Source organism: Ochrobactrum sp. BTU2 (assembly GCF_024539785.1).
Lineage (GTDB): Bacteria > Pseudomonadota > Alphaproteobacteria > Rhizobiales > Rhizobiaceae > Brucella > Brucella anthropi.
In genome coordinates, this window is sequence record NZ_JAHWRG010000005.1 from 460,029 (window position 1) to 544,720 (window position 84,692).

Here is an 84,692-nt window from a genome sequence, read left to right on the forward strand (position 1 = left end):
TGAAACGGTTTTCGGTAAAGATGCGCGTTAAACAAATATCTAGAGCAGCCGATAAGGCAATATTCCGCGGCGGTCGTGATCGACCGCCAATCTGCTTTTAAGCGGCGGAACGGCGCGCTGCACACATTCAGCGCGTTCACAGATACGGCAGGAAACGCCAATCGGATCGAAGGCAGAGCGCACTGCGATGTCGAGCCCATCCGCATAGACAAAATCCTGCGCATAGGCCACCTCACAGCCAAGGGCGATAGCGTAGCGCCGCTGGGGTGCATTAAATCCCCCCTCGCTCTTGGTCAGCTCGGTCGCAATGCAAAGATAGCGCGCACCATCCGGCGTTTCGGCAAGCTGCCGAATGATCCGTCCCGGCGTCTCGAATGCCTGATGCACATTCCATAGCGGGCACGCAGCACCATAGCGCGCAAATTGCAGCTTGGCAGCGCTGTGTCGCTTCGTGATGTTTCCGGCCCTGTCTATGCGAGCAAAAAACACCGGTACGCCCCGATGGCCGGAACGCTGCAAGGTGCTAAGCCGATGCGCAACCTGTTCCAGACTTGCCCCGAAACGCGATGCCAACAGCTCCAGATCATGACGCAGCTCCTTGGCTGCTGAAAGGAATGTCTGATAGGGCAGCATCAACGCCCCAGCGAAATAATTACGCAAGCCAATCTTGCAAATTTCGATCGCTTCGGAAGACCGAAAATCTGCGCGTCTGGCAATCACGCTCACCAGTTCTTCCATTTCCAGTTCGGCAATCTGGAACGCAATCTGGAAATTGCGGGTCGAAGCGGGTGAATAAGGATTGAGATAAAGCACCCGTGCAGCAGGGTCGAACTGGCGCAGGACTGCCTCCTCCGGCCCGGCCCGCGCAATGTGCACGCGGTGGTGCTCCGCCATATATTGCGGCAAGGCTACACCGATGTCCCGACCCGGAATGTTTAGCTCCGCTGCCAGCTTTTCTGCCGCAATATCAATCTCATGTACGTAATTGTCGATAAAATGGAAAAAGTCGCGAACTTCCTCATAAGGCGCAGGCTCCGCAGTAGACGGAGCGCGACCCAGCTGATTATCCAGACTTGCGAGCTGTTCGCTGTTGCGGCGATAGGCCTGATGGCAGGCAATCAGCGCATGAGCCAGCCCCGGCGCATTTTGAGTAATGAGCTTCAGTTCCTGCAGGTTCGGCTTGTAATTGTCGAAAACGGGGTCAGCCAGTGCCTCGGAAACAGCTGAAAGCAATCGATCATCATCACCCAGTGAAATGGCGCCTATATCGATCTGGTAGTTTTCAGCCAGCGCGAGCAAAACGGCTGCGGAAACAGGCCGCTGATTATTCTCGATCTGATTGAGATAACTCGTTGAAATACCGAGGCGTTCAGCAAAGCCCGACTGGGTTGCCTTATGTTGCTCGCGTATTTCGCGTATCTTTCTGCCGATATAAAGTTTTCTCGGTGCCATTTTCGCAAATTCGCATTTCGCTATTTGCAAATTTATATCTTACACAATCGCACCTTTTCAAGCTTTTCCAGAACGCCTTCGGATTTTAAGCAGGAAGGAGAAAAAGACTATCTTTTCAGTTTCATAACTCGCCTTCCAAAGGCCGCCCAAAAGTGGGGACTTTATGCAGGAACTTCTTGAGCAACTCGAAGCCCGCCGTACGGAAGCCCGCCTTGGCGGTGGTCAGCGCCGTATCGATGCCCAGCATGGCAAAGGTAAGCTTACTGCCCGCGAAAGGATCGAAGTGCTTCTCGACGAAGGATCGTTCGAGGAGTTCGATATGTATGTCACCCATCGCTGCACCGACTTCGGCATGGAAAAGCAGAAGGTCGCTGGCGACGGCGTCGTGACGGGCTGGGGTACGATCAACGGCCGGCAGGTCTACGTGTTCAGCCAGGATTTTACCGTTCTGGGCGGCTCATTGTCCGAAACCCATGCGCAGAAAATCTGCAAGATCATGGATATGGCCATGAAGAACGGCGCGCCGGTAATCGGCCTCAACGATTCCGGTGGTGCGCGCATTCAGGAAGGCGTCGCGTCACTCGCGGGCTATGCCGACGTGTTCAAGCGCAATGTGGATGCGTCTGGTGTGGTGCCGCAAATCTCAGTCATTATGGGCCCTTGCGCAGGCGGTGCAGTCTATTCGCCAGCCATGACCGACTTCATCTTCATGGTGCGTGACAGTTCCTATATGTTTGTGACGGGCCCTGACGTGGTGAAAACCGTCACCAACGAAATCGTTACCGCAGAAGAACTCGGCGGCGCTTCGACCCACACCCGAAAATCATCAGTCGCCGATGGCGCTTATGAGAACGATATTGAAGCGCTGGAACAGGTCCGCATTCTGTTCGACTTCCTGCCGCTCAACAATCGCGAAAAGCCGCCTGTTCGCCCTGTGTTCGATGATCCGTCGCGACTGGAAATGCGCCTCGACACATTGATCCCAGACAGCGCCACCAAGCCCTACGACATGAAGGAGCTTATCCACGCACTGGCCGACGAAAGCGATTTCTTTGAAATTCAGGAGGCTTTCGCAAAGAACATCATTACCGGCTTCATCCGTATGGATGGTCAAACTATCGGTGTCGTTGCAAACCAGCCCATGGTGCTTGCCGGTTGCCTCGATATCGATTCATCGCGCAAGGCTGCCCGGTTCGTTCGCTTTTGCGACGCCTTCAATATCCCTATCCTGACCCTTGTGGATGTTCCGGGCTTCCTGCCCGGCACGGCGCAAGAATATGGCGGCGTCATCAAGCACGGCGCAAAACTGCTCTTCGCTTATAGCCAGGCAACTGTTCCCATGGTCACGCTCATCACCCGCAAGGCCTATGGTGGCGCATATGATGTGATGGCCTCAAAACATATCGGTGCTGATATCAATTATGCCTGGCCGACGGCGGAAATCGCCGTGATGGGCGCCAAGGGTGCAACAGAAATTCTCTATCGTTCCGAGCTGGGTGATGTCGAAAAAATCGCCGGGCGCACGAAGGAATATGAGGAGCGTTTCGCCAATCCGTTCGTGGCCGCTGAACGTGGGTTCATCGACGAAGTCATCATGCCGCATTCCTCGCGTCGCCGCATTGCCCGCGCTTTTGCCAGCCTGCGCAATAAGCAGCAAAGCACGCCGTGGAAGAAGCACGACACCATCCCGCTGTGATCCCCCGGTTCATTTGAGTAAACGCACATGATCAAGAAAATTCTCATTGCCAATCGCGGCGAAATCGCATGCCGGGTCATCAAGACGGCGAAGAAAATGGGCATCGCAACGGTTGCTGTTTATTCCGACGCCGACCGCAATGCCCTGCATGTCAAAATGGCGGACGAAGCGGTCCACATCGGACCAGCGCCGTCCAATCAGTCCTATATCGTCATCGACAGGATTCTGGCTGCGATCAAGGAAACCGGCGCAGATGCCGTGCATCCCGGCTATGGCTTTCTATCAGAAAACCCACGTTTCGCTGAAGCACTGAAGGCTGCCAATGTCACCTTCATAGGGCCGCCCGTAAACGCAATTGAGGCCATGGGCGACAAGATCACCTCGAAGAAGCTTGCCTCCGAAGCCGGAGTTTCCACCGTACCTGGTCATATGGGTTTGATCGAAGACGCCGACGAGGCGGTTCGCATTTCCACATCCGTCGGCTACCCGGTCATGATCAAGGCTTCAGCCGGTGGCGGCGGTAAGGGCATGCGTATCGCGTGGAACGACGACGAAGCCCGCGAAGGTTTCCAGCTTTCGCGCAATGAGGCCAAGTCTTCTTTCGGCGACGACCGCATCTTCATCGAAAAATTCGTTACCCAGCCGCGCCATATTGAAATTCAGGTTCTGGGTGACCAGCACGGCAATGTTGTCTATCTGGGCGAACGCGAATGCTCGATCCAGCGCCGCAACCAGAAGGTTATCGAAGAAGCACCCTCGCCATTCCTTGATGAAGCCACCCGCAAAGCCATGGGCGAGCAGGCAGTGGCTCTCGCAAAGGCCGTTGGCTATTACTCTGCAGGCACGGTGGAGTTCATCGTTGATGGCAGCCGCAACTTCTACTTCCTTGAAATGAATACGCGTTTGCAGGTTGAGCATCCGGTGACGGAGCTCATTACCGGCATCGACCTCGTGGAAGAAATGATCCGCGTTGCATCGGGTGAGAAGCTCCGTTCCGACCAGAGCGACGTGAAGCTCAACGGCTGGGCTATGGAAAGCCGCCTCTATGCGGAAGACCCGTATCGCAACTTCCTGCCCTCTATCGGCAGGTTGACCCGCTATCGCCCACCAGCCGAAGGCCGCAATTCGGATGGTACGATCGTGCGCAATGACACTGGCGTGTTCGAAGGCGGCGAAATTTCGATGTATTATGATCCGATGATCGCAAAGCTCTGCACCTGGGGGCCGGATCGCACCAGCGCCATCGATGCGATGGGAGATGCTCTGGACGCATTCGAGGTTGAAGGCATCGGTCACAACCTGCCCTTCCTGTCGGCAGTAATGGATCATCCGCGTTTCCGCGAAGGTGCACTCACAACCGCATTCATTGCCGAGGAATATCCGGACGGCTTTGCCGGCGTCCCGGTTTCGGAAGATGATGCGCGGGTGCTTGCTGCGGTTGCTGCCCAGATCAATCTGGCGATCGAGCAGCGCAACATGCAGATTACCGGACGGATTTCCAGCGAAAAGCAATCGGTCGCGACTGACTGGGTGGCGACACTTGGCGGGTTCATCCTGCCGGTTCGCATTGTGGAAGGCGAAGGCGGAACGACGATCAATTTTGTGGATGGTGGTAGCCTGCCTGTTGCCACCGACTGGCATCCCGGTAGCCATCTGGGTTCATTCACCGTTGGCGGCAAGCCCATTGCAATCAAAGTTTCGCGCTCGGGCACTGGTTGGCGCCTGCGCTGGCGCGGCATGGATATGGTCGCTCACGTCCGCAAGCCACGTGTCGCAGAACTCGCAAAACTCATGCCGATAAAGCTGCCTCCGGATACGTCGAAAATGCTGCTCTGCCCGATGCCGGGCGTCATCACATCGATCCTCGTCAAGGATGGTGAAACTGTCGAAGCCGGTCAGCCACTGGCCACCGTAGAAGCCATGAAGATGGAAAACGTGCTGCGTGCGGAACGCCGTGCTACCGTAAAGCGCATCACAGCGGAGGCTGGCTCCAGCCTTGCCGTAGACGAACTGATTATGGAATTTGAGTGAGGTCGATATGAGCGAGCGCCCCACAACCCGAGCAGACTGGGAAGCATTGGCCGAGAAGGAACTGAAGCGGCCTGCTGACAGCCTGATCTGGCACACGCCAGAAGGCATTGACGTCAAGCCGCTCTATACGGAAGACGATTTGCAGGGCATCGACCATCTGGGCACCCTGCCCGGCTTCGAGCCTTTCTTGCGCGGTCCTCGTGCGACCATGTATGCGGGTCGTCCGTGGACGATCCGGCAGTATGCGGGATTTTCGACGGCGGAAGAATCCAACGCCTTCTATCGCAAGGCACTAGCTGCCGGTCAGCAGGGCGTTTCGGTTGCCTTCGATCTTGCCACGCATCGCGGCTATGACAGCGACCATCCACGTGTTGAAGGCGATGTGGGCAAGGCTGGTGTTGCCATCGATTCCGTCGAGGACATGAAGATCCTTTTCGACGGCATCCCGCTTGAGAAAATTTCCGTTTCCATGACGATGAACGGCGCGGTGATCCCGATCCTTGCCAATTTTATCGTGGCGGGCGAGGAACAGGGCGTGCCCCGCGCCCAGCTTTCCGGCACGATCCAGAACGACATTCTCAAGGAGTTCATGGTCCGCAACACCTATATCTATCCGCCGGAACCATCCATGCGGATCATTGCGGATATCATCGCCTATACGGCAGCCGAAATGCCGAAATTCAACTCGATTTCCATTTCCGGCTACCATATGCAGGAAGCGGGCGCGACACTGGTTCAGGAACTCGCCTTCACGCTTGCCGATGGGCGTGAATATGTGCGTGCTGCCCTGAACAAGGGCCTGAATGTCGATGAATTTGCGGGACGACTGTCATTCTTCTTCGCCATCGGCATGAATTTCTTCATGGAAATCGCCAAGCTGCGCGCCGCGCGCCTGCTCTGGTCGCGCATCATGAAGGAATTCGATCCGAAGAAGCCCGGCTCGCTGATGCTGCGTACGCATTGCCAGACTTCAGGCGTCTCTTTGCAGGAGCAGGACCCTTACAACAATATCGTCCGTACCGCATTTGAAGCCATGTCAGCTGCTCTTGGCGGTACGCAATCGCTGCACACCAATTCCTTCGATGAAGCCATTGCTTTGCCAACGGAATTTTCGGCTCGTATCGCTCGCAATACGCAGCTCATCCTCCAGAACGAAACCGGCGTAACCAAAGTGGTCGATCCGCTGGCAGGTTCTTATTACATCGAAAACCTCACCAACGAGCTGGCCGAGAAGGCCTGGGCGCTGATCGAGGAAGTCGAAGGTCTGGGCGGCATGACCAAGGCGGTCGAAAGCGGCCTTCCGAAGCGCCTCATCGAAGAAGCAGCGACCAAACGGCAGGCGGCGGTCGATAAGGGCGAAGAGATCATTGTCGGGGTCAACAAGTTCCGGCTGGAACAGGAAGACGAAATCGACATTCTGGAAATCGACAATTCGGCTGTTCGCCAGTCGCAAATTGCACGTCTCAATCGCATCAAGGAAACGCGCAACAAGGCAAAAGTCGAAGCAGCTCTGGCAGAACTGGAAAAGGTTGCAAAGACCGGCGAAGGCAATCTTCTCGCCGCCGCTGTTGAAGCCTCCCGTGCTCGCGCCAGCGTCGGAGAAATTTCCGACGCCATGCGCCGCGCATTCGGCGATCATGCTGCAGTTCCGAAGGTCGTCAAGAAGGTTTACGGCGCGGCCTATAAGGACGAGCCCGAATATCAGACGCTGGTTGAGCGGCTTGGCGATTTTTCAAAGCAGATCGGCGAAACGCCGAAAGTGATGGTGGCAAAGCTCGGCCAAGACGGCCATGATCGCGGTGCCAAGATCATTGCGTCAGCCTTCGGCGATATCGGTTTCGACATATTGGCCGGGCCACTGTTCCAGACGCCGGATGAAGCTGCCGATATGGCGATCAAGTCCAAGGTGCATGTTCTTGGAGTTTCGTCGCTAGCAGCCGGTCACAAGACACTTCTGCCTCAGCTTGTGGACACGCTCCGCAAGAAGGGCGCCGAAAATATCATTGTCGTCTGTGGTGGCGTCGTTCCCCGTCAGGATTATCAGTATCTGTTCGACCACGGTGTGGCGGCGGTTTTCGGCCCCGGCTCGAATGTGCTTGATTGTGCCCGCGCCGTGCTCGACCTGATGGAAGGCAAACGTCGTAATCTGTAGTATTCTCAGATGGATATGCCCTTTACAGGACTCATTTTCTGAACAACTTCAGAAGCCGGGTGAATAGCCCGGCTTCTTGCTTGGAGCATTTCCAGCAAAAGTGCAAAGCGTCTACGCGGGGAAATCAGTTCACTGGACTGATTTCTGATCCCGCTTCGATGCGTCAGATAATGCGACAAAAAAATACTCAGAGCGGTTCCAGCGACTCCGTTTTAACCGAAACCGCTCTAGAACCATCATTCAGTTTTTCGGTCCGGCAAAACCGGCAATCGTCGAGCCCGTAACGGATACTGGATCGCTGGCCGGGAACGTATCTTCCAAGCCCTCTTCAAGCTGGCGCTCCAGCTCTGCCCGGTCACCCGCGCGGCGCGCGCTGGGGCGTGTCAACAGGTTTTCAGGCTGAATGCCGCATTCCATACATGCAACGCCCAGCGCTTCGCCGAGCTTGATCGCGGCACGACGTATCACTTCATCGCGCGCCAGTTCCGCTTCCGTCTCGTTCTCAACCTTGACAGTGATCTTCTCTTCGCCCTCGGTGACAAACTCCACCATATAGAGCTTGAAGCCCCCAACCGAACTGATGCGGGTTTCGACAATTTCCATCGCTTGACCTCCGCGTTTTCTATGAGGATCAAACGTCGACCAGCGCCTGAAAGTTCCGCATATCTATGCAATTACGGAACCCCGCCCCTCCATCAAGCGTTTCTCGCCTGTCGTCTGGAGGTTGCGATGTCACAGTTCTTCACAAAGCTCAGCGAAAAAGCCGCCGAACTTGCAGGCCATTATCTGGCATTCGGGCTGGCAACCTTGTTCATCCTGTTATGGGGCATTAGCGGGCCTTTCTTTGACTTCTCGGATACTTGGCAACTGGTGGTGAATACATCGACCACAGTCATCACATTCCTGATGGTGTTCCTTATCCAGAACGCACAGGATCGCGAAGCAAGCGCGACACAAGCAAAACTCGATGAAATTTTGACCATCGTCTCAACAGCCAGGAGTGAGACCATAGGTGCGGAACACCTTCCTCTCGACAAGCTGAAGGCAATCTTGAAGCACCTTGAAGAGCAAAGCAGAAAAACCTCGACCGAAGAACCAGAATAAGCAACCCGATCTTTCCGGTGGAATGTTCACGCCTATATCCCCTCCGGAGAATTCTTATCATTAGCAGAAAGGATGTCCCATGGCCGTCACCAAGAAGCAGGAAGCTCGTGCTCTCAATGCCGACGAAAAAGAGCTGGTGGAAAAGTCGCACCATCCATTTTTGCAGAACGTTCCCGACGAGGAGCTTTCCCATCTGGCGAAACTGATCCGCGAACGCCGCAAGAAGGCGAAAGATCAGGCCCACCAGCGCAGACGTGAAATGCGCGGAAAGGGAGCTGCCCGCGGCTCTACTCCGTCCAAGGCAGATGAAGGTTCTCATCTGAAAGTTTCGGTACTGGCCATGGCCGTCCGTCGTATCAACACCGAAGTTGAACGTCGCCGCCGCATGTCGGCCAGCGCCGAATTAATCACAAATGCCCGAAAAGCGCTTGCGACCAAGGAAGCAAACGAAAAGAAGGGCAAGGATTTCAACACGCGTCACGCACTTAGCGGCATGCGCAACATCCCGAACGAAAAATATGACAGCCTTGTCCGTCCGGCAGAGCGGGGGCGGCTCCGTAAGGCCGCAAGTGTCGCTCAGGCAAAGAAGGACACTCGCCAGAAGGAAGCGGGTTAGAGCATTTCCAACGCCGTCTTGCGGGACGGCGGTGCGAAAGCCCGGTCCAGACGTTTCAATTGATCTTCGGAAAGCCGCAACTCTGCGGCTTTTCTGTTGTCTCGCACATGATGCAGGTTGGAGGATTTTGGAATTGCTATGACATTGCCGTCTCGTATCGTCCAGGCAAGCGCAACTGAGGCTGGCGTTCCGCCTGTCTCACCAGCAATTTCCGCCAGTACGGAACTGCCCAGCAATCGACCCTGCTCAATAGGCGAATAAGCCATCAACGGAATTTTCCGCTCGGTACACCACGGCATCAGGTCGAATTCCGGGCCGCGTCGCGTCAGATTGTAAAGTATCTGGTTCGTTGCAACGGCCTTGCCGCCCGTTATACCGACCAGCTCTTTCATATCATCCGTATCGAAATTGCTGACACCCCAGCCGCCGATTTTTCCGGCATGCTGCAGTTCTTCAAATGCAGCAATAGTCTCTTCAAGCGGATATCGCCCACGCCAGTGCAGCAGATACAGATCTATACGATCAGTGCGAAGGCGCTCCAGGCTTCTCTCGCAGGCCTCGATTGTTCCCTTCCGTGACGCATTGAACGGCAATACCTTGCTGACGATAAACACGTCGTCACGACGGCCCGTGATGGCTTCGCCGACAACATCTTCCGCCTCACCGTCAGCGTACATTTCCGCGGTATCGATCAGCGTCATCCCGAGATCGATACCGCTTCTCAGTGCTTCGATTTCATAGCGGCGTTGTGTGCTGTCCTCACCCATATACCAGGTGCCCTGCCCGAGCGCTGGAACCGTCTGGCCCGAAGGCAGGGTGATCTGTGGTATGGTTCCGGTCATTGCATCCTCCCCTATGAAACGATCAATACCATGATTGCTACATAGCCGGAAAATTCAAGACCTTGAGAACAACGGCTCAAGCAAAATGCAGACCGAAACCCTGCATGAGCCTGCGGATGGCATAGTCCGGATTGCGGGATGTCACGACCGCCAGATCGTTGTGATGATGCAGCTCTTCATCGGCGCGGCGTGGTTTCAGCAGCGAGACGGTACGCCGGGCGATCGCTTCCGCAGGATCGAGCCAGTCAACCGGCCATGGCGCCAAACGGCGAAACACATTGGCAAGGAACGGATAGTGCGTGCAGGCCAGCACGACAATGTCGGTCCGGTTACCATCCTGCTCAATGAAGCAGGGAGCGATCTGTTCCACGACCAGCGCCTCGTCGATCCTTTCGCCGCGAATATGGGCTTCCGCTACTGTCGCAAGCTGATCGGCACCAACGAGACGAACATGGCACTGGGTGGCGAAAGATTGAATGAGATCGCGCGTATAAGCACGCCTGACGGTACCGGGGGTCGCCAGCACGGAAACAAGCCCCGACGATGTTCTTTCTGCAGCGGGCTTGATTGCCGGCACCGTGCCGACAAACGGCACCGAAGGATAGGCTTGCCGTAAGTCATCCAGCACCAGCGTGGAGGCCGTATTGCAGGCAATGACCGCGATTTCGGGATCATAGGCGGCGATGAGCTTGCCGAACAGTTCGACAATCCGCTCCCTCAACGCATCCTCTTCCCATCCGCCATAGGGAAACCCGGCATCGTCGGCAACGTAGACGAAGCGACGATCCGGCATAAGCACCCGCGCTTCGCGCAAAACCGTCAGCCCTCCGATACCGCTGTCAAAAACCAGAATGGGTCTTTCGGCGTCGGCGGAAGGCATGGCGGAAAAGCTCACTGCGGGTGCGTTTTTCATTCGTCCTTGCCCTTCATTGCCCGAGCTTCGCTCGCAGGCTTGCGCGCACGTCCTTCCGGGGCACCCGAGCCACGCGGCTTCTTCGGTGTGAACACGTCAAGAGACGTGATAACACCGCGCAGCAATTTGAGTTCTGCGGATGCGAAGCCGGCGCGCGTCAGCACAGCACGCAGATTGTTGACCATGATTTCCTTGCGGGCTTCCGGACGGAAATATCCCCGGACATCAAGGGCTTCTTCGAGATGATTGAAAAGGCCCTGCAATTCGTTCTTCGGTGCCAATTCAAGCTCCGGTCCACGGAATACGGTTTCCGTTTCCGTCTCAAGACCCGACTTCATCCATTCATAGGACATCAGCAAAACGGCCTGGGCGATATTCAGCGATGCGAAAGCCGGATTGACCGGAAAAGTCACCAGCTCATCCGCAAGGCCAACTTCCTCATTACTGAGGCCAAACCGCTCACGGCCAAACAGGATGCCGGTCTTCTCACCAGTCCGGAAACGACGGCGCAGCTCGCCCCCCGCTTCCACGGCGCTGCGAACCTGCTTGAAGCCATCGCGTTCGCGTGCCGTTGTCGCATAGACGAAATTGAGATCGGCGATAGCCGAAGGCAAATCGTCATAGACGACCGCATTGTCGATCACATGATCGGCCTTGCTGGCTGCCGCCCTCGCCTTTTCGCTCGGAAATTCCTCACGCGGATTGACCAGACGCAGTTCAGCCAGACCAAAATTCGCCATGGCGCGCGCCACCATGCCGATATTTTCCGGCAATTGCGGCTCCACCAGCACGATTGCCGGTCCTTCCGCTATAAAGGGGCGCTGTTTATCTGTTCCTGCCATGATCTCTTCCGCATTAACTATCGTATCGTGGCGCTTCCCTTACATAATTGACGCAGAATCGCAAAGATTCCCCTTACGTGTTTTACGGAAAAGCCTGTGTAGTAGCCCGATAACACCTATTTGCTGCCCATTCATGCCAGACTGTCCCACCAGATACAGGATCAAAGGGAGGAAACCATGTCCGGTAAGAAGATACTCATGCTTTGCGGCGACTTTGGTGAGGACTATGAAACCATGGTCCCGTTCCAGACGCTTTTGACTGTTGGTCATACGGTTCATGCGGTCTGCCCCGGCAAGAAGGCTGGCGATCATATCGCGACAGCCATTCACGACTTCGAAGGCCACCAGACCTATACAGAAAAGCCCGGCCATAACTTCACGCTGAACGCGACCTTCGCCGAGATAAAGCCGGAAAGCTATGACGCTCTGGTCATTCCCGGTGGCCGGGCACCGGAATATCTGCGTCTCGATGATAAGGTTATCGCCGTGGTGAAGCATTTCTTTGAAGCGAACAAGCCAGTCGCTGCAGTCTGCCACGGCGCGCAATTGCTGGCTGCAGCCCGTGTTCTGGAAGGTCGCACCTGTTCCGCCTACCCGGCCTGTCGTCCGGAAGTTGAACTCGCCGGTGGCAAATATGCCGATATTCCGGTCGATCAGGCGGTTACAGATGGAAATCTCGTCACGTCGCCCGCATGGCCTGCTCATCCAGCATGGCTATCACAGTTCCTTACTGTGCTCGGCACCAGGATCACCCATAGCTGATCGCAACGCCCTGCCTGTTTCCCAACAAGGTTGCAGGCAGGGCGAAACTGCGCGACAGTAAGTTTGGGAGAATGATCCGGAGGAAATCATGTGCAGGCTGTTCATCGGTGCCGATCCTGAGCTCTGGCTGAGCGTAACACGTTCGCTGCGCATCGACGGTGTCGTGACAAGCGTCCGGCTTGAGAATTTCTTCTGGTGGGCTCTCGAAGATATTGCAGCACGCGATGATCTCACGGTCAGCCGTCTTATCGGCAAACTTTACGATGAATCCCGGAATGAAGGGCACGACCTCGACAATTTCGCGTCGTTCCTGCGGGTCTGCTGTGGACGCTATCTTTCGTTGCAGCTGAACGGCCTTGTTCCCACAGACAAGTCGACCGCCATCTCTACACTGGATGCAGATACCATTCTGGTCAGGGAACAGGAAAACTATCGCCAGCGGCAATCTTCCTGGGAGAAATCTCGTGATGACAATCGCGCTGCACACCGCGCCGCATAATCGGTGCAGTCAAAAGCCATTTCACGCTTTTCGCAAGTCTCTCCCGAAATTTTGACCGCCTAAACGCTCTATAGGCCAAAGAATAAGCCTCTTACGCTTTGCCTTATTCGTCGTGAGTGCTATACGGGCGCGACGCATTGAAAAAGAGGCTTCATCCATGGCAAAAATCAAGGTTGCGAACCCGGTCGTTGAACTCGACGGCGATGAAATGACCCGCATCATCTGGCAGTTCATCAAGGACAAATTGATCCATCCCTACCTCGACATTGATCTGAAATATTACGATCTGTCAGTCGAGCACCGCGATGCCACCAATGACCAGGTTACCATTGATGCGGCTAATGCCATCAAGGAACACGGCGTTGGCGTAAAATGCGCAACCATCACCCCGGACGAAGCCCGCGTTGAAGAATTCAAGCTCAAGAAGATGTGGAAGTCGCCAAACGGCACGATCCGCAACATTCTCGGCGGCGTGATCTTCCGCGAGCCGATCATCTGCAAGAACGTTCCGCGCCTCGTGCCGGGCTGGACCCAGCCGATCATCGTTGGCCGTCATGCTTTCGGCGATCAGTACCGCGCGACCGATTTCAAATTCCCGGGCAAGGGCACGCTGTCGATCAAGTTCGTCGGTGAAGATGGCGAGACCATCGAACACGAAGTCTATCAGGCTCCGGCGGCTGGTGTGGCAATGGCCATGTACAACCTCGACGAATCGATCCGCGAATTTGCCCGTGCTTCGTTGAACTACGGCTTGCAGCGCAACTACCCGGTCTATCTCTCGACCAAGAACACCATTCTCAAGGCTTATGACGGTCGCTTCAAGGACATCTTCGAAGAAGTTTACCAGACCGAGTTCGCTGACAAGTTCAAGGCTGCAAAGATCTGGTACGAACATCGCCTCATCGACGACATGGTCGCTTCGGCGCTCAAGTGGTCCGGCGGCTATGTTTGGGCTTGTAAGAACTACGACGGCGACGTGCAGTCGGATATCGTGGCTCAGGGTTTTGGCTCGCTCGGCCTGATGACCTCGGTTCTGATGACGCCGGATGGCAAGACCGTTGAAGCAGAAGCTGCACACGGCACCGTTACCCGTCACTACCGCCAGCATCAGAAGGGCGAGGAAACCTCGACCAATTCGATCGCTTCGATCTTCGCATGGACCCGCGGTCTCGCTCACCGCGCCAAGCTCGACAACAATGCCGAGCTTAAGCGTTTTGCCGACACGCTGGAAAAGGTCTGCGTCGACACCGTCGAAAGCGGCTACATGACCAAGGATCTGGCTCTGCTCATCGGTCCGGATCAGCCTTGGCTCTCGACCACCGGTTTCCTCGACAAGATCGACGAGAACCTTCAGAAGGCCATGGCCGCCTGATAAAATATTCGACGCTTATCGTCGATATGGAAAACCCGGCAGCCCCGCTGCCGGGTTTTTTCATTTCCTTTTCAAGGGAAAAAGCGCATCCTGCCACCGCTTACAGGGAGGATGAAATGGCTGAGTTGAAGCTCTATACCAACCCGATGTCGCGCGGACGCATCGCGCGCTGGATGCTGGAGGAGATCGGCAAACCCTATGATGTGGAAATTCTGGATTTCGGGCCACCGATGAAGGGGCCTGACTACTGCACAATCAATCCGATGGGCAAAGTTCCTGCCCTGCGCCACGGCGATGCGGTGGTGACGGAAGTGGCTGCAATCTGCGCCTATCTGGCAACAACATTTCCCGAAGCTGGTCTGGCGCCTCACCCCAATGAGCGCGCGGATTTCTTCCGCTGGCTGTTCTTTACATCTGGTCCTGTGGAAGCCGCCTTGTCCAACCATGCGCTCGGCTTTGAAATCCCCGCAGACAAGCAGGGAATGGTCGGCTACGGCAATTACGATACAGTGGTCAACACATTGGAGAAAGCGGTTTCGCACCATCCATACATCACCGGCGACCGCTTCACGGCGGCTGACGTTTATGTCGGCTCGCACATCGGCTGGGGCCTGCGCTTCGGCACGTTGCCGGCCAGAGGAGCGTTCGTCGCCTATTGGGACCGACTAAAAGATCGCCCCGCCATGAAGCGCGCCACGGAACTGGACGAGGCAGCAGCAGCAGCCACTCAGCATTAACAACATAATGCTGGCTGTTCAGGTCACGTAATCTGGCCAGCCAGCTCAAACGTGCGTGAGAATGCCTGTGCACCTTTTGGCGAGAACGCGATGACACGCCCCGCTTCGCGGCGTGCCCAGCCATTTGAAATGAAATGGTTCAACAGCGCTGCACCGAGCGCTCCGCCCAGATGGTTGCGACGCTCACTCCAGTCGAGGCAGTGACGACAGACCGGGCGCTTGCCCTGCTCCAGAGTGGTCACATCAACGCCAAGGCAACTGAAAAACGACTTGCCCTTTTCTGTCAGCACCGGCTCATTGTCATCAACAATCAGCTCAAGCCGATGCGAGGCATCAAGCATTTCCACGCCACGCTCACCGGCGAGATGGTCATAGCAGATGCGCGCCCTGCGCAGCGCCTGATCTTTCGGGCCGGTCCGCACCCGCACAGCGCCGGTGCGTTGCGCAAGCCCCATCAAACCTTCCAGGACCTGCGCCACATCTGTTCCTGAAAGCCGGAAATAGCGGTGCCGCCCCTGCTTCTCCGCGACCAGTAGATTGGCCGCGTCAAGCTTCGCAAGATGTCCGCTGGCGGTTTGCAGCGTCACGCCTGCGGCTGACGCGAGTTCACTGACAGTCAGCGCACGACCATCCATCAGCGCCGTGAGCATGTTTGCACGCGCCGGATCACCAAGGAGTGCTGCAACGGAAGCTATGATCGGGCCATCTTTCATACTTCGATGCTAACCGAACTATGGAGAAACTTCAATTGCTACATTGTCAGCATCGAAGACATGCTTTTGAAGGAGACACGCATGATAACCTGTTTCATCCGCTATCAGATCGACCCGTTCAAAGCGGATGCCTTTGCAGAATATGCGCGCAATTGGGGACAGGCGATTCCGCGCTGCGGCGCTGATCTCATCGGCTATTTCGGGCCGCATGAAGGTTCGTCGACCACAGCCTACGGCGTCTATTCAGTCGAAAACCTTGCCGCGTATGAAGCATATCGGGCACGGCTTGCCGCCGATCCGCTGGGACGCGAGAATTACGAATTTGCGCGCAGAGAACAATTCATCCGATCCGAAGACCGCATCTTCCTCAAACTCCAATCCGCACCGCATGGGGAGTTCATCAAGCCATGATTGCCGTCATATTCGAAGTCTGGCCAGCCGATGACAACAGACGTGAACAGTATCTCGATATTGCCGCAGGCCTGCGCGAAGATCTTTCCAGGATTGACGGTTTTCTGTCGATCGAGCGTTTTCAAAGCCTGGCTGATCCCGACAAATTGCTTTCGCTCTCGTTCTGGCGCGACGAAGATGCGGTGCGTGAATGGCGCAACCTGCCGTCTCATCGGGCAGCACAGGGAAAGGGACGCAATGGTGTTTTTGAGAACTACCGTTTGCGTGTAGCCAGCATCATGCGTGACTATGGTCTGGATGAACGAAGCGAAGCGCCTGACGACAGCCGCACAATTCATGCGGCTTAATTCCACCGATAAAAAAGGCCGGGTTAACCCGGCCTTTTGCATTAGATGATCAGTGCCTTGACTGCTGCAATCGCAGCGTCGGCCTTATCGCCATCCGGCCCGCCGGCCTGCGCCATGTCCGGGCGACCGCCGCCACCTGCGCCACCAAGGGCCACAGAAGCAGCGCGAACCAGATCGACCGCACTAAAGCGACCAACCAAATCTTCCGTCACCGCAGCCACCGCGCTGGCCTTGCTATCTTCGCCGATACCAATGAACAGCACCACACCGGAGCCGACCTGCTTCTTGCCTTCGTCGGCAAGCGGCTTGAGATCACGCGGGGAAACGCCAGTCACGATCTTGCCGAGGAAGTTGACGCCATTCACAGCTTCAACGGCGCTGCCGCCATCTGCCGAACCACCGCCAAGCGCAAGCTTCTTGCGCGCATCAGCAAGTTCGCGTTCCAGCTTCTTGCGTTCATCAAGCAGTGCGTTGACACGTTCCAGCGCTTCGGACGGTGTCGTCTTCAGTGCACCGGCGATGGCCTTTACGCGCTCGTCCTGCTCTTCAAGGTAAAGACGTGCTGCCTCACCCGTCAGCGCTTCCATACGACGAACGCCAGCGGCAACAGCACCTTCCGAAACGATGCGGACGAGACCTATATCGCCGGTCTGGCGCACATGCGTACCGCCGCAAAGCTCAACCGAATAGGCCTTGCCTTCCTTCGAACCATGCTTGGCGGTGCCCATGGAAACGACGCGAACTTCATCGCCGTATTTTTCACCGAACAGTGCCATGGCACCCTCGGCAATGGCATCGTCAACAGCCATCAGGCGGGTGCTGACAGGAGCGTTCTGCAGAATGATTTCGTTGGCGAGATTTTCAACCTGCGTCAGCTCTTCAGCCGAAATCGGCTTCGGATGCGAAAAGTCGAAGCGCAGACGATCCGGTGCAACGAGCGAACCCTTCTGCGCAACATGACTGCCGAGCGTTTCACGCAGCGCCTCATGCAAAAGGTGCGTCGCCGAATGGTTGGAACGAATGCGCGTGCGGCGCACCGAATCCACTTTCAGCTCAACAGCATCGCCGGTCTTCGCCGTCCCCTTGGTGACTTCGCCGATGTGAACGAAGACGCCCTCGCCCTTCTTCTGCGTATCCTTGATTGCGATAGCAAAACCTTCTCCGGAGATCGTGCCGGTATCGCCCTGCTGGCCGCCGGATTCTCCATAGAACGGGGTCTGGTTGACTACGACCGAAACAACATCGCCTTCAGCAGCGGACTGTACTTCCGCGCCATCGCGGACAAGCGCAGTGATAACGCCTTCGGCAACCTCGGTCTCGTATCCGAGAAATTCCGTCGCACCGACCTTATCCTTGATGCCGAACCAGATCGTTTCGGTTGCGGCTTCACCAGAACCAGCCCAGTTCGCACGGGCCTCGGCCTTCTGGCGCTGCATGGCGGCACTGAAGCCATCCGTATCGACGGCAATACCGCGCTGACGAAGTGCATCCTGCGTCAGATCCAACGGAAAGCCATAGGTGTCGTAAAGCTTGAAAGCGGTTTCGCCATCGAGGCGATCCCCTTCAACAAGGCTTTCCGTCGCATCCGACAGGAGGCCAAGACCGCGATCCAGCGTCTTGCGGAAGCGGGTTTCCTCAAGCTTGAGCGTTTCGGAGATCAAGGCATCGGCGCGGATCAGTTCCGGATAAGCCTGTCCCATTTCGCGGATCAAGGCCGGCAGCAGGCGCCACATCAACGGCTCTTTGGCGCCCAAGAGCTGGGCATGACGCATTGCACGGCGCATGATGCGACGCAAAACATAGCCGCGGCCTTCGTTGGACGGCAGAACACCGTCAGCGATCAGGAAGCTCGAAGCGCGCAGATGATCAGCAATCACACGGTGGCTGGCGCGGAATTCGCCCTCAGCCTTCACGCCGGTTGCTTCTTCCGAAGCGCGGATCAATGCCTTGAAGAGATCGATATCGTAATTGTCGTGCACGCCCTGCAGAACCGCAGCGACGCGCTCCAACCCCATTCCGGTGTCGATAGACGGACGCGGCAGGTCGATCCGCTGTTCGGGCGTGATCTGCTCGAACTGCATGAAAACGAGGTTCCAGATTTCGATGAAACGGTCACCGTCTTCGTCAGCCGATCCGGGAGGTCCACCCCAGATATGGTCGCCGTGGTCGAAGAAGATTTCTGAACACGGACCGCATGGACCGGTATCGCCCATAGCCCAAAAGTTATCACTTGTAGCGATGCGGATAATGCGGTCATCGGAAAGACCCGCGATCTTCTTCCAATAATTCGCAGCGTCGTCGTCCGTGTGATAAACGGTGACGAGCAACTTGTCCTTCGGAAGGCCGAATTCCTTCGTGATCAGATTCCAGGCGAAACTGATGGCATCTTCCTTGAAATAGTCGCCAAACGAGAAATTGCCGAGCATTTCAAAGAACGTATGGTGACGAGCGGTATAGCCGACATTGTCCAGATCGTTGTGCTTGCCACCGGCACGCACGCACTTCTGGGAAGTCGTCGCGCGATTGTAGGAACGGTGTTCAAGACCCGTAAAAACGTTCTTGAACTGAACCATACCCGCATTGGTGAACATCAGCGTCGGATCGTTACGCGGGACAAGTGGGCTCGATGGAACGACCTCATGCCCGTTCTTGCGGTAATAATCGAGGAATGTGGACCTAATCTCGTTGACGCCAGCCATAAGTCACCCTTGGGCTTTTTTGCCCTGCACGGATACAGCTCTGCAGAAAGCTGTATCAATTATCCTGTTCAAACTCCCATAGCCGCCAACCGTCATTGAAGGCCCGAGGCTCTCCCGCACTGCCAGGAGGTGAAGTGGAGTTTTCGGTTGACCGCTTTTAGCGGTGCCTTGCTTTTCTGTCCAGATAAGTACGCTGCGCCATAAAAGCAATTTCTGCCGGAAAGCGATAAAACCAGCACCATTCACTTCGCAAAAACACCCACTGCTAAACAAAAAGCCCCATGCAATTGCACGGGGCTTCGATAATTCATTCGATGCTGGCGATCTTACATTTCGGCAGCGTCACCCGCATCGTCTTCTGGTCCGCCATCTTCGAGGAACTGTTCGGCAATCAAACCGGCATTCTGACGAAGCGTGGTTTCGATCTCGCGGGCCACTTCCGGGTTGTCCTTGAGATATTGCTTGGCGTTTTCACGGCCTTGTCCCAGTCGCTGAGAATTATACGAGAACCACGCACCGGACTTCTCGACGACACCGGCCTTTACGCCAAGATCGACCAGTTCACCGGTCTTGGAAACGCCAGCACCGTACATGATGTCAAATTCGACCTGCTTGAAGGGCGGCGCAAGCTTGTTCTTGACGACCTTCACGCGGGTCTGGTTGCCAACAACTTCGTCGCGCTCCTTGATCGAACCGATACGGCGAATATCGAGACGAACCGAAGCATAGAACTTGAGAGCGTTACCGCCAGTCGTCGTTTCCGGCGAACCGAACATCACACCGATCTTCATACGAATCTGGTTGATGAAGATCACCATACAGTTCGAACGCGAGATCGATGCGGTAAGCTTGCGCAGCGCCTGGCTCATAAGACGAGCCTGAAGACCAGGCAAGGAGTCACCCATTTCGCCTTCGATTTCCGCACGTGGCGTCAAGGCTGCGACGGAGTCGACGACGAGAACGTCGATGGCGCCCGAACGCACAAGCGTGTCGGTAATTTCAAGTGCCTGCTCACCCGTATCTGGCTGCGAAATCAGCAAGTTTTCCAGATCGACACCCAGCTTGCGTGCATAGACAGGATCAAGCGCATGTTCCGCATCGACGAATGCACAGATACCGCCCTTCTTCTGTGCTTCCGCAATCGTGTGCAGCGCGAGTGTCGTCTTACCGGAGCTTTCCGGTCCGTAAATCTCAACAATACGTCCTTTGGGCAAGCCGCCGACACCCAGCGCGATGTCCAGAGAAAGCGAGCCGGTCGGAACAGTTTCGATCTCGATAACCGGGGCATTTTTCCCCAGACGCATGATCGAGCCCTTACCGAACGCCCTTTCGATTTGCGACAATGCCGCATCGAGAGCCTTAGTCTTGTCCACTGAATTTTCCTCAACAAGTCGCAATGAATTCTGAGACATCTTACACCATCCTCTTGTCTCGCTAGAAGCCCGGCAGGCTCGTTGCTATGATCTATTTGTATTCGTTTTGTTCTCATTTGACAATAGGGCTAACTCATTGATTAAAAACAGTTCCGAAATTTTGTTCTATAATCGTTCTCTAACATCAGCAATTACGAAAATAATCGAACTATCCACGAATTAACTTAATTCAAACCAAACTGCCCATCCACCGATTCGGAAAAGCAAAGAAAAACGCAGCCCTTCTATCGAAGAACTGCGTTGTTTGAAGCCTATTAACCCTTGGAAGGGAATCAGCTGGCGGCGCGAAGCGGAGAAATCTGGATTTCCACGCGACGGTTCTGCGCACGGCCTTCCGGTGTTGCGTTGGTGGCAACGGGCTGGCTCGCGCCATAGCCGATAACGGCGAAGCGACGCGGATCGATACCCTGCGAACCGAGATAGCTCGCGACCGACGCGGCGCGGCGCTGCGAAAGAGCCTGATTGTGGCTGACGCTACCGGTCGAATCGGTGTGGCCATAAACGTCCACAAGCGTCTGGTTGAATTTGCGCAATACAATCGCGACCGAATTAAGCGTCGGGTAGAACTGGCTCTTCACCTGATCCTGATCGGTATCGAAAGTGATGCTGGACGGCATATTAAGGATGATCTGGTCGCCGTTACGGGTCACAGACACACCAGTGCCCTGCAGCTGTGCACGGAGCTCGTTTTCCTGACGATCCATGTAATTGCCGATTGCGCCGCCGCCAAGTGCACCAATACCGGCACCAATCAGAACGGCATTGCGCTGTGCACGGCTGGAACCGCCGACCATCAGGCCGCCGAGAGCGCCCACAGCCGCGCCAATCGCAGCACCACCTGCGGTGTTCGACATCTTCTGTTCCCCGGTATAGGGGTCGGTGGTGCAGCCTGCCAGAAATGTGGCGGCGAAAAGGGCAATACCGATCTTCTTCAGCATGAAATGGTCATCCTCAATTAGCGAATCCGTCGCATGATAATAGCGATTAAGGCCGGATGGTGTCTCAAATGCGAGTTTGAATCCAGCCTTTCGCTTTTTAACTGAAGCCTCCGCAACTGCGCAACTGCGTGGCGTAACGATTGGCCATGGATTGGGCACGTTTTGCGCCATTGAGCGCCGTGGCATTCCCGCGCCAGACACCACGAGCGTAACCGCCGTGACCCGAATAGTAAGCGAGATAAAGGCTATATGCATCGGCGCGATTGATGCCGTTTTTCAGATAGCTTTGATAGTGATACCAGCCAATGAAATGGATAGCGTCCGCGAAATTGGTGCGCGATGCAGTCCAGCGACCGGTTTCCCGCTTGTAACGATCCCACGTGCCGTTCAGCGCCTGGGAATAGCCATAGGCGCTGGAAGCCCGCTTCCACGGTATGATCCAGAGAATCTTGGTCCGTGGCGGGCGTGCATAGGGCTGGAAGCCGGATTCGGTATAGATTGTGGCCATCAGAACCGGAACCGGCACGCCGAATTCGCGCGAAACCCGCGTGGCAGCCGTCTGCCAGTTATTGAACCAACCGTCGCGTTGATCGAAGACCGCACACACATTGTTGACCTGCCGTGGGGCAGTCGCGCAGCCTCCTAGGATCACGAGCGCGACGAGAAACAAAACGCGCATCATGGAAAACCTCGTCTCTTTGCAAAGATTGATAAAGCGTAAAAATTAAGAAGACCTTTCTAACGACAGGTCACCCCTTTCCGGGGACCTTCAAACTCGCGTGAAGAAGCAAAGTAAAAGCCGCTGCCAATATGACGGCGGCACGAACTGTGCCCAAACTGTGGATGAATGTGGATAACTATGGGGATAGCGCATTTTCAGCGGTCGAAACTGCGTGAAAACCAATGGTTAGAGCGATTGCGCTGAAACAGAACCACTCCAAACTTCAACGGCGTCCCTGGCGCTCCTGTCGCAACCGCGCCCAGTATTCGAGGCGCTTGCGGATATCTCGCTCAAAACCCCGCTCCGGCGGATCATAGAATTTTTGCCTGCCCATGCTTTCCGGGAAATAATCCTGTCCTGAAAACGCGTCTGGCTGGTCGTGGTCATAGGCATAGCCGTCGCCGTAGCCCTCATTCTTCATAAGCTTGGTTGGCGCGTTGAGAATATGCTTCGGCGGCAGCAGGGAACCGTTCTCCTTGGCCGCACGCATTGAGGCTTTATAGGCCACATAGACGGCGTTCGATTTCGGAGCCGTTGCAAGATAAACACAGGCCTGTACGAGCGCCAGTTCGCCTTCCGGCGAACCAAGATAGTCATAGGCATCCTTGGCGGCGTTGCAGATGACCAGTGCCTGCGGGTCGGCCAAGCCGATATCTTCCACCGCCATGCGCACCAGCCGCCGCCCAAGATATAACGGATCTTCGCCCGCATCGAACATACGAGAAAGATAGTAGAGCGCTGCGTCGGGGTCCGATCCCCGCACGGATTTATGCAGCGCCGAAATCAGATTGTAATGCCCGTCCTGCCCCTTGTCATAAACCGGGGCGCGACGTTGCACGACATCCTGCAGCTTTTCGGCAGTAAACACTTCATCGGGACGGGCCGCACGCCAGACTTCCTCGGCAAGCGTCAGCGCAGCACGTCCATCGCCGTCAGCCATGCGAACAAGGCTTACCCGTGCTTCCTCGTCCAGCGGCAATGGACGTTCTTCTTGCTCTTCGGCACGGGTCAGAAGTGTTGCAATACTCTCGCCATCATGGGGATGAAAAGTAAGCACTCTCGCCCGGGACAAAAGAGCAGCATTGAGCTCGAAAGACGGGTTTTCCGTCGTGGCGCCGATCAGGATAACAGTGCCGTCTTCCATGACCGGCAAAAACGAATCCTGCTGGGCGCGATTAAAGCGATGAATTTCGTCTACGAAAAGCAGGGTCTGGCGTCCCGACATACGCCGCGCGCGAGCAGTCTCGAAAACCTTCTTGAGATCGGCAACGCCGGAGAAGATCGCCGAAATCTGTTCAAACGCGAGATCAGTTTCTCCGGCAAGCAGGCGGGCAACGGTCGTCTTGCCGGTTCCCGGAGGTCCCCAGAAGATCATGGAACCGAGCGAACCGGATGCAATCATGCGCGTCAGCACACCTTCTGGCCCGGTCAGATGTTCCTGACCGGTTACTTCCGACAAATGCTTCGGACGCAAGCGATCAGCAAGCGGCCGGTTGCGGTCCGCGTTCGGGTCTGCCGCTGCTGAGAAAAGGTCGCTCATTTCATTCGCTCGATCGATAAATTAAATGCCGCTTCAGGCATAATGCTACCCGAAGCGGCATGCAACTTTTGGCGATATACTGGCCGACAGTTTTAACGCACGAACTGACGCAGCAACGTTCCGTTGCGTTCCACCTCAAGCCGCCAGGCAAGACCACGTCCCCCATCCAGAATCGCGGTCATCTCCTCCACGGAGCGGATAGGATTTCCGTTGATGCTTCGAACAATGTCGCCCGGGCGCAATCCGAGCCGTGCCGCCGGCGAGCCGGAATAGACGTCAACAACGACCACGCCCTGGCTTTCACTCTTGAGACGCAGTTTTTTAGCCGTGGATGGCGTCAGCACAAGGACAGCTGCACCGGCGAAGGGATTATCGCCCTTGATCACCTGTGGCGCAGTTTCCTTGACTTCGGGCGCTTTGGAAAGCTTCACCGGGATGGTCTGGTTCTTTCCATCCCGCATGATTTCGACCGACACGGTGTTACCAATGCCAGCCGTCGACAGACGATAACCAAGCACATCCTGATTATCGACGCGAACGCCCTGAACGGACAGAACCACATCGCCGATTTTCAGTCCTGCGGCTTCTGCAGGACCACCTTTTGCAACTGCTGTGATCAGGGCACCATAGGGCTTTTCCATTCCAAGCCCTTCGGCCAGATCGGAGGTGACCCCTTGGAAAGTCGCGCCGATATAGGGGCGCTCGAAACTTTTGCTGCCATTCTGCGCAGCTTCCACGACGGCGCGGACCATATTGGACGGAATAGCAAAGCCGATGCCCACGGAACCGCCAGAACGTGAATAGATCGCTGTGTTGATACCTATCAGGCGTCCGCGCATGTCAATCAATGCGCCACCGGAGTTGCCGGGATTGATAGCCGCATCCGTCTGGATAAAGAAATCAAAATCGGAAATGCCAACCTGTGTTCGGGATTGCGCCGACACGATACCGCTCGTCACAGTCTGTCCGACGCCGAACGGATTGCCGATGGCCAGCACCAGATCACCAACTTCGACTTCGTCGGAATTGCCGAGGCCCAACACTGGAAACTTGTCCTTGGCTTCAATTTTCAACACGGCAAGGTCTGTGGTTTCATCGCGCAGAAGCAGCTTGCTTTCGAACTCGCGACCGTCCGACAAGGCGACTTTGATTTCGTCGGCATCCTTGATGACGTGATTGTTCGTCACGACAATGCCTGAACTATCGACAATCACGCCGGAACCGAGCGACTGTTGGATACGTGGTTTGCTTTCCCCGAACTGCCGCCCGAAAAACTGCTCGAAGAACGGATCGCCTGCAAATGGCGATTGTGCCCGTGCCTGCACTTGTCGCGCCGCATAGACATTCACAACAGCTGGTGTCGTCTCTTTCACGAGAGGAGCGAAGGAAAGTTGCATATCAGCGCGGCTGAGCGGCACTTCTTTGGGAGGCGTCGCGGGCGCATCCTGCGCCATTGCCTGCGGCATGACCAGCCCGATGGATGTCAGCATAAGACCCAATACACCTAAACGTCGCCAATTCATGCACATACTCCGCGCTTTCCGAGGGCACTCATATCTTCCGTGAAAAAATATGAGATTCGTCGTCCATATGTAGTCAACTGAGGACAAGGATAAAGGGCCACATTGTGACCTTGAAGTGCCGCACGGCAATTTTCTTGAAACATATCGATTCGAAAGAGCCGAACAGCAGCAACAAACAAACAAAAAAGGGCCGCTCAAGGCGGCCCTTCTTCAATAATCAGAAACAGTGCAGATTATGCTGCGTCTGCTTCAGCAGCCTGTTCAGCTTCGACGCGGGCGCGGTCAGCCTTGCCCTTTGCATCGACGTCGCGTTCCACGAATTCAACAACAGCCAGAGGCGCGTTGTCGCCAGCGCGGAAGCCAGCCTTCATGATGCGGATGTAGCCGCCGTTGCGGGTTGCATAGCGAGCAGCCAACGTATCGAACAGCTTTGCAACGAGCTTAACGTCGCGAATAGCCGAGATAGCCTGACGGCGTGCATGCAGATCGCCGCGCTTGCCGAGAGTGACAAGCTTTTCTACGATCGGACGGATTTCCTTAGCTTTAGGAAGCGTGGTCACAATCTGTTCATGCTCGATGAGCGAAGCCGCCATGTTGGCGAACATTGCCTTGCGATGCGAGGCAGTGCGGTTCAGCTTACGCTGTCCATTACCGTGGCGCATGGCCTTCTCCTTAATTAGTTCTAGCCGGGATATTTCCGGTCACATTTTCGTTCCAGGCATCTCAGGATGCGAAACCGGTTACCGGTTCCGCAGGAAATGCTCAGTATTGGTCTTCGTAGCGCTTTGCGAGATCTTCGATGTTTTCTGGCGGCCAGGACGGGATTTCCATACCGAGATGGAGACCCATCGATGCCAGTACTTCCTTGATCTCGTTGAGCGACTTGCGGCCGAAATTCGGAGTCCGCAGCATCTCGGCTTCCGTCTTCTGGATCAGATCGCCGATATAGACGATGTTGTCGTTCTTCAGGCAGTTTGCCGAACGGACAGACAGTTCGAGCTCGTCGACCTTCTTGAGCAGAGCCGGGTTGAAAGCCAGTTCCGCAACCTGTTCCTGCGGAGCTTCCTTCTGAGGCTCTTCGAAGTTGACAAAGATCGCCAGCTGGTCCTGGAGAATACGAGCAGCATACGCCACTGCGTCTTCACCGCTGACCGAGCCATTTGTCTCGATGTTCAGCGTCAGCTTGTCATAATCGAGAACCTGACCTTCACGGGTGTTCTCGATCTTGTACGACACCTTGCGAACCGGAGAATAGAGGCTGTCAACCGGGATAAGCCCGATTGGAGCATCTTCTGCACGATTGCGGTCGGCAGGCACATAGCCCTTGCCGGTGTTGACGGTGAATTCCATGCGGATTTCAGCGCCTTCGTCCAGCGTGCAGATGACGTGATCCGGGTTAAGGATCTCGACATCGCCGACAGTCTGAATGTCGCCAGCCGTAACGACGCCTGGGCCTTCCTTGCGGACGACCATGCGCTTCGGGCCCTCGCCTTCCATGCGGATGGCGATTTCCTTGACGTTCAGAACGATATCCGTAACGTCTTCGCGGACGCCCGGGATCGAAGAGAATTCATGCAGAACGCCATCGATCTGAATGGCGGTCACGGCAGCGCCGCGAAGCGACGACAGAAGCACGCGACGCAGAGCATTACCGAGCGTCAGACCGAAACCGCGTTCCAGCGGTTCAGCAACGACGGTTGCATGCGTGCGGGAGCCGTTGGTGATGAAATCCACCTTGTTCGGCTTGATGAGTTCCTGCCAGTTCTTCTGGATCATGTAAGTATCCCTCTATCAATCGTCGCTACCATCCTATCGTAGCGATCAAGTGTAGAAACCGCAGAGGAGCCCCGAACTTGAAAAGCCCGAGGCTCGTACGGCATGTGAACGAGGATTAGACCCGGCGCTTCTTGCGCGGACGGCAACCGTTGTGCGGGATCGGCGTAACATCGCGGATCGACGTGATCACAAAGCCGGCAGCCTGAAGGGCGCGCAGCGCGGATTCACGGCCAGAACCCGGTCCGCAAACCTCGACTTCGAGGGAGCGCATACCGTGTTCCTGAGCCTTCTTAGCACAATCTTCGGCAGCGATCTGAGCGGCGAACGGGGTCGACTTACGCGAACCCTTGAACCCCTGAGCACCGGCAGACGACCAGGCAATCGCATTGCCCTGAGCATCCGTGATGGTGATCATGGTGTTGTTAAACGTCGAATTTACGTGGGCAACGCCCGACGAGATGTTTTTACGCTCGCGACGGCGAACGCGCGTGGCTTCCTTGGCCATGACAGTCCTTTCAATCGATCTCTACACCGCCGTAATTCCAGCGGCTACACCGGTCCTCAAGAAAGGACCAGCATCAAACCCAACCGGCGCACCGGAAAGGCCCGACGGAACAAATGTCCCGTCGAAATTACTTCTTCTTGCCTGCGATTGCCTTCGCTGGACCCTTGCGGGTGCGTGCGTTGGTGTGCGTGCGCTGGCCGCGAACCGGCAGCGAACGACGATGACGCAGACCGCGGTAGCAGCCCAGGTCCATCAGGCGCTTGATGTTCATCGAAACTTCACGACGCAGGTCACCTTCGACCTGGTAGTCAGCATCGATTGCTTCGCGGATCTGAAGGACTTCAGCATCCGACAGCTGGTTAACGCGACGATCGTCAGCAATGCCGACCTTCGTTACGATTTCCCGAGCAAATTTCGGTCCGATCCCGTGAATGTACTGAAGCGCAATAACAACGCGCTTGTTCGTCGGGATGTTGACGCCAGCGATACGTGCCACGTCTGTTCTCCTTGAGTTATAAAAATTTCCATCTGGCAGATGCGATCAACCAGACAGCATTAAACGACCGGTACCGGCCTCTTTCGATTTCCGCCGATACCCGCCATTCAAAACCAGTTGAAGTGGCGCAGTCTTTGACGGAATCGCCCGAAAAAGTCAACTCTTAACTGTCCGTAAAGCCATCAAACCGGCCTGACAGGCAACCCAAGCAACTTCTGGAAGCAATAAACGGGCAGAAAACGCTCCACGCTTTCCCTGCCCGCAATGGAATGAGGCTTCTTCAAGCCTCTTCAATTTTCATGCCGGAACCAGAATTCTCTCGATTTCGGCAGTAACTTCTTCAACCGGCGCCATGCCATTGATGACGCGCAGTTCACCAGTTCCGGCATAATAGCTCGAAAGCGGCGAAGTCTTTTCGCGGTATTCCACGAGACGCTTGCGGAACGCTTCCGGATTGTCGTCCGAACGGACCTGACCACCCTTGGCAATCGTTTCAGCCACGCGGCTCTCCATCCGCTTGACCAGAGCATTCTCGTCAACCTTCAGCTCAATGACTGCATCGAGCTTTAGGCCCTTCCCCGCCAGCATGGTTCCCAGAGCCTGAGCCTGTGGAACCGTGCGTGGATAACCGTCAAGGATGAAACCGTTCGCGCAGTCAGGCGCATCGATGCGCTCCGAAACGATCTGGTTCACGATCTCATCGGAAACCAGTTGCCCGGCGTCCATCACGGCCTTGGCGCGCTTCCCGATCTCGCTCTGCTGGGCGACTGCTGCACGCAGCATGTCGCCGGTCGAGAGCTGAGGAATTCCATGCTTCTTGGTAAGAAGTCCAGCCTGCGTCCCCTTACCTGCTCCGGGCGGCCCAAGAAGTATCAGTCTCATTTATTGCGTTTCCCACCTCTGAGTTTGGACTTCTTGATCAGCCCTTCATACTGATGGGCGATCAGATGTCCCTGAATTTGCGCAACCGTGTCAAGCGTTACGCTCACAACGATCAGCAGTGAGGTGCCACCAAGATAGAACGGCACACCGGTTGCGGAAATCAGGAATTCCGGCAGGAGACAGACAAGCACGATATAGATGGCGCCGACAACAGTGATGCGTGTCAGCACATAGTCTATGTATTCGGCGGTACGCTCACCCGGACGAATGCCCGGAATAAAGCCGGAATGCTTCTTGAGCTGGTCAGCAGTGTCCTTGGGATTGAACACAATGGCCGTGTAGAAGAAGCAGAAGAATGCCATCAATGCGGCATAGAACAGCATGTAAAGCGGCTGACCATGACCGAGTGCATTGAGAACGGTAGTAGCCCAGGCCGGCATTTCCGTCGTGTTGGCGAAACCGGCAACCGTCGCAGGCAGAAGCAACAACGACGACGCGAAAATCGGAGGAATGACGCCTGCGGTATTGAGCTTCAACGGCAGATGCGACGTATCGCCCTGGAACATGCGGTTGCCGACCTGACGCTTCGGATACTGGATCAGAAGGCGACGCTGCGCACGTTCAACGAATACGATGACCGCAATCAGCACGATGGCAAGAATGATAACGCCCAGAATGAGTCCCGTCGACAGCGCGCCGGTACGGCCAAGTTCCAGCGTGCCGGAAATAGCGTGCGGCAGGTTGGCCACGATACCGGAGAAGATGATCAGCGAGATACCGTTGCCGATACCGCGTGCAGTGATCTGCTCGCCGAGCCACATCAGGAACATCGTGCCGCCAACAAGGGTGATCACCGACGAAACGACGAAGAACGGGCCCGGATTGGTGACAATACCGTTGCCCGACTGCAAGCCGACAGAAATCGCGTAGGCCTGAACAAGCGCCAGAAGCACCGTGCCGTAACGCGTATACTGATTGATGATCTTGCGACCTGCCTCGCCTTCCTTCTTCAGCGCTTCAAGAGACGGAACAACCGACGTCATGAGCTGCACGATGATGGAGGCAGAGATATAAGGCATGATGCCGAGCGCGAAAATGGCCATACGACCGACGGCGCCACCGGCGAACATGTTGAAAAGCCCGAGCACACCCTGGCTATGCTGCTGGAAAGCCTGCGCAAGCGCGTCAGGATTGATGCCGGGAAGCGGAATATAGGTGCCGAACCGGTATACGAGCAAAGCACCTAGCGTGAACCAGATGCGCTTCTTGAGTTCTTCTGCTTTCGAGAAAGCTGAAAAATTGAGATTGGAAACTAGCTGTTCAGCAGCCGATGCCATTAAATTTCTCCGGTGAAAAGTCTCCGGTCCTCCGCCCCCGTCAGCGCAATCTATTGCGGTCGCGCCTCGAGACTAAAAAGACCCTACCCAGATATGCGCATTGGCATAAATGTGCAAGCGGCGGCACTGAGGCCGCCGCTTTTTATTTTTGTATCGAAGCCTTATTCGGCAGCGGCTTCAGGAAGCTTGATGCTACCGCCAGCCTTTTCGATCTTTTCGACCGCAGCCTTGGAAGCACCGGCTACCTCGAAAGCAACCTTTGCCTTCAGCTCGCCGTCCGAAAGGATGCGAACGCCGTCTTTGGCACGACGAATCACGCCAGCAGCCTTCAGCGAATCGAGGTTCACAACTGCCTTGGCATCAAGCTTACCTGCATCGATAGCGGCCTGAACACGGCCGAGCGATACAACGTTGAAGCTCTTTGCGAAGATGTTGGTGAAGCCGCGCTTCGGCAGACGGCGGTAGATTGGCATCTGGCCGCCTTCGAAGCCGTTGATCGCGACGCCCGAACGGGACTTCTGCCCCTTGACACCACGACCACCAGTCTTGCCGGTGCCCGAACCGATACCGCGGCCAACACGCTTGCGTGCTTTGACCGAACCTGGCTTGTCACGCAGATCGTTGAGTTTCATATCTCTATCTCCTGCGCTATCACGCCTCGTCCACAACTCGGACGAGGTGTGGAAGCTTGGCGATCATGCCACGAACTGCTGGAGTATCTTCCAGCGTGCTGCGGCGGTGCATTTTATTAAGACCCAGACCGATCAGCGTTGCGCGCTGCTCGGCTGGACGACGGATTGGGCTTCCGATCTGCTCGACCGTAACCGTCTTGCCCTTCTTCTCAGCCATCACTCAAATCCCTTGTCTATGGCGTATCCGGTGGCCTCAGCGGCCCCGGACGAACACAAACTATCGGCTACTCTTCCGAACCGACCACATCATGGCGGCGAGCCTGAAGGGTCGAGTACTTGATGCCGCGCTGTGCAGCGATGTCCTTCGGATGCATCTGATGCTTCAGAGCATCGAACGTCGCACGAACCATGTTGTAAGGGTTCGACGAACCGAGCGACTTGGCGACAACGTCCTGAACGCCGAGCGTTTCGAACACTGCACGCATCGGACCACCGGCGATGATACCCTTACCAGCAGGAGCTGCGCGGAGCAGAACCTTGCCGGCGCCGTGACGGCCTTCAACATCGTGGTGCAGCGTACGGCCCGAACGCAGCGGTACGAAGATCATGTCGCGCTTGGCAGCTTCCGTAGCCTTACGGATAGCTTCCGGCACTTCACGAGCCTTGCCATGACCGAAGCCTACGCGGCCCTTCTGGTCGCCAACAACGACGAGCGCAGCAAAACCGAAGCGACGGCCGCCCTTGACGACCTTGGCGACGCGGTTGATGTGAACGAGCTTATCGACGAATTCGCTGTCGCGCTCCTCACGGCCGCGATCTTCGCGGTTACGTTCTCTCTGTGCCATATCCTGATTTCCTTTTTCTTTTCCGGAAGCACAAAATGCTATTAGAAGCTCAGTCCGCCTTCGCGGGCAGCTTCGGCGAGAGCCTTCACACGGCCGTGGTAAATGAATGCACCACGGTCGAACACTACTTCGCTGACGCCTGCTTTAACGGCACGCTCGGCAACCAGCTTGCCAACTGCAGCTGCTGCTGCGGAGTCGGCGCCAGTCTTGAGCTTGCCCTTCAGGTCGCCATCCAGGGTCGAAGCAGCGGCGATGGTAACACCGCGAACGTCGTCGATAACCTGAACGTAGATGTTCTTGGAAGAGCGGTGCACGCTGAGACGCGGACGGCCGTTTGCAACAGCCTTGACCTGACGGCGTACACGAGCAGCGCGACGCTGCAAAGTTTCTTTTGGCGATGCCATGACGCGCTTCCCTTACTTCTTCTTGCCTTCTTTGCGGACGATCTTCTCGCCAGCATACTTGACGCCCTTGCCCTTGTAAGGCTCGGGGCCGCGATATTCGCGGATCTCAGCCGCGACCTGACCGACCTGCTGCTTGTCGATACCGGTGACGACGATTTCCGTCGGCTTCGGAACGGCAACAGTGATGCCAGCAGGCACGTCGTAGACCACTTCGTGGCTGAAGCCGAGCGAAAGCTGCAGGTTCTTACCCTGCATGGCAGCGCGGTAACCGACGCCGCTGATTTCGAGCTTCTTTTCGAAGCCGTCCTTCACGCCAACAAAAATGTTGGAGATCATCGTGCGGGACATGCCCCACTTCGAACGAGCTTCCTTCGACTGGTCGCGCGGATCGACGCTGACAGCGCCATCTTCCATCTTGACCAGAACTTCATCGTGCACGACGAAGGAGAGTTCACCCTTCGCGCCCTTGGCCTTGACGATCTGCCCATCAACACTGGCGGTCACGCCTGCCGGGACCGGCACGGGTTTTTTACCGATACGAGACATTTTAATACCTGTCTTTTATCTGTTCGCTGTCAACCGCATCAGAAGATGCGGCAGAGCAGCTCACCACCAACGTTTTGTTCACGGGCTTCATGATCAGCCATCACACCCTTAGGGGTGGACAGGATCGAGATGCCAAGACCATTCGCAACCTGCGGGATCGACTTGACCGACACGTATACACGGCGGCCAGGCTTCGAAACGCGGGTCAGTTCACGAATGACTGGAACGCCTTCATAGTACTTCAGTTCGATTTCGATCTCGGCTTTGCCGTTCACGAATTCACTCTGCGTGTATCCGCGGATGTAACCTTCAGACTGAAGAACATCAAGAACGCGAGCGCGCAACTTGGAAGCCGGGGTCGAAACCTTGGTCTTCTTGCGGCCTACTGCGTTACGAATACGGGTCAGCATGTCGCCGATAGGATCTGACACAGACATATGCTACTCCTTACCAGCTCGACTTGACGATGCCCGGGATCTGACCGAGCGAACCCAACTGACGGAGCGCAATACGCGACATCTTCAGTTTACGGTAATAACCACGCGGACGGCCCGAAACTTCGCAACGATTGCGAATACGAACCTTCGATGAATTGCGCGGCAGTTCGGCAAGCCGGATAGTGGCGCGGAAGCGCTCCTCCAGCGGAAGGCCCTGATCCATTACGATCGCCTTCAGACGTGCACGCTTGTCAGCATGACGCTTAACCAACTTTTCGCGGCGCTTGTTTTTTTCGACTGCGCTAGTCTTGGCCATATTATTATACCTCGCTACGCTTGCCGTTACTGCCGGAAGGGGAAGTTGAATGCACGCAGAAGAGCGCGCGCCTCATCATCCGTCTTGGCGGTCGTGCAAACGATGATGTCCATGCCCCAGATCTGATCAACCTTATCGTAGTTGATTTCCGGAAACACGATGTGCTCCTTGATACCCATGGCATAGTTGCCACGTCCGTCAAAGCTCTTCGGGTTCAGGCCGCGGAAGTCGCGAACGCGAGGAAGAGCGATCGTGATGAAACGATCAAGGAATTCGTACATGCGGTCCTGGCGAAGGGTGACCTTCGTGCCGATCGGCATGCCTTCACGCAACTTGAATGTTGCGATCGAGTTACGGGCGCGGGTGATAACAGCCTTTTGACCAGCAATCAAGCCAAGGTCTTCAGCAGCTACAGCCGGCTTCTTGGAGTCGCCAGTGGCTTCGCCAACGCCCATGTTGAGGACAACCTTGGTGATGCGTGGAATCTGCATCTCGTTGTCGTATTTGAATTCTTCAAGCAGAGCCTTACGAATGTTTTCGTTGTAAAGCTTCTTGAAGCGGGGAAGTGCCTTAGCTTCAGCCATCGATCAGCGCTCCAGAACGTTTTGCGACACGAACCTTCTTGCCGTCCTCGACGCGGAAACCGACGCGGGTCGGCTTACCGTCCTTGGGATCAGCAATTGCCAGGTTAGACAGGTGGATCGGCGCTTCCTTGGAGATAATGCCGGCTTCCTGGGTCTGGGTCTGACGCTGATGACGCTTCACAACGTTGATACCGCGAACGAGCGCCTGCTCGTCCTTAGGCATAACCTTGAGAACTTCGCCTTTACGGCCCTTGTCCTTACCGGACAGCACGACAACGCTGTCGCCTTTGCGAATCTTCTGCATCGTCTTGCTTCCTTACAGAACTTCCGGGGCCAGCGAGATGATCTTCATATGGTTCTTTGCGCGAAGTTCGCGCGGAACCGGTCCGAAGATACGCGTGCCGATCGGCTCTTTCTTGTTATCGATGAGAACGGCTGCATTGTTATCGAAACGAATAACGCTGCCGTCCGGACGACGGATGTCCTTGGCGGTGCGTACAACAACCGCCTTCATCACATCACCCTTTTTGACGCGGCCGCGCGGAATAGCTTCCTTGATCGACACCACAATGATGTCGCCAACGGAAGCGTAACGCCGCTTCGAGCCGCCCAGCACCTTGATGCACATGACACGACGTGCGCCGGAGTTATCCGCCACGTCGAGGTTTGTTTGCATCTGAATCATGACTGGCCGCCTTCTTTCCTCTCAGCTGGTTAAGGGCTCCTGCCCTACCTAAGCTGCGTGTTTATAATTTAGCCTGCTGCTTCGTTCGTGAGAACGACCCAGCGTTTGTCCTTCGAGATTGGAGCCGATTCCTGAATGGAAACGAGATCGCCAACCTTGAACTGGTTGTTTTCGTCATGCGCCTTGTACTTCTTAGACTGACGCACGGTCTTCTGGAGGAGCGGGTGCGAATAGCGGCGCTCAACCTTGACCACAACAGTCTTGTCATTCTTGTCGCTGACGACAACGCCCTGCAGAACGCGTTTAGGCATTATATTTTTCCTTATGCCTTGCTTGCGGCCGCCTTCTGGCGGGCAATAGTCTTAATACGCGCGATGTCGCGGCGAACCTGCTTCACGCGCGCGGTTTTTTCGAGCTGGCCGGTGGCCTTCTGAAAGCGCAGGTTGAACTGCTCTTTCTTCAGGGTGCCCAGCTCGTCATTCAGTTGATCGAGGCTCTTCGCCCGAACGTCTGCGGCTTTCATAGTTGCCTCTCTCTTATTCAGCAATGCGCTGGATAAAGCGCGTCTTGATCGGCAACTTTGCTGCGCCGAGTCTGAGGGCTTCGCGTGCCACATCTTCGGGTACGCCGTCAAGCTCAAACATCACGCGACCTGGTGCCACACGGCATGCCCAGTAATCAACCGAACCCTTACCTTTACCCATACGGACTTCGGTAGGCTTCGACGTAACTGGCAGGTCAGGGAAGATGCGGATCCACACGCGACCGGCACGCTTCATGTGACGGGTGATCGCGCGGCGGGCCGCTTCGATCTGACGTGCAGTGACGCGTTCCGGCTCAACGGCCTTCAAACCGAATGCACCGAAATTCAGATCCGTGCCGCCTTTCGAGTTGCCGTGAATACGGCCCTTGAACTGCTTGCGGAACTTGGTGCGCTTAGGCTGCATCATTGTTCTCTACTCCAAATTTCTCGCCCGCGGCCCGCTTTTTAAGCGTTTTCGCGGCGGCGGTTCGACGAGGAACCCTGATTGTCACCCTCGACCGCACGACGCTCGGAAGCCATCGGATCGTGTTCAAGAATCTCGCCCTTGAAGACCCAGACCTTCACGCCGCAGATACCATAAGCGGTCTTCGCTTCTGCCGTACCGTAGTCGATATCGGCGCGAAGCGTATGAAGCGGAACGCGACCTTCACGGTACCATTCCATGCGAGCGATTTCCGCGCCACCCAGACGACCCGAGCAGTTGATACGGATACCTTCGGCTCCAAGACGCATTGCCGACTGAACGGCACGCTTCATGGCGCGACGGAATGCCACACGGCGTTCGAGCTGCTGAGCGATCGACTGAGCGATCAGCGTAGCGTCGATTTCCGGCTTGCGAACTTCAACGATGTTGAGCGACGTATCGGCATTGGTCATCTCGGAAAGCTTCTTGCGGAGCTTTTCGATGTCTGCACCCTTCTTGCCGATGATGATGCCCGGACGAGCCGAATGGATCGTCACGCGGCACTTCTTGTGCGGACGCTCGATTACGATCTTGGAGATCGCAGCCTGCTTCAGTTCCTCGGTGAGGAATTCGCGGATCTTGACATCTTCATGCAGCAGCTTGCCGTACTCACCGGTATTCGCGTACCAACGCGAATCCCAGGTGCGGTTGATGCCGAGGCGAAGACCGATCGGATTAATCTTCTGACCCATTATGCGGCCTCCCCTTTTTCCGCGACTTCGCGGACAACAATGGTGAGATGCGAAAACGGCTTCTCGATACGGCTCGCGCGGCCACGGCCACGGACGTGGAAGCGCTTCATGACGATCGACTTACCTACATAGGCTTCGGCGACGATCAGAGAATCGACGTCGAGGTCATGGTTGTTTTCTGCGTTCGCAATTGCGGACTGGAGCGTCTTCTTAACCGTATCGGCGATCCGCTTGCGCGAGAACGTCAGATCGGCAAGAGCCGCATTCACCTTCTTGCCGCGGATCATGCTCGCAACAAGGTTCAGCTTCTGCGGGCTGACGCGCAGCGTACGGGCAACAGCTTGCGCTTCGTTGTCCTTGAGCTGACGGGGAGCTTTAGCCTTGCCCATCGTTACTTCCTCTTCGACTTCTTGTCCGCGCCGTGACCGTAATAGGTACGTGTAGGCGCGAATTCACCGAACTTGTGTCCGACCATTTCTTCCGAAATCGACACCGGCACATGCTTGTTGCCGTTGTAGACGCCGAAAGTCAGACCGACAAACTGCGGCAGGATGGTGGAGCGACGGCTCCACATCTTGATAACTTCATTACGACCGCCTTCGCGTACCTTCTCAGCCTTCGTGAGAAGATAGCCATCGACGAACGGACCTTTCCAAACTGAACGAGCCACTTCAGACTACCTCTCTTACTTCTTGCGCTGATGGCGCGAACGCATGATGAACTTGTCGGTCGACTTGTTCGAGCGCGTCTTCTTGCCCTTCGTAGGCTTGCCCCACGGAGTGACAGGGTGACGACCACCCGAGGTACGACCTTCACCACCACCATGCGGGTGATCGACCGGGTTCATTGCAACGCCGCGAACGTGCGGACGCTTGCCACGCCACACCGAACGACCGGCCTTACCGTCGTTGATGTTGCCGTGGTCCGGGTTGGACACTGCACCGACCGAAGCAAAGCAGGCACCTGGAACCAGACGCTGTTCACCGGAGTTGAGGCGCAGAATGGCCATGCCCTGATCGCGACCAACCAGCTGGGCGTAGGTGCCAGCCGAACGAGCGATCTGACCGCCCTTGCCAGGCTTCAGTTCGACGTTGTGAACGATCGTGCCAACCGGCATGGAAGCGAGCGGCATTGCGTTGCCCGGCTTCACGTCGACGGAGTTGCCTGCAACAACCTTGTCACCAACAGCAAGACGCTGCGGAGCCAGGATGTATGCCAGTTCACCGTCTTCGTAACGGATCAGCGCGATGAACGCGGTGCGGTTCGGATCGTATTCCAGACGTTCGACAGTGCCGACGACGTCAAGCTTGCGACGCTTGAAATCGATGAAACGGTACGTACGCTTGTGACCACCGCCCTGAAAGCGAACAGTGATACGACCGGTGTTGTTACGGCCACCCTTCTTGGACAGACCTTCGGTCAGGGACTTGACCGGCTTGCCCTTGTAGAGTCCCGAACGGTCCACGATGACCAGCTGACGCTGGCCTGGCGTGATCGGATTAAAATGCTTGAGTGCCATTGTCTCTTACTCCATGGCCTCTCAGAGACCGGTCGAAACGTCGATGCTCTGGCCTTCGGCCAAAGTAACGATCGCTTTCTTGACGTCGCTCTGGCGCCCGATAAGGCCGCGGAACCGCTTAACCTTACCCTTGCGCACTGCAGTGTTGACTGCGGTAACCTTGACGCCGAACAGCGCTTCGACTGCAGCCTTGATTTCCGGCTTCGTTGCCTTGCGGGCTACGTTGAAGACAACCTGGTTGTGTTCGGAAACCATGGTGGACTTCTCGGTGATAACCGGGCTGACGATCACGTCGTAATGGCGAAGATCAGTCATTTGAAACGCTCCTCGAGGGCTTCGACAGCCGCCTTGGAAAGAACGAGCTTGCCGCGGCGAAGGATGTCGTAAACATTGATGCCCTGCACCGGCAGAACGTCGATGTTCGGGATGTTCGAAGCCGCGCGCTGGAAGTTCACGTCGATCTCTGCACCGCCGATGACGAGTGCATTTTCAAGACCGAGCTTGGCGAACTGCGAAACAAGCTGCTTCGTCTTGGCTTCCGTTGCAGCCAGATCATCGATGATGATCAGGTCAGATGCCTTTGCCTTTGCAGACAGGGCATGACGCAGGCCAAGAGCGCGAACCTTCTTCGGCAGATCGTGATCGTGCGAACGGACAACCGGTCCGTGAGCCTGACCACCACCGCGGAACTGCGGAGCGCGAGCGGAATGGTGACGAGCGCGACCCGTACCCTTCTGCTTGTACATCTTTGCGCCGGTGCGGCTTACGTCGCCACGGCCCTGAGCCTTATGGGAGCCCTGCTGGCGGCGAGCCAGCTGCCAGCGCACAACGCGCTGAAGAATGTCGTCACGCGGGTCGAGGCCGAAGATTTCTTCGTTCAGCTTGACCTTGCCGGCATCCTTGCCTTCAAGAGTGGTAATCGTGAGATCCATTATTCGGCTCCCTCAGTCGCGACAGCTTCAGCCTTCGCGGCACCTGCACGCAGAGCGGCCGGCTTCGGCGCGTTCTCAGGCAGCGAGACCTTTACCGCATCGCGCACGATGATCCAGGCGCCCTTGGAGCCAGGAACCGCACCGCGAACCAGAATGAGGCCGCGATCGCTGTCCGTCGAGACAACTTCAATATTCTGCGTGGTTACGCGGGTCTGGCCCATGTGACCAGCCATCTTCTTGCCCTTGAACACCTTACCCGGGTCCTGACGCTGACCGGTCGAGCCGTGAGCGCGGTGGGTAATGGAGTTACCATGGGAAGCGCGATGACCGGCGAAGTTATGACGCTTCATAACACCAGCAAAGCCCTTACCAATCGAAGTACCCGTCACATCGACCTTCTGGCCGGCGACGAAGTGTTCGGCGGTGATTTCAGCGCCGACTTCGAGGAGGTTGTCCGGCGAAACGCGGAATTCCGCGACCTTCGCCTTCGGCTCGACCTCGGCCTTCGCGAAATGACCGCGCATAGCCTTGGACGTGTTCTTTACCTTGGCAAGTCCAACGCCAAGCTGAACAGCCGTGTAACCATTCTTTTCAACTGTACGCTGAGCTACCACGTGGCAATTCTCCATGCGGAGAACCGTCACCGGCACATGCTCGCCGGCGTCGTTATAGACGCGGGTCATGCCCAGCTTCTGTGCAATAACACCTGAACGCATCGGGTTCGTTCCTTCCGTCCTCAAGCCGATTAAAGCTTGATCTCGACATCGACACCGGCGGACAGATCGAGCTTCATCAGCGCGTCCACCGTCTGCGGGGTCGGGTCAACGATATCGAGAAGACGCTTGTGCGTGCGCATCTCGAACTGCTCGCGGCTCTTCTTGTCGATGTGCGGCGACCGGTTAACCGTGAACTTCTCGATCCGCGTAGGAAGCGGGATCGGTCCGCGCACATTTGCACCGGTACGCTTGGCAGTCGACACGATTTCCCGCGTCGAAGCGTCAAGGATCCGATGATCAAACGCCTTGAGGCGAATGCGGATGTTTTGACCGTTCATTTCATCTGTTCCTTGTTACGCGGGAACGCTCGCTCCAAAGCGAGCGTTCCTGCACAAACCTTCATTACTCGATGATCGAGGAGACGATGCCTGCACCGACGGTGCGGCCGCCTTCACGGATAGCGAAGCGGAGCTTCTCTTCCATGGCGATCGGCACGATCAGGGTGACGTCCATAGCGACGTTGTCGCCAGGCATAACCATTTCCGTGCCTTCCGGCAGCGTGACAACACCGGTCACGTCCGTCGTGCGGAAGTAGAACTGCGGACGGTAGTTCGTGAAGAACGGCGTATGACGGCCACCTTCGTCCTTGGTCAGAATGTAGGCTTCTGCCTTGAACTTGGTGTGCGGCTTCACAGAACCCGGCTTGCAGAGAACCTGGCCGCGTTCAACGTCTTCACGGCCAACGCCGCGGATCAGAGCGCCGATGTTGTCGCCAGCCTGGCCCTGGTCGAGCAGCTTGCGGAACATTTCAACGCCGGTTACCGTCGTCTTCGCCGTCGCCTTGATGCCGACGATTTCAACTTCTTCACCAACCTTGACGATACCGCGCTCAACGCGACCCGTCACAACCGTACCACGGCCCGAGATCGAGAAAACGTCTTCGATCGGCATCAGGAACGGCTGGTCGATCGGACGTTCCGGGGTCGGAATGTAGTCGTCAACAGCGGCCATCAGCGAACGAACGGCGTCTTCGCCCAGTTCCTTCGAAGAATCTTCCAGAGCAGCAAGAGCCGAGCCCTTGATGATCGGAACTTCGTCGCCCGGGAAATCGTATTTCGACAGAAGTTCGCGAACTTCCAGTTCAACCAGTTCGAGCAGTTCTGCATCGTCAACCTGGTCGCACTTGTTCAGGAACACGACGATTGCCGGAACGCCAACCTGACGAGCGAGCAGGATGTGCTCACGGGTCTGCGGCATCGGGCCGTCAGCGGCCGAAACAACCAGAATTGCGCCGTCCATCTGGGCAGCACCGGTGATCATGTTCTTCACATAGTCAGCGTGACCTGGGCAGTCGACGTGTGCATAGTGACGGTTCGGCGTTTCGTACTCGACGTGTGCCGTCGAGATCGTGATGCCGCGGGCGCGCTCTTCAGGAGCGGCGTCGATCTGGTCATACGCCTTGAACTCGCCGAAAAACTTCGTGATCGCTGCAGTCAGCGACGTCTTGCCATGGTCAACGTGACCAATCGTGCCGATGTTAACGTGGGGCTTCGTACGTTCAAACTTACTCTTTGCCATTTGAGCTCTCCGTAAATTTAGCCTGCTCAGGCATTCTTTTAATTGGGAGCGTGACCCTTAGGTCACGCAAACTTCTTCTGGATTTCCTGTGCGACCGCCGTCGGAACCGGCTCATAATGGTCGAACTGCATCGTGTACTGTGCACGGCCCTGGGACATCGAACGCAGGTTGTTCACGTAACCAAACATGTTGGCGAGTGGAACATTTGCATTGACGACCGTAGCGATGCCGCGGGCTTCGGTGCCGGAAATCTGACCGCGACGCGAGTTCAGATCGCCGATAACGTCACCAACGTAATCTTCCGGCGTGACAACCTCGACCTTCATGATCGGCTCGAGGAGCTGAGCGCCTGCCTTCTGCGCACCTTCACGGAACGCTGCACGGGACGCGATTTCGAAGGCGAGAACAGACGAGTCAACGTCATGGTATGCGCCGTCGATCAGGGTGGCCTTCACGCCGAGCATCGGGAAGCCAGCCAGCGGGCCTGCACCCATGACGCTTTCGATACCCTTCTGGACACCCGGAATGTATTCCTTCGGAACCGAGCCACCGACGATCTTCGATTCGAAGATGAAATCGTCGCCATCATGCGGTTCGAAGATGATCTTAACGCGAGCGAACTGACCGGAACCACCCGACTGCTTCTTGTGGGTGTAATCGATTTCAGCCTGGCGGGTGATCGATTCACGGTAAGCAACCTGCGGAGCACCGACGTTGGCTTCAACCTTGAATTCGCGCTTCATGCGATCGACGAGAATGTCGAGGTGAAGTTCGCCCATGCCGGCGATGATGGTCTGACCGGATTCTTCGTCCGACTTGACGCGGAAAGAAGGATCTTCGGCGGCCAGACGATTGAGCGCAATGCCCATCTTTTCCTGGTCGGCCTTGGTCTTCGGCTCGATAGCGATTTCGATAACCGGATCCGGGAATTCCATGCGCTCGAGGATAACCGGCTTCAGCGGATCGCAGAGCGTATCGCCAGTGGTGGTTTCCTTGAGGCCAGCCAGAGCAACGATGTCGCCTGCAAAGGCTTCTTCAATGTCTTCACGGCTGTTGGAGTGCATCTGCAACATACGGCCGATACGCTCACGCTTGCCCTTGACGGTGTTTTCGAGCGAAACGCCCTTGGTCAGCTTGCCCGAGTAGATACGAGCAAAGGTCAGCGAACCAACGAACGGGTCGTTCATGATCTTGAATGCGAGCATCGAAAGCGGTGCTTCATCCGAAGATTCACGAGTGGTTTCTGTTTCCGTCTTGACGTCGATGCCCTTGATCGCTGGCACGTCGGTCGGAGCTGGAAGGAATTCCACAACAGCGTCGAGAAGCGGCTGAACGCCACGGTTCTTGAACGCGGTACCGCAAAGGATCGGGTGGAACTTGACCTCGATGGTGCCCTTACGGATCAGCGCACGGAGCTGTTCGTTCGTAGGCATTGTGCCTTCGAGGTAAGCTTCCATGGCAGCTTCGTCGATTTCCACAGCCAGCTCGATGAGCTTTTCGCGGTATTCTTCAGCCTGATCCTTGAGGTGCTCAGGAATTTCACCAACGGTCGCAGCTGCGCCGATCGTGCCATCCCAGGTCAGAGCCTTCATTTCGATCAGGTCGATGACGCCTTCGAACTCGTTTTCAGCGCCGATCGGCAGCTGAACCGGAAGTGCTACTGCGCCAAGACGCGAACCGACCATTTCTACGCAACGGTAGAAATCGGCACCGATCTTGTCCATCTTGTTGACGAAGACCATACGCGGGACGTGGTACTTTTCAGCCTGACGCCACACGGTTTCGGTCTGAGGCTCAACGCCAGCGTTGGCGTCGAGCAGTGCAATTGCGCCGTCGAGAACGCGGAGCGAACGTTCAACTTCAATCGTGAAGTCAACGTGGCCCGGCGTGTCGATGATGTTGAAGCGGCGCTTCTTGCCATCCTGACCCTGCCAGAACGTGGTCGTGGCAGCGGACGTGATGGTGATACCGCGTTCCTGCTCCTGCTCCATCCAGTCCATGGTCGACGCACCATCGTGGGTTTCGCCGATCTTATGGTTCTTACCGGTATAGAACAGAATGCGCTCGGTCATCGTCGTCTTACCGGCGTCGATGTGAGCCATGATACCGAAATTGCGGTAGTCTTCGATTTTATATTCGCGGGCCATGATAGTCGCTCTTTGAATAGGTTTCGACGATTACCAGCGGTAATGCGAGAAGGCGCGGTTGGCTTCAGCCATGCGGTGCGTGTCTTCACGCTTCTTCACAGCAGAACCACGGTTGTTAGCAGCGTCAAGCAGCTCACCGGAAAGACGATCGATCATCGTCGTCTCGTTACGGCCACGAGCAGCATTGATGAGCCAACGGATGGCAAGTGCCTGGCGGCGTTCTGGACGCACATCAACCGGAACCTGATAGGTTGCACCACCAACGCGGCGCGAACGGACTTCGATGTGCGGAGCTACGTTGTCGAGCGCCTGATGGAACAGCGCGACCGGCTCGGACTTGGCCTTGGCTTCGATTACATCGAGCGCACCGTAAACGATGCTTTCAGCAACCGACTTCTTGCCATGAAGCATGACTGCATTCATGAACTTCGTGATAACGAGATCGCCGAACTTCGGATCCGGATTGATCTCACGCTTCTCAGCCTTATGGCGTCTGGACATTTCGTCTCTTCTTTCAATTACATCGGGCTCAGCTCGCCTTCTGGCGGCCGGTATCCCCGGAAAATCTTACTTCGGACGCTTTGCACCGTACTTCGAACGGCGCTGCTTGCGGTTCTTGACACCCTGGGTATCGAGAACGCCGCGGATGATGTGGTAACGCACACCCGGCAAGTCCTTTACACGACCGCCGCGGATCATGACGACGGAGTGCTCCTGCAGGTTATGCCCTTCACCAGGGATATAACCAATGACTTCGAAGCCGTTCGTCAGACGAACCTTGGCAACCTTACGGAGAGCCGAGTTCGGCTTCTTCGGGGTCGTCGTGTAAACGCGGGTGCAAACGCCGCGCTTCTGAGGGTTTGCCTGCAGTGCAGGAACCTTATTACGCTTTACCGGCGCAATGCGCGGCTTGCGGATAAGCTGGTTTACGGTTGGCATACAACCTTCCTCTATAAAAAATCTCGTATCCACGCCCATACGGGCCGTTTCACCGCCATGCTGATGCACGAATTCGGGACAAGTCACGACAACCGGTGACCACCCCGAACAAAAGCAGAGGAAGCTGACGCTTCATGCGAACGGCAAGTTGCATTTCGATCGTAAAACGAACCCTGTTTGAGATGAACTTCAGGGCGCGTCGCCCCGAAAAAGCTTGTCTCACATCGGCTCAGATGGGGTGCTGATACGTCTTTAGCGACGTTTCGTCAAGGGCAGCGGCTCAAGTTTCTTCAACGGAAGGTCCGAAACCAGCGTTTTGGCTTCGCCCGGACAGGTTATTGCGCCGCATTTGACGTCTATTCGCTAATATTTCGCGATCAAAACCGTCATTTTCCTATGCAAGCATGGCGCAGCCACTTGGTAAAGGTTATTGAAGCACATCTGAGTCGAAACGCAACAGAATATTAAGGGTTTCTCAATGTCGTCCACATCCCCAACAGCCGGCGACGATTCGCCAACCGTCCATCTCGTCATCGCTGACGTCTGGAACGAAGGTGAAGAATCTCCGGTAGAAGTGCACCTGCTTTTGAAATCGGACGAGAATGAAGATCTCGTCCAGACGGTCCTCAGCATTCTTGCCGAAGAAGGCTACCATGAAGCCGAGCTTCTCGAGATGGGCACGCTGACCGAAGAACCGGAAGAAGAGCCGCACAAGAGTGCCTGGGCCACCGCGCTCAGCGGCGAAGTCGCGCTGATCGAATTCGACGGCGACGACGAAGAAGAAGAAGAAGAATAAGCATCAGAAGAAAGTGCCGGTTCCGACCGGCATTTTTTTATCCAGCATCAAGCCGCACCCGCTTTTGCAGGAACTATCAAAATGCAAAAAGGCCGCCTCGAAAGGCGGCCTTTTTCAGTTTCATATCTGTCGATCTTACTCGGCAGCGTTGTTGGTCATATCGACCAGCATTGCATTGGCTTCGGTAGAACCCGAAGACTTGCGGCGCTCATCGATAATCAGCTCGTCGCGTGCAGTTGCGATGCGACGGATCTGGTTGGTCATGCCGCCAGTACCGGCCGGGATAAGACGGCCGACGATGACGTTTTCCTTGAGACCCTGCAGCGTGTCCATCTTGCCGGCAACCGCAGCTTCGGTAAGCACGCGGGTCGTCTCCTGGAACGACGCAGCCGAGATGAACGAAGGCGTCTGCAGCGAAGCCTTGGTGATACCGAGGAGGACAGGATTACCGGAACCCGGCTTCTTGCCTTCTTCGATAAGACGTTCGTTGATCTCTTCCAGCTCGATACGGTCGACGTGGTCGCCCGGAATGTAACCGGTATCGCCGGATTCCGTGATTTCCACCTTCTGCAGCATCTGACGAACAATCACTTCGATGTGCTTGTCGTTGATCAAAACGCCCTGCAAACGATAGACTTCCTGGATTTCGTTCACGAGGTACGAAGCCAGAGCTTCGACGCCCTTGATCGCCAGAATGTCATGCGGTGCCGGGTTACCGTCGAGGATGTACTCACCCTTTTCGATGACGTCACCGTCCTGAAGATGGAACGGCTTGCCCTTCGGAATGAGATACTCGACCGGCTCGATCGTGTCGTCGTTCGGCTCGATGATGATGCGACGCTTGTTCTTGTAGTCGCGACCGAAACGAACGGTACCATCGATCTCGGCGATGACGGCATGGTCCTTCGGACGACGTGCTTCGAACAGTTCCGCAACGCGCGGCAGACCACCGGTGATGTCCTTGGTCTTGGCGCTTTCCATCGGCAGACGGGCGATAACGTCACCAGCCTTAACATGCGCGCCCGGCTCGACCGAAAGGATCGATTCCACGGAGAGCATGAAGCGGGCATCGCCACCCTTCGACAGTTTCAGGATCTTGCCAGCCTTGTCCTTGATGACCATGGCAGGCTTGAGGTCCGAACCGCGAGGGGTTGAACGCCAGTCGATAACGACGCGCTTGGTGATACCGGTCGACTCGTCAGCCGATTCCGAAACCGAGAGACCATCGACGAGATCTTCGAACTCAACGTAGCCTTCAACTTCGGTCATGATCGGACGGGTGTACGGATCCCACTCGGCAATACGCTGGCCGCGCTTGACCGTGTCGGCCTCATCAACAAACAGACGCGAACCGTAGGTCACGCGATGGACCGCACGTTCCTTGCCCGTATTGTCGAGGATCAGCACAGCCATGTTACGGCCCATCACCACGAGGTTGCCATCGGAGTTGCGAACCACATTGCGGTTACGCAGCTTGACGGTGCCTTCGTACGAAGCTTCGAGATACGAGCTGTCAACAACCTGTGCAGTACCGCCAAGGTGGAAGGTACGCATGGTGAGCTGAGTGCCCGGCTCGCCGATCGACTGAGCGGCGATAACGCCGACAGCTTCACCCTGGTTGACCGGAGTACCGCGTGCAAGGTCGCGACCATAGCACTTGGCGCAAACGCCGTTGCGGGTTTCGCAGGTCAGGGCCGAGCGGATGCGGATGGACTGGATGGCAGCCTTCTCGATGATCTCGACGTCCTTTTCCTCGATCATGCGGCCAGCCTCGACGATGACTTCGCCGGTGGTCGGATGCAGGATCGGATCGAGAGCCGTACGGCCCAGAACGCGCTGGCCAATCGAAGCCACGATCTGGCCGGCATCGACGATCGGCTGCATGGTGAGACCGATTTCGGCGCCGCAATCGACTTCCGAAATGATCGCATCCTGTGCAACGTCAACGAGACGACGGGTCAGGTAGCCCGAGTTAGCAGTCTTCAAGGCGGTGTCTGCCAGACCCTTACGGGCACCGTGGGTCGAGTTGAAGTACTCGTTAACGGTCAGGCCTTCCTTGAAGTTCGAGATGATCGGGGTTTCGATGATTTCACCCGACGGCTTGGCCATCAGGCCGCGCATACCGCCAAGCTGACGCATCTGGTTGACCGAACCACGGGCACCCGAATGCGACATCATGTAGACCGAGTTCATCTGCTTCTGGCGACCGGTCACCGGATCGAATTCGACGGCCTTCAGGCGCGCCATCATCTCTTCGGTGATCTTGTCGGTTGCCTTGCCCCAGGCGTCGACGACCTTGTTGTACTTTTCGCCCTGAGTGATCAGGCCGTCATTGTACTGCTGTTCGTATTCGGTCGTAAGCGCTTCGGTGTCGGCAACGATCTTCGCCTTCGTATCCGGAATGACCATGTCATCCTTGCCGAAGGAAATGCCTGCACGGCAGGCATGCGCGAAGCCGAGCTGCATGATGCGATCGCAGAAGATAACCGTCTCTTTCTGACCGCAATGGCGGTAGACGTGATCGATCATCTTGGAGATGTTCTTCTTTGTCATCTCCTGATTGCAGATGTCGAAAGGCACGTTGACGTTCTTCGGCAGCAGCTCACCGGTGATCATGCGGCCAGGCGTCGTGTCGTAGATCTTCGACACAGGCTTGCCTTCGGCATCGACCGTCTTGAAACGGCCCTTGATCTTGGTGTGCAGCGTGACGACCTTGTTTTCAAGCGCATGCTGCAGCTCGCCCATATCGGCGAACATCATGCCCTCGCCCGGCTCCTTGTCTGCCACGATGGACAGATAATAGAGGCCGAGAACCATGTCCTGCGAAGGAACGATGATCGGTGCGCCGTTAGCAGGGTGCAGGATGTTGTTGGTCGACATCATCAGCACACGTGCTTCAAGCTGGGCTTCGAGCGACAGCGGAACGTGAACAGCCATCTGGTCACCGTCGAAGTCGGCGTTGAACGCCGTACAAACGAGCGGATGCAACTGGATAGCCTTGCCTTCGATCAGGGTGGGTTCGAAGGCCTGGATACCAAGACGGTGCAGCGTAGGCGCGCGGTTCAGAAGAACCGGATGCTCACGGATCACTTCGTCGAGGATATCCCAGACTTCCGGACGTTCCTTTTCAACCAGCTTCTTCGCCTGCTTAACGGTCGAGGAGTAACCCTTGGCGTCAAGACGCGCGTAGATGAATGGCTTGAACAGTTCGAGCGCCATCTTCTTCGGCAGGCCGCACTGGTGCAGTTTGAGTTCCGGACCGGTCACGATGACCGAACGACCGGAATAGTCGACGCGCTTGCCGAGCAGGTTCTGACGGAAGCGACCCTGCTTGCCCTTGAGCATATCGGACAGCGACTTCAACGGACGCTTGTTAGCACCGGTGATGACGCGACCACGACGGCCGTTATCGAACAGCGCGTCCACAGCTTCCTGTAGCATGCGCTTTTCGTTACGGATGATGATGCCCGGAGCGCGCAGTTCGATCAGGCGCTTCAGACGGTTGTTACGGTTGATGACGCGGCGATAGAGATCGTTCAGATCCGACGTCGCGAAACGACCGCCATCCAGCGGCACGAGCGGACGCAGATCCGGCGGGATGACCGGAACGATCTTCATGATCATCCATTCCGGGCGGTTTCCCGACTCCAGGAAGTTTTCGACGATCTTCAGACGCTTCATCAGCTTCTTCTGCTTCAGGTCCGAGGTGGTCTCGGCAAGATCAACGCGCAGATCAGCGGCAATCTTTTCGAGTTCCATCGAAGCCAGAAGCTCGTAGATAGCTTCAGCACCAATGAGAGCCGTGAACTGATCTTCGCCGAATTCATCGACGGCGATCATGTATTCCTCTTCCGAAAGAAGCTGATGCTCCTTCAGCGAGGTCAGGCCCGGTTCGGTAACAATGTAGTTCTCGAAGTACAGGACGCGTTCGATATCCTTGAGCGTCATGTCCAGGAGCGTGCCGATACGGCTCGGCAGCGACTTCAGGAACCAGATGTGGGCAACCGGGGCTGCAAGTTCGATGTGGCCCATGCGCTCGCGACGAACGCGCGAGAGCGTGACTTCCACGCCGCACTTTTCGCAGATGATGCCCTTGTATTTCATACGCTTGTACTTGCCGCACAAGCATTCATAGTCCTTGATCGGGCCAAAGATGCGCGCGCAGAAGAGACCATCGCGTTCAGGCTTGAACGTGCGGTAGTTGATCGTCTCCGGCTTCTTGATCTCGCCGTATGACCAGGACAGAATCTTCTCAGGGCTGGCAATCGAGATTCTGATGGAATCGAACGTCTGTGCCGGAGCCTGAGGATTGAAAAGATTCATGACCTCTTGGTTCATGCCGTTCTCCTTGAGGGCGATCCGTCGCCCTGTGTCGTCGATGACAAGCTGAAAATCCTTGCCATCCTGAAAAGAAATCGCGGTACTACGCAGTTATGAACTGGCTTGCCGTAGTTTCGTTTCCGGTGCGGAACCGTGTTCCACATATTCTGGAAACGATTATACGGGCGCGCCGCGGCAATACCGTGGCGCGCCCTTGAGCTTTATTCCGCTGCGTCAGGCAGGGCCTGCTGTTCGTCGCGTGTATCGTCCAGCTCGACATTGAGACCGAGCGAACGCATTTCCTTGACGAGAACGTTGAAGCTCTCCGGAATGCCTGCTTCGAACGTGTCGTCGCCGCGCACGATCGCTTCGTAGACCTTGGTACGGCCTGCCACGTCGTCCGACTTGACGGTCAGCATTTCCTGCAGCGTGTAAGCCGCACCGTATGCTTCCAGAGCCCAGACCTCCATTTCGCCGAAGCGCTGGCCACCGAACTGAGCCTTACCGCCCAGAGGCTGCTGCGTAACGAGCGAGTAAGGTCCGATCGAACGTGCGTGGATCTTATCGTCGACCAGGTGGTGGAGCTTCAACATATAGATGTAGCCCATGGTCACCTGACGGTCGAACGGCTCACCCGTACGGCCATCGTAAAGCGTCGACTGACCAGACGTTGCAAGACCCGCATCCGTCAGCATCGCGTTGATGTCGGCTTCCACCGCACCGTCGAAGACCGGCGTTGCGATCGACACGCCGCGCTTCACCTGGTTGGCCAGCATGAGGACGGAATCGTCGTCATAAGATCGGACCGGTTCGTTGCGGTCGTTGTCCGGATAGATGTGCTCCAGCGTATCGCGCAGCGGCTCGATATTGGCCGTCTTGCGATAAACGTCGATGAGCTCACCGATCTTCTTGCCCATGCCAGCGCATGCCCAGCCGAGGTGGGTTTCCAGAATCTGGCCCACATTCATACGGCTCGGAACGCCAAGCGGGTTCAACACGATGTCGGCATGCGTACCGTCTTCGAGGAACGGCATGTCCTCGACTGGCAGAATGCGGGAAACCACACCCTTGTTGCCGTGACGGCCAGCCATCTTGTCGCCTGGCTGGATCTTGCGCTTCACAGCGACAAAGACCTTGACCATCTTCATGACGCCTGGAGGCATCTCGTCGCCGCGCTGTACCTTCTCGACCTTGTCCATGAAGCGTGCTTCGAGCAGCTTCTTGGATTCGTCATACTGGCCACGCAGAGCTTCAAGTTCGCCCTGGAGCTTCTCGTCGTCGACAGCAAACTGCCACCACTGCGACCGCGGATATTCGGTCATCAGTTCACGGGTGATCGTCGAGCCCTTCTTGAAGCCCTTCGGACCCGCTGCAGCGACCTTGCCATCGATCATGTCGGCAAGACGGCCATAGACGTTGCGATCCAGGATAGCCTGTTCGTCATCACGGTCCTTGGCGAGACGCTCGATTTCCTCGCGCTCGATAGCCATGGCGCGTTCGTCCTTTTCAACGCCGTGGCGATTGAAAACGCGAACTTCCACAACCGTACCGTAGGTTCCGGGCGGCATACGCATGGAGGTGTCACGGACGTCCGATGCCTTTTCACCGAAGATGGCGCGCAGGAGCTTCTCTTCCGGCGTCATCGGGCTTTCACCCTTCGGCGTGATCTTGCCGACAAGAATGTCGCCAGGATGCACTTCGGCACCGATGTACACGATACCGGCTTCGTCGAGATTCTTCAGCGCTTCTTCCGAAACGTTCGGAATATCGCGAGTGATTTCCTCAGGTCCAAGCTTGGTGTCGCGGGCAGCTACTTCGAATTCCTCGATATGGATCGAAGTGAACACGTCGTCCGAAACGATCTTCTCGGAAAGAAGGATCGAATCTTCGTAGTTGTAGCCGTTCCACGGCATGAACGCGACGAGCACGTTACGGCCGAGAGCCAGATCGCCCAGATCCGTCGACGGACCGTCAGCGATGATGTCACCCTTCTGGATGGGATCGCCAACGCGTACGAGCGGACGCTGATTGATGCAGGTGTTCTGGTTCGAACGCTGGAACTTCATCAGGCGATAGATATCGACGCCCGACTTGGACGGATCGAGATCTTCAGTCGCACGGATAACGATACGCGTTGCATCAACCTGATCGACCACACCGCCACGGCGTGCTGCAATAGCGGCACCGGAGTCACGCGCAACGACAGCTTCCATGCCCGTACCGACGAACGGCGCTTCTGCGCGAACGAGCGGCACAGCCTGACGCTGCATGTTCGAGCCCATGAGAGCGCGGTTGGCGTCGTCGTTTTCAAGGAACGGGATGAGAGCCGCAGCAACCGAAACGAGCTGCTTCGGCGACACGTCCATCAGATCCACGTTTTCACGCGGAGCCATCATCACTTCGCCTGCATGACGGCAGATGACGAATTCGTCAACGAAACCGCCCCGCTCGTCCAGCTCGACGTTAGCCTGCGCAACCGAGTGCTTGGCTTCTTCCATCGCCGACAGATAGACAACGTCGTTCGTTACCTTGCCGTCGACAACCTTGCGGTACGGGCTTTCGATGAAGCCGTACTTGTTGACGCGGGCAAAAGTTGCAAGCGAGTTGATCAGACCGATATTCGGGCCTTCCGGCGTTTCAATCGGGCAGATACGGCCATAGTGGGTCGGATGCACGTCGCGGACTTCGAAGCCAGCGCGCTCGCGGGTCAGACCGCCCGGTCCAAGAGCCGAGAGACGGCGCTTGTGGGTGATTTCCGAAAGCGGGTTGGTCTGATCCATGAACTGCGACAGCTGCGAGGAACCGAAGAACTCGCGCACGGCTGCAGCAGCCGGCTTCGCGTTGATCAAATCCTGCGGCATGACCGTGTCGATTTCGATCGAGGACATACGTTCCTTGATCGCGCGCTCCATACGGAGCAGACCGACGCGATACTGATTTTCCATCAGTTCGCCGACCGAACGCACACGGCGGTTGCCGAGATTGTCGATGTCGTCGATTTCGCCGCGACCGTCGCGCAGTTCCACCAGCATCTTGACCACGGCCAGGATGTCTTCCTTGCGCAGAACGCGCACGGTATCTTCCGCGTCGAGATCCAGACGCATGTTCATCTTGACGCGACCAACGGCCGAAAGGTCGTAGCGCTCAGCGTCGAAGAACAGCGAGTTGAACATCGCTTCGGCGGAATCCATCGTAGGCGGTTCGCCCGGACGCATGACGCGATAGATGTCGAACAGGGCTTCCTGACGGCTTTCGTTCTTGTCGACAGCCAGCGTGTTGCGGATGTAGCCACCGATGTTGATATGATCGATGTCGAGGACGTTGATTTCCGTCTCGCCGGTGTCGATCAGAGTCTTGAGGACCTTCTCGTCGATTTCGTCACCGGCTTCGAGATAAATCTCGCCGGTTGCGTAATTGACGACATCTTCCGCAAGATACGAACCGAACAGATCGTCTTCCGTCGCCTTGATGGCCTTGAGGCCCTTTTCAGCAAGCTGCTTGGCCGAACGGGCGGTCAGCTTCTTGCCAGCTTCAAGAACGACTTCACCGGTGTCCGCATCGATGAGATCGGAGATGATCTTCATGCCCTTGAAGCGGTCAGCCGAATACGGGATGCGCCAGTTGTCGCCGTCACGCGTATAGGTGACAGTCTTGTAGAACGTCGACAGAATGTCTTCGCCGTCCATGCCGAGAGCCATCAGCAGCGTGGTGGCCGGCAGCTTGCGGCGGCGGTCGATACGTGCGTAGACGATGTCCTTGGAATCGAACTCGATATCGAGCCAGGAACCGCGGTAAGGAATGACGCGCGCGGCGAACAGGAGCTTGCCCGAAGAATGGGTCTTGCCCTTGTCGTGGTCGAAGAAGACGCCCGGCGAACGGTGCATCTGCGAAACGATCACGCGCTCGGTGCCATTGACGATGAAGGTGCCGTTGTCGGTCATGAGCGGCATATCGCCCATGTAGACATCCTGCTCCTTGATGTCCTTGATCGACTTCGCGCCGGTATCTTCGTCAATATCGAACACGATAAGACGCAGCGTCACCTTGAGTGGCGCCGAATACGTCAGATCGCGCTGACGGCATTCGTCAACGTCGAATTTTGGTGCGTCGAATTCGTAGCGAACGAATTCGAGCATTGAAGCGCCGGAGAAATCCTGAATTGGGAAAACAGACTTGAAAACCGCCTGCAAACCCTCGTCAGAACGCCCACCGGATGGTTCTTCAACCATAAGGAACTGGTCGTAAGATGCCTTTTGAACCTCGATAAGGTTCGGCATCTCGGCGACCTCTGGGATCTTGCCGAAAAATTTGCGTACGCGCTTGCGACCATTGAATGAATGGGTCTGAGCCATCGTCGCTCCTCGTTCTATAGCCTTGCGGCTTGCTCACGCCTTGCGGCCTTTATCATGCGCCGCCCTTCGGCGGTCCTTCGAGCACATGGTCCTTCAGATCGGCCCCTTCAGATCGGATGGATCGAAAAGGATCATGTGCAAACTTTCCAGAGCTGCCTTCCGCATCGTTACCGGCACGTGGCGCTCTTAACGGGCTAAAACCCGTTTCCTGAAAGCCGTTGCGGCACTCAGGAAAAGGGTTCCAGTCATCCGACCCACCAGGAAAGTCCGGCGGGAACTGGCGGATGGAAAACCATCCGCCAGAATAGTCCGAACTTACTTGAGTTCGACCTTGGCGCCAGCAGCTTCGAGCTGTGCCTTGATCTTCTCAGCTTCGTCCTTCGAAGCGCCTTCCTTGACAGCCTTCGGAGCGCCTTCGACCAGGTCCTTGGCTTCCTTGAGGCCGAGACCGGTGATTGCGCGCACTTCCTTGATCACGTTGATCTTGTTAGCGCCGCCGTCAGCGAGAACGACGTCGAATTCGGTCTTTTCTTCAGCAGCAGCGGCAGGAGCAGCGCCACCAGCAGCAGCAACTGCAACAGGAGCAGCAGCCGAAACGCCCCACTTCTCTTCGAGAAGCTTCGAAAGCTCTGCAGCTTCGAGAACGGTCAGTGCCGACAGGTCGTCAACGATCTTTGCGAGATCAGCCATTTTGGTATTTCCTTAGTTTCAAGGTTTGAACAATTGACAGCGAAAAACGGCCTTACGCCGCCTCGTTCTTCCGGGCGTGCGCGCCAATAACGCGAGCGATCTGGCCCGCTGGTGCGCTGGTAAGTACTGCGAGACGCTGAGCCGGGGTCTGGATCATTCCAACCAGCTTTGCGCGCAGTTCGTCGAGCGATGGGAGCGAAGCAAGCGACTTGACGCCATCGGCGTTAAGCGTCGTTGCACCCATTGCACCACCGAGGATAACGAGCTTGTCGTTAGCCTTGGCGAATTCGACGGCTACTTTCGGAGCAGCAATCGGGTCGTTTGCATAAGCAACAACCGTCTGACCTGTAAACAGATCAGAAATGCCTTCCGATTCCGTGCCCTGAAGAGCGATCTTGGCAAGGCGGTTTTTCGCGACTTTAACGGACCCACCTGCATCACGCATCTTCGAGCGAAGATCGCTCATCTGCGCAACGGTGAGACCGGTATAGTGGGCCACGACGACCGAACCGGACTCTTTAAAAGCGCCGTTCAGCCACGAGACAAATTCGCGTTTTTCCGCTCTATCCACTGTCTCTCTCCAGTAGGCAGGACCACATGGCCCTGCCGGTTGCCTTTGCCGGACGAACTTCACAGTCAGCCCGACGTTCGAGGATCCTGTCCCCTTCAGCTATCCTGGAAGCCAGGCGTCACTCAAAGGCAACTACGGTTCAAACCTTGCATGCGTATTCACGCGAAACAGGGTTATTCCACGTCTCATGCAGGCCACATGTTTAAGGACAATCATCCGAAGATGATGATCCGCCTGCAATCTCGGACAGGATAACCGGACTTTCGTCCGGCTATCCGGATCTTGCGATCCGGAATTTTTGCCTTTCGCCCTGCTTTACAGGACTGGCTGGCAGCCACGCCTCCCCAACCGGAAAGGCTTGGACTCCGGCGAACCGGAGCCCATGAAAACTTAGGCGACGACCTTGACGGTTGCCGGATCGACCTTGACGCCAACGCCCATGGTCGAGGAAAGCGATACGCGCTTGACGTATTCACCCTTGGCAGCCGACGGCTTTGCCTTGATGACGGCGTCAGCGAAAGCCTTGATGTTTTCTTCGAGCTTGGCATTGTCGAAGGAAACCTTGCCGATACCGGCATGGATGATACCAGCCTTCTCGACGCGGAATTCGACTGCACCGCCCTTGGAAGCAGCAACAGCGGCTGCAACGTCGGTGGTGACGGTGCCAACCTTCGGGTTAGGCATCATGCCACGCGGGCCGAGAACCTTACCGAGACGGCCAACGAGCGGCATCATGTCCGGGGTTGCAATGCAGCGATCGAAGTCGATCTTGCCGCCATTGACGATTTCGAACAGTTCTTCCGCACCGACGATGTCGGCGCCAGCCTTCTTGGCTTCTTCAGCCTTGTCGCCGCGAGCGAAAACAGCAACGCGAACCGTACGGCCCGTGCCATTCGGCAGGTTGACAACGCCGCGAACCATCTGGTCAGCGTGACGCGGATCGACGCCGAGGTTCATCGCGATTTCGATGGTTTCATCGAACTTGGCGACAGCACGTTCCTTGACGAGGCCGATAGCAGCCGACAGATCGTACAGCTTGTTGCGATCGACGCCTTCACGGATCTTGTTAATGCGCTTGGAAATCTTCGCCATCGTCTCAGCCCACCACTTCCAGGCCCATCGAACGGGCAGAACCTTCGATCATGCGCATCGCTGCTTCAATATCAGCGGCGTTCAGATCCTTCATCTTCGCTTCAGCGATCGTGCGAACCTTGTCGCGGGAGATCGTGCCGGCGCTCGCCTTGCCCGGGGTCTTCGAACCGGACTTGAGGTTAGCGGCCTTCTTGAGGAAGTAGGTCACCGGAGGGGTCTTCATCACAAAAGTGAAAGACTTGTCCTGGTAATAGGTGATCACGACTGGAATCGGCGAACCCTTTTCCATTTCCTGCGAGGCAGCGTTGAACGCCTTGCAGAATTCCATGATGTTGATGCCGCGCTGACCCAGGGCCGGACCGATCGGGGGCGACGGATTGGCCGCACCTGCCGCTACCTGGAGCTTAAGCTGGCCTGCAATTTTCTTAGCCATTGCTTTCTGCCTTTTTAATTTGCCGGAAAATCCGGCTTTCTCGATTAATGCCGGAAACTCCGGCTCTCGACTGACGCCAGCTGAACTGGCGGGCAGTTCGGTGGTTCGGAGCTCGACGACCGGCTAAGCCGCCTTCCCTTCCACCATTTCACCCTGCCCGAAATTCGGTCAGGGTGAATGCCCTTGCGGGCAAAACGATCAGAGCTTGTCGACCTGACCGTATTCCAGATCCACAGGCGTTGCGCGCCCGAAGATGGAAACCTCAACCTTGAGACGCGCACGCTCTTCGTCGACTTCCTGAACGATGCCGTTGAACGAAGCGAACGGACCATCGGAAACGCGAACGTTTTCGCCAATCTCGAAGGATACCGAAGTCTTTGGACGTTCGACACCATCCTGAACCTGGTTCAGAATCTGGTCGACTTCCTTCTGGGAAACCGGAACAGGCTTGGAATCGCCAAGGAAACCGGTGACTTTCGGGGTATTCTTGATAAGCGAGAAGACGGCATCCGTGAGGGTTGCACGAACCAGCACGTAACCCGGGAAGAACTTGCGCTCTGCGTCAACCTTGCGGCCGCGGCGCACTTCAACGATCTTCTCGGTCGGCACAACGATCTGCTCGATCAGCTCGGACAGACCCTTCTGCTTCGCCTTGGCTTCGATATCCTCGGCGACCTTCTTTTCGAAATTGGAATAGGCGTGAACGATGTACCAGCGCGCCGTCATCTAAAAACTCCCCAATCCTAACTTATCGACCAAGGCCGAGAATAAATTCTACGCCATAGGCCATAAGCTGGTCGGCAAGAAAAAAGAACGCGGCAGCCAGAAACGCCATAATCACCACCATAATGGTGGAGATGACCGTTTCACGCCGTGTAGGCCAGGTCACCTTCGCCGTTTCGGCGCGAACCTGCTGAAAAAAGGTGATCGGATTCGTTTTGGATGCCATCTGCCGCTCTGTCATTGATCCGGCGCTACCCCCAAACCCTAACCCGTCGAAACGAATCAGAAGCCTGAAGTCACGCGTATACGGCACGCAAAGCTGAAAATTCAGCCCCACGCGCCGCGTGTCTGTTGACGCTACATAGAATCGATTCCCGAAAAAAACAAGCCCAAAGGTTAAAAGAATACCATACAGGCTTATCGGAAATCCGATCCTTGCGAATATCACTCGGCGCACCATCCAATCGTGCGGCGGCGATCCTTCCCTACCCGGCCAACAAATCCCGCAGGGAATTATCATTTTCAACGACGTCGCCTTGCCGAAGCCTGCGCCACCGTCGAAAAGGTAAGGCGGCATAGATTGCCGCCTAACTTATAATATAGAAAACGGGCGCCCATAGTCAAGCCATGAGCACCCGTTATAAAATGGCAGGGGCAGCAGGGCTCGAACCCGCGACCTACGGTTTTGGAGACCGTCGCTCTACCAACTGAGCTATACCCCTATGCGGCATTGCAATGCCTGATCGGCAGAATGCCAGACTGGCGGCGTAACCGCCAGTCAAATTGATTACTCGATGATCGAGGAGACGATGCCAGCACCGACGGTGCGGCCGCCTTCACGGATAGCGAAGCGGAGCTTCTCTTCCATGGCGATCGGCACGATCAGGGTGACGTCCATAGCGACGTTGTCGCCAGGCATAACCATTTCCGTGCCTTCCGGCAGCGTGACAACACCGGTCACGTCCGTCGTGCGGAAGTAGAACTGCGGACGGTAGTTCGTGAAGAACGGCGTATGACGGCCACCTTCGTCCTTGGTCAGAATGTAGGCTTCTGCCTTGAACTTGGTGTGCGGCTTCACAGAACCCGGCTTGCAGAGAACCTGGCCGCGTTCAACGTCTTCACGGCCAACGCCGCGGATCAGAGCGCCGATGTTGTCGCCAGCCTGGCCCTGGTCGAGCAGCTTGCGGAACATTTCAACGCCGGTTACCGTCGTCTTCGCCGTCGCCTTGATGCCGACGATTTCAACTTCTTCACCAACCTTGACGATACCGCGCTCAACGCGACCCGTCACAACCGTACCACGGCCCGAGATCGAGAAAACGTCTTCGATCGGCATCAGGAACGGCTGGTCGATCGGACGTTCCGGGGTCGGAATGTAGTCGTCAACAGCGGCCATCAGCGAACGAACGGCGTCTTCGCCCAGTTCCTTCGAAGAATCTTCCAGAGCAGCAAGAGCCGAGCCCTTGATGATCGGAACTTCGTCGCCCGGGAAATCGTATTTCGACAGAAGTTCGCGAACTTCCAGTTCAACCAGTTCGAGCAGTTCTGCATCGTCAACCTGGTCGCACTTGTTCAGGAACACGACGATTGCCGGAACGCCAACCTGACGAGCGAGCAGGATGTGCTCACGGGTCTGCGGCATCGGGCCGTCAGCGGCCGAAACAACCAGAATTGCGCCGTCCATCTGGGCAGCACCGGTGATCATGTTCTTCACATAGTCAGCGTGACCTGGGCAGTCGACGTGTGCATAGTGACGGTTCGGCGTTTCGTACTCGACGTGTGCCGTCGAGATCGTGATGCCGCGGGCGCGCTCTTCAGGAGCGGCGTCGATCTGGTCATACGCCTTGAACTCGCCGAAAAACTTCGTGATCGCTGCAGTCAGCGACGTCTTGCCATGGTCAACGTGACCAATCGTGCCGATGTTAACGTGGGGCTTCGTACGTTCGAATTTGCTCTTTGCCATCGCCGTTGTTCTCTTTGTTCTAGAACCGCTCAAGCGCCAGCACAAAAGCCTTTTGGCTTCCGGGCCAGCATTTATGCCAAAACGGAACGGCGAACCGCCCGTCGATGATTCCTTACACGCCAAACCGCTCTGAAAAATTTGGAGCGGGTAGCGGGAATCGAACCCGCGTATTCAGCTTGGAAGGCTGCTGCTCTACCATTGAGCTATACCCGCGCACTCTTAACTCTGATCCGACAGTGGTGGAGGGAGTTGGATTTGAACCAACGTAGGCATAGCCAACGGATTTACAGTCCGTCCCCTTTAACCACTCGGGCATCCCTCCAGATATCACTATCAGCAGAGTCGAGCGACTAGGCATTTCCGCGGGGCTTCTGGCTGACTGTTGGGCCAGCCGTCGATCCGCGAGGGGCCTTATGACGATAAGCTTATCCCCTGTCAACAGGGTAAAAGCGAAAAGAATGCATGTCCGTCCACAACGTCGTGGAAAGATCCTCTTCCACGCTCCTGTTCCATAGGCTCAAACGCCCGCATTTCTCAGGATTTTCCAGCCATCAGAGATTATTTTGCAATCAGAACAGCCTGATAGCAATCACAGGTGAAGTCGCTATCTTCCGCTCACCTAAAGAGTTATAAGCACGCCATGACCGATCAAAACTCGCCCCGCACCCCAAAAGATTCTCATTATGCGCGCCTGCGCCGCCAGCATCGCGACCAGAAGGCCGTGACCGAAGGCAAATCACCGCGCAAACCGCAGCGTCCTTCCATTTCGGCAAGCACCGTGACTGAGGGAACCGTACGGCTTTATGGCCTGCATACAGTCCGCGCCGCCGTGGAAAACCCGGAACGCAAGATATTGCGCATGCGCGCGACGCGAAACGGATTCGCCCGACTTGAGATCGGAGAGGCTGAATCTCTCCCCTTCCCTGTCGAAATCGTTGATCCGCGCGATATCGACAAGGAAACCGGTTCCGAGGCCGTCCATCAGGGCGTCATGATAGAAGCTGAACCGCTGCGCGCCCGTAAACTGTCCGAACTGAAGGACAGCCCGCTGCTTCTCGTTCTCGATCAGGTGACGGATCCGCACAATGTCGGCGCTATCATGCGTTCAGCCGTCGCCTTCGGTGCTGGCGCGCTGATTACGACAAGCCGTCACAGCCCGCAGGAAACCGGCGTTCTGGCAAAGGCCGCCTCCGGTGCACTCGAAATGATCTCTCATATCGAAGTGCGCAATCTGGCCGAAGCGATTGAAGAGCTGCACAGCCTCGGGTTCCAGACCATCGGTCTTGATTCGGAAGGACCGCAGGAAATGGAAGCCACCTTGTCCGGCGGACGAATCGCCCTGGTACTGGGTGCAGAAGGCAAAGGCCTGCGTCAAAAGACGCGCGAAACAGTCACCGCGCTTGCCCGCCTCGACATGCCGGGCGAAATCAAGTCGCTCAATGTATCGAATGCGGCTGCAATCTCGCTTTATGCTGCTGAGCGATATCTGCGCGCACGCTGATTCGAGTATGACTCTTCAATGAAATATCTCCCGGCCGGTTGGCCTGCCGGGAGATATAAATATCGAATCGCGATGACCCGGAGCGGTTCCAGCTCAAACAGAAGCGTGGAACCGCTCTATCTCTTTGTTTGTACGCATTATCCTACGCGAAACCGCTTCGCACTTTCGCTGGAAATACTCTCAGGCAGTGGCGATATAGGTGCGAATATCTTCCGCCTCGCGCTCAACATCTTCGATACGCCGCTTCACAACGTCACCAATCGAGATGATTCCCACGAGCTTGCCATGTTCTTCCACCGGCATATGGCGGAATCGGCTTCGTGTCATGATTTCCATCACCTGATTGATCGTGTGATGTTCGCGACAAACCTGCACTTTTGCCGTCATGACCTCGGTGACCGGCATGCTCATGGCCTTGGTTTCTTGAGCGGCGACAGCACGCACCACATCGCGCTCTGACAGGATTCCTTTGATTCGACCGGCCTCGTCGCACACCACCAGAGCGCCGATCTTGTGTTTGTTCAACATGGCGACAGCGTGGGATAGTGTATCGGCAGGTGCGATAACCACTACATCCCTGCCCTTTGTCTCGAGAATCGATCTTACGGTCATGCCAAAGTCCCTCCAAGATTTAGCACTCGCTGCTTCTGGCGTTCAAACGCCATATGAAGCAGAACGCAGCTCCTCCCACCACGTTCCATGATGGTGCGCTTCGATCGTCCGATTAGCAAGTGGCATCAAATGGGGAGAAGGCTTTGTCAAAGCCAAAAGAGTGCAGAACCTATCGCCTCAGCACGGCATCATAGCTGCGTGGGCGGTCCATCAGTGAAATACCGAAAAAGCCGGCGATGAAGCCGCCTATATGCGCTTCCCAGGCAATGCTGGAAAGGTCCGCCCCGCCAGTCGAGTAAAGACCGGTAATAATGTTGATCAGGAACCAGACACCCACAAAAGTCAGAACGGGCTTCAGCGTCAGGGTCAGCCCCACCGGAAGAACAGGGCCTGCGAATTCCGATCTGCGTCCATGGCCGATGCGACGAAAACCGTAACGCGCCGCTGCACCCATCATTCCCGAAATCGCGCCCGATGCGCCCACCAGTGGCGAAACGCTGTCCGGATAGATCGCGTAATGGGTCAACCCGGCAATCACCGAAGTGAATATCCAGAAAACGATCATTCGTCCGGTACCGATGCGCCCGGCCAGCGGGGAACCGAAAGCCGCAAGCCAGATCATGTTGACGGCAATATGGGCGAAGCCGCCATGCATGAAGGAATAGCTGATGAGCGTAAAAAGTGCGGCGGGATCGGTGAACCCGTCCGCCAGCGAGAACCGCGCCGGAATGAGCGCGAAGTTCAGCATGAATTCATAGTTCTGCTGCTCGCTGATGAGGTAGTTCTGATAAATATAGACTGCGGCGCAGAGGCCAATCAGAGCGAGAACAACGCCCGGAATATTGAACATCGGCTCACTACCGCCCGACCGGCGGTTACTGCCGTTCATTTCCGGCTGGGGAACGCTCATGAACTGCTGCTTTCTATTTTATGCGAAGCACCGCAATTGGACCGAAGGAGCCTTTTGCGTCTGGTCGATGCATGTTGATAGGGCAGAATTTGTTAAAAATAAAGGCCGACGGAGGTTCCCGGTCGGCCTTCACGCGAACAGAAATCTTTCGCGAAATTAAATCTGGAGCTCAGAAAAACGCCAACCAAGTCAAAGGCTTCGTCTGATGCCCTATCAAAGCGCGTCTTTCAGTGCCGTGCAACCATTACTTATTATTAACCTTAACGAACGAGCCCGGTGGATGAAGAAAGGGTTAAACTGGCATCCTCGCCGTTAATACTATTTTAATGCGTTCAACAGCGGAGCCAGCCTCCGCGTGCAACGGACAAATCAACGGCGCATGATGAAACACCGCAGTACGATCGCGATTTTCGCCGAATGGCAGCGTTTGGCCCGCACTGAAAGCGGTTTCTTTCGCGCGCCGATGCGCGAACAGATCGAGCCGCGCAAGCTCGGGCGTCATCTGTCCGACCTTTTCTTCCTCGAAGCCGAAAAGCATGGTGATTTGTCCTTTCGTCTGGCCGGAACACGCATCTGCACCCTTTTCGGTCGCGAACTGAAGAACACACGGTTTCTCTCGCTCTGGTCCGAGCGGGACCGGGCAGCCCTTGGCGAACTGTCGGAAAATGTAAGTAGCCTGGAAGTCCCTGCCCTCGTGTCGCATGTGGGAATCAGCATGTCCGGGCGAAGCCTCGGGCTGGAAATGTTTCTCGCCCCGCTGGAGGCGCCAAACGGGCAGATCAGCCTGCTTGGCAGCATCGCCGTGCTTGATTCCGTCGCATGGGTCGGAGCCGATCCAATCGTCCTCGGGCATTTAAATTCCATCGACCCGGTGGCGCCCGATCTGATTCTTGCGGATGACATCCGAAAATCGGCTGCCATCACGGTGAATGCACCCCGAACAGGCCGGGAGTGGACGAATGTTCGCCTGACGCAGCTACAGGAGCACGCCGCTCCGAAATTGCGCGTCATCAAGGGCGGCAAAGCCTGACTTAGGGTTGAAATCGCGATTTCTCTTTATCGACGGCTACTGTATTGTGGCGGATAATTAAGAGTACCCAATTTCGAGATGGATCGGCTTTGATGAATAGATTTGCTGCGGCATCTACTGCAAGCAATGTGCGGCAGGAAAATTTCAACGCCGTGAATGTCGATCTCAACGGTCGCTACATGCTGGAAAATCGCAGCGAATTTCCCTGCATCATCAAGCGCATGTCGCCTGGAACTGCGCTCATGAGCGGTATTGCAACGCCGCGCAACGGTGAACGGATCATCGCCTATATCGATCACGTGGGACGGATTGAAGGCATTGCCAACGAGGTTACATCCGAAGGTTTCCACATTCTTCTGTCGACCTCCGAACAGAAGAAAGACAAGCTTTCCGCACAGTTGACCTGGCTTGCCAACAAGCACGAACTTGCCCTGCCGGAAGATCGCCGTCACGAACGTGTTGTGCCGCGCAAGACCCAGCAGAACATTACTTTTGCCGATGGCGCCCAACGACTGTGCCGCATTGCGGACCTTTCGCTTTCCGGTGCGGCAATCGAAAGCGAGTTCAAGCCCGCGATCAAGAGCGGCGTCATGCTTGGACCGATCCGGGGAACTGTCGTCCGTCATTTCCAGGGCGGTTTTGCAATCGAGTTCGCCACCATCCAGACCAGCACAACGCTGGACAATCTTTTCGGCTGAAAGCATCCGCCCAAAAGATGAACGCGCGTCAAGGTTACGGAATGGCAAACCGCGAAATGCCCGCAATCACGAAAAAACCGCAAAAACAGCCCATTTTGCCCTGAATTTGTCCGTTCGTTGACAAAAAGTTTCAGCGTTATTTGCACTTTTAATCGAATTTGACTCGCATTTTCGTGCGCAAATTTGCGTGCCTTCAAATTGTCTAAGTCATCTTGGTCTCCAACAGGGAGACAAAAGAATGACAAAGCAAACCATCATCGCAGCCATCCTGATGCTGCTCGGAATCGGACTGGCAGAGGCAGCAAGCCCCGCCTCCAATTCACCGTGGATGACGACCGGCGAACGCACTTCGCAGCCGATTGGCCACTACGAATTCTGCGATCGCTACAAGTCCGAATGCAACATCACCAGCCGCAACAGCAATATGCTGAAACTGACGCCGGAAATCTGGAAGCAGATCATTGCAGTCAATGCGAGCGTCAACGAAAAGATTGCGCCGATGACCGATATGGAAGCCTGGGGTCGCGAGGAATACTGGGAATATCCGACAACAGTCGGCGACTGCGACGACTACATGCTTTTGAAGCGTCGTGAACTGATGGCGCTCGGCATCCCGGCAAATACGCTGCTTTTCACAGTGGTTCGCCAGCCAAACGGTGAAGGCCATGCGGTTCTGACCGTTCGCACCGACCGTGGCGACTTCATTCTCGACAATCTCGATACCCGCGTTCTCGCCTGGAACAAGACCGACTATACCTATCTCAAGCGCCAGTCGACCACGAACACCGGTAGCTGGGTCTCAATCAAGAGCGACCGCGAACTCTTGGTTGGCAGCATCAAGAACTAATCAACAGATTAATCGAACAAGGACGGGTCGTCAGTCTCCCTCTGGCCCCGTCCTTTTTCTTTTCAGGCCGGCTCCAGCCCACGCATGAAAGATCGGGCCTTCTCGACGTAATGCTCTGCGGAAAGTCTGAGTTTATCCACCGCAGCATCGTCCAGTTCCCGGAGGATCCGCGCAGGAGAACCGACGACCAGCGAATTGTCCGGTATTTCCTTGCCCTCTGTCACAAGCGCCCCTGCCCCGATCAGACAATTCTTTCCGATCTTCGCGCCATTGAGAACGATGGCTCCCATACCGATCAATGTGTTGTCGCCAACGGTGCAGCCATGAAGTATGGCCCGATGCCCGATGGTACACCCTGCACCGACTGTGAGCGGAAAGCCGATATCGGTATGCATGATGGTGTGTTCCTGAACATTGGTGTCATCGCCAATGGTGATCGGCTCATTATCGCCGCGCAAAACGGCACCGAACCAGAACCCGGCATTCTCACCCACAACGATCTTGCCGATCAGGGTCGCATCGGGCGCGATCCAGTTGCTGCTGCGGTCCGCGAATAGCGGCTTGTGCCCGTTATATGCATAGATCGGCATGTTCTTCCTCCATCAGCAAACTCGATATTGAATCGCTAAGCCGTTTCAAGCAGTCATACAAGCACGACTTCACGCTCTGTTAACCATAAAAGACCGATATTCTTTTGCAATATCATCACCATGACACCCAGATGGAAACAGCACCAGATTACACCGCCTCGAAAATGGGAAGCCGCCTCTTCGGCTGGCTGCTGTTGGCGGTTATCGTTCTGATTCTGCTTTCGGTTGCCGTAAATGTTGGCGGGCGTCTGCTTGGTCCGCTGATTGCGCGCGGCGGACACTCCGACAGCACGCACGCTTATGAAATCATCATTGGCAACAATGTCCTGTCGATTCCAGCCAATATGATCCGCTTTTCGAACCAGCGACGTGACGGGGTGACGGGGCGTCTCGATCTTTATGCCCGCTGGCCGGGGCTTACCGGCTATACGGAACGCGACCGCGCCATCTTCAACCTTTTGACCCCGAAACGGCATCTCATTTTCATGTCTATCGAACAGCGAACCATGTCCCGCGACATGAGCGGGCGCTATCTGCCCATCTATGCCGAGCTGATAGACCCGAACGGGGAAACCGCCCCCGGAAACCTGACAGTACACCGTTTTCTGGAAAGCAGCGGTTACAAGGGCGAGGAACTGGTCCTGTCCGATCCGAGCAGCGGCAAGCCGGAATTCGTTGCACGATGTCTTGCGGATAGCGGTGCGGAAAGCTTCAATTCATGCGAGCGCGACGTCCAGTTCGGCCGCGACTTGCAGATACTTTATCGCTTCCCCCGCTCCATGCTTGGCGAATGGAAGTCACTGGACAAGGCGATCGTCGATTTTGCCAACGCTCATCTCCTTGACGGCAAGCCCGCCGACTGACGCCGAACGAAAATGAGTAATGGAGCGGCCGCCAGATAGATTGCGGGCCCAAACAGCCACACCCATCCGTTCCAGCTGGCTGCAGTCCTCATATAAAAGGCTGTAAAGATAACCGGCCCTGCGACGGCACTGATATTTGTAAGACTTGCCAACATCCCCTGAAGCGCGCCTTGCTCGTCTTGACTGGTCTTATCCGACAGGACGGATTGCAGAGCTGGCATCGCTATCCCGCCAAATGCCAGCAAGACGAGAATTGGCACAGTCATCCATCCTTCTGTCGCGATCGCGAGAGATGCCATGCCCAGCCCGTCAGCCGCTATTCCGATGATTATCGTATATCCAGCTCCAATTGTTGCGACGAGACGCCCCGTACCAAGCCATTGAAACATAGCATGCAGCAAACCGAATGCCGCAAGCGACAAGCCGACATATGTCGTATCCCAATGGAAACGATCTTCAGTGAATATCACCCACAAGGCAGCTGGTATTTGCCCTACCAATTGCAGGAGAAAGAAAACCCACAGCAACGGTTTCAGCCCCTTCTGCACACCCGATGGTACAAGAGCGCAATGAAGTCCCTTCGCCTGAGGCTCCGGTTTGGTTGTTCGGCGTACCTCCGGCATCACAAGGTAGACAGATAGGGCCATGAGACCGTTGACCGCGGCGGCGGCGGCAAATGGAGCTGTCAGTGATATACTTCCTAACGCGCCGCCAACGACCGGTCCAAGAATCATACCGCCGCCATAACATGCACCCAGCCAGCCAAAAGCTCGAGCACGTGTGCCCTCTTCCACCGTATCCGCTATGCAAGCCCCTGCAACCGCCATCGTTGCCCCCATCATGCCCGATAGGATGCGCCCGGCATAAAGAACCCAGAGATGAGGGGCGGCAGACATGATGGCATAATCGATCATCGCACCAATGAGCGAGCCAAGCAGGATCGGCTTCCGGCCAAACCGGTCGGACATTCCCCCCAGAATTGGGGCAAAGAACACCTGCATCAGTGCATAAAGAGACAGCAACACGCCATAGTGCCCCGCCACATCGTCGGAATGAGCCACATCCCGCAGCAAACTGGGCAGGACAGGCATCACAAGCCCGATTCCCACCGCGTCCAAAGCAGTAACGGCGAGAACAATCATCAATGTGCGTTTCATGCCAGCCTCACAATTTATCAACGATAAGGAACTGGACTTAAAATTTATCAATGATAAATTGTCAAGACACAACTGATTTGGTGAGCGCATTGGCAAAACTGCACCGTGATGCCGTGATACAAACGGCACTGGAACTATTGAACGAGGTCGGAGAAGAAGGCCTGACGACCCGTCGTCTGGCGGAACGGCTGGGTGTGCAACAACCTGCTCTCTACTGGCATTTCAAAAACAAACGTGTGCTGCTGGATGCCCTTGCAGAAACGATTTTGGCAGAGCATCACGACCACGCCTTACCGCGCGCTGGGGAGAACTGGCGTCATTTTCTAATTGAAAATGCACATAGTTTCCGACGGGCATTGCTGACTTATCGTGACGGTGCGCACATTCACGCCGGAACCCGCCCGAATAACAATCAGGCGGGACAGGCGGAAACCCAGATCGAGTTTTTGATTCAGGCAGGCTTTACACCCGCAAATGCAGCGCGCGCGCTAATCGCCATAAGCCATTATGTTGTCGGTTCAGCGCTGGAACAACAGGCCGACATCCACGAAAGCGTGCCGGGCGATGCCGTAAGCATCACTGCGACATCGGAAATTGCCCAAGCCATTGCAATACTGGATGCAGACGGCGCAGAAAATCTGTTCGATTTTGGCTTGATGCTATTAGTCGATGGACTGGAACGACATCGGCAGTCCTGAGCGCCTCTACTCCCCGTTCAACTCCTGGAAAGCTCTTCGTCCATCTTCCCTGAACTTGATCTGGCTGAGCGGAACTCCGCTCAAAAGATGCTCCTCCGTGGCAGCCAGCACGATCTCCAGCTTTAGTATTTCTGCCGACCCAAGAAACTTCCAGCATCCTTTTCCCGCGAGAAGCGAGTAGTTGTGGTCCATGACATAGGCTGCGGCGGCGTAAGCGCCGTCGCATTTCCCGATGCTTTGCGGTTCATCGAGGATCTCAATGACCGACCGTGAGCCATCGTCCTGCCCGGTTTCGATAGTGCCGAGGACTTCTGCGCGCGCCGCTAAGGACAGGGCCACCAAAAGCATGGCCAATGAAAAACCGAATTTCATAAAGACACCCAAGGGTCAAAACTATCTGGCGTTCTCAGGGATAATCGCAAATCTCATAACCGCTCAGCTCTGATTCCACGCCCGCCTTGATCCAGAAGAAAACGCTGCCTTCGCTCGTCATATGGGCGGTGCATAAAGCGACGACATTTTCCTTGCCGACAGGCGCCTTGCTCGCGCAAGAGGCTTTCCAGCTCGCGATCCGCTCGATGGAATCCTTTTTGATATCGGGAAATCCGAAATAGATGGTTTTGAAGTTCTCTGCGAGCTTCGGGCAGGTTCCGTCGTCCTCGATAGCCTGCGCACGGACGACTGACGGCAGCATGACAGAAAGGGCCAGCGTGGCAGCGATGATCTTCATGAATCCTCATCAGTCATATCTGGAGTCATATCTGGACAACAAAACGCCCTCTCCATAGGAAAGGGCGTCAAAGAACATTCCTGCCCGGCATCAGCGTCGTTTGCGACGCGATTACCGCGACCGATCAAAGATCAACGTCGAGAATGGCCATCGAGAAATTGTAGGAGAGTTCGCCTTCATCCTCGTCCTTATAGACCAGGCCCAGGAATTCGTCGTTGAGGTAAAGCTCGGCGGAGTCGTTCTTGCGCGGACGCGCCTTCACCTGCAGGCCGGGATTATTGAAAGTCCGTTTGAAATAGGCGTCCAGTTTTTTGAGTTCTTCGGGTTTCAACCGGCTTCTCCTGATATTGAATTGAGCCGGTTTATTGCACCCGGCAATTTCCTATGTAAACCCCCGATAAACGGGGACTCAAGGGATGTTGGCGTCCAATAGCCTCTTTAGACAGAATATAGGCCGCATACTGGAAAAAACCAGCAAGCGGCCTTGTTCAAGCTGCAACGATACGATGTATCGCCTAAATCCCTTCGCCCAGCATCTGGTCCATGACGCGGGAAGGCTCGGCACAACCCGTATCGCCCATGATCCGGGCCGGCACACCGGCTACCGTGACATTGTTCGGAACAGGCTTCAGAACCACCGAACCGGCTGCAATTTTCGAGCAATGACCGACTTCGATATTGCCGAGAATTTTCGCGCCAGCACCGATCAGCACACCGTGACGGATTTTCGGATGACGGTCGCCGCTCGATTTGCCCGTGCCGCCGAGTGTGACACCGTGAAGAATCGAAACATTGTCTTCGATCAACGCTGTTTCGCCGACCACAAGTCCGGTCGCATGATCAAGGAAAAGGCCGCTGCCGAGTCTAGCCGCCGGATGAATATCCGTCTGGAAGATCGAGGACGAACGGCTTTGCAGGTAATAGGCGAAATCCTTGCGGCCTTCATGATAGAGCCAATGCGCCAGACGATGGGTCTGGATCGCATGGAAACCCTTCAGGTAAAGGATCGGATCCATGAAGCGGCTATAGGCCGGATCGCGATCATAAACCGCCTGAATATCGACGCGGACAATCTGGGACCACTCAGGATTGGCATCCAGCATCGCGTCAAAGGTCTGGCGCAGAATATCGGCGCTCAGATCGGCGTGCCCGAGACGCTCGGCGATACGATGCATGACCGCATCTTCCAGGCTCGGCTGGTTGAGGATCGTCGCATAGAGGAACGTGCCCAACACGGGATCGTTCTTGGCCGCTTCCTCCGCTTCGGCACGGATGGAATGCCAGATGGGATCGACCTGACCCAGACCGGGGGTCGCTTTCGCTGATGTGCGAACGGACATATGCATACTCCAGTTTTGCACCGCGCGAGGAGGAGACGACAGCCGAACTTTTCGCTCAATCCCCACGCCGCAATACGAGTTCGGCGCGCAGCATAACTTAAAATGCTTTGCCTTGACACAGCCGAATTTGACGCGCCCCGTCGGCGCATTCTTTGTCAGAAATCAAATTCGCTTCAGAGTCGATTTTCTTTCAAAAACTGCAACACCGCCTGCTTGTAGACCTTGTCACCAACGGCCAGCATATGGTCGCGGTCCGGAATATCGACGGCCTGTCCATTTGGCAGAAGATCGGCGAGTTCCTGCGCGCTGCCTGCAATATCATCGGTCGTGCCGACGGCCACGAGAACAGGCTGCATGATACGTGCAATCGCAGCGGCGGGAACCAGCTCCTTGGAGGTAATCACACAGGCTGCAAGGGCGATACGATCACTCTTGGTCTGGTCGGCAAATTTGCGGAACATCTGTCCACGTGGATGGGTGATCGTGGTCGGATCTTCTGCAAGCAGCGCCTCGCCAATAGGCTCCCAGTCGCCAGCGCCCGTTACCATGCCGATGCCAAGCCCACCGAAAACAGCGCTATGAACGCGCTCGGCGTGTTCAATCGCCAGAAATGCGGTAATGCGTGCGCCCATGGAATAGCCCATGACATGCGCCTTTTCGATCCCGAGATGATCGAGCAGGGCTGCAGCATCAGCCGCCATTTTGGTCGGCGTGTATTCGTCTGCGTCGTGGGGCTTCGCGGAAAGCCCGTGCCCACGATTATCGATGGCGATAACGCGGTATCCGGCTTCGGTCAGCGTACGGAACCAGCCGGGCGAAACCCAGTTGACGAGACTTGAAGAAGCAAAGCCATGAATGAGCAGGATCGGATCGCCTTCTCCGTCCTGACGATATGCCAGACGCAAACCGTCATGTTCGAAATATTCGATATCGAGGGCACTCACCTGATTATTCCTCTTGATTTTATTACAGCAGCGTCACGACCGGCATTCGCCACAAATCACACGATGGACCGCTTTGTCACCAATCTTTATGCCGGTTCTTTTAACCGTACCGGCCAGAACCTCCACGACATACGCTGCCGGAACTTCAGATGAAATGATATTTTCGGAGAATGGCACCGCATTTTCGTGAATGGCCGATACGCGTCCCTTGTCATCGAGGAAAACCATATCAAGAGGCGACGGTGTATTCTGCATCCACATCATGACACGGCGCATTTCTCCGAACACGAAGATCATGGCGCGATCCTTGGGAAAATCCGTGCGCCACATCAGGCCGCGCACACGTGCATCGTCGCTTTCAGCCACTTCCAGCGCAAAATTTACCTTGTTGCCATTGGAGGTAATGAATGTCAGCGGTTCCTTGTCGACCGGCAGCCGCATCGGCTGTGTCTCATCGGCCTGAGCAACGAATGCGAAGAAAACAAATGCAAAAGCGAGAAAAATGCGGCCCATACCCTGCCCACTCAGATAAACAAACTGGCTTGTAAACAAACAGGCTTGGAACCTAGCAATAGGACAGAGTGACGACAAGACCGCTCAGGCCGCACAAAGCGGCCTTCACCTGCTTGTTACAAGAATTGAGAAATTTGGCGCGCTCTAATGCGAAACCGGGATTGCCGTGCCGATATCCGGATGGATTTCCGCCGCCATCAGGCCCTTGTCGCCTTCGCCGAAGCGAATAAGCACGACCTGACCGGGGCGCAACTCCATCATGCCGAAACGACGCAGCGTTTCCATATGGATGAAAATATCTTCCGTCCCCTCGCCGCGCGTCAGGAAGCCGAAGCCCTTGGTGCGATTGAACCACTTGACGATCACGCGCTCAAGGCCGCTCGACGGCGTAACAGTCACATGAGTTCGCTGCGGCGGCATCTGCGCCGGGTGAACGGCAGTAGACGTATCCATCGACAGGACGCGGAAACATTGCAGGCCGCGATCGCCATTGCGAACTTCACAAACGATGCGCGCACCTTCCAGAGCAGTCTGGAAGCCGTCGCGACGCAGTGACGTCACATGGAGAAGAATGTCATTAAGGCCCGGCTGGTCTGGAACAATGAAGCCGTAGCCCTTGGCTACGTCGAACCATTTGATATGGCCCGAGACTTCGATGATATCGCCCAGCTCTTCCGAGGCGTGCTGGCTGTGAAACTGGTCATTAGACACAGACTTGTCCGCCATGCGTTCGCCCCTCCTCTGTTCTTCCGTTGCGATTCCGACCTGATTCTTGTCCAAAGAATAACACTTCCTTAACCGGAGGCGGCAAGCCCAAACTTGCATCCGTCCCCATGAAGACCACAGACTTCACAACTTCATGGTTACTTTTCCCGGCACAGCAGCGTTTGAAACTGACCCACCACCTGAAATATGGCCGGTCGTCAATTTGGCAATGACATGTTCAAGACATTTCCGGTCACATCTGCTGCTCAAAATTTTTGAACGTCACTCTGTCCATGATAACTTGACGTTCGGCCTCCGACATCGGATTCGATGTCCTTGCGTTTCCCGAACGTCAACCGCCCGAATTACAACAGCCGAGGAAAAGACTATGCGCTATCTGCACACGATGGTCCGAATTCGCGACATCGACGAATCTCTCGATTTTTATGTAAACAAACTCGGCCTTGAAGAAATCCGCCGCACTGAAAATGACAAAGGCCGCTTCACGCTGATTTTTCTCGCTGCGCCCTCCGATACGGATCGGGCGAAGGCAGAGCGGGCGCCGGAATTGGAACTCACCTTCAACTGGGATCCGGAGACCTATACGGGCGGCCGCAATTTCGGCCATCTCGCCTATATGGTCGATGACATCTACACCACTTGCCAGAAGCTGCAGGATGCAGGCGTCACCATCAATCGTCCGCCGCGTGACGGGCACATGGCCTTCATCAAATCGCCCGATGGCATTTCCATCGAACTGATCCAGAAAGGTGACCGTCTGGCGCCGCAGGAGCCATGGGCTTCAGCCGAAAATATCGGTAGCTGGTAATAAAAAAGCCCCGCCACAAGGGCGGGGCTTTTTCTCAATACTGAACAATTATTCCGTTCCCTGAATGGCTGCGAGAAGCCATTCGCCGCCATCCGTGCGAGTGAACGTCCAGAGCTCGACGCTTTCCACCGGCTCATCCGGATTGCCTTCGACGACAGCGCCGGTATTGCGATCCAGCATCACATCGATCGCCGAATAGCGGATTGCAACGGTTGCGTATTCGACATCGCCTTCGCGCCAGGCTTCGGAAACGTCACCCTGCAGAAGCTTGACGTCCTTCACTTCGTTGCGCATGCCGCTGGAAGCGATCTCGCCCAGTTCTTCGGCCAGATAGGACATGGCTTCCGGGGTAGCGAGCTTGCGCAGCGCTGCATAATCCTCACGGCCATAAGCGGTCTGGACTTCAGCAAGCATCTGTTCGAAACGATCCAGATCCTCCTGACCGACATCCATCGGTTCATCTTCAACCGCCGGAGCGGCGGGGGTGACCGGAGCGGCTGCCTGCTTGGTCTCGAACGGGTTCACCGAAGGCGTACGGCCACCAAAACCGGCCTGTGAACCAGCTTGCGGGGCTGCGGTCTTTGCAGCACCGAAAGGCTGCGCGCCTGCGTTACCGGCACCTGCCGCTGCAGGCTGGCGACGATTTGCGAACATACGCATGACAAACATCGCAATGAGCGCGATCACCGCAACCTGCAACAACAGGCCGAACATCCCGGCAAGACCGCCAAGGCCGTTGCCGAGCAGCATGCCGATCAGGCCACCGACGAGAAGACCGCCCAGCATGGAACGACCGAAGTTACCGAACATACCGCCGGAACGCTGTGCCTGCGCAGCATTCTGCGTACCTGTTGCGCCCGGACGGTTGGTCTGCGTCGCGCCGGTATTCGGCGTCATCGAACGTTCCATCGGCGCGGCATTGTTAGGTGCAGTGCGCGTCGGCGCTGGCGCAGAATAGGTGCGTGCGCCACGGCTGCCGAAACCGCCACCGCCCGCACGGCGAGCCTCGGCGAAATCGACCGCAGCAAAAGAGGCAATCAGCCCCAATACCATTGCAGCTGTCAGTTTGGTCAGGCGGCTTCCGGAACCCGGCATCGGTTTCTCCCACTTAGAGTCATGTCTGAATGTTTAAATCAGTGCTCATATGGGAATTCGCCCCCACACCTCACAAGAGCGTGAAGGCAAAAAAATCCAGAAATTTCAAATAGGCCCGGAATTTTAAATAGGCAAAGCCGCATCCAGAATCTGTATTTGTGGCGTGACCGAGCCATTCCAATGATTTAGCGACAGATTGCCTGCAACATGGACGCTCTGGCCGATATTGTTGAACAGGAACCGCCCCAGATCGCCTTCCGCCGCCCGGAAGGCGATGGCATTGACGCGCTTTCCATCCGCGCCACGCAACGCGACACGCACGTGATCGCGCCCGACGCCACGCACATCGGCCAATATATGATGCGGCAGCGCCAATATGGGCTGCGGATGCGCCGAACCGTATGGCCCAGCCTTCTGCAAGGCTTCATAGAGCGATACCGTTGCGCCTGATGCGGCCAGTGCGCCATCGATGGACAGGCTCTGGTTTTCGCGCAGGCGCGAAACGATATGCGCCGATTCTTCTTCAAGATAAGCCCGCAGCGCGCCAAGATTTGCGCGCTCGATGGTGATACCGGCCGCCATGGCATGGCCGCCACCCTTGACGAGCAGCCCGCGCTCCATCGCGCCCCGCACCAGCTTGCCAAGATCAAGCCCCATGATCGAACGACCGGAGCCCGAACCGACGCCATTGGCGTTGAAAGCAATCGCAAAGGCTGGCCGCCGGGCCTTTTCCTTAAGCCGCGAGGCCAGCAACCCGACGATACCGGGATGCCAGCGGTCACTTGCCGTCACGATCACCGATGCTCCCGCGCCACCGGAAATTTCCAGCGAAGCTTCCGCTTCAGCCTCCATAAGCATCTCGGCTTCCATGGCCTGACGCTCCTGATTGAGACGGTCAAGCTCGACTGCAATCCGATCCGCGGTTGCGGAATCGTCCAATGTCAGCAGTCGTGCGCCAAGCCCCGCATCGCCGATGCGCCCGCCAGCATTGATGCGCGGCCCGATAAGATAACCGAGGTGAAAGACATTGAGCGGTTCGCCAATGCGGGCAACACGCGCCAAGGCCGCAAGGCCGACATTGCTCTGCGACCGCGCAACGACCAGTCCTTTGACGACGAAAGCGCGGTTGACACCTGTCAACGGCACCACATCGCAGACCGTTGCCAGTGCCACCAGATCGAGCAGAGAAAGAAGATCGGGACCCGGTCCCTTGCCGCGCTCGCGCAGGATTTTGGTCACCTGTACCAATGTCAGAAAGACCACGCCTGCCGCGCAAAGATGCCCCTGCTGCGAAATATCATCTTCGCGGTTGGGATTGACGATAGCCACCGCATCTTCAGGCAGATCGCCGCCGACCTGATGGTGATCGAGCACGACGACATCCGCTCCAGCTTGCTTGGCGGCTGTAATCGACGATGCGCTGTTGGTGCCACAATCGACTGTGACGATAAGGGTCGCACCTTTGGCGACCAGATCGCGCATGGCATCGGGATTGGGGCCGTAACCTTCAAAAATCCGGTCAGGAATATAGATGGAGTGCTGAATGCCGTAATGTTTGAGAAAACGCGCCATCAAGGCGGAAGAACACGCCCCATCGACATCGTAATCGCCAAAAATGGCCACGGTCTCGCGACGCAGAATGGCATCGGCAATACGGCTGGCCGCATTTTCCATATCTGTGAGCGTCGCCGGGTCGGGCATGAGATTGCGCAGCGTCGGATCGACAAATTCCGGCGCATTTTCTACCGACACCCCCCGCCCGGCCAGCACGCGTGCAACCAGATCGGAAATGCCGTGATGCTGCGCAATGGCAAGCGCCGTATTGGCCTCACGCAGGCCAAGCCGGTCTACCCATTTCTGTCCGGTTGCGGATTGTTTTATTCCGAGAAAAAAGCGCTCTGTCGTCATAAGTTTCTAAAGACACAAAAGGCGGCATTTTTGCAATGCCGCCTTTGACTATTCTACGCTCAATCCTGCCAAGGTTTAGGCTGAACCGTTCTCGCGCAATCACCTAGAACTTGGACAGATCCTGATGTCGCGCCTTGATCTCGCGCACTGTCTGCGAGCTTGAACGCATGACGATGGTGTGCGTCTGGATATAGTCACGGGCGAATTTCACGCCGGAAAGCATGTTGCCATCCGTCACGCCGGTAGCGGCAAAAAGCACGTCGCCCTTGGCCATTTCTTCCAGCGAATAGACCTTCTTCGGGTCTGCAATGCCCATCTTCGCGGCACGAGCGATCTTTTCATCGGTATTGAGCTGAAGACGACCCTGCATCTGGCCACCAATGCAGCGCAACGCTGCCGCAGCCAGAACGCCTTCAGGCGCGCCGCCAATACCGATATAGATGTCGATGCCGGTTTCGTCCGGGTTGGTCGTGTGCATCACACCGGCCACGTCCCCGTCGCCGATGAGGCGGATGGCAGCGCCGGTCGCCCGCACTTCCTCGATCAAACGCGCATGGCGCGGACGATCCATGATGCAGGCGGTGATTTCATTCGGCTTCACGCCCTTCGCCTTGGCGACGGACATGATGTTATCCGTCGGGCTTGCGTCAAGGTCCACAACGCCCTTCGAGTAGCCCGGGCCAACGGCGATCTTTTCCATGTAAACGTCAGGCGCGTAAAGCAGGTTGCCCTTCTCGGCAATCGCGATAACAGCAAGCGAGTTCGGCAGATTCTTGGCGCAAATCGTCGTGCCTTCCAGCGGATCGAGCGCGATATCGACATCCGGTCCCTGCTTGGTGCCAACTTCTTCGCCAATATAGAGCATCGGCGCTTCGTCACGCTCGCCTTCACCGATAACAACCGTTCCGGCGATCGGAAGACGGTTCAATTCCTGACGCATGGCATCGACGGCGGCCTGATCAGCAGCCATTTCGTCGCCACGGCCACGCAGCCTCGCCGCGGCGACCGCTGCACGCTCGGCCACGCGGACCAGTTCGAGTGTGAGAATGCGATCCAGTCCGTGGGGGTGCTGCTCTGCGGTCTTGGCCATTTGAACAAAGTCCTGAATTCGAATTGCGTGGACGCGGCGCATGAAGCCCGCGATTGCCGCCTCTTATAGCGACACTGTGCAAACCTTTTGTCAAAGTCCCCCGCCCCCTGCAAGGGCGATAGAGCTAAAAACAATGTACGCTCAAACTCTTAATCGATTTAAGCTATACACGCTTCGTTTCATGTCCGGGCCGGATGTGAACGCTCACACCCGGCCAGAAGTTGCAGAAATTGTTAAACAACCAAAAGATGTTGCGGGCAATCAGCTTCCGATTCCATCAAAGAAAAACTCCGGACTTTCCACTTCGACCAGCTTTTTTCTTTCGATCATCCAGAAACGGTTGCCGACATTGCGAACAAAACTGCGGTCATGCGAGACGATCAGGCTCGCCGCCTCGTTGCGCAGCAGTTCCACTTCCAGCGCTTCCTGACCTTCGATATCGAGATGATTGGTTGGTTCATCAAGAATATAGAAGTTCGGATTGGTCAGCCGCAGAACCAGCATGGCAAGTCGCGCCTTCTGCCCGCCGGACAAACGTTCCAGCGGTTTGGCCTGCATTTCAAGCGTCATGCCCGCCCCGGCCAGCAAGGATCGCGTCCGCTGGTCGCCAATATCGAACCTTCTTGCAATCGTCTCGAATGGTGTCCAGTCCGGGCGCAGCTCCGACAAGGCCTGATCGCTATATCCAAGCACCAGCGAGGGCGTCGCCTTGATTCCTGCCTGTGCCTGATCCGGCGCAAGAATGGCCTCACGCACAAGCGTCAGCAACCGGGTCTTGCCCATGCCATTGGCCCCCAGCAGAACAATTCGGTCGCCCGGATTGATCCAAAGCTGTCCTGTCTTGAAGAGAAGCCGCCTATCGGGCGTGGCAATTTCGGTCTGATCGAGAACAACCAGCGCCTTGGCGTGGCTGCCTCGACTGCTCAGTATGATCTTGCCGGCAGAGCGCTCCACATGCGCCGCCTTGGCGCTTTCCTCGATCTTGTCGGCTCGCGCTTTTAACTGCTTGGTCTTGATCACAAGCAGATCACTACCCGAATTGATGCCAATATTGTTGAGCTTCGCCGCCTGCTTGCGCAACTGCTGGACTGTTTTCATGTCCTTTTCAAATTGCCGGGCATCGGCCGCGTCGATTTCATCAAGCGCAACACGCGCCTGACTATATGGCAAGGCGAAAACCGGTGATTTTTCCGCCCGCAGAAACAGCGTTCGCTTCGTAACCGCATCAAGGAAAGCGCGGTCGTGACTGCTGACGACCACCGCAACCGAACGCGGCAGCGCATTCAGCCAATCTTCCAGCAACCGCACTTTTTCAAGATCCAGATGGTTGGTCGGTTCGTCGAGAAGAAGAACATCAGGTTCGGAAACCCAAGCGCGCGCCAGAAGTGCAAGCCGCTGCCAGCCGCCGCTCAACTGCCCTATGGGGCGCTGCCGCAGTTCTTCGGTGACGTTAAGGTCATCCAGCACGATATCGGCGCGCCAGCTTTCATAATCGCGCGCTTCTTCGTCAAGCCCATCCAGCACAACCTCGTAAAAGCTGCGATTGAACAGTTTTTCGGGCACATACTGGCTGACATAGCCGATCTTCAAACCGCGCGACCGCGTGATGGTGCCAAGCGTCGGATCGCCCTCCCCGACAAGGAGACGCAGAAGACTGGTCTTGCCGCGCCCGTTGGCAGCGACAATGCCAAGCCGCTCGCCCTCGCCTATGACGAGATCGAGATTGGCAAACAGAGGTTCATGAAGGGTCAGGGAAAGATTCTGGATAGAAACAAGAGACATGGCAATCAGCCCGATTCTGCCACGCACGAATGCCCGGTTTCCAAACCGTGACACGAATAGATGTGCTGGCGAATGTCCGGCAGCGGTTCAACGACCGCGCCTTCAGGAAAAGGCAGAACAAGACAGTGATTTCAGTCTTTTTCCGCCCTGCACAAGTTACTTATGCAGGGCAAAATCGGGGCCGTGCTGACGGTGATGATCATGACGCGTCACATACATCATACAGCCCTCCTTTTCCTGTTTTGTCTCTTGAAACGAATTAAGCCGGATCAAATCCGACCCGGCTTTCATAACAAAGGTGAATCCAACCTGCAAGAGAGGCAGTCACGCCGGTTCTCACCCGGCGCGTTCGATGCGGATCATCTGCGGTTTATCGACCAGATGATCGTCCTTGAGGATTGCTTCCAGCGCTTTCTTGACGGCTGCTTCAGTCGTCTCATGCGTGACGAGGATGACCGTCTTGATGCCTTCGTTGGCTGCGCCATCCATTGGTGGACGCTGGACGATCGATTCCAGCGAAATATCGTTTTCAGCCATGCGCTTGGCAATGGCCGCAAAAGCGCCAATGCGGTCAAGGACGGTCAGGCGGATGAAGTAACCGCCCGCGTGCTTGCGCATCTTGGCGCGCTTGTAAGGCTGCAATGCCTTGGCAGGCGTACCGAACACCGGACCATGCTGGAAGCCCGGACGGCTCTTGGCGATATCCGCAACATCACCGATTACGGCAGATGCCGTCGCATTGCCGCCCGCTCCGGGACCGGACAGCAAAAGCTCGCCCAGAAGATCGGTTTCGATTGCCACGGCGTTGGTGACGCCATGAACCTGCGCGATGACCGACGAGGTCGGCACCATGGTCGGGTGCACGCGCTGTTCAATGCCCGTATCGGTCTTCTGCGCGACGCCCAGAAGCTTGATGCGATAGCCGAGTTCGTCGGCGGCGCGAATGTCGGCCAGCGAAATATTGCTGATGCCTTCCAGATAGATGTCATCGGCAGCGATCTGCGTACCGAAGGCAAGACTGGTTAAGAGCGCCAGCTTGTGCGCCGTATCGTTGCCTTCGATGTCGAAAGTCGGATCAGCTTCGGCATAACCGAGGCGCTGCGCGTCCTTGAGACAGTCTTCAAACGAAATCCCCTCTTCCCACATCCGAGTCAGGATGTAGTTGCAGGTGCCGTTCATGATGCCATAGACGCGCGAAACCGTGTTGCCGGTCAGCGATTCACGCATTGCCTTGATGACCGGAATGCCGCCCGCAACAGCGGCTTCGAAATTGAGCAGAACGCCCTTGTCTTCAGCGATCTTGGCAAGCGCAACGCCATGGCGTGCAAGCAGAGCCTTGTTGGCGGTCACGACATGGCGACCGGCGCGCAGAGCCGCTTCCACGGAAGCCTTGGCCGGACCGTCCTCGCCACCGATCAGCTCGACGAAAACGTCGATATCGGCAGATTTGGCCAGTTCCACCGGATCGTCGAACCAGGCAATACCGGAAAGATCGATACCGCGGTCCCGCGTGCGGTCGCGGGCGCTGACCGCCGTAACCGTTACAGGCTTGCCGCACTGGCGCGTGAGCATTTCGGACTTGTCACGCAGGATACGCAACACCGAAGCACCAACGGTGCCGAGCCCGGCAACGCCGATCCGTAATGCATCACTCATTATATCGACCTTCTGTATGGAGTGGCTTATCGGGTGGGATGCCACGGGCTGCATGATGCTGCCCGTAGCCTTTTGAAATATTATCCGCGACGACCTTCGAGCGGTATCACATTCTGCAGGTTCTCATCCTTGGTGGAGAGGAACCGCTTGATGTTGCGCGCTGCCTGACGAATGCGATGTTCGTTCTCGACCAGCGCGATACGCACATAATCGTCGCCGTGTTCGCCAAAACCAATGCCCGGCGCAACGGCCACATCGGCCTGCTCGACCAGAAGCTTGGAAAATTCGAGTGAACCCAGTGGACGGAAGCGTTCAGGGATCGGAACCCAGGCGAACATGGTTGCCGCTGGCGGCGGAACATCCCAGCCCGCCCGACCGAAGCTTTCGACCAGCACATCGCGGCGCTGTTTATAGACATTGCGCACATAGGCGATGTCCGAACCGTCACCATTCAGCGCTGCCGTCGCGGCAACCTGGATTGGTGTGAACGCACCATAGTCGAGATAGGACTTCACGCGGGTAAGAGCCGCGATCAGGCGCTCATTGCCAACCGCAAACCCCATGCGCCAGCCCGGCATGGAAAACGTCTTCGACATGGAAGTGAACTCCACCGCCACATCCATGGCGCCCGGCACTTCCAGCACCGATGGCGGCGGATTGCCATCGAAGTAGATTTCCGAATAGGCAAGGTCCGACAGGATGACGATGTCATGCTTGCGGGCAAATGCGACGACATCCTTGTAGAAATCAAGCGTTGCTACATAGGCCGTCGGGTTGGACGGGAAATTCAGGATCAATGCGATCGGCTTCGGGATCGAATGCTTCACGCCGCGCTCAAGCGTCGGAATGAAGGTATCATCCGGCTTGGCCTGAACTGAACGGATCACCCCGCCCGACATGATGAAGCCGAAGGAGTGAATCGGATAGGTCGGGTCGGGGCACAGAACCACATCGCCCGGCGCGGTGATGGCCTGCGCCATATTGGCGAAACCTTCCTTGGAACCGAGCGTGGCAACGACCTGCGTATCGGGATTGAGCTTCACACCGAAGCGGCGCGCATAATATTGTGCCTGCGCGCGACGCAGCCCCGGAATCCCCTTGGATGAGGAATAACGATGCGCGCGCGGATCCTGCACGGCCTCACACAGCTTGTCGACAATGTTCTGCGGGGTCGGCAGATCGGGGTTCCCCATGCCCAGATCAATGATGTCGGCACCCGCCGCTCGCGCCGATGCCTTCAGACGGTTGACCTGTTCAAAGACATAAGGGGGCAGACGACGGACTTTATGGAATTCTTCCGACATGATCCTGTTCCAGTGGAGGGTTGAACGTAATGGCGCGTATGCGCCGCAATGGAGCTATACACCTGTTCTCGAATCGGGTCGAGACGTGTTGCCGCGTCAAAGGACGCGGATTTCGTCTTTAGAGCACATCCCGAAAAGTGTGAAACGGATTTCGGATAAGATGCGCGCCAAAAACCAAGGAAGAGGATTTACTCTTCCCCGCTTTCGATCTGCTTCAGTGTAGCGTCCGTTTCCTGCTGCGCCTGCTGGCGCAAGCTCGCAGCCTCGGCGGGCGTAAAGCCGGCGCCGGTGCCTCTGGATGCCGCCAGACGTGTGCGGTCGGCATCAAGCTTGGTTGTAAGCTGCTGCTTTTCTTCTGCGGTGATCTGTGTGGTCGCAGCCTTCGGCATATGGCCGAATGTGGGGAAAACACCGGTGCGCGAAGCACCTTCCTGCGGCGTACCCTGAAACTCTTTTCCGCCCGCGCAGGCCGTGAGCATCGCCGCCGCCGTTGCTGCCAGCAAAAGATTGGCGATCTGCCGCGTGCGATTGGTCATGTTTCTGTTCCCGGTTAATGCCGCATAAGGTGCTGTTGGCCACAACACCAGACAAAGATAAAGCAATTGCGAAGGGATAGCACCAAGTCGAGGCACCCTGTCAACAAGTGAGTGATGTAAATCGGAAATTCGCCTTGCCGTGAAGCCGGATCAGGGCTCGCAGACTATCGTGCGCGACGGATAAGAACGGCGAATGTAACCAATGGTTACATAAAGTAATATTTCGTTATTAGCGAATATTCCGCACGGACCGCGAAGTCTTTTAACTCTAAATGCGCATCAATAGTTGCGCTCGGCGATTAAAAAACTTAAAAATTGGTAACCAATTGCCAATCAGGTGATTTGTCCAATACAGCGAAATGACAGTCATAACTCTGAAGTGACCATCATAACACGCTGATATTTATGAATTTCTTTCCCGGCACGAACAGTCGGGAGCTGTGGGGACGATAGCCATCAGGGATGATGTCAGCCTCGCACGGGAGAGCCGATCTCCCGAAACCAGGTAGGCTCGAATGGATTCGGGTCGCCAAACTGGTCAGGGAAATCGAGCTGGAGCAGACTGTTGAAATTTGCGCATTCTACACACCGGACCACCGGCAGGTTTCTTTCAGGCAGCGTGGCTTTGCTTGCGCTTCTTGTCACGTCCTGCACGTCAACCGGTACAGGCCTTGACGGTAAGCCGCTCCAGATGACCTCTGCAACCGGTGGCTCCATGATTGCGGACACATTGCAAAGTGCCGCCGATCAGACAGCTGCCGCAGAAGCGACGGCTGCAACTCCGTCAACAGAAGAGAAAAAGGCCGAAGCCAAGCCGGGCGAAACTAAACCCGCCACAGCGGCTGAAGCGACAAACACCAATAATAAAGAGCAGGCAAAACCGGTCGAGACTGCAACTGCCACGGAACAACAGCCGGCACAGGTAGCAGCCCTCGCCCCGCAGCAGCCGAAGAGTTCATCGCTTTTCGGCATGTTCGGTGGCAACAAGCCCGCTGAACCTGAACCTGCGCAAGCCGCAGAACAACCTGCGGCAGCCGCTCCAGCCGAAACCACGAAAAAGCAGCAAGAACCGGCAAAGGACGAAAAGCCTGCCGAAGCTGCAGAAACACAGCAAACCGCAGCGGCAAAACCTGCCGAAGCTGAAAAGCCCGTTCAGGTCGCTTCATTGTTCGGCTCCACGAAGAGCGCTTACGCCTCGCCGCAACGCCCAACGGCTTCGCAAGGCAGCATATCCCGACTTTTCTCGGACGAATCGACCGGAAAACGCTCAGACAGAACCGAAAACAAGAAGCTTGCTGTCGCCAAACCGGTTTCGCCATCTGCAAAGCATGAATACAATTATTCGCTGCCGGGCGTGCGCCCCAATGGCGGCGTTGAAATCAAGCATCGCAACAGTCTTTATGACGATAGCGATATTGACGCGAACGAAGATGATGAATTTGCGAGCGTAACACTTGCTTCGGCTCCTGGTCTTGCCCGCCTTGCGCCCAATGGCCTGAAAGTACAAAGACAGACCGTGGATGTTGCCTGTCTCAAGCCGCAGCTCGTATCCATGCTGAAAACCATGGAGCGGCATTTCCGCCGTCCGGTAATGGTAACTTCGGGCTATCGCAGCCCGTCCTATAACCGGAAAGTCAATGGTGCCCGCAAATCGCTCCATATGATCTGCGCCGCCGCCGATATTCAGATCGATGGCGTTTCCAAGTGGGAAGTCGCTCGCTTCGCCCGGTCCATGTCGGGACGTGGCGGCGTCGGCACCTATTGCCACACGACTTCGGTTCACGTCGACGTTGGGCCGGAACGCGACTGGAACTGGCGCTGCAAGGGCTAAAAAAGAGGCGCCCCAAGGATACACGGAAGCCGGATCATATGATCCGGCTTTTTCTTTTGTCTTTATATTCAAGGAAATAAGGAATCCACCCGCCGAAGTTTCCCCTATTTTTGCAGTACATTCGATTTTTTTCAGAAAAGTGTTTTTTGGGGCTTGCGAGTCAGAACCTTCCTGAATATAAGCCCACTCACACCAGCAGGCGCCCATCGTCTAGCGGTTAGGACAGCGCCCTTTCACGGCGCAGACAGGGGTTCGATTCCCCTTG

At 56.2% G+C, this 84,692-nt stretch carries 90 protein-coding genes and 3 tRNA genes; 20 read left to right on the top strand and 73 right to left on the bottom strand.

From position 1 onward, the window contains the following. Positions 1-39 precede the first annotated feature (39 nt). Positions 40-1,452 (bottom strand): XRE family transcriptional regulator, encoded by a 1,413-nt coding sequence (locus tag KWJ32_RS18020; RefSeq protein WP_012091932.1) that lies wholly within the window; start codon positions 1,450-1,452, stop codon positions 40-42. 163 nt (positions 1,453-1,615) lie between these two features. Between KWJ32_RS18020 and KWJ32_RS18025 the strand changes: the two genes are divergently transcribed. Genes KWJ32_RS18025 through scpA form a run of 3 tightly spaced genes read left to right on the top strand, consistent with a single transcriptional unit; the run spans position 1,616 to position 7,331 of the window. Continuing rightward, the gene (locus tag KWJ32_RS18025) at positions 1,616-3,148 is read left to right on the top strand and encodes an acyl-CoA carboxylase subunit beta (protein WP_012091931.1); all 1,533 of its coding nucleotides are present in this window, start codon (positions 1,616-1,618) and stop codon (positions 3,146-3,148) included. 27 nt (positions 3,149-3,175) lie between these two features. Beyond that, positions 3,176-5,179 (top strand): acetyl/propionyl/methylcrotonyl-CoA carboxylase subunit alpha, encoded by a 2,004-nt coding sequence (locus KWJ32_RS18030; RefSeq protein ID WP_012091930.1) that lies wholly within the window; start codon positions 3,176-3,178, stop codon positions 5,177-5,179. A gap of 7 nt (positions 5,180-5,186) precedes the next feature. Then, positions 5,187-7,331, top strand: coding sequence for a methylmalonyl-CoA mutase (scpA, locus tag KWJ32_RS18035; protein WP_012091929.1), 2,145 nt, complete (start codon positions 5,187-5,189; stop codon positions 7,329-7,331). 240 nt (positions 7,332-7,571) lie between these two features. Here scpA and KWJ32_RS18040 read toward each other — a convergent pair whose 3' ends face one another. Further along, positions 7,572-7,934, bottom strand: coding sequence for a hypothetical protein (locus KWJ32_RS18040; protein WP_012091928.1), 363 nt, complete (start codon positions 7,932-7,934; stop codon positions 7,572-7,574). A gap of 126 nt (positions 7,935-8,060) precedes the next feature. Between KWJ32_RS18040 and KWJ32_RS18045 the strand changes: the two genes are divergently transcribed. Beyond that, positions 8,061-8,435 (top strand): low affinity iron permease family protein, encoded by a 375-nt coding sequence (locus tag KWJ32_RS18045; protein ID WP_012091927.1) that lies wholly within the window; start codon positions 8,061-8,063, stop codon positions 8,433-8,435. A gap of 79 nt (positions 8,436-8,514) precedes the next feature. Next, the gene (locus KWJ32_RS18050; protein ID WP_012091926.1) at positions 8,515-9,051 is read left to right on the top strand and encodes a hypothetical protein; all 537 of its coding nucleotides are present in this window, start codon (positions 8,515-8,517) and stop codon (positions 9,049-9,051) included. On the opposite strand, the gene KWJ32_RS18055 is transcribed toward KWJ32_RS18050, so the two are convergent. The 3 genes from KWJ32_RS18055 to KWJ32_RS18065 form a co-directional block, all read right to left on the bottom strand. Beyond that, positions 9,048-9,893, bottom strand: coding sequence for an aldo/keto reductase (locus KWJ32_RS18055; RefSeq protein WP_151609957.1), 846 nt, complete (start codon positions 9,891-9,893; stop codon positions 9,048-9,050). The two genes, KWJ32_RS18050 and KWJ32_RS18055, sit on opposite strands and share 4 nt — an antisense overlap. Before the next feature lie 76 nt (positions 9,894-9,969). After that, entirely contained in the window at positions 9,970-10,806 is an 837-nt protein-coding gene (murI, locus tag KWJ32_RS18060; protein WP_012091924.1) for a glutamate racemase, read from the bottom strand. Further along, positions 10,803-11,648 (bottom strand): RNA methyltransferase, encoded by an 846-nt coding sequence (locus KWJ32_RS18065; RefSeq protein ID WP_012091923.1) that lies wholly within the window; start codon positions 11,646-11,648, stop codon positions 10,803-10,805. Before KWJ32_RS18065 ends, murI begins: the two co-directional genes overlap by 4 nt. A gap of 177 nt (positions 11,649-11,825) precedes the next feature. On the opposite strand from KWJ32_RS18065, the gene KWJ32_RS18070 reads away from it, so the two are divergent. The 4 genes from KWJ32_RS18070 to KWJ32_RS18085 all read left to right on the top strand — a co-directional run bounded on the left by KWJ32_RS18070 (position 11,826) and on the right by KWJ32_RS18085 (position 15,018). Continuing rightward, a complete protein-coding gene (locus tag KWJ32_RS18070; RefSeq protein ID WP_012091922.1) occupies positions 11,826-12,410 on the top strand; it encodes a DJ-1/PfpI family protein in 585 nt (194 codons plus the stop codon). 88 nt (positions 12,411-12,498) lie between these two features. Then, positions 12,499-12,909 (top strand): ribbon-helix-helix domain-containing protein, encoded by a 411-nt coding sequence (locus KWJ32_RS18075; RefSeq protein WP_012091921.1) that lies wholly within the window; start codon positions 12,499-12,501, stop codon positions 12,907-12,909. A gap of 157 nt (positions 12,910-13,066) precedes the next feature. After that, positions 13,067-14,281, top strand: a complete 1,215-nt coding sequence (locus KWJ32_RS18080; RefSeq protein WP_012091920.1) for an NADP-dependent isocitrate dehydrogenase — start codon at positions 13,067-13,069, stop codon at positions 14,279-14,281. 116 nt (positions 14,282-14,397) lie between these two features. Continuing rightward, positions 14,398-15,018, top strand: a complete 621-nt coding sequence (locus KWJ32_RS18085) for a glutathione S-transferase N-terminal domain-containing protein (protein WP_012091919.1) — start codon at positions 14,398-14,400, stop codon at positions 15,016-15,018. 23 nt (positions 15,019-15,041) lie between these two features. Here the strand turns inward: KWJ32_RS18085 and KWJ32_RS18090 are convergent, their stop codons facing one another. Continuing rightward, the gene (locus tag KWJ32_RS18090; protein WP_012091918.1) at positions 15,042-15,731 is read right to left on the bottom strand and encodes a winged helix-turn-helix domain-containing protein; all 690 of its coding nucleotides are present in this window, start codon (positions 15,729-15,731) and stop codon (positions 15,042-15,044) included. A gap of 81 nt (positions 15,732-15,812) precedes the next feature. Here KWJ32_RS18090 and KWJ32_RS18095 point away from each other — a divergent pair, with 81 nt between their 5' ends. Continuing rightward, complete coding sequence (locus tag KWJ32_RS18095; protein WP_010659936.1) at positions 15,813-16,142, top strand: NIPSNAP family protein; 330 nt, start codon at positions 15,813-15,815, stop codon at positions 16,140-16,142. Beyond that, positions 16,139-16,489, top strand: a complete 351-nt coding sequence (locus tag KWJ32_RS18100; protein ID WP_012091917.1) for an antibiotic biosynthesis monooxygenase — start codon at positions 16,139-16,141, stop codon at positions 16,487-16,489. Before KWJ32_RS18095 ends, KWJ32_RS18100 begins: the two co-directional genes overlap by 4 nt. Before the next feature lie 41 nt (positions 16,490-16,530). Here the strand turns inward: KWJ32_RS18100 and alaS are convergent, their stop codons facing one another. From alaS to rpsL, 37 genes are all read right to left on the bottom strand, one after another. Then, positions 16,531-19,188, bottom strand: a complete 2,658-nt coding sequence (alaS, locus tag KWJ32_RS18105; RefSeq protein WP_012091916.1) for an alanine--tRNA ligase — start codon at positions 19,186-19,188, stop codon at positions 16,531-16,533. A gap of 326 nt (positions 19,189-19,514) precedes the next feature. After that, positions 19,515-20,600 carry a recombinase RecA gene (gene recA, locus KWJ32_RS18110; RefSeq protein ID WP_012091915.1) on the bottom strand — a complete coding sequence of 362 codons (1,086 nt, stop codon included), beginning with the start codon at positions 20,598-20,600 and terminating at the stop codon, positions 19,515-19,517. 293 nt (positions 20,601-20,893) lie between these two features. Further along, positions 20,894-21,559: an OmpA family protein gene (locus KWJ32_RS18115; protein WP_010659932.1), complete on the bottom strand. Its 666-nt coding sequence runs from the start codon at positions 21,557-21,559 to the stop codon at positions 20,894-20,896. Between the two features lie 97 nt (positions 21,560-21,656). Next, positions 21,657-22,241, bottom strand: coding sequence for a transglycosylase SLT domain-containing protein (locus tag KWJ32_RS18120; protein ID WP_010659931.1), 585 nt, complete (start codon positions 22,239-22,241; stop codon positions 21,657-21,659). Positions 22,242-22,503: 262 nt separating this feature from the next. Continuing rightward, entirely contained in the window at positions 22,504-23,820 is a 1,317-nt protein-coding gene (locus tag KWJ32_RS18125) for a replication-associated recombination protein A (protein WP_151609959.1), read from the bottom strand. A gap of 92 nt (positions 23,821-23,912) precedes the next feature. Next, positions 23,913-25,343 carry a DegQ family serine endoprotease gene (locus tag KWJ32_RS18130; RefSeq protein WP_012091913.1) on the bottom strand — a complete coding sequence of 477 codons (1,431 nt, stop codon included), beginning with the start codon at positions 25,341-25,343 and terminating at the stop codon, positions 23,913-23,915. Positions 25,344-25,576: 233 nt separating this feature from the next. After that, the gene (rplQ, locus tag KWJ32_RS18135; protein ID WP_010659928.1) at positions 25,577-26,005 is read right to left on the bottom strand and encodes a 50S ribosomal protein L17; all 429 of its coding nucleotides are present in this window, start codon (positions 26,003-26,005) and stop codon (positions 25,577-25,579) included. Between the two features lie 100 nt (positions 26,006-26,105). Next, the gene (locus KWJ32_RS18140) at positions 26,106-27,119 is read right to left on the bottom strand and encodes a DNA-directed RNA polymerase subunit alpha (protein WP_006467001.1); all 1,014 of its coding nucleotides are present in this window, start codon (positions 27,117-27,119) and stop codon (positions 26,106-26,108) included. Positions 27,120-27,234: 115 nt separating this feature from the next. After that, on the bottom strand, positions 27,235-27,624 hold the full coding sequence (gene rpsK / locus KWJ32_RS18145) for a 30S ribosomal protein S11 (protein WP_002964339.1): 390 nt from the start codon (positions 27,622-27,624) through the stop codon (positions 27,235-27,237). A gap of 127 nt (positions 27,625-27,751) precedes the next feature. Next, positions 27,752-28,120: a 30S ribosomal protein S13 gene (rpsM, locus tag KWJ32_RS18150; protein ID WP_006467002.1), complete on the bottom strand. Its 369-nt coding sequence runs from the start codon at positions 28,118-28,120 to the stop codon at positions 27,752-27,754. A 297-nt stretch (positions 28,121-28,417) separates the two neighbouring features. Beyond that, on the bottom strand, positions 28,418-29,002 hold the full coding sequence (locus KWJ32_RS18155; RefSeq protein WP_010659927.1) for an adenylate kinase: 585 nt from the start codon (positions 29,000-29,002) through the stop codon (positions 28,418-28,420). Further along, complete coding sequence (secY, locus tag KWJ32_RS18160; protein WP_010659926.1) at positions 28,999-30,339, bottom strand: preprotein translocase subunit SecY; 1,341 nt, start codon at positions 30,337-30,339, stop codon at positions 28,999-29,001. The genes KWJ32_RS18155 and secY overlap by 4 nt, the downstream gene beginning before the upstream one ends. A gap of 161 nt (positions 30,340-30,500) precedes the next feature. Beyond that, positions 30,501-30,971 (bottom strand): 50S ribosomal protein L15, encoded by a 471-nt coding sequence (gene rplO / locus KWJ32_RS18165; protein WP_012091912.1) that lies wholly within the window; start codon positions 30,969-30,971, stop codon positions 30,501-30,503. A 19-nt stretch (positions 30,972-30,990) separates the two neighbouring features. Beyond that, positions 30,991-31,188 (bottom strand): 50S ribosomal protein L30, encoded by a 198-nt coding sequence (rpmD, locus tag KWJ32_RS18170; protein ID WP_002967737.1) that lies wholly within the window; start codon positions 31,186-31,188, stop codon positions 30,991-30,993. 67 nt (positions 31,189-31,255) lie between these two features. Beyond that, entirely contained in the window at positions 31,256-31,816 is a 561-nt protein-coding gene (rpsE, locus tag KWJ32_RS18175) for a 30S ribosomal protein S5 (RefSeq protein ID WP_006467009.1), read from the bottom strand. Positions 31,817-31,857: 41 nt separating this feature from the next. Then, the gene (gene rplR, locus KWJ32_RS18180) at positions 31,858-32,220 is read right to left on the bottom strand and encodes a 50S ribosomal protein L18 (RefSeq protein ID WP_010659924.1); all 363 of its coding nucleotides are present in this window, start codon (positions 32,218-32,220) and stop codon (positions 31,858-31,860) included. A 12-nt stretch (positions 32,221-32,232) separates the two neighbouring features. Next, positions 32,233-32,766 carry a 50S ribosomal protein L6 gene (rplF, locus tag KWJ32_RS18185; protein ID WP_010659923.1) on the bottom strand — a complete coding sequence of 178 codons (534 nt, stop codon included), beginning with the start codon at positions 32,764-32,766 and terminating at the stop codon, positions 32,233-32,235. Positions 32,767-32,804: 38 nt separating this feature from the next. After that, positions 32,805-33,203: a 30S ribosomal protein S8 gene (gene rpsH / locus KWJ32_RS18190; protein WP_007875325.1), complete on the bottom strand. Its 399-nt coding sequence runs from the start codon at positions 33,201-33,203 to the stop codon at positions 32,805-32,807. 10 nt (positions 33,204-33,213) lie between these two features. Next, positions 33,214-33,519 (bottom strand): 30S ribosomal protein S14, encoded by a 306-nt coding sequence (rpsN, locus tag KWJ32_RS18195; protein ID WP_010659922.1) that lies wholly within the window; start codon positions 33,517-33,519, stop codon positions 33,214-33,216. 26 nt (positions 33,520-33,545) lie between these two features. Continuing rightward, the gene (gene rplE, locus KWJ32_RS18200; RefSeq protein WP_010659921.1) at positions 33,546-34,103 is read right to left on the bottom strand and encodes a 50S ribosomal protein L5; all 558 of its coding nucleotides are present in this window, start codon (positions 34,101-34,103) and stop codon (positions 33,546-33,548) included. After that, entirely contained in the window at positions 34,096-34,407 is a 312-nt protein-coding gene (rplX, locus tag KWJ32_RS18205) for a 50S ribosomal protein L24 (RefSeq protein ID WP_010659920.1), read from the bottom strand. The genes rplE and rplX overlap by 8 nt, the downstream gene beginning before the upstream one ends. 12 nt (positions 34,408-34,419) lie before the next feature. Beyond that, on the bottom strand, positions 34,420-34,788 hold the full coding sequence (gene rplN, locus KWJ32_RS18210) for a 50S ribosomal protein L14 (RefSeq protein ID WP_004683923.1): 369 nt from the start codon (positions 34,786-34,788) through the stop codon (positions 34,420-34,422). Positions 34,789-34,856: 68 nt separating this feature from the next. After that, positions 34,857-35,099 carry a 30S ribosomal protein S17 gene (rpsQ, locus tag KWJ32_RS18215; RefSeq protein ID WP_010659919.1) on the bottom strand — a complete coding sequence of 81 codons (243 nt, stop codon included), beginning with the start codon at positions 35,097-35,099 and terminating at the stop codon, positions 34,857-34,859. A gap of 11 nt (positions 35,100-35,110) precedes the next feature. After that, positions 35,111-35,311, bottom strand: a complete 201-nt coding sequence (gene rpmC / locus KWJ32_RS18220) for a 50S ribosomal protein L29 (RefSeq protein ID WP_006467022.1) — start codon at positions 35,309-35,311, stop codon at positions 35,111-35,113. A 13-nt stretch (positions 35,312-35,324) separates the two neighbouring features. After that, entirely contained in the window at positions 35,325-35,738 is a 414-nt protein-coding gene (gene rplP / locus KWJ32_RS18225) for a 50S ribosomal protein L16 (RefSeq protein ID WP_006467023.1), read from the bottom strand. A gap of 38 nt (positions 35,739-35,776) precedes the next feature. Beyond that, entirely contained in the window at positions 35,777-36,487 is a 711-nt protein-coding gene (rpsC, locus tag KWJ32_RS18230; protein WP_006467024.1) for a 30S ribosomal protein S3, read from the bottom strand. Then, a complete protein-coding gene (gene rplV / locus KWJ32_RS18235) occupies positions 36,487-36,876 on the bottom strand; it encodes a 50S ribosomal protein L22 (RefSeq protein WP_010659918.1) in 390 nt (129 codons plus the stop codon). The genes rpsC and rplV overlap by 1 nt, the downstream gene beginning before the upstream one ends. A gap of 2 nt (positions 36,877-36,878) precedes the next feature. Next, positions 36,879-37,157 carry a 30S ribosomal protein S19 gene (rpsS, locus tag KWJ32_RS18240; protein ID WP_010659917.1) on the bottom strand — a complete coding sequence of 93 codons (279 nt, stop codon included), beginning with the start codon at positions 37,155-37,157 and terminating at the stop codon, positions 36,879-36,881. A gap of 15 nt (positions 37,158-37,172) precedes the next feature. Beyond that, positions 37,173-38,006, bottom strand: a complete 834-nt coding sequence (gene rplB / locus KWJ32_RS18245; RefSeq protein ID WP_010659916.1) for a 50S ribosomal protein L2 — start codon at positions 38,004-38,006, stop codon at positions 37,173-37,175. Positions 38,007-38,027: 21 nt separating this feature from the next. Beyond that, positions 38,028-38,321 carry a 50S ribosomal protein L23 gene (locus tag KWJ32_RS18250; RefSeq protein ID WP_006467028.1) on the bottom strand — a complete coding sequence of 98 codons (294 nt, stop codon included), beginning with the start codon at positions 38,319-38,321 and terminating at the stop codon, positions 38,028-38,030. Next, positions 38,318-38,938 carry a 50S ribosomal protein L4 gene (gene rplD / locus KWJ32_RS18255; RefSeq protein WP_010659915.1) on the bottom strand — a complete coding sequence of 207 codons (621 nt, stop codon included), beginning with the start codon at positions 38,936-38,938 and terminating at the stop codon, positions 38,318-38,320. The genes KWJ32_RS18250 and rplD overlap by 4 nt, the downstream gene beginning before the upstream one ends. Continuing rightward, on the bottom strand, positions 38,938-39,654 hold the full coding sequence (rplC, locus tag KWJ32_RS18260; RefSeq protein WP_012091910.1) for a 50S ribosomal protein L3: 717 nt from the start codon (positions 39,652-39,654) through the stop codon (positions 38,938-38,940). The genes rplD and rplC overlap by 1 nt, the downstream gene beginning before the upstream one ends. 29 nt (positions 39,655-39,683) lie before the next feature. Further along, positions 39,684-39,992, bottom strand: a complete 309-nt coding sequence (gene rpsJ / locus KWJ32_RS18265) for a 30S ribosomal protein S10 (protein ID WP_002964363.1) — start codon at positions 39,990-39,992, stop codon at positions 39,684-39,686. A 64-nt stretch (positions 39,993-40,056) separates the two neighbouring features. Then, on the bottom strand, positions 40,057-41,232 hold the full coding sequence (tuf, locus tag KWJ32_RS18270) for an elongation factor Tu (protein ID WP_012091906.1): 1,176 nt from the start codon (positions 41,230-41,232) through the stop codon (positions 40,057-40,059). 62 nt (positions 41,233-41,294) lie between these two features. Next, positions 41,295-43,379: an elongation factor G gene (gene fusA / locus KWJ32_RS18275; RefSeq protein ID WP_010659911.1), complete on the bottom strand. Its 2,085-nt coding sequence runs from the start codon at positions 43,377-43,379 to the stop codon at positions 41,295-41,297. 30 nt (positions 43,380-43,409) lie between these two features. Continuing rightward, a complete protein-coding gene (gene rpsG / locus KWJ32_RS18280) occupies positions 43,410-43,880 on the bottom strand; it encodes a 30S ribosomal protein S7 (RefSeq protein WP_010659910.1) in 471 nt (156 codons plus the stop codon). Positions 43,881-43,946: 66 nt separating this feature from the next. Further along, complete coding sequence (rpsL, locus tag KWJ32_RS18285) at positions 43,947-44,318, bottom strand: 30S ribosomal protein S12 (RefSeq protein WP_006471111.1); 372 nt, start codon at positions 44,316-44,318, stop codon at positions 43,947-43,949. A 478-nt stretch (positions 44,319-44,796) separates the two neighbouring features. Between rpsL and KWJ32_RS18290 the strand changes: the two genes are divergently transcribed. Continuing rightward, entirely contained in the window at positions 44,797-45,114 is a 318-nt protein-coding gene (locus KWJ32_RS18290) for a hypothetical protein (protein ID WP_012091908.1), read from the top strand. Positions 45,115-45,249: 135 nt separating this feature from the next. Here the strand turns inward: KWJ32_RS18290 and rpoC are convergent, their stop codons facing one another. The 12 genes from rpoC to KWJ32_RS18350 form a co-directional block, all read right to left on the bottom strand. Then, positions 45,250-49,452: a DNA-directed RNA polymerase subunit beta' gene (rpoC, locus tag KWJ32_RS18295; protein WP_012091907.1), complete on the bottom strand. Its 4,203-nt coding sequence runs from the start codon at positions 49,450-49,452 to the stop codon at positions 45,250-45,252. 203 nt (positions 49,453-49,655) lie between these two features. After that, positions 49,656-53,786: a DNA-directed RNA polymerase subunit beta gene (rpoB, locus tag KWJ32_RS18300; protein ID WP_151609961.1), complete on the bottom strand. Its 4,131-nt coding sequence runs from the start codon at positions 53,784-53,786 to the stop codon at positions 49,656-49,658. Positions 53,787-54,101: 315 nt separating this feature from the next. After that, positions 54,102-54,476, bottom strand: coding sequence for a 50S ribosomal protein L7/L12 (gene rplL / locus KWJ32_RS18305; protein WP_010659906.1), 375 nt, complete (start codon positions 54,474-54,476; stop codon positions 54,102-54,104). A 52-nt stretch (positions 54,477-54,528) separates the two neighbouring features. Beyond that, positions 54,529-55,047: a 50S ribosomal protein L10 gene (rplJ, locus tag KWJ32_RS18310; protein ID WP_010659905.1), complete on the bottom strand. Its 519-nt coding sequence runs from the start codon at positions 55,045-55,047 to the stop codon at positions 54,529-54,531. Positions 55,048-55,437: 390 nt separating this feature from the next. Next, positions 55,438-56,139: a 50S ribosomal protein L1 gene (gene rplA / locus KWJ32_RS18315; RefSeq protein ID WP_010659904.1), complete on the bottom strand. Its 702-nt coding sequence runs from the start codon at positions 56,137-56,139 to the stop codon at positions 55,438-55,440. Between the two features lie 4 nt (positions 56,140-56,143). Continuing rightward, the gene (rplK, locus tag KWJ32_RS18320) at positions 56,144-56,572 is read right to left on the bottom strand and encodes a 50S ribosomal protein L11 (protein ID WP_010659903.1); all 429 of its coding nucleotides are present in this window, start codon (positions 56,570-56,572) and stop codon (positions 56,144-56,146) included. Between the two features lie 198 nt (positions 56,573-56,770). Further along, positions 56,771-57,298 carry a transcription termination/antitermination protein NusG gene (nusG, locus tag KWJ32_RS18325; RefSeq protein WP_006467043.1) on the bottom strand — a complete coding sequence of 176 codons (528 nt, stop codon included), beginning with the start codon at positions 57,296-57,298 and terminating at the stop codon, positions 56,771-56,773. 22 nt (positions 57,299-57,320) lie between these two features. Beyond that, positions 57,321-57,521: a preprotein translocase subunit SecE gene (secE, locus tag KWJ32_RS18330; RefSeq protein WP_002964376.1), complete on the bottom strand. Its 201-nt coding sequence runs from the start codon at positions 57,519-57,521 to the stop codon at positions 57,321-57,323. 420 nt (positions 57,522-57,941) lie between these two features. Then, a tRNA-Trp gene (locus tag KWJ32_RS18335) sits at positions 57,942-58,017 on the bottom strand. Between the two features lie 65 nt (positions 58,018-58,082). Continuing rightward, positions 58,083-59,258, bottom strand: a complete 1,176-nt coding sequence (gene tuf, locus KWJ32_RS18340; RefSeq protein WP_012091906.1) for an elongation factor Tu — start codon at positions 59,256-59,258, stop codon at positions 58,083-58,085. 139 nt (positions 59,259-59,397) lie between these two features. Beyond that, positions 59,398-59,471: transfer RNA gene (locus KWJ32_RS18345), tRNA-Gly, on the bottom strand. Positions 59,472-59,495: 24 nt separating this feature from the next. Further along, positions 59,496-59,580 (bottom strand) — tRNA-Tyr (locus KWJ32_RS18350). A gap of 318 nt (positions 59,581-59,898) precedes the next feature. Here KWJ32_RS18350 and rlmB point away from each other — a divergent pair. Further along, the gene (gene rlmB, locus KWJ32_RS18355) at positions 59,899-60,759 is read left to right on the top strand and encodes a 23S rRNA (guanosine(2251)-2'-O)-methyltransferase RlmB (RefSeq protein WP_043063103.1); all 861 of its coding nucleotides are present in this window, start codon (positions 59,899-59,901) and stop codon (positions 60,757-60,759) included. Positions 60,760-60,939: 180 nt separating this feature from the next. On the opposite strand, the gene KWJ32_RS18360 is transcribed toward rlmB, so the two are convergent. Beyond that, positions 60,940-61,371, bottom strand: coding sequence for a CBS domain-containing protein (locus tag KWJ32_RS18360; RefSeq protein WP_012091904.1), 432 nt, complete (start codon positions 61,369-61,371; stop codon positions 60,940-60,942). 169 nt (positions 61,372-61,540) lie between these two features. After that, positions 61,541-62,281, bottom strand: a complete 741-nt coding sequence (locus KWJ32_RS18365; RefSeq protein ID WP_029928849.1) for a rhomboid family intramembrane serine protease — start codon at positions 62,279-62,281, stop codon at positions 61,541-61,543. A gap of 382 nt (positions 62,282-62,663) precedes the next feature. Between KWJ32_RS18365 and KWJ32_RS18370 the strand changes: the two genes are divergently transcribed. The 3 genes from KWJ32_RS18370 to KWJ32_RS18380 all read left to right on the top strand — a co-directional run bounded on the left by KWJ32_RS18370 (position 62,664) and on the right by KWJ32_RS18380 (position 64,856). Beyond that, positions 62,664-63,311, top strand: coding sequence for a PAS domain-containing protein (locus tag KWJ32_RS18370; RefSeq protein ID WP_040130114.1), 648 nt, complete (start codon positions 62,664-62,666; stop codon positions 63,309-63,311). 92 nt (positions 63,312-63,403) lie between these two features. Then, positions 63,404-64,009, top strand: a complete 606-nt coding sequence (locus KWJ32_RS18375; protein WP_010659896.1) for a PilZ domain-containing protein — start codon at positions 63,404-63,406, stop codon at positions 64,007-64,009. Positions 64,010-64,247: 238 nt separating this feature from the next. Then, positions 64,248-64,856, top strand: coding sequence for a transglutaminase-like cysteine peptidase (locus KWJ32_RS18380; RefSeq protein ID WP_010659895.1), 609 nt, complete (start codon positions 64,248-64,250; stop codon positions 64,854-64,856). A gap of 62 nt (positions 64,857-64,918) precedes the next feature. Here KWJ32_RS18380 and KWJ32_RS18385 read toward each other — a convergent pair whose 3' ends face one another. Then, entirely contained in the window at positions 64,919-65,446 is a 528-nt protein-coding gene (locus KWJ32_RS18385; RefSeq protein WP_012091901.1) for a gamma carbonic anhydrase family protein, read from the bottom strand. Positions 65,447-65,577: 131 nt separating this feature from the next. Between KWJ32_RS18385 and KWJ32_RS18390 the strand changes: the two genes are divergently transcribed. Continuing rightward, positions 65,578-66,309 (top strand): hypothetical protein, encoded by a 732-nt coding sequence (locus KWJ32_RS18390; RefSeq protein ID WP_012091900.1) that lies wholly within the window; start codon positions 65,578-65,580, stop codon positions 66,307-66,309. Here KWJ32_RS18390 and tet read toward each other — a convergent pair. Continuing rightward, entirely contained in the window at positions 66,279-67,466 is a 1,188-nt protein-coding gene (tet, locus tag KWJ32_RS18395) for a Tet(A)/Tet(B)/Tet(C) family tetracycline efflux MFS transporter (protein ID WP_012091899.1), read from the bottom strand. The two genes, KWJ32_RS18390 and tet, sit on opposite strands and share 31 nt — an antisense overlap. A gap of 89 nt (positions 67,467-67,555) precedes the next feature. Between tet and tetR the strand changes: the two genes are divergently transcribed. Next, positions 67,556-68,164, top strand: a complete 609-nt coding sequence (gene tetR / locus KWJ32_RS18400) for a tetracycline resistance transcriptional repressor TetR (protein WP_040129236.1) — start codon at positions 67,556-67,558, stop codon at positions 68,162-68,164. A 6-nt stretch (positions 68,165-68,170) separates the two neighbouring features. On the opposite strand, the gene KWJ32_RS18405 is transcribed toward tetR, so the two are convergent. From KWJ32_RS18405 to KWJ32_RS18435, 7 genes are all read right to left on the bottom strand, one after another. Then, entirely contained in the window at positions 68,171-68,536 is a 366-nt protein-coding gene (locus KWJ32_RS18405) for a hypothetical protein (protein ID WP_012091897.1), read from the bottom strand. 34 nt (positions 68,537-68,570) lie between these two features. Then, positions 68,571-68,894 (bottom strand): hypothetical protein, encoded by a 324-nt coding sequence (locus KWJ32_RS18410; RefSeq protein ID WP_012091896.1) that lies wholly within the window; start codon positions 68,892-68,894, stop codon positions 68,571-68,573. Positions 68,895-69,018: 124 nt separating this feature from the next. Continuing rightward, the gene (locus tag KWJ32_RS18415; protein WP_010659890.1) at positions 69,019-69,225 is read right to left on the bottom strand and encodes a DUF3126 family protein; all 207 of its coding nucleotides are present in this window, start codon (positions 69,223-69,225) and stop codon (positions 69,019-69,021) included. Between the two features lie 184 nt (positions 69,226-69,409). Continuing rightward, complete coding sequence (cysE, locus tag KWJ32_RS18420) at positions 69,410-70,234, bottom strand: serine O-acetyltransferase (protein ID WP_010659889.1); 825 nt, start codon at positions 70,232-70,234, stop codon at positions 69,410-69,412. Between the two features lie 173 nt (positions 70,235-70,407). Then, positions 70,408-71,178, bottom strand: a complete 771-nt coding sequence (locus KWJ32_RS18425; protein ID WP_012091895.1) for an alpha/beta hydrolase — start codon at positions 71,176-71,178, stop codon at positions 70,408-70,410. Positions 71,179-71,211: 33 nt separating this feature from the next. Next, entirely contained in the window at positions 71,212-71,691 is a 480-nt protein-coding gene (locus tag KWJ32_RS18430; protein ID WP_029928863.1) for a DUF192 domain-containing protein, read from the bottom strand. Positions 71,692-71,835: 144 nt separating this feature from the next. Beyond that, the gene (locus tag KWJ32_RS18435; protein WP_010659886.1) at positions 71,836-72,417 is read right to left on the bottom strand and encodes a cold-shock protein; all 582 of its coding nucleotides are present in this window, start codon (positions 72,415-72,417) and stop codon (positions 71,836-71,838) included. A gap of 367 nt (positions 72,418-72,784) precedes the next feature. Between KWJ32_RS18435 and KWJ32_RS18440 the strand changes: the two genes are divergently transcribed. Then, on the top strand, positions 72,785-73,225 hold the full coding sequence (locus tag KWJ32_RS18440) for a VOC family protein (protein WP_010659885.1): 441 nt from the start codon (positions 72,785-72,787) through the stop codon (positions 73,223-73,225). Positions 73,226-73,273: 48 nt separating this feature from the next. Here KWJ32_RS18440 and KWJ32_RS18445 read toward each other — a convergent pair whose 3' ends face one another. From KWJ32_RS18445 to KWJ32_RS18475, 7 genes are all read right to left on the bottom strand, one after another. Next, the gene (locus tag KWJ32_RS18445; RefSeq protein WP_012091893.1) at positions 73,274-74,320 is read right to left on the bottom strand and encodes a Tim44 domain-containing protein; all 1,047 of its coding nucleotides are present in this window, start codon (positions 74,318-74,320) and stop codon (positions 73,274-73,276) included. A gap of 123 nt (positions 74,321-74,443) precedes the next feature. Then, entirely contained in the window at positions 74,444-76,228 is a 1,785-nt protein-coding gene (recJ, locus tag KWJ32_RS18450; protein ID WP_012091892.1) for a single-stranded-DNA-specific exonuclease RecJ, read from the bottom strand. A 103-nt stretch (positions 76,229-76,331) separates the two neighbouring features. Next, a complete protein-coding gene (gene glpX / locus KWJ32_RS18455; RefSeq protein ID WP_010659880.1) occupies positions 76,332-77,318 on the bottom strand; it encodes a class II fructose-bisphosphatase in 987 nt (328 codons plus the stop codon). Positions 77,319-77,579: 261 nt separating this feature from the next. Then, positions 77,580-79,100 carry an ABC-F family ATP-binding cassette domain-containing protein gene (locus KWJ32_RS18460; RefSeq protein ID WP_012091891.1) on the bottom strand — a complete coding sequence of 507 codons (1,521 nt, stop codon included), beginning with the start codon at positions 79,098-79,100 and terminating at the stop codon, positions 77,580-77,582. Between the two features lie 336 nt (positions 79,101-79,436). Further along, on the bottom strand, positions 79,437-80,756 hold the full coding sequence (locus KWJ32_RS18465; RefSeq protein ID WP_010659878.1) for a homoserine dehydrogenase: 1,320 nt from the start codon (positions 80,754-80,756) through the stop codon (positions 79,437-79,439). 80 nt (positions 80,757-80,836) lie between these two features. After that, positions 80,837-82,060 carry an LL-diaminopimelate aminotransferase gene (locus KWJ32_RS18470; RefSeq protein WP_010659877.1) on the bottom strand — a complete coding sequence of 408 codons (1,224 nt, stop codon included), beginning with the start codon at positions 82,058-82,060 and terminating at the stop codon, positions 80,837-80,839. A 188-nt stretch (positions 82,061-82,248) separates the two neighbouring features. Continuing rightward, positions 82,249-82,596 (bottom strand): hypothetical protein, encoded by a 348-nt coding sequence (locus tag KWJ32_RS18475; RefSeq protein WP_010659876.1) that lies wholly within the window; start codon positions 82,594-82,596, stop codon positions 82,249-82,251. Between the two features lie 565 nt (positions 82,597-83,161). On the opposite strand from KWJ32_RS18475, the gene KWJ32_RS18480 reads away from it, so the two are divergent. After that, complete coding sequence (locus KWJ32_RS18480) at positions 83,162-84,427, top strand: YcbK family protein (RefSeq protein WP_125335323.1); 1,266 nt, start codon at positions 83,162-83,164, stop codon at positions 84,425-84,427. Positions 84,428-84,692 lie beyond the last annotated feature (265 nt).

Coding starts and splice junctions, on each gene's coding strand:
- rplO (WP_012091912.1), bottom strand. CDS start 30,971: ATGAAACTCAACGATCTGCGTGACAAGCCAGGTTCGGTCAAAGCACGC.
- rplL (WP_010659906.1), bottom strand. CDS start 54,476: ATGGCTGATCTCGCAAAGATCGTTGACGACCTGTCGGCACTGACCGTT.
- KWJ32_RS18405 (WP_012091897.1), bottom strand. CDS start 68,536: ATGAAATTCGGTTTTTCATTGGCCATGCTTTTGGTGGCCCTGTCCTTA.
- scpA (WP_012091929.1), top strand. CDS start 5,187: ATGAGCGAGCGCCCCACAACCCGAGCAGACTGGGAAGCATTGGCCGAG.
- rpoB (WP_151609961.1), bottom strand. CDS start 53,786: ATGGCTCAGACCCATTCATTCAATGGTCGCAAGCGCGTACGCAAATTT.
- KWJ32_RS18045 (WP_012091927.1), top strand. CDS start 8,061: ATGTCACAGTTCTTCACAAAGCTCAGCGAAAAAGCCGCCGAACTTGCA.
- rpsE (WP_006467009.1), bottom strand. CDS start 31,816: ATGGCACAGAGAGAACGTAACCGCGAAGATCGCGGCCGTGAGGAGCGC.
- KWJ32_RS18020 (WP_012091932.1), bottom strand. CDS start 1,452: ATGGCACCGAGAAAACTTTATATCGGCAGAAAGATACGCGAAATACGC.
- KWJ32_RS18470 (WP_010659877.1), bottom strand. CDS start 82,060: ATGTCGGAAGAATTCCATAAAGTCCGTCGTCTGCCCCCTTATGTCTTT.
- KWJ32_RS18475 (WP_010659876.1), bottom strand. CDS start 82,596: ATGACCAATCGCACGCGGCAGATCGCCAATCTTTTGCTGGCAGCAACG.
- KWJ32_RS18140 (WP_006467001.1), bottom strand. CDS start 27,119: ATGATCCAGAAGAACTGGCAGGAACTCATCAAGCCGAACAAGGTGGAT.
- rpoC (WP_012091907.1), bottom strand. CDS start 49,452: ATGAACCAAGAGGTCATGAATCTTTTCAATCCTCAGGCTCCGGCACAG.
- rplD (WP_010659915.1), bottom strand. CDS start 38,938: ATGGATCTCACGATTACCACTCTTGAAGGCAAGGATGCCGGCAAGGTC.
- rplX (WP_010659920.1), bottom strand. CDS start 34,407: ATGCAGAAGATTCGCAAAGGCGACAGCGTTGTCGTGCTGTCCGGTAAG.
- rpsL (WP_006471111.1), bottom strand. CDS start 44,318: ATGCCAACCGTAAACCAGCTTATCCGCAAGCCGCGCATTGCGCCGGTA.
- alaS (WP_012091916.1), bottom strand. CDS start 19,188: ATGGCTGGCGTCAACGAGATTAGGTCCACATTCCTCGATTATTACCGC.
- KWJ32_RS18375 (WP_010659896.1), top strand. CDS start 63,404: ATGAATAGATTTGCTGCGGCATCTACTGCAAGCAATGTGCGGCAGGAA.
- KWJ32_RS18100 (WP_012091917.1), top strand. CDS start 16,139: ATGATTGCCGTCATATTCGAAGTCTGGCCAGCCGATGACAACAGACGT.
- secY (WP_010659926.1), bottom strand. CDS start 30,339: ATGGCATCGGCTGCTGAACAGCTAGTTTCCAATCTCAATTTTTCAGCT.
- rpmD (WP_002967737.1), bottom strand. CDS start 31,188: ATGGCTGAGAAGAAGGGCAAGACGGTTACGGTCGAGCAGATCGGAAGC.
- KWJ32_RS18430 (WP_029928863.1), bottom strand. CDS start 71,691: ATGGGCCGCATTTTTCTCGCTTTTGCATTTGTTTTCTTCGCATTCGTT.
- recJ (WP_012091892.1), bottom strand. CDS start 76,228: ATGACGACAGAGCGCTTTTTTCTCGGAATAAAACAATCCGCAACCGGA.
- rpsC (WP_006467024.1), bottom strand. CDS start 36,487: ATGGGTCAGAAGATTAATCCGATCGGTCTTCGCCTCGGCATCAACCGC.
- KWJ32_RS18030 (WP_012091930.1), top strand. CDS start 3,176: ATGATCAAGAAAATTCTCATTGCCAATCGCGGCGAAATCGCATGCCGG.
- KWJ32_RS18370 (WP_040130114.1), top strand. CDS start 62,664: ATGAAACACCGCAGTACGATCGCGATTTTCGCCGAATGGCAGCGTTTG.
- rplR (WP_010659924.1), bottom strand. CDS start 32,220: ATGGCATCGCCAAAAGAAACTTTGCAGCGTCGCGCTGCTCGTGTACGC.
- rplQ (WP_010659928.1), bottom strand. CDS start 26,005: ATGCGCCACGGTAATGGACAGCGTAAGCTGAACCGCACTGCCTCGCAT.
- KWJ32_RS18385 (WP_012091901.1), bottom strand. CDS start 65,446: ATGCCGATCTATGCATATAACGGGCACAAGCCGCTATTCGCGGACCGC.
- KWJ32_RS18055 (WP_151609957.1), bottom strand. CDS start 9,893: ATGACCGGAACCATACCACAGATCACCCTGCCTTCGGGCCAGACGGTT.
- rplP (WP_006467023.1), bottom strand. CDS start 35,738: ATGATGCAGCCTAAGCGCACCAAGTTCCGCAAGCAGTTCAAGGGCCGT.
- tuf (WP_012091906.1), bottom strand. CDS start 41,232: ATGGCAAAGAGTAAGTTTGAACGTACGAAGCCCCACGTTAACATCGGC.
- KWJ32_RS18050 (WP_012091926.1), top strand. CDS start 8,515: ATGGCCGTCACCAAGAAGCAGGAAGCTCGTGCTCTCAATGCCGACGAA.
- KWJ32_RS18290 (WP_012091908.1), top strand. CDS start 44,797: ATGTCGTCCACATCCCCAACAGCCGGCGACGATTCGCCAACCGTCCAT.
- KWJ32_RS18435 (WP_010659886.1), bottom strand. CDS start 72,417: ATGGCGGACAAGTCTGTGTCTAATGACCAGTTTCACAGCCAGCACGCC.
- KWJ32_RS18095 (WP_010659936.1), top strand. CDS start 15,813: ATGATAACCTGTTTCATCCGCTATCAGATCGACCCGTTCAAAGCGGAT.
- rplF (WP_010659923.1), bottom strand. CDS start 32,766: ATGTCTCGTATCGGTAAAAAACCCGTGCCGGTCCCGGCAGGCGTGACC.
- rplK (WP_010659903.1), bottom strand. CDS start 56,572: ATGGCTAAGAAAATTGCAGGCCAGCTTAAGCTCCAGGTAGCGGCAGGT.
- KWJ32_RS18155 (WP_010659927.1), bottom strand. CDS start 29,002: ATGAGACTGATACTTCTTGGGCCGCCCGGAGCAGGTAAGGGGACGCAG.
- KWJ32_RS18075 (WP_012091921.1), top strand. CDS start 12,499: ATGTGCAGGCTGTTCATCGGTGCCGATCCTGAGCTCTGGCTGAGCGTA.
- KWJ32_RS18460 (WP_012091891.1), bottom strand. CDS start 79,100: ATGTCTCTTGTTTCTATCCAGAATCTTTCCCTGACCCTTCATGAACCT.
- murI (WP_012091924.1), bottom strand. CDS start 10,806: ATGAAAAACGCACCCGCAGTGAGCTTTTCCGCCATGCCTTCCGCCGAC.
- rplN (WP_004683923.1), bottom strand. CDS start 34,788: ATGATTCAGATGCAAACAAACCTCGACGTGGCGGATAACTCCGGCGCA.
- rlmB (WP_043063103.1), top strand. CDS start 59,899: ATGACCGATCAAAACTCGCCCCGCACCCCAAAAGATTCTCATTATGCG.
- secE (WP_002964376.1), bottom strand. CDS start 57,521: ATGGCATCCAAAACGAATCCGATCACCTTTTTTCAGCAGGTTCGCGCC.
- KWJ32_RS18065 (WP_012091923.1), bottom strand. CDS start 11,648: ATGGCAGGAACAGATAAACAGCGCCCCTTTATAGCGGAAGGACCGGCA.
- rpsK (WP_002964339.1), bottom strand. CDS start 27,624: ATGGCCAAGGAAGCCACGCGCGTTCGCCGTCGCGAGCGTAAAAACATC.
- rplE (WP_010659921.1), bottom strand. CDS start 34,103: ATGGCTGAAGCTAAGGCACTTCCCCGCTTCAAGAAGCTTTACAACGAA.
- rpsH (WP_007875325.1), bottom strand. CDS start 33,203: ATGTCTGTGTCAGATCCTATCGGCGACATGCTGACCCGTATTCGTAAC.
- recA (WP_012091915.1), bottom strand. CDS start 20,600: ATGTCTCAGAATTCATTGCGACTTGTTGAGGAAAATTCAGTGGACAAG.
- KWJ32_RS18125 (WP_151609959.1), bottom strand. CDS start 23,820: ATGAGCGACCTTTTCTCAGCAGCGGCAGACCCGAACGCGGACCGCAAC.
- rplA (WP_010659904.1), bottom strand. CDS start 56,139: ATGGCGAAGATTTCCAAGCGCATTAACAAGATCCGTGAAGGCGTCGAT.
- fusA (WP_010659911.1), bottom strand. CDS start 43,379: ATGGCCCGCGAATATAAAATCGAAGACTACCGCAATTTCGGTATCATG.
- rpmC (WP_006467022.1), bottom strand. CDS start 35,311: ATGAAAGCCGCAGACGTTCGGGCGAAGAGCCTCGATCAACTGAATGAC.
- KWJ32_RS18390 (WP_012091900.1), top strand. CDS start 65,578: ATGGAAACAGCACCAGATTACACCGCCTCGAAAATGGGAAGCCGCCTC.
- cysE (WP_010659889.1), bottom strand. CDS start 70,234: ATGTCCGTTCGCACATCAGCGAAAGCGACCCCCGGTCTGGGTCAGGTC.
- tuf (WP_012091906.1), bottom strand. CDS start 59,258: ATGGCAAAGAGCAAATTCGAACGTACGAAGCCCCACGTTAACATCGGC.
- KWJ32_RS18090 (WP_012091918.1), bottom strand. CDS start 15,731: ATGAAAGATGGCCCGATCATAGCTTCCGTTGCAGCACTCCTTGGTGAT.
- KWJ32_RS18250 (WP_006467028.1), bottom strand. CDS start 38,321: ATGACTGATCTTCGCCATTACGACGTGATCGTCAGCCCGGTTATCACC.
- KWJ32_RS18440 (WP_010659885.1), top strand. CDS start 72,785: ATGCGCTATCTGCACACGATGGTCCGAATTCGCGACATCGACGAATCT.
- KWJ32_RS18465 (WP_010659878.1), bottom strand. CDS start 80,756: ATGAGTGATGCATTACGGATCGGCGTTGCCGGGCTCGGCACCGTTGGT.
- glpX (WP_010659880.1), bottom strand. CDS start 77,318: ATGGCCAAGACCGCAGAGCAGCACCCCCACGGACTGGATCGCATTCTC.
- rpsN (WP_010659922.1), bottom strand. CDS start 33,519: ATGGCCAAGACTAGCGCAGTCGAAAAAAACAAGCGCCGCGAAAAGTTG.
- KWJ32_RS18365 (WP_029928849.1), bottom strand. CDS start 62,281: ATGAGCGTTCCCCAGCCGGAAATGAACGGCAGTAACCGCCGGTCGGGC.
- KWJ32_RS18025 (WP_012091931.1), top strand. CDS start 1,616: ATGCAGGAACTTCTTGAGCAACTCGAAGCCCGCCGTACGGAAGCCCGC.
- KWJ32_RS18410 (WP_012091896.1), bottom strand. CDS start 68,894: ATGAAGATCATCGCTGCCACGCTGGCCCTTTCTGTCATGCTGCCGTCA.
- KWJ32_RS18115 (WP_010659932.1), bottom strand. CDS start 21,559: ATGCTGAAGAAGATCGGTATTGCCCTTTTCGCCGCCACATTTCTGGCA.
- rpsJ (WP_002964363.1), bottom strand. CDS start 39,992: ATGAACGGTCAAAACATCCGCATTCGCCTCAAGGCGTTTGATCATCGG.
- KWJ32_RS18070 (WP_012091922.1), top strand. CDS start 11,826: ATGTCCGGTAAGAAGATACTCATGCTTTGCGGCGACTTTGGTGAGGAC.
- rpsQ (WP_010659919.1), bottom strand. CDS start 35,099: ATGCCTAAACGCGTTCTGCAGGGCGTTGTCGTCAGCGACAAGAATGAC.
- rpsG (WP_010659910.1), bottom strand. CDS start 43,880: ATGTCCAGACGCCATAAGGCTGAGAAGCGTGAGATCAATCCGGATCCG.
- KWJ32_RS18080 (WP_012091920.1), top strand. CDS start 13,067: ATGGCAAAAATCAAGGTTGCGAACCCGGTCGTTGAACTCGACGGCGAT.
- rplB (WP_010659916.1), bottom strand. CDS start 38,006: ATGGCACTCAAGCATTTTAATCCGATCACGCCAGGCCAGCGTCAGCTG.
- rplC (WP_012091910.1), bottom strand. CDS start 39,654: ATGCGTTCAGGTGTTATTGCACAGAAGCTGGGCATGACCCGCGTCTAT.
- rplV (WP_010659918.1), bottom strand. CDS start 36,876: ATGGGCAAGGCTAAAGCTCCCCGTCAGCTCAAGGACAACGAAGCGCAA.
- KWJ32_RS18040 (WP_012091928.1), bottom strand. CDS start 7,934: ATGGAAATTGTCGAAACCCGCATCAGTTCGGTTGGGGGCTTCAAGCTC.
- KWJ32_RS18085 (WP_012091919.1), top strand. CDS start 14,398: ATGGCTGAGTTGAAGCTCTATACCAACCCGATGTCGCGCGGACGCATC.
- KWJ32_RS18130 (WP_012091913.1), bottom strand. CDS start 25,343: ATGAATTGGCGACGTTTAGGTGTATTGGGTCTTATGCTGACATCCATC.
- KWJ32_RS18120 (WP_010659931.1), bottom strand. CDS start 22,241: ATGATGCGCGTTTTGTTTCTCGTCGCGCTCGTGATCCTAGGAGGCTGC.
- tet (WP_012091899.1), bottom strand. CDS start 67,466: ATGAAACGCACATTGATGATTGTTCTCGCCGTTACTGCTTTGGACGCG.
- KWJ32_RS18445 (WP_012091893.1), bottom strand. CDS start 74,320: ATGCCGGGTTCCGGAAGCCGCCTGACCAAACTGACAGCTGCAATGGTA.
- nusG (WP_006467043.1), bottom strand. CDS start 57,298: ATGACGGCGCGCTGGTACATCGTTCACGCCTATTCCAATTTCGAAAAG.
- KWJ32_RS18360 (WP_012091904.1), bottom strand. CDS start 61,371: ATGACCGTAAGATCGATTCTCGAGACAAAGGGCAGGGATGTAGTGGTT.
- KWJ32_RS18380 (WP_010659895.1), top strand. CDS start 64,248: ATGACAAAGCAAACCATCATCGCAGCCATCCTGATGCTGCTCGGAATC.